The sequence below is a fragment of the Pseudomonas sp. FW300-N2A2 genome, from assembly GCF_017351735.1.
Classification (GTDB): domain Bacteria; phylum Pseudomonadota; class Gammaproteobacteria; order Pseudomonadales; family Pseudomonadaceae; genus Aquipseudomonas; species Aquipseudomonas migulae.
Window position 1 is genome coordinate 171,338 of sequence record NZ_JACNDU010000002.1, and the last position, 115,343, is coordinate 286,680.

At 59.8% G+C, this 115,343-nt stretch carries 89 protein-coding genes, 1 pseudogene and 1 riboswitch (2 of these 91 running past the window's edge); of the genes and pseudogenes, 54 read left to right on the plus strand and 36 right to left on the minus strand.

Annotated features, from left to right (window positions below):
- The 6 genes in view from J4E42_RS04395 to J4E42_RS04420 are tightly spaced (at most 9 nt apart) and all read right to left on the minus strand, a layout consistent with a single transcriptional unit that may run on beyond the window.
- Positions 1–1,623, minus strand: the 5' portion of a protein-coding gene (locus J4E42_RS04395) for an acyl-CoA synthetase family protein (RefSeq protein ID WP_207284695.1). It extends 60 nt beyond the left edge of the window; only the first 1,623 of its 1,683 coding nucleotides appear in the window; it begins with the start codon at positions 1,621–1,623; its stop codon lies beyond the left edge, outside the window.
- A complete protein-coding gene (locus tag J4E42_RS04400; RefSeq protein WP_207284696.1) occupies positions 1,620–2,165 on the minus strand; it encodes a hypothetical protein in 546 nt (181 codons plus the stop codon). Before J4E42_RS04400 ends, J4E42_RS04395 begins: the two co-directional genes overlap by 4 nt.
- Positions 2,162–2,416 carry an acyl carrier protein gene (locus J4E42_RS04405; protein WP_008025124.1) on the minus strand — a complete coding sequence of 85 codons (255 nt, stop codon included), beginning with the start codon at positions 2,414–2,416 and terminating at the stop codon, positions 2,162–2,164. The genes J4E42_RS04400 and J4E42_RS04405 overlap by 4 nt, the downstream gene beginning before the upstream one ends.
- 9 nt (positions 2,417–2,425) lie before the next feature.
- Positions 2,426–2,686: a phosphopantetheine-binding protein gene (locus tag J4E42_RS04410; RefSeq protein ID WP_008025122.1), complete on the minus strand. Its 261-nt coding sequence runs from the start codon at positions 2,684–2,686 to the stop codon at positions 2,426–2,428.
- Positions 2,667–3,476: a 1-acyl-sn-glycerol-3-phosphate acyltransferase gene (locus J4E42_RS04415; RefSeq protein WP_008025119.1), complete on the minus strand. Its 810-nt coding sequence runs from the start codon at positions 3,474–3,476 to the stop codon at positions 2,667–2,669. Before J4E42_RS04415 ends, J4E42_RS04410 begins: the two co-directional genes overlap by 20 nt.
- A complete protein-coding gene (locus J4E42_RS04420; RefSeq protein WP_207284697.1) occupies positions 3,452–4,171 on the minus strand; it encodes a beta-ketoacyl synthase chain length factor in 720 nt (239 codons plus the stop codon). Before J4E42_RS04420 ends, J4E42_RS04415 begins: the two co-directional genes overlap by 25 nt.
- Positions 4,172–4,532: 361 nt before the next feature.
- Here J4E42_RS04420 and J4E42_RS04425 point away from each other — a divergent pair, with 361 nt between their 5' ends.
- Complete coding sequence (locus J4E42_RS04425) at positions 4,533–5,303, plus strand: ParA family protein (protein WP_008025116.1); 771 nt, start codon at positions 4,533–4,535, stop codon at positions 5,301–5,303.
- Positions 5,304–5,437: 134 nt separating this feature from the next.
- Here the strand turns inward: J4E42_RS04425 and trxC are convergent, their stop codons facing one another.
- The 6 genes and pseudogenes from trxC to J4E42_RS29675 all read right to left on the minus strand — a co-directional run.
- Complete coding sequence (gene trxC / locus J4E42_RS04430) at positions 5,438–5,872, minus strand: thioredoxin TrxC (RefSeq protein WP_008042033.1); 435 nt, start codon at positions 5,870–5,872, stop codon at positions 5,438–5,440.
- 85 nt (positions 5,873–5,957) lie between these two features.
- Complete coding sequence (gene selO / locus J4E42_RS04435) at positions 5,958–7,421, minus strand: protein adenylyltransferase SelO (RefSeq protein ID WP_207284698.1); 1,464 nt, start codon at positions 7,419–7,421, stop codon at positions 5,958–5,960.
- A 48-nt stretch (positions 7,422–7,469) separates the two neighbouring features.
- Complete coding sequence (mscK, locus tag J4E42_RS04440) at positions 7,470–10,820, minus strand: mechanosensitive channel MscK (protein WP_008042036.1); 3,351 nt, start codon at positions 10,818–10,820, stop codon at positions 7,470–7,472.
- A 34-nt stretch (positions 10,821–10,854) separates the two neighbouring features.
- Positions 10,855–12,597, minus strand: coding sequence for a potassium/proton antiporter (locus J4E42_RS04445; protein WP_008025108.1), 1,743 nt, complete (start codon positions 12,595–12,597; stop codon positions 10,855–10,857).
- 251 nt (positions 12,598–12,848) lie between these two features.
- Entirely contained in the window at positions 12,849–13,721 is an 873-nt protein-coding gene (locus tag J4E42_RS29670; RefSeq protein ID WP_404943242.1) for a methyl-accepting chemotaxis protein, read from the minus strand.
- Positions 13,704–14,540, minus strand: a pseudogene (locus tag J4E42_RS29675) (MCP four helix bundle domain-containing protein); the annotation flags it as partial. The pseudogene J4E42_RS29675 and the gene J4E42_RS29670, both read right to left, overlap by 18 nt.
- Positions 14,541–14,877: 337 nt before the next feature.
- Between J4E42_RS29675 and J4E42_RS04455 the strand changes: the two are divergent.
- From J4E42_RS04455 to J4E42_RS04465, 3 genes are all read left to right on the plus strand, one after another.
- Positions 14,878–15,087 (plus strand): hypothetical protein, encoded by a 210-nt coding sequence (locus J4E42_RS04455; protein WP_008025106.1) that lies wholly within the window; start codon positions 14,878–14,880, stop codon positions 15,085–15,087.
- Positions 15,084–15,386, plus strand: a complete 303-nt coding sequence (locus tag J4E42_RS04460) for a cell division protein ZapA (protein WP_008025105.1) — start codon at positions 15,084–15,086, stop codon at positions 15,384–15,386. The genes J4E42_RS04455 and J4E42_RS04460 overlap by 4 nt, the downstream gene beginning before the upstream one ends.
- A 100-nt stretch (positions 15,387–15,486) precedes the next feature.
- Positions 15,487–17,421, plus strand: coding sequence for a methyl-accepting chemotaxis protein (locus tag J4E42_RS04465; RefSeq protein ID WP_207284700.1), 1,935 nt, complete (start codon positions 15,487–15,489; stop codon positions 17,419–17,421).
- Between the two features lie 72 nt (positions 17,422–17,493).
- Here J4E42_RS04465 and J4E42_RS04470 read toward each other — a convergent pair whose 3' ends face one another.
- The 3 genes from J4E42_RS04470 to putA all read right to left on the minus strand — a co-directional run bounded on the left by J4E42_RS04470 (position 17,494) and on the right by putA (position 24,455).
- Positions 17,494–18,240: a hypothetical protein gene (locus J4E42_RS04470; RefSeq protein ID WP_207284701.1), complete on the minus strand. Its 747-nt coding sequence runs from the start codon at positions 18,238–18,240 to the stop codon at positions 17,494–17,496.
- A gap of 200 nt (positions 18,241–18,440) precedes the next feature.
- On the minus strand, positions 18,441–20,243 hold the full coding sequence (locus J4E42_RS04475; protein ID WP_207284702.1) for an acyl-CoA dehydrogenase: 1,803 nt from the start codon (positions 20,241–20,243) through the stop codon (positions 18,441–18,443).
- Positions 20,244–20,501: 258 nt separating this feature from the next.
- Positions 20,502–24,455 carry a trifunctional transcriptional regulator/proline dehydrogenase/L-glutamate gamma-semialdehyde dehydrogenase gene (putA, locus tag J4E42_RS04480; protein ID WP_008025099.1) on the minus strand — a complete coding sequence of 1,318 codons (3,954 nt, stop codon included), beginning with the start codon at positions 24,453–24,455 and terminating at the stop codon, positions 20,502–20,504.
- A gap of 463 nt (positions 24,456–24,918) precedes the next feature.
- Here putA and putP point away from each other — a divergent pair, with 463 nt between their 5' ends.
- From putP to J4E42_RS04525, 9 genes are all read left to right on the plus strand, one after another.
- A complete protein-coding gene (putP, locus tag J4E42_RS04485; RefSeq protein WP_008042044.1) occupies positions 24,919–26,403 on the plus strand; it encodes a sodium/proline symporter PutP in 1,485 nt (494 codons plus the stop codon).
- 344 nt (positions 26,404–26,747) lie between these two features.
- Positions 26,748–28,664 (plus strand): type VI secretion system tip protein VgrG, encoded by a 1,917-nt coding sequence (locus tag J4E42_RS04490; RefSeq protein ID WP_008042045.1) that lies wholly within the window; start codon positions 26,748–26,750, stop codon positions 28,662–28,664.
- Positions 28,654–29,391, plus strand: coding sequence for a DUF4123 domain-containing protein (locus J4E42_RS04495; RefSeq protein ID WP_207284703.1), 738 nt, complete (start codon positions 28,654–28,656; stop codon positions 29,389–29,391). The genes J4E42_RS04490 and J4E42_RS04495 overlap by 11 nt, the downstream gene beginning before the upstream one ends.
- Complete coding sequence (locus tag J4E42_RS04500) at positions 29,391–34,052, plus strand: RHS repeat-associated core domain-containing protein (RefSeq protein WP_207284704.1); 4,662 nt, start codon at positions 29,391–29,393, stop codon at positions 34,050–34,052. The genes J4E42_RS04495 and J4E42_RS04500 overlap by 1 nt, the downstream gene beginning before the upstream one ends.
- The gene (locus J4E42_RS04505) at positions 34,042–34,338 is read left to right on the plus strand and encodes a contact-dependent growth inhibition system immunity protein (RefSeq protein ID WP_207284705.1); all 297 of its coding nucleotides are present in this window, start codon (positions 34,042–34,044) and stop codon (positions 34,336–34,338) included. Before J4E42_RS04500 ends, J4E42_RS04505 begins: the two co-directional genes overlap by 11 nt.
- 45 nt (positions 34,339–34,383) lie before the next feature.
- Positions 34,384–34,692, plus strand: a complete 309-nt coding sequence (locus tag J4E42_RS04510) for a contact-dependent growth inhibition system immunity protein (RefSeq protein ID WP_207284706.1) — start codon at positions 34,384–34,386, stop codon at positions 34,690–34,692.
- Positions 34,693–35,216: 524 nt separating this feature from the next.
- Positions 35,217–35,675 carry a hypothetical protein gene (locus tag J4E42_RS29405; RefSeq protein ID WP_259331661.1) on the plus strand — a complete coding sequence of 153 codons (459 nt, stop codon included), beginning with the start codon at positions 35,217–35,219 and terminating at the stop codon, positions 35,673–35,675.
- On the plus strand, positions 35,676–36,092 hold the full coding sequence (locus J4E42_RS04520; protein ID WP_207284707.1) for a hypothetical protein: 417 nt from the start codon (positions 35,676–35,678) through the stop codon (positions 36,090–36,092).
- 497 nt (positions 36,093–36,589) lie between these two features.
- Entirely contained in the window at positions 36,590–36,907 is a 318-nt protein-coding gene (locus J4E42_RS04525) for a hypothetical protein (protein ID WP_008042049.1), read from the plus strand.
- 67 nt (positions 36,908–36,974) lie between these two features.
- Here J4E42_RS04525 and J4E42_RS04530 read toward each other — a convergent pair whose 3' ends face one another.
- From J4E42_RS04530 to J4E42_RS04540, 3 genes are read right to left on the minus strand one after another with little or no spacing between them, the layout of a single operon-like run.
- A complete protein-coding gene (locus J4E42_RS04530; protein ID WP_008042050.1) occupies positions 36,975–37,391 on the minus strand; it encodes a hypothetical protein in 417 nt (138 codons plus the stop codon).
- On the minus strand, positions 37,388–37,960 hold the full coding sequence (locus tag J4E42_RS04535) for a type VI secretion system amidase effector protein Tae4 (RefSeq protein ID WP_008042051.1): 573 nt from the start codon (positions 37,958–37,960) through the stop codon (positions 37,388–37,390). Before J4E42_RS04535 ends, J4E42_RS04530 begins: the two co-directional genes overlap by 4 nt.
- Positions 37,960–38,544: a PAAR domain-containing protein gene (locus J4E42_RS04540; protein ID WP_008042052.1), complete on the minus strand. Its 585-nt coding sequence runs from the start codon at positions 38,542–38,544 to the stop codon at positions 37,960–37,962. The genes J4E42_RS04535 and J4E42_RS04540 overlap by 1 nt, the downstream gene beginning before the upstream one ends.
- 251 nt (positions 38,545–38,795) lie before the next feature.
- Here J4E42_RS04540 and J4E42_RS04545 point away from each other — a divergent pair, with 251 nt between their 5' ends.
- The gene (locus J4E42_RS04545) at positions 38,796–39,632 is read left to right on the plus strand and encodes a 23S rRNA (adenine(2030)-N(6))-methyltransferase RlmJ (RefSeq protein ID WP_008025084.1); all 837 of its coding nucleotides are present in this window, start codon (positions 38,796–38,798) and stop codon (positions 39,630–39,632) included.
- 462 nt (positions 39,633–40,094) lie between these two features.
- Here the strand turns inward: J4E42_RS04545 and msrA are convergent, their stop codons facing one another.
- From msrA to aceE, 5 genes are all read right to left on the minus strand, one after another.
- A complete protein-coding gene (gene msrA, locus J4E42_RS04550; RefSeq protein ID WP_008040336.1) occupies positions 40,095–40,742 on the minus strand; it encodes a peptide-methionine (S)-S-oxide reductase MsrA in 648 nt (215 codons plus the stop codon).
- 200 nt (positions 40,743–40,942) lie between these two features.
- Positions 40,943–43,636, minus strand: a complete 2,694-nt coding sequence (locus J4E42_RS04555; protein ID WP_207284708.1) for a GGDEF and EAL domain-containing protein — start codon at positions 43,634–43,636, stop codon at positions 40,943–40,945.
- 789 nt (positions 43,637–44,425) lie between these two features.
- Positions 44,426–45,820 carry an alkaline phosphatase D family protein gene (locus J4E42_RS04560; protein ID WP_207284709.1) on the minus strand — a complete coding sequence of 465 codons (1,395 nt, stop codon included), beginning with the start codon at positions 45,818–45,820 and terminating at the stop codon, positions 44,426–44,428.
- 271 nt (positions 45,821–46,091) lie between these two features.
- On the minus strand, positions 46,092–48,044 hold the full coding sequence (aceF, locus tag J4E42_RS04565; RefSeq protein WP_207284710.1) for a dihydrolipoyllysine-residue acetyltransferase: 1,953 nt from the start codon (positions 48,042–48,044) through the stop codon (positions 46,092–46,094).
- 11 nt (positions 48,045–48,055) lie between these two features.
- Positions 48,056–50,701: a pyruvate dehydrogenase (acetyl-transferring), homodimeric type gene (gene aceE, locus J4E42_RS04570; protein ID WP_008027850.1), complete on the minus strand. Its 2,646-nt coding sequence runs from the start codon at positions 50,699–50,701 to the stop codon at positions 48,056–48,058.
- Positions 50,702–50,891: 190 nt separating this feature from the next.
- On the opposite strand from aceE, the gene J4E42_RS04575 reads away from it, so the two are divergent.
- The 17 genes from J4E42_RS04575 (at position 50,892) to J4E42_RS04655 (ending at position 70,185) form a co-directional block, all read left to right on the plus strand.
- Positions 50,892–51,089, plus strand: a complete 198-nt coding sequence (locus J4E42_RS04575; protein ID WP_157214357.1) for a hypothetical protein — start codon at positions 50,892–50,894, stop codon at positions 51,087–51,089.
- Positions 51,086–54,025, plus strand: coding sequence for a bifunctional [glutamate--ammonia ligase]-adenylyl-L-tyrosine phosphorylase/[glutamate--ammonia-ligase] adenylyltransferase (glnE, locus tag J4E42_RS04580; RefSeq protein ID WP_207284711.1), 2,940 nt, complete (start codon positions 51,086–51,088; stop codon positions 54,023–54,025). The genes J4E42_RS04575 and glnE overlap by 4 nt, the downstream gene beginning before the upstream one ends.
- A gap of 332 nt (positions 54,026–54,357) precedes the next feature.
- The gene (gene waaF / locus J4E42_RS04585; protein ID WP_207284712.1) at positions 54,358–55,392 is read left to right on the plus strand and encodes a lipopolysaccharide heptosyltransferase II; all 1,035 of its coding nucleotides are present in this window, start codon (positions 54,358–54,360) and stop codon (positions 55,390–55,392) included.
- A gap of 1 nt (position 55,393) precedes the next feature.
- Positions 55,394–56,455 (plus strand): lipopolysaccharide heptosyltransferase I, encoded by a 1,062-nt coding sequence (gene waaC, locus J4E42_RS04590; protein WP_008027853.1) that lies wholly within the window; start codon positions 55,394–55,396, stop codon positions 56,453–56,455.
- A complete protein-coding gene (locus J4E42_RS04595) occupies positions 56,455–57,579 on the plus strand; it encodes a glycosyltransferase family 4 protein (protein WP_008027854.1) in 1,125 nt (374 codons plus the stop codon). The genes waaC and J4E42_RS04595 overlap by 1 nt, the downstream gene beginning before the upstream one ends.
- Positions 57,576–58,382: a lipopolysaccharide core heptose(I) kinase RfaP gene (gene rfaP, locus J4E42_RS04600; RefSeq protein WP_008040354.1), complete on the plus strand. Its 807-nt coding sequence runs from the start codon at positions 57,576–57,578 to the stop codon at positions 58,380–58,382. Before J4E42_RS04595 ends, rfaP begins: the two co-directional genes overlap by 4 nt.
- On the plus strand, positions 58,382–59,116 hold the full coding sequence (locus J4E42_RS04605) for a lipopolysaccharide kinase InaA family protein (RefSeq protein WP_008040356.1): 735 nt from the start codon (positions 58,382–58,384) through the stop codon (positions 59,114–59,116). The genes rfaP and J4E42_RS04605 overlap by 1 nt, the downstream gene beginning before the upstream one ends.
- Positions 59,113–59,865 carry a lipopolysaccharide kinase InaA family protein gene (locus tag J4E42_RS04610; protein WP_008040359.1) on the plus strand — a complete coding sequence of 251 codons (753 nt, stop codon included), beginning with the start codon at positions 59,113–59,115 and terminating at the stop codon, positions 59,863–59,865. The genes J4E42_RS04605 and J4E42_RS04610 overlap by 4 nt, the downstream gene beginning before the upstream one ends.
- Positions 59,865–61,316 (plus strand): lipopolysaccharide kinase InaA family protein, encoded by a 1,452-nt coding sequence (locus J4E42_RS04615; protein ID WP_207284713.1) that lies wholly within the window; start codon positions 59,865–59,867, stop codon positions 61,314–61,316. The genes J4E42_RS04610 and J4E42_RS04615 overlap by 1 nt, the downstream gene beginning before the upstream one ends.
- A gap of 237 nt (positions 61,317–61,553) precedes the next feature.
- Positions 61,554–61,889: a YceK/YidQ family lipoprotein gene (locus J4E42_RS04620; protein ID WP_192226902.1), complete on the plus strand. Its 336-nt coding sequence runs from the start codon at positions 61,554–61,556 to the stop codon at positions 61,887–61,889.
- Between the two features lie 174 nt (positions 61,890–62,063).
- On the plus strand, positions 62,064–63,821 hold the full coding sequence (locus J4E42_RS04625; protein WP_008027860.1) for a carbamoyltransferase: 1,758 nt from the start codon (positions 62,064–62,066) through the stop codon (positions 63,819–63,821).
- Positions 63,805–64,935 carry a glycosyltransferase gene (locus tag J4E42_RS04630; protein ID WP_008040363.1) on the plus strand — a complete coding sequence of 377 codons (1,131 nt, stop codon included), beginning with the start codon at positions 63,805–63,807 and terminating at the stop codon, positions 64,933–64,935. Before J4E42_RS04625 ends, J4E42_RS04630 begins: the two co-directional genes overlap by 17 nt.
- Positions 64,935–65,831 (plus strand): antimicrobial resistance protein Mig-14, encoded by an 897-nt coding sequence (locus J4E42_RS04635; protein WP_008040364.1) that lies wholly within the window; start codon positions 64,935–64,937, stop codon positions 65,829–65,831. The genes J4E42_RS04630 and J4E42_RS04635 overlap by 1 nt, the downstream gene beginning before the upstream one ends.
- 8 nt (positions 65,832–65,839) lie before the next feature.
- The gene (locus tag J4E42_RS04640; protein WP_192226905.1) at positions 65,840–67,270 is read left to right on the plus strand and encodes a PIG-L deacetylase family protein; all 1,431 of its coding nucleotides are present in this window, start codon (positions 65,840–65,842) and stop codon (positions 67,268–67,270) included.
- The gene (locus J4E42_RS04645; protein WP_008027864.1) at positions 67,267–68,223 is read left to right on the plus strand and encodes a glycosyltransferase; all 957 of its coding nucleotides are present in this window, start codon (positions 67,267–67,269) and stop codon (positions 68,221–68,223) included. The genes J4E42_RS04640 and J4E42_RS04645 overlap by 4 nt, the downstream gene beginning before the upstream one ends.
- A 38-nt stretch (positions 68,224–68,261) precedes the next feature.
- The gene (locus J4E42_RS04650; protein WP_008040375.1) at positions 68,262–69,029 is read left to right on the plus strand and encodes a hypothetical protein; all 768 of its coding nucleotides are present in this window, start codon (positions 68,262–68,264) and stop codon (positions 69,027–69,029) included.
- Between the two features lie 4 nt (positions 69,030–69,033).
- The gene (locus J4E42_RS04655; protein ID WP_008040383.1) at positions 69,034–70,185 is read left to right on the plus strand and encodes an O-antigen ligase; all 1,152 of its coding nucleotides are present in this window, start codon (positions 69,034–69,036) and stop codon (positions 70,183–70,185) included.
- 42 nt (positions 70,186–70,227) lie between these two features.
- On the opposite strand, the gene J4E42_RS04660 is transcribed toward J4E42_RS04655, so the two are convergent.
- A complete protein-coding gene (locus J4E42_RS04660) occupies positions 70,228–70,869 on the minus strand; it encodes a hypothetical protein (RefSeq protein WP_008040384.1) in 642 nt (213 codons plus the stop codon).
- A gap of 115 nt (positions 70,870–70,984) precedes the next feature.
- On the opposite strand from J4E42_RS04660, the gene msbA reads away from it, so the two are divergent.
- The 4 genes from msbA to hldE all read left to right on the plus strand — a co-directional run bounded on the left by msbA (position 70,985) and on the right by hldE (position 75,799).
- Complete coding sequence (gene msbA, locus J4E42_RS04665) at positions 70,985–72,784, plus strand: lipid A export permease/ATP-binding protein MsbA (RefSeq protein WP_008040387.1); 1,800 nt, start codon at positions 70,985–70,987, stop codon at positions 72,782–72,784.
- A 185-nt stretch (positions 72,785–72,969) separates the two neighbouring features.
- Positions 72,970–73,674, plus strand: coding sequence for a sulfotransferase family 2 domain-containing protein (locus J4E42_RS04670; protein WP_008040389.1), 705 nt, complete (start codon positions 72,970–72,972; stop codon positions 73,672–73,674).
- A complete protein-coding gene (gene cysC, locus J4E42_RS04675) occupies positions 73,667–74,272 on the plus strand; it encodes an adenylyl-sulfate kinase (RefSeq protein WP_192226909.1) in 606 nt (201 codons plus the stop codon). Before J4E42_RS04670 ends, cysC begins: the two co-directional genes overlap by 8 nt.
- A gap of 102 nt (positions 74,273–74,374) precedes the next feature.
- Positions 74,375–75,799 carry a bifunctional D-glycero-beta-D-manno-heptose-7-phosphate kinase/D-glycero-beta-D-manno-heptose 1-phosphate adenylyltransferase HldE gene (gene hldE, locus J4E42_RS04680; RefSeq protein ID WP_008040393.1) on the plus strand — a complete coding sequence of 475 codons (1,425 nt, stop codon included), beginning with the start codon at positions 74,375–74,377 and terminating at the stop codon, positions 75,797–75,799.
- Between the two features lie 137 nt (positions 75,800–75,936).
- On the opposite strand, the gene J4E42_RS04685 is transcribed toward hldE, so the two are convergent.
- The 4 genes from J4E42_RS04685 to J4E42_RS04700 form a co-directional block, all read right to left on the minus strand.
- Complete coding sequence (locus J4E42_RS04685) at positions 75,937–76,905, minus strand: hypothetical protein (RefSeq protein ID WP_008040396.1); 969 nt, start codon at positions 76,903–76,905, stop codon at positions 75,937–75,939.
- Between the two features lie 33 nt (positions 76,906–76,938).
- Positions 76,939–77,751, minus strand: a complete 813-nt coding sequence (locus tag J4E42_RS04690) for an aldo/keto reductase (RefSeq protein ID WP_008027882.1) — start codon at positions 77,749–77,751, stop codon at positions 76,939–76,941.
- Complete coding sequence (locus tag J4E42_RS04695; protein ID WP_207284714.1) at positions 77,748–78,923, minus strand: FAD-binding oxidoreductase; 1,176 nt, start codon at positions 78,921–78,923, stop codon at positions 77,748–77,750. Before J4E42_RS04695 ends, J4E42_RS04690 begins: the two co-directional genes overlap by 4 nt.
- 202 nt (positions 78,924–79,125) lie before the next feature.
- Positions 79,126–79,458 carry a multidrug efflux SMR transporter gene (locus J4E42_RS04700; protein WP_008027887.1) on the minus strand — a complete coding sequence of 111 codons (333 nt, stop codon included), beginning with the start codon at positions 79,456–79,458 and terminating at the stop codon, positions 79,126–79,128.
- A 102-nt stretch (positions 79,459–79,560) separates the two neighbouring features.
- Here J4E42_RS04700 and J4E42_RS04705 point away from each other — a divergent pair, with 102 nt between their 5' ends.
- Positions 79,561–80,481 (plus strand): LysR family transcriptional regulator, encoded by a 921-nt coding sequence (locus J4E42_RS04705; protein WP_008040402.1) that lies wholly within the window; start codon positions 79,561–79,563, stop codon positions 80,479–80,481.
- The gene (gene waaA / locus J4E42_RS04710; RefSeq protein ID WP_207284715.1) at positions 80,474–81,751 is read left to right on the plus strand and encodes a lipid IV(A) 3-deoxy-D-manno-octulosonic acid transferase; all 1,278 of its coding nucleotides are present in this window, start codon (positions 80,474–80,476) and stop codon (positions 81,749–81,751) included. The genes J4E42_RS04705 and waaA overlap by 8 nt, the downstream gene beginning before the upstream one ends.
- Before the next feature lie 269 nt (positions 81,752–82,020).
- Here waaA and J4E42_RS04715 read toward each other — a convergent pair whose 3' ends face one another.
- The gene (locus tag J4E42_RS04715; protein WP_207284716.1) at positions 82,021–83,460 is read right to left on the minus strand and encodes a TolC family outer membrane protein; all 1,440 of its coding nucleotides are present in this window, start codon (positions 83,458–83,460) and stop codon (positions 82,021–82,023) included.
- A gap of 192 nt (positions 83,461–83,652) precedes the next feature.
- A riboswitch (TPP riboswitch) is annotated at positions 83,653–83,758 on the plus strand.
- 163 nt (positions 83,759–83,921) lie between these two features.
- On the opposite strand from J4E42_RS04715, the gene thiC reads away from it, so the two are divergent.
- Both thiC and cytX read left to right on the plus strand, forming a co-directional pair.
- Positions 83,922–85,811, plus strand: a complete 1,890-nt coding sequence (gene thiC, locus J4E42_RS04720) for a phosphomethylpyrimidine synthase ThiC (protein WP_207284717.1) — start codon at positions 83,922–83,924, stop codon at positions 85,809–85,811.
- A gap of 151 nt (positions 85,812–85,962) precedes the next feature.
- Positions 85,963–87,255, plus strand: a complete 1,293-nt coding sequence (gene cytX, locus J4E42_RS04725; RefSeq protein ID WP_008027897.1) for a putative hydroxymethylpyrimidine transporter CytX — start codon at positions 85,963–85,965, stop codon at positions 87,253–87,255.
- On the opposite strand, the gene J4E42_RS04730 is transcribed toward cytX, so the two are convergent.
- Positions 87,224–87,970 carry an RsiV family protein gene (locus J4E42_RS04730; protein WP_008027898.1) on the minus strand — a complete coding sequence of 249 codons (747 nt, stop codon included), beginning with the start codon at positions 87,968–87,970 and terminating at the stop codon, positions 87,224–87,226. The two genes, cytX and J4E42_RS04730, sit on opposite strands and share 32 nt — an antisense overlap.
- 229 nt (positions 87,971–88,199) lie before the next feature.
- On the opposite strand from J4E42_RS04730, the gene J4E42_RS04735 reads away from it, so the two are divergent.
- From J4E42_RS04735 to J4E42_RS04775, 9 genes are all read left to right on the plus strand, one after another.
- Positions 88,200–88,817: an NUDIX domain-containing protein gene (locus tag J4E42_RS04735; RefSeq protein ID WP_008027900.1), complete on the plus strand. Its 618-nt coding sequence runs from the start codon at positions 88,200–88,202 to the stop codon at positions 88,815–88,817.
- The gene (locus J4E42_RS04740) at positions 88,808–89,260 is read left to right on the plus strand and encodes a DUF1249 domain-containing protein (protein ID WP_008027902.1); all 453 of its coding nucleotides are present in this window, start codon (positions 88,808–88,810) and stop codon (positions 89,258–89,260) included. The genes J4E42_RS04735 and J4E42_RS04740 overlap by 10 nt, the downstream gene beginning before the upstream one ends.
- A 107-nt stretch (positions 89,261–89,367) precedes the next feature.
- Positions 89,368–90,183: a 3',5'-cyclic-AMP phosphodiesterase gene (cpdA, locus tag J4E42_RS04745; RefSeq protein WP_008040409.1), complete on the plus strand. Its 816-nt coding sequence runs from the start codon at positions 89,368–89,370 to the stop codon at positions 90,181–90,183.
- A 187-nt stretch (positions 90,184–90,370) separates the two neighbouring features.
- Entirely contained in the window at positions 90,371–90,979 is a 609-nt protein-coding gene (locus J4E42_RS04750; protein ID WP_008040411.1) for a YqiA/YcfP family alpha/beta fold hydrolase, read from the plus strand.
- Between the two features lie 42 nt (positions 90,980–91,021).
- A complete protein-coding gene (parE, locus tag J4E42_RS04755) occupies positions 91,022–92,926 on the plus strand; it encodes a DNA topoisomerase IV subunit B (protein ID WP_008027908.1) in 1,905 nt (634 codons plus the stop codon).
- Positions 92,926–93,915 (plus strand): esterase-like activity of phytase family protein, encoded by a 990-nt coding sequence (locus tag J4E42_RS04760; protein WP_207284718.1) that lies wholly within the window; start codon positions 92,926–92,928, stop codon positions 93,913–93,915. Before parE ends, J4E42_RS04760 begins: the two co-directional genes overlap by 1 nt.
- The gene (locus tag J4E42_RS04765) at positions 93,912–94,436 is read left to right on the plus strand and encodes a TIGR02281 family clan AA aspartic protease (RefSeq protein ID WP_008027912.1); all 525 of its coding nucleotides are present in this window, start codon (positions 93,912–93,914) and stop codon (positions 94,434–94,436) included. The genes J4E42_RS04760 and J4E42_RS04765 overlap by 4 nt, the downstream gene beginning before the upstream one ends.
- 7 nt (positions 94,437–94,443) lie before the next feature.
- A complete protein-coding gene (gene parC, locus J4E42_RS04770) occupies positions 94,444–96,711 on the plus strand; it encodes a DNA topoisomerase IV subunit A (protein WP_008027914.1) in 2,268 nt (755 codons plus the stop codon).
- 177 nt (positions 96,712–96,888) lie between these two features.
- The gene (locus tag J4E42_RS04775; RefSeq protein WP_008027916.1) at positions 96,889–97,602 is read left to right on the plus strand and encodes a membrane integrity-associated transporter subunit PqiC; all 714 of its coding nucleotides are present in this window, start codon (positions 96,889–96,891) and stop codon (positions 97,600–97,602) included.
- 253 nt (positions 97,603–97,855) lie between these two features.
- Here J4E42_RS04775 and J4E42_RS04780 read toward each other — a convergent pair whose 3' ends face one another.
- Positions 97,856–99,376: an AhpA/YtjB family protein gene (locus tag J4E42_RS04780; protein WP_207284719.1), complete on the minus strand. Its 1,521-nt coding sequence runs from the start codon at positions 99,374–99,376 to the stop codon at positions 97,856–97,858.
- Between the two features lie 135 nt (positions 99,377–99,511).
- Between J4E42_RS04780 and serB the strand changes: the two genes are divergently transcribed.
- On the plus strand, positions 99,512–100,726 hold the full coding sequence (gene serB / locus J4E42_RS04785) for a phosphoserine phosphatase SerB (protein WP_008027919.1): 1,215 nt from the start codon (positions 99,512–99,514) through the stop codon (positions 100,724–100,726).
- A gap of 120 nt (positions 100,727–100,846) precedes the next feature.
- Here the strand turns inward: serB and J4E42_RS04790 are convergent, their stop codons facing one another.
- The 4 genes from J4E42_RS04790 to J4E42_RS04805 form a co-directional block, all read right to left on the minus strand.
- Positions 100,847–102,628: a molecular chaperone gene (locus J4E42_RS04790; protein ID WP_207284720.1), complete on the minus strand. Its 1,782-nt coding sequence runs from the start codon at positions 102,626–102,628 to the stop codon at positions 100,847–100,849.
- A gap of 204 nt (positions 102,629–102,832) precedes the next feature.
- Positions 102,833–103,693, minus strand: a complete 861-nt coding sequence (asd, locus tag J4E42_RS04795; RefSeq protein ID WP_008040415.1) for an archaetidylserine decarboxylase — start codon at positions 103,691–103,693, stop codon at positions 102,833–102,835.
- Between the two features lie 18 nt (positions 103,694–103,711).
- The gene (locus J4E42_RS04800; protein ID WP_008027926.1) at positions 103,712–104,527 is read right to left on the minus strand and encodes a rhodanese-like domain-containing protein; all 816 of its coding nucleotides are present in this window, start codon (positions 104,525–104,527) and stop codon (positions 103,712–103,714) included.
- Positions 104,528–104,566: 39 nt separating this feature from the next.
- Positions 104,567–106,105 carry an HDOD domain-containing protein gene (locus tag J4E42_RS04805; protein WP_207284721.1) on the minus strand — a complete coding sequence of 513 codons (1,539 nt, stop codon included), beginning with the start codon at positions 106,103–106,105 and terminating at the stop codon, positions 104,567–104,569.
- Positions 106,106–106,271: 166 nt separating this feature from the next.
- Here J4E42_RS04805 and motA point away from each other — a divergent pair, with 166 nt between their 5' ends.
- Complete coding sequence (gene motA, locus J4E42_RS04810) at positions 106,272–107,123, plus strand: flagellar motor stator protein MotA (protein WP_008027935.1); 852 nt, start codon at positions 106,272–106,274, stop codon at positions 107,121–107,123.
- 3 nt (positions 107,124–107,126) lie between these two features.
- A complete protein-coding gene (gene motB / locus J4E42_RS04815; protein WP_192226918.1) occupies positions 107,127–108,146 on the plus strand; it encodes a flagellar motor protein MotB in 1,020 nt (339 codons plus the stop codon).
- 677 nt (positions 108,147–108,823) lie between these two features.
- On the opposite strand, the gene rsgA is transcribed toward motB, so the two are convergent.
- Positions 108,824–109,855, minus strand: a complete 1,032-nt coding sequence (gene rsgA, locus J4E42_RS04820; RefSeq protein WP_008035286.1) for a small ribosomal subunit biogenesis GTPase RsgA — start codon at positions 109,853–109,855, stop codon at positions 108,824–108,826.
- 107 nt (positions 109,856–109,962) lie between these two features.
- Between rsgA and orn the strand changes: the two genes are divergently transcribed.
- The 3 genes from orn to J4E42_RS04835 form a co-directional block, all read left to right on the plus strand.
- Positions 109,963–110,505, plus strand: a complete 543-nt coding sequence (orn, locus tag J4E42_RS04825; RefSeq protein WP_008035288.1) for an oligoribonuclease — start codon at positions 109,963–109,965, stop codon at positions 110,503–110,505.
- A 213-nt stretch (positions 110,506–110,718) separates the two neighbouring features.
- Positions 110,719–111,330, plus strand: coding sequence for a trimeric intracellular cation channel family protein (locus J4E42_RS04830; RefSeq protein ID WP_008035291.1), 612 nt, complete (start codon positions 110,719–110,721; stop codon positions 111,328–111,330).
- A 125-nt stretch (positions 111,331–111,455) separates the two neighbouring features.
- On the plus strand, positions 111,456–115,343 hold the 5' portion of the coding sequence (locus J4E42_RS04835) for a dermonecrotic toxin domain-containing protein (RefSeq protein WP_207284722.1). Its footprint extends 72 nt past the window's final position; only the first 3,888 of its 3,960 coding nucleotides appear in the window; the start codon lies at positions 111,456–111,458; the stop codon falls past the right edge of the window.

A 115,343-nucleotide genomic window follows, 5' to 3' on the forward strand; every position in this document is an offset into this window, starting at 1 on the left:
GCGATAGGCGAAATACAACTTGCTGCGTACCGGGTCGAAACGCAGGTGTAACTGGATTTCATCGCCGGGGCGCACCAGTTGCTGGAACTTCAGTACTTCCATGCCGGCGAATTTTTCCGGCAGGTTCATCAGTTGCTGGCCAAGGCTCAACGCCCAATCCACTTGCACCACGCCGGGCAATACCGGCGCCTGAGGGAAATGGCCGCTGAAGTAGGCGAGGTCCGGTGGCACCGCCAGTTGCAGGCTCCATTCGCCATCGGCTTCGACCTGCTCCAGCACTTGCGGTGCCTTCGGACGCGGCGCCAGCAACTGCGCCTCGACGTCGGCCTGAGGCAGTTTGCCCTGAGCGTTCAGCGGCAACTGCCGCAGTAAACGCCAGCGTCGAGGCAAGGCAAGGGCTTCGCAATGCTGGCTCAGGTGTTGGCGCAATGCCTGAGTGAGGGTGCGTCGCCCTTGATTGCGCAAGGCATGCAAACCTTGCTCGCTCAGCACCAGCAATGCACCCAGTGATGCGCGATTTTCCTGAACTACGCCCAGGCGCGCTTCGGCGACCCAGTCGTGGGCCATCAGCGCGTGTTCCAGCATCGGCAAGGAGATACGTTTTTCTTCCAGTTTGACGATCCGGTCCAGACGGCCCAGCAATTCGAAGCGGCCATCGGCAGCGATTCGCGCGGCATCCGCGGTGTGTTCAATATGGCCGGGCGGCAGGTACGGCGAGGCAATGAGCAGCGCGCCATCGCTGTCCTGGCTCAATTCGATACCGGCAAACGGCTGCCACAAATCAAGTCCCTGGCGCCAGGCAATGCCGCCGGTTTCCGAGCTGCCGAAGATTTCCGTCGGCCACTGTTGCAGGCGTTGCTGCAGGCTTTGCGCCGCCTCGGCCGGCAATGCGCCGCCCGAGGAAAACACCCGACGAACCGCGCTCAAGGCCGGCCAGTCGAGGTTGTCGCCCATGCGCTTGAGCAGCGCCGGGCTGGCGACCCAGGCGAAGGCCGGGTGTTCGCGGCTGGCGCGCTGCAAATCTTCCGGAAAGGCCAGTTGCTTGCGCACGAACGAGCGCCCGGCACACAGCGGCCACAACACCCGAAACAGCAAACCGTAGATGTGTTGGGTGGCGACGCTGCCGATGATGCAGGCTTCAGCCAGATCGGCGCCCCAGAGGTGTTCCAGGGCTTCGACTTCATTGGCCAGTTGGCGCAGGTTTTTGTCGATGCGTTTGGGCGCGCCACTGGAGCCGGAGGTGCACAGGCTAAGCGTGCAGCGATCCAGGTCCAGCGCTGCTGCACTTAGCGGCGCATGGCGATAGTCGCTCAACTGAGCGTCATCGGCCTGATCCGTCAGCCACAGATCGACTTCACTCGACCAGCGTTGGCGCGTCTGGGGTTGCAGGTCGGCAGGCAGCAACACGCTGACCCCGGCCCGCCAGGCGCCAAGCAGGGCAATTGCCAGGTCGGCGGCGTCTTCCAGATGCACGGCAATGCGCTGCACACCCTGCGCTTGCAGGCCGGCGGCCAGGCTCAGGGCCTGTTCGCACAATTGTGCGTGATTCAGCACCGGCCCGGCCGTTACGGCGCGTTCCGGCTGAGCCTTGAGCAACAGGTGCTCAAGTTTTATCCAATTCATGGGTGGCCTCGTACCCGTTGTCGTATGAGCCATTCAATGGCAAACATCAGGCCGATCAATCCATAGGAGATCAGGCCGGTGTACAACATCCACCAACTCAGCGGCGCCCAGAGGGTCAGGGCGGCGGCGCAGAAACCGTTGCAAAGAAAAAACCAGCACCAGGCAATGGTGACCTGGCGGGTGTAGCGAATGGCCTTGGCCGGCAAGCGTGGTTCACGCAAGCGGGCCAGGCGCTCGATCATCGGCGGGCCGAGTTTCAGGCTCAACCCGAACAGCACCAGCATGAAGCCGCTGATCAGCACGGGGTACCAGCGCAGCATGGCGGGGCTGTCGAACAGTGCGAGCAACAGGCAAAACACGATGGCGACGATGGCCATCCACAGGCTCCCTGGTCGCCGCACGCCCGTCACCGCTCGCGCCAGCCACAGGCTGCCCAGCAGCAGGCCGAACTGCCACGGGGCGAAATGCTCCATGCCGAAATACACCGCGAAAGGGTACAGCAGCCCCGCGAGCAGCAGGCCGAGGCCGATCAGTCGACTCATGCGGCCGGCTGAACCAGACGGTAGACCGCCTCGACGACGTCGCTGACGGTACGCACCGATTTGAATTCTTCGGCGGCGATTTTCTTGCCGGTCTGGCGTTTGATGTGATCGATCAGGTCGACCGCGTCAATGCTGTCGATTTCCAGGTCCTGGTACAGGTTGGAGTCGAGGCTGACACGTTCTGGATCCAGCTCGAAGAGTTCGACCAAGGCATCGCGCAAGGTGTTGAAAATGTCGTCACGAGTTTGCATGGTCCGGTCTCAAGCTGCCTGTTTTGCAGTGACGAACGCCGCAAGGCTCGCCACGTTGCTGAAGTGATTGCGGGTGTCCTTGGCGTCGGCATCGATTTTGATGCCGTACTTTTTCTGGATCGCCAGGCCGAGTTCCAGGGCGTCGACGGAGTCCAGGCCCAGGCCTTCACCGAACAGCGTCTGGTCATTGCCGATGTCTTCGACGCTGATGTCTTCGAGGCCAAGGGCGTCGATGATCAACAGTTTTATTTCACGGTGCAGATCGCTCATCTTCGGCGAGCTCCTTAATAAAGTAGTGATGCAGGTAATCATTGAGCTTGCGCGAGGCTTGAGGCGCCGGGCCTTGTGCAGCGAAGGCCTGTGGGTCTATATCGGCCCCGACACGGAAACTGAAGTGCACGCGACGTTTAGGGATCCGATACCAGGGTTCAGCCTTGGTCAAAGTGGTCGGGCTGACCTTGATGACCACCGGTGTGAGAATTTTCGCACCGCGCAGTGCGATCGACGCCGCACCCCGATGGAAGGCGGGTGCTTCGCCGGGCTGGGTGCGGGTGCCTTCGGGGAAAATGATCAGGGTCTGACCGCTTTTCAGCGCGTCGGCCGCGGCGTCGAGCATGTCCATGCTGCCGTCGTTGCTGATGTATTCGGTGCAGCGTAACGGGCCACGGGTGAAGGGGTTTTCCCACAGGCTGCTTTTGACCACGCAGTTGGAATGGCGCACCAGGCCGATCAGGAACACCACGTCGATCAGCGACGGGTGATTGGCGATGATCATTTGCCCGGGGCGGCCGAGTTTTTCCGCGCCCTCGATGTCGTAGGTCAGCACGCCGGTGCGGGCCATGAACCGGACGAAAAACCAGAAACAGCGGCTGACGGTTTGCCGCGCACGCAAGCGGTGCGTCTGCGCATCGCCGGGCAGACAGCCCAGCACCGGGAATACCACCAGGCGCAGGCAAAGCCCGCCCAATCCGAAGAGGGTGAAGCTTGCGGCGGTGGCCAGCAAACGCCAGTAATAGGCGTCGCGGTTTTTTTCGGTTACCGATTGCGTTGCCAGTTCCATACACGATTTTTCCAGGCATGTTGGCAGGTGGTCTGCTGGCCCAGCAGGGTACGCAAGAGATTCAGGGCATGGGGCCAGTGGGCTTTGGACAACTCATCCGAAGTGCTGTTCAAGGACAGTTGCCAGTCATTGCCCGGTGTGAGCAACAAAGCCACCGCGTAGGGAAAGGGTACGTCGTCGATCCAGGTCGAATAGGCTTCGGGTGGCTGCTCTTCGGTGACCACCAGCAGGACGGCGGGCGCTCCTTCGCCAAGCAGCGCCGCAGCCTCTAGCATGCCGTGTTCAAGGCCATCGCCGGCCGCAGCCAGCGCGGTCATTTCGCTGGTTTCGCCGCGCATGATCGACCACAGGCCGATGACTGCGTTGTGCACAGACAGGCTGAACTGAGTCGGCGACAGGGGCTGATCGGCGGCCAGATCGCTGAGGATTTCGAAGGTGCGCGGGGTTTCGCCGTGGCGGGAAATAAAGACCAACGGTAGGTCAGGGCGACCATCGGCCAACGGCCAGCCGACACTGAACGCCATCCGCGCCAGACGGCTGAGCCGCCGCCGTTGCATGGCCGGCAGAAACGAGACGTCGGGGGCGGCATCGCAGCTTGGCAGCACGACCGGTTGTCGGCTCCAGGCCTGCCAATCGTCCACGCTTTCGAGCCCAGGGGCCCACGCGCGCCATTGGGCGATGTTGAAGTTGATCACAGATGTTCATCCCGCCCCTGCGGGCTTTCTTGACGCGGCAAGTCGCAAAATCGGCGATTCACCTGACGTGACGCTGAGCGTCGAGTGGCGCGCATTATCCCGTTGCGGCGAGCGCGTAGCAAATGCTGGTTACATTTTGCTCAACGAAATGTACCGATTGGTTCGTGAAAAGCTGTCGTTTGGCCATTATTCACATCGGTGGACGGACGTCTGTCGGCGCCGAGAGCATTTTTCCGGACGAGAAGGCGGCTTTTTCGGTGAGTGTTTGCACCTGACTGCGTAGTCCCTGTGCCGGCGAGGTAGCTAAGCGACGCCGTGGACTACTACACTCGGTCATTCTTTGATACACGGAGGTTTTGACATGCGGCGCGTGGTATTCAATCAGAAAGGCGGCGTAGGCAAATCCAGCATTGCCTGCAATCTGGCGGCGGTCAGTGCCAGCGAGGGCTATCGTACCCTGTTGGTGGATCTTGATGCTCAGGCCAATTCGACCCAGTACCTCACCGGGCTCACCGGTAATGACATTCCGATGGGGATTGCCGACTTCTTCAAGCAAACGCTGTCTTCAGGCCCGTTTTCGAAGAAAAACCAGGTCGATATCTACGAAACCCCTTTCGACAACCTCCACGTCATCACCGCCACCGCCGAACTGGCGGACTTGCAGCCCAAGCTTGAGGCGAAACACAAGATCAACAAGCTGCGCAAACTGCTCGACGAGCTGGCCGAAGATTACGACCGGATCTACCTCGATACGCCGCCAGCGCTAAATTTTTATGCGGTTTCTGCCTTGATTGCCGCCGATCGTGTGCTGATCCCCTTCGACTGCGACAGTTTCTCGCGACAGGCACTGTACGGCTTGCTGGCGGAAATCGAAGAATTGAAGGATGACCACAACGAAGGGCTGGAGGTCGAGGGTATCGTCGTCAACCAGTTCCAGGCCCGCGCCAGCCTGCCCCAGCAAATCCTCGACGAGTTGATTGCCGAAGGGCTGCCCGTGCTGCCGGTGTACCTGGGCACTTCGGTGCGCATGCGCGAATCGCATCAGGCCAACACGCCGCTGATCCACCTCGACCCACGGCACAAGCTGACCCAGCAATTCGTCGAGCTGCATAGCCTGCTCGAAAACGCCTGATCTTCCCGGCACCACCGAGCCCCTGTAGGAGCGAGACCGGCTTGCCGGCGATAGCGTTTTGTCATTCAACATTGATGTCGGCTGACACTCCGCCATCGCGAGCAGGCTCGCTCCCACAGTGATTGGTGGTGCTACTAAATCCCCTGGCTACGCAACCAGCTCATCAACTGCGGCAACGGAAACGCCCCGCTCTGGCGTGCCACTTCCCGGCCGTTCTTGAATAGAATCAGGCTCGGAATCGAGCGAATCCCCAACTGCGCCGACAACTGCTGATTCGCCTCGCTGTCCAGCTTGGCCAGCCTGCATTTGCCCGCCAACTGACTGGCTGCCTGCTCAAACACCGGCGCAAAAGACTTGCACGGCCCGCACCAGTCCGCCCACACGTCCACCAGCAACGGCAGATCGCCCTTGATCTGACTGGCGTAATCACCTTGTTTCAATTCAAAAGGCTTGCTCAGCAAGACCTCGGCTTTGCAGCGCCCGCATTTCGGCTGATCGCCGAGGCGCTCGGCGGGGATGCGGTTGAGGCCGTTGCAGTGGGGGCAGGGGATGAGGAGTGGTTCGGACATAATCGGGCTCTGAATAAATGGGTAATCAGTGAAGCTGATCTGGAGTCGAAGTCGGTGGTTATCAAGGCGACATTCCGTAAGTCACTCAAGAGGAACAACTGATCTCCAAATGCTTCCCCCACTCCGGCGGCCGTTCGGCGTAACCCTCCATCCCCGGTTGCTCCTCGAACGGATTGCTCAGCACCGCATGCAGCCGGCGAACCTCTGAATAGTCGCCGCTCTCCGCCGCGTCGATGGCTTTCTGCGCCAGGTAGTTGCGCAGGATGTAGAGCGGATTGACCGCGTGCATCCGTTGGCGGCGTTGTTGCTGGTTAACTTCACCTTCGCGGGCAACACGGGCGACATAGCGTTCTGCCCAGGCATCAAAGCCCTTGATGTCGACGAAGTCGTCGCGCAAGCGGGCGACGGCCAGCTCGGGTGACTCGTCGCCGAGGCGGCGGAAGAACAGGCTGTAATCGACGCCGCTGTTCTGCATCAGTTGCAGCAGCTGTTCCAGCAGTTTCTGGTCATCGTCTTCAGCGGTGGTGAAGCCGAGGCGACGGCGCATCAGGTCCAGGTAATGGGCCTGGAACAGCGGCAGGTACAGGCCGAGGGTTTCGCGCAGGGCTTCGACGCTGATGAACGGCGTCAGCGCCTGGGCCAGCGCGCTGAGATTCCACTGGCCGATCGGCACCTGGTTGCTGAAGGAATAACGGCCCTGATCATCGGAGTGGTTGCAGATGAAGTTGGCGTCGAAGTCATCGAGGAAGGCGAACGGGCCGAAGTCGAAGGTGATGCCGAGGATCGACATGTTGTCGGTGTTCATCACGCCGTGGCAGAAGCCATAAGCCTGCCATTTGGCGATCAGCTCGGCATTGCGCTCGACGACTTCGCGGAACATCGCCAGGTACGGTTCTGGCTGTTCGAGGCATTCCGGGAAGTGCATGGCCAGCACGTGCTCGCCGAGTTCTTTCTGCTTTTCGGGGCGTTTGGTGTAGTAGAAATACTCGAAATGCCCGAAGCGCACATGGCTCGGTGACAGGCGCAGGATCATGGCTGCGCGTTCCTGTTTTTCGCGCCACACCGGCGTGTCGGAGCCGATCACGCACAACGCACGGGTGGTCGGGATGTTCAGGGCATGCAGCGCTTCGGACGCAAGAAACTCGCGGATCGACGAACGCAGCACCGCACGGCCATCGCCCATGCGCGAAAAAGGCGTCTGGCCGGCGCCCTTGAGGTGCAGGTCCCAATGCTCGCCGGCCTCGTTGTAGACCTCGCCCAGCAGCAGTCCGCGACCGTCGCCCAGCTGTGGGTTGTAGGAGCCGAACTGATGCCCGGAATACACCATCGCCCGCGGAATTGCATCGGCCCACAGCTTGTGGCCGCTGAACAGCTCGGCGAACTCCGGGGTTTCGGCCTCGGCCGGATCAAGGTCGAGCAGCGCCATGGCGGCAGGGCTCGCGACGACCAGGCGCGGGTTGTCGATAGGCTCGGGCAGTACGTGGGCAGAAAATGTATCGCCCAGGCGATCGAAGCGATTATCGAAGGTCAGTTCGTCGAGGGCTTTCACCGGCCATCTCCAGCAGAATGTCCGAGCATTCTGCTAGGGATAGGGCGGTTAGTCGAGTTTGGCGGGCGGCGGCTCTTGCAGCGGTTTGCCGTCGGCCATCGGCACGATGGTTTTGGCTTCCGGCTCGATGGGCACCATTTTGTATTCCTGGCCGTGCAGGTTCTTCAGGTAAACCTCCATCTGCCGGAACGAAATGTTGATGTGCTGCTTCTTGAACTCGCGGTTGATGAAGCGGTTGACCTCATCGAGTACCGGGTTGCGGTCGCCGAGGTCACGCACATGCATGCGCAGCTCGTGGTCGAGGGTGCTTTCGCCGAAGTTCAGGAAGTACACGTGCGGCTCCGGATCCTTCAGCACGCGCGGGTTGTCCCGGGCGGCTTTGAGCAGCAGTTCTTTCACCAGGTCCAGGTCCGAACCGTAATCGACGCCGAGCTTCAAGGTCACCCGGGTAATGGTGTCGGTCAGCGACCAGTTGATCAGTTGCCCGGTGATGAACGTCTTGTTCGGGACGATGATGTCCTTGCGGTCGAAGTCGGTGATGGTCGTGGCGCGGATGCGGATCTTGCTGACCGTGCCCGACAGGTTGCCGATGGTGATCGTGTCGCCGATCCGCACCGGGCGTTCGAACAGGATCATGATCCCGGAGATGAAGTTCGCAAAAATCTCCTGCATCCCGAAGCCAAGTCCCACCGAAAGCGCCGCCACCAGCCACTGCAACTTGTCCCAGCTCACGCCGAGCGTGGACAGGGTCGAGACGAAACCGATGCCGGCGATCACGTAAGACAGCAGCGTGGTCGTGGCGTAGGCGCTGCCCTGCGCCAGGTTCAGCTTCGACAATACGAACACTTCCAGCAGCCCTGGCAAGTTGCGCGCGAGGGCGAAGGTGATGCCGATGATGATCAGCGCCCCCAGCATGTCACCGATGCTGATCGGCACCATGCTCATGTTGGCGCCGGTGCCGCTGGTGTATTCGTAGAGGGTGATGTTGTCGAGGTACGAGAACACCGAAATCAGATCGGACCAGACCCAGTACAGCGCAGCGATGAAGCCGCCGAGCAGCGCCAGGCGAATCAGGCGCAACGACTGCTCGTTGACCTTCTCGATGTCCAGGGTCGGCTCTTCGATCACCGCTTCGCCATCGCCGGCCTCTTTCGCTGCCTGGCGTTTGGCCAGGGCGCGCTGGTACGCGAGACGGCGTGCCGCAACGCTCAGGCCGCGGACGAACGTGGCTTCGATCACCAGCCAGAACATCAGCAGGTAAAGCGTGTTGATCAAGCGGTCGCTGAGCTTCAGCGCGGTGTAGTAGTAGCCGAAGCACACCGCCACGAACAACGCGACAGGCAGGACGGTGAACATGACCCCGACCGCTTTGCGGAACAACGAGGCGTTTTCGTGCGTCGGGCTGCTGATCAGCAATCGACTGAGCAGCCAGGTCATCAAGGCGTAGCAGATCAGTACGACCGGCATGCCCAGCACGTCATCGGCCAGCCCCGCCGGTTGCAGCTCGGCAACGGCCACCACCGCAACCAACGCCATGACCACCAGCCCGAGACGGCGGACCCAGCCCTGGAGGAATTCGACCTGAGGCTTTTCCCAGCGGAAATGCAGTTCGGCGACGCCGCCCGGCGCGAGGATCCGGTAGGCGGTGTAGAACACCAGCCAGGCCTGAGCCATTTGCAGCAGCGCCGCGCCCATGTTGGCGTTCTGCCCCCGAGCGTCGATTTGCAGGGCCAGGCCACACAGGGCCAGGCCCAGCGCAACCGGCAATGCCAGCAGAATATTGACCAGAATCGCCTGCGGCGTGTGCAACTGGCTGTCACGTTTGAAGTGGCCGATGTCCTGGTGAACCTTGTTCAGTCGGGCATACAGGCTTTTGCGCCGCCACAGCAGGGCGCCGATCACCAGTACCAGCGGGAGAAACAGCAGCGGTCGCTGAGTCAGGCCGTCAATCAATTCACTCACGCTCGACGCCAGCGGCAGGGTCGCCACCTGGCGTTGCAGACGTTCCGGCACGCCGCGCATCCATTCAAGATCGAGCGGCTTGTTGCTGGGAATCCAGAACATCTGTTCGTCGAGGGTCGCCCGCAGGCTTTGCGCGGTGCTGAGCAGTTGTTTCTGATTGAGTTGCAGCGTGATCGATTCGTTGAGCACCGCGCTGAGTTCGCGGTTCAGCCGCTCCAGCAGGTCGGCGCGGGTCGTGGCCAGTTCCAGCAGGCTCTTGCGCAGTTGCGGGGTGACTTGCTCGGGCGGCTGAGTCGACAGCAGGTTGTCGACATAGGTCGCCGGGTTGCTGAGCAATTCCCGTTGCTGACTGACTTCGAACTGATACAGGCGGATGTCGGCGATCTGGTCGGCCAGGTCGCGGTCGACCTTGAGGCGCGGCAGGCCCTGTTTCTGTTTGTAGAGGATTTTCGACAGCAGCAGGCTGCCCTTGAGCACACTGATTTGCTCGTCGAGGGCCGAATCGCTCTGGGTTACGTTGTCGAGTTGCTGCTTGGTTTGCAGGTTCTGCTGGGTGACTTCGTTGAGACGGTCGGTGCTCTTGAGCAGGTAGTCCGAAAGCTTCAGGTTTGCCGCACTTTCGGTGGCCAGCAGGGCGCTGCCGCCGGACTTCTGCGCTTCGATAGACTGCTGCGTCACCGTCTCCTGGGACTGGGCCAGGCGTTTCTGGTTGATCAGGTTTTGCAGCTCCTGGATTTCGCGATCCAGGCGGTCGGATTTTTCCGAGAGCAAGTCATGCTGGCTGTTGCCCAGGTCCTGCAACTGGCTGTTGCCGGCCAGTTCCTGGCGACGTAGCGGGATCAGTGCATTCAGTGCCGCGAGTTCGGCATTGAGCAGGTCGCGCTGTTCGCTGCTCAAGGTCTTACCGTTGTCTTTGCCGGCCTTGAGGATGTTATTGATCTGCTGGATGCGCGTCTGGCTGGTGGAAATTTCAGCCTGGGCACGCTCAGGGCGGGTCTGGGCGGTAATGACCAGGCTGTTCGCATCGGCGAGGGCTTTCTGCATATCACTTTGCTGGGTCGCGCGCTCGGTCAGCATCTGCTCGAGCTGCTGCACGGATTCTTTGCCATAGCGTTGCGCCACAGGGATGACGCTGCTGGCTTTGAGGCGCGTCAGCTCGCGCTGGTTCTCGATGTTCTGCTTGGGCGCGGTAGCGAGTTGCTGCTTCAGATCGGCCAGCTTGCGCTCGTAATCACGCTTGTTGTTGAGCTGAGTCAGCGTGCTTTGCAGCAACGTTTGCAGAGCTTTCTGATCGGCTTCCGGCAGTTTGCGGTCGGCGATCTTGTCCAGGCTCGCCTGCACGGCTTCGCTGGACGGTGGTTCCGCCGCTTGCAGTGTGCCGACAGACAGACTCAAGCCCAGCAGGGCCATGATGAAAAAGGTGCGCAGGGTTGACATAGAGACCGATCGAAAACGAGACGAAGAATGAAGTTTAGAGGAAGAGTCCCGGACCCGGGCGACTTCCTTCGGGGAATCTGACGCCCACTTTGCCGATCTTGTTCCCTTCCATGACCGCGACGGTCCAGATGGTGTTGTTCCATTCCACCTGGTCACCCACGACTGGCGCACCGCCTACTTTGTGAGCAATGAAGCTGGCCAGAGTCATATCCGGATCGATGCCTTCGACTTTCAACCCGTACAGGGCAGCAACCGCCGCCAGCTGGGCATCTCCTTCGAGTACGAAGTCGCCGAAGAAGCGCAAATCGAGGCCTCGTTGAGGCGCCTGGCTAAACAGTTTTCCAAGGGCCGGCAGGTTGTGTTCGTGGCCGATCACGCAGAGCAAATCATCGACTTCGAGCACCGTACTACCCGACGGATGGAGCAGTTGCTGGCCACGAAACAGTGCGGCGATGCGTGTGCCTTCGGGCATTTTCAGTTCGCGAAGGGGCGAACCGATGCACCATTTTTCGGCACCGAGGCGATAAACGAACAGCTCCCACTCGCTGGTGACATGCACTTCCAGGGCTGAGCGCGAGATCGGCGCAGGTTCCGGTGGCACCGTCACCTTTAACAGTTTGGCGATCCACGGCAGGCTCGTCCCCTGTACCAGCAGCGACACCAGCACAATAAAGAAGGCGAGGTTGAAGTAGAGCTGGGCGTTGGGCAGACCGGCCATCAGCGGGAACACCGCCAGAATGATCGGGACCGCGCCGCGCAGGCCGACCCAGGAAATGAAGGCTTTCTCTCGACCGTGGAAGGCCTTGAAGGGCAGCAGGCCGACCAGCACCGACAGTGGCCGTGCAAACAGGATCATCCACAGCGCCAGGCCCAGCGCAGGCAAGGCGATCGGCAGCAAGTCGTGCGGCGTGACCAGCAGGCCCAGCACCAGGAACATGCCGATCTGCGCCAGCCACGCCATGCCGTCGAGCATGTGCAGAATGCCGTGGCGGCTGCGTACCGGACGGTTGCCGATCACCAGGCCGCACAGGTAAACCGCGAGGAAACCGCTGCCGTGCAGGGCGTTGGTCAGGGCGAACACCACCAGGCCGCCGGCGATCACCAGAATCGGATAGAGGCCGGTGGCCAGATTGATCCGGTTGACCAGTTGCAGCATCAGCCAGCCGCCACCGAGCCCGATCACGCCGCCGATGCCGAACTCGCGCAGCAGGTGGGTCAGCAGGCTCCAGTGCAGGCCGGTCTGGCCGCTGGCGAGCATGTCGATCAGGGTGACGGTGAGGAACACCGCCATCGGGTCGTTGCTGCCGGATTCGATTTCGAGACTGGCGGTGACCCGTTCGTTCAAGCCTTTGCCGCCGAGCAGCGAGAACACCGCCGCAGCATCCGTGGAGCCGACGATGGCGCCGATCAGCAGGCCCTGAATCAGGTTCAGATCGAACAGCCAGGCCGCGGCCATGCCGGTCAGCCCGGTGGTGATCAACACCCCGACCGTGGCCAGCGACAGCGCCGGCCATAACGCCACACGAAAACTCGACACCCTGGTGCGCAAACCGCCGTCGAGCAGGATCACCGCCAGTGCAAGGTTGCCGACCAGATAGGCCGTTGGGTAGTTATCGAAAATAATCCCGCCGCCATCGACGCCGGCGGCCATGCCCACGGCCAGGATGATCACCAGAATCGGGATGCCGAGGCGGGACGAAAGTGAGCTCACCAGAATGCTCGCACCTACCAGCAACGCGCCGATCAAGAACAGGCTGTTGATGGTCGTCGCATTCAAAGGCAATACTCCAGAAAGCTGAAAGGCGGGCACACACTGACCATGCAGTCTGCGTGCCAGCGATTCTAACCTGTTGAAATGTGATGCTGTCAAAAAGCTTTTGCAGATCAAAAGCCCTACGCGAAATCCGCCATTACGCAATCCCCTGTAGGAGCTGGCTTGCCAGCGATGGCGGCCTCAAGATCATCGCAAAATCTTAGGGCCTCATCGCCGGCAAGCCGGCTCCTACAGGGATTTGTGGTGTTAGCGGGTCAGAGGCTGAACCGTCCAACCATTGTGTTCAGGTCCACTGCCAATCGCGACAGTTCGTTGCTCGCCGCGCTGGTCTGATTGGCGCCGGTGGCGGATTGCACCGACAGATCACGAATGTTCACCAGGTTACGATCCACTTCACGGGCCACTTGGGCCTGTTCTTCGGCCGCGCTGGCGATCACCAGGTTGCGTTCGTTGATTTCGACGATGGCGCTGTTGATCGTGTCCAGCGACATCCCTGCGCCGCGAGCGATGTTCAAGGTCGACTCGGCGCGCTCGGTGCTGTTGCGCATCGAATCCACCGCGTGCTCGGTGCCGGTCTGAATGCTGCCGATCATGCGTTCGATTTCGCTGGTCGATTGCTGAGTGCGGTGCGCCAGCGCACGCACTTCGTCCGCCACCACCGCAAAACCGCGCCCGGCTTCACCGGCACGGGCCGCTTCGATGGCGGCGTTCAAGGCCAGCAGGTTGGTCTGGTCCGCCAGGCCACGGATCACGTCCAGTACCTTGCCGATGTCGCGGGATTCATTGGCCAGATCGCCGATCAGTGTCGCCGTGCTCTGCACATCGGCGCTCATGCGTTCGATGGCGCTGACGGTTTCCTGCACCAGATCACGGCCGTCACCGGCCGACGTGGTGGCGTTCTTCGATGCTTCCGAGGTGCTCACCGCGTTGCGCGCGACTTCTTCCACGGCGCTGGTCATTTCGTTGACAGCGGTGGCGGCCTGTTCGATTTCGTTGTTCTGCTGGGTCAGGCCACGGGCGCTTTCGTCGGTGACACTGTTGAGCTCTTCAGCGGCGGAGGCCAGTTGCGTGGCCGAGCCGGAAATCCGCTGCAGGGTGTCACGCAGCTTGTCTTGCATCTTCGACATGGCCAGCAGCAAACGGCCGGCTTCGTCTTCGCCATCAACGGTGATCGGGCGAGTCAGGTTACCTTCGGCAATTTGTTCGGCAGCGCTCAAGGCATTGGCGATTGGCTTGGTGATGCTGTTGGTCAGCAGCCAGGCAAACAGCACGGTCAGGCCGGTGGCGATGACCAGCAAGGTGATCACCAGATTGAAGGCCGAATCATATTGATCGGCGGCGCGCTGATTGGTGTCGAGGGACTGCTGGGTGTTGATCTCCAGCAAGCGATTGAGCACCGCGTTGACGGCTTCGGAGTTGGTCAGCAGATCAGTGTTGAGCAGCGTGCGCAGTTCATCGACCTGATTGTTGCGCGACAGGGTTTTCATCCGGTCTTCGATCTGGCGGTACTGCCCCAGCAACTGCACGTATTGATCGTAGGCTGCACGTTCCTGCGGGCTGGCGATCAGTTTTTCGTAGGTGGCTTGAGCCGCACGAATCTGTTGGTTGCGCGTGTCCAGCAGCTCCATGGTTTTCTGCTGAACGTCGGGCTCGCGGTTCACCAGCAAACGGTAGGACAGCACTCGCAGGCGCAAGGTGAGTTGAGTGAACTCGTCGAGGCTTTTGATGCTCGGCACGCTGCTCAAGGTGATTTCCTCGGCAGCACCGCGAATCTTGCTCATCTGGTTCAAGGCAAACACCCCCAGAACCAGCATCAGACCGCCAATCAGGGCGAAACCGAGGAACGCCCGCGGAGCGATATTCATATTACGAAGGGACATGGTGTTTACCGAAAAGAGCGCACCTGTGCGGCGCTGAGACTGACGTATGGATGACTTATCGGTCATACGACTAAAGTCTTGAGGGGCTGCGCGTATTTGTCGCAGCCAGACTGTTTCCTGTAGGAGCGAAGCTTGCTCCGGGCGGCGTTCCGACGAAGGGCGTTAACGGTAACGCGTGCAGTCTGGATGAACGCGTTGTCTGGACGTCCTTCGCGAGCAAGCATCGCTCCTACAGGAACTATGGCGACGAAGTGCAGGAACCAGATCCGCCAATCACAGTCTTTAAAGTTCGCGAGGAAGGTCGCCCGCCAGGAAAATCAAGGCCTTGCGCCCCATTAACCCTGGCATCCGTGGTGACTTTTCTTTATCGTACGCGCCCCTTGAAAATGCTTGGAAAATCAAAATGTTGGAAGCATCCCTAAGCCAATTGGAACAACTGGTCAGCGACCTTGTTCAACAGAACCAGACCCTGAGTGCAGAACTGGCCCAGGCCAAGGATGAAAACGAAAGCCTGCAACTGAGCCTGATGGAACAGGAAGAGAAACAAGGCGCCACCGCCGCCCGCATCCAGGCCCTGGTTGAACGCGTCAGCGCCGGCCCGGTCAGCGCATGAGTGTCGGCGCCGCAGGGGTAAAAGTCGTCTCGATCCTGGGGGAGGACTATTCGATCAAGGCGCCGGCCGGGGAAGAGCAAACCCTGCTGGACGCCGCATTGATGTTGAAGGCTGCTTTGGCTGACACCAAAAGAAAGTACCCGACCCTGATCGGTGACCGCCTGCTGGTGCTGGCCGCGATGAATCTGTGTTCTCAGCAGATCGAAATGAAAAAGCAGCACAAGCTCGAACTCGACCGTTACCAAGAGCAAGTCAGCGCCACGGTTGAAGTGATCTCCAAGACGATCAATCAAGCCTGATCGGCTTTGCGCACAACCAAAGAATAAATTGTCGTTTGCGTTGTATACAATCGGCACGGCTGTTGCAGTGTTTCAGCCTCTTATTCTTTGGGGGTGCTCCATGCAGTTCTGGCGTCGCAGTATTCAGTGGCAGTTGATCCTCAGTATGGGCACCGCCCTGCTGGTCAGTATTCTGATCGTGGTTGGCGTTTATACCCTCGTGGTCAACCGTCTCGCCCAGAGCTACCTGGTCGAACAAGCGCTGCCGTCTAGCATCGAAGCGATGCGCAACGACATCGAGCGCATCCTCGTTCAACCCCTCACCGCCGCCAAGGACATCGCCAGCAACAGCATGGTGCGCGACTGGTTGGCCGGGGGTGAAAACAGTGCCCAGACCGCCGCGTTCGTGCAGTATCTGGAGGGCATCCGCGCCGAACACAAAGCCTTTACCGCGTTAATTGTCGGTACGGCTTCAAACCACTATTTCACTGAAAAAGGCCTGGACCGCAGCCTTAGCCGTTCCAATCCCAAAGACGCCTGGTTCTATTCGTTCCTCGACAGCAACCAGCCGCGCACCCTCAATATCGACAACGACACAGCCACCGGAGAATTGGCGCTGTTCATCGACCTCAAGGTCGAGCAGGCCGGCAAAGTCGTGGGCGTTGCCGGGCTTGGCCTGAGCATGAAAGAGCTGTCGGAGCTGATTCACAACTTCACCTTCGGTGAGCGCGGCAAGGTCTATCTCGTGCGTTCCGACGGTTTGATCCAGGTTCACCCCGAAGCGCAATTCAGTGGCAAACGCACCTTGGTCGAGCAAATCGGTGCGTCGGCCGCACAGGCAGTCATGGGTCAAAAAGCTGCCAGCAGCAGCTTCGTGCGTGATGGCGAAGACTTCCTCGCGTTGAGCCTGCCGCTGAGGGACTTGGGCTGGACCCTGGTGGCCGAAGTGCCACAGTCGCAGATCTACGCCGAAGCCCGTCGCGCCATGTGGATGAGCAGCGGCATTGGCCTGGCGGTGGCGTTGGTGTGCCTGTTGCTGGTGGTGTTGCTGGCCCGTGGGTTGGTGCGGCCGATTCGTCAGGTAACAGCAGCGTTGGTTGCCATCGGTAGCGGTGGTGGAGATTTGACCCACCGGTTAGATTCCAGCCGCGCCGATGAGCTCGGTGACCTGGCGCGCGGCTTCAATCGATTCCTCGACAGTCAGCGCGAGATGATCGGCGAAGTGCTGACCACCAGTGAGCGTTTGCGCACCGCCGTCAGCCAGGTGGCGAAGGTTGTGGACAACACCGCCGAACGCTCCGGGCGTCAGCAGGAAATGACCGACATGGTTGCCACCGCCGTCCACGAAATGGGCCTGACCGTGCAGGAAATCGCGCAGAACGCCGGTAATGCGGCGGTTGCCTCGCAGGATGCTCGCGATGAGGCGATGCAGGCGCGGGAAGTGGTCGGTGGGTCGATCCGACATATTGAAAGCATGTCCGATGAAATCGGTGTCGCCGCCAGTGCGGTGGGCGAACTGGCTGATCAGGTGGCGTCGATCGATCAGGTGTTGGCGGTGATTCGCGGGATTTCCGAGCAGACCAACTTGCTGGCGCTTAACGCGGCTATTGAAGCGGCGCGGGCTGGAGACATGGGCCGTGGATTTGCCGTCGTGGCAGATGAAGTGCGGACGCTGGCGCGGCGAACTCAAACGTCCACCGATGAAATTCAGCAAATAATCGGCAGCCTCAAACAAGGTGCGGAGAACGCGGTGTCGTCGATGCACACCGGTCAAGCGGCGACCGGCACCGGTGTTGAATCGAGCCAGCGCACCGGGACGTCGCTGACCGCGATTACCGGGCAGATCGAGCGTATCAGCGACATGAACCACCAAGTCGCGACCGCGACGGAAGAACAGTCGGCGGTAACCGAAGAGATCAACCGCAACGTGCAGGGGATTTCCGACTTGGCTCGGGCGACGGCAGGGGAGGTCAGGGCTTGCCGAGAGGATTGTCAGACGTTACAGCGGTTGGCGGATGATTTGGCGCGGCAGATGGGTGGGTTTCGGTTGAGCTGAGTTTCGAGTCCCAGGCGGCACAGGCTGGCCGAGAGCGCGACGATAGTTTGTGCGCTCTCGGGGCGCTGATGATCAGTCAGAAACGAATGACGAGACCAAAAGCTCTTTCCCGTATACCTCTGCACCATTGACGGTATCGATATAAAAAACCCGTTTCTCTCTCACGACCCAAGAACGTTGTTGTTCATCGATATAGGTGTCGCCACTGGTCATTGATCTGAACATGTCATCGCGGTTAAACAACCGATTACCAATTTGGGTATCACCCTCTGTTTTGACGGTTACGCGATAGCCGTTATCGATTTGCCAGCGATACTCTTTGCCTGTGACGGTGCTGTTGCGACTACCTCTTACCTTGTCACCCACTCTGGTGGCCAGAATGAATTGGTCGTGGGTGAGCCGTATATAAGGGTCTATTTTTGGTGTGCGTTCTGCGGCAGGGAAGCCATAGACAACGCTTAGCCACTCGTTGGCAGACATGGCCTCGTAGTCCTTGTACCCGACGAGGTAGTCCCACTCATATCGCTCGTCGGGCGAAACGATTTCCATCATACCGACAGCCGTTGTTTCAGTACTCTCCGAAGCTTTCTTCTCACCGGTGGCGCCAACGGAAACCATCTCAATAGTGATAAGGGACTGTTCGTTTGACGGCCTGTGATAATTCTTGTCGAGGACGATGTATTCAATCCCTTTGGAATCGGTCCAAATCGTTCCCGCTCTTCCAGGCCCAGCTGAAATGGATGCCAGAACGCAATAGTCACGGCTGACAAGTCCTGGGAGTTTGATTGTTTTGTCTGCAAGTGTGTTTGGCGTATTCATCATGCTCTCTCAAATAGGAGGACCGACGGACAGGGTGATGTCCGTCGTTGCCGACAAATAGTGTGACGTCGGGAATCCAGCCTATCGGAGCTGCCTTGATTACACAGCTGTCAGAAATAACAGGTGTGTCGAGTGCAGAGTTGGCGTGTTTCAAAATGAACACTCAATGCATTACCAATACTCTGCACTGAATCAGTTGCTCAGAACCACTCATCCTGCATGTTCAAACACACATCATCCCGAGCCTCAAGAATCGCCAATTCATGGTGGCAACCCGGTACTTCCCAGGTCAGGAAATACCGCGCCGCCTGCAGCTTGCCTTTATAGAAGCTCACATCCGCCGCATTCCCCTTGGTCAACCCTTCTTCGGCGCGAATCGCCTGCTCCAGCCAGCGCCAGCCAATCACTGTGTGCCCAAACACCTTCAAGTACAGCGCCGAATTCGCCAGGCTGCTGTTGACCTTGCCTTGAGCCAGGTCGGTCAGCAAACCGAGGGTTACGGTTTGCAGGCGGGCCACCAATTTCTCCAGCGGTTCACGCAGCGCATTCAACGATTCGTACGCTTGCGCCCGCTCGGCAGTGTCGGCGATCAGGCGGATCAATTGTTTCAGTCCCGCACCACCGTTCTGCGCCAGTTTGCGGCCCAGCAAGTCCAGTGACTGAATGCCGTGGGTGCCTTCGTGAATCGGGTTCAGACGGTTGTCGCGGTAATACTGCTCAACCGGGTATTCGCGGGTGTAACCGTGGCCGCCGAGAATCTGGATCGCCAGTTCGTTGGCCTTCAGGCAAAACTCCGACGGCCAGGATTTGACGATTGGCGTCAGCAAATCCAGCAGCTCATGCGCCTGTTTGCGCTCGGCTTCGGTCGCAAGCGTCGTGGTGTCATCGAACAATCGTGCCGCATACAACCCAAGATCGAACGAGCCTTCGACGTAGGCTTTTTGCGTGAGCAACATGCGTTTGACGTCGGCGTGCTGAATGATCGCCACCGGCGCGGTGTTCGGGTCTTTGCTGTCCGGCACGCGGCCTTGCGGGCGCTCGCGGGCGTACTCCAGCGAATACAGGTAGCCGGCGTAACCGAGCATCACCGCGCCCATGCCGACGCCGATTCGCGCTTCGTTCATCATCTGGAACATGTAGCTCAAACCGTGGTGCGGCTTGCCCACCAGATAACCGACGCACTCACCGTTATCACCGAAATTCAGCGCCGTGGACGTCGTGCCGCGCCAGCCCATCTTGTGGAACAGCCCGGCCAGCAACACGTCGTTGCGCTTGCCGAGGCTGCCGTCATCGTTGACCAGAAACTTGGGCACGATAAACAGCGAAATGCCTTTCACCCCGGCCGGTGCATCCGGCAACTTGGCCAGCACCATGTGCACGATGTTTTCCGACAACGGGTGATCGCCGCCGGAGATGAAGATCTTGTTGCCCTTGAGTCGATAGGTGTCGTCAGAAGCAGGCTCGGCGCGTGTGCGAATATCCGACAACGACGAACCGGCATGGGGCTCGGTCAGGGCCATGGTGCCGAAGAAGCGGCCGTCGATCATCGGTTGCAGGAAGCGCTGCTTCTGTTCTTCAGTGCCGAAGCTTTCGATCAGGTTCGCCGCACCCATGGTCAGGAACGGGTACGAAGTCGAGGCCGCGTTGGCTGACTGGAAGTGCGCGAAACACGCCTGGGACAACAGCGTAGGAAGTTGCATGCCACCGGCGTCGAAACTGCGCGCGGCGTTGAGGAAACCGGCTTCGAGGAAGGCATCCACCGCCGGTTTCACTTCCGGAATCAGAATCGCCTGACCGTTCTCATAGCGCGGCTCGTTCTCGTCGCCCTTGCGGTTGTGCGGGGCGAAAAACTTCTCGGCAATGCTGCGAGCGGTGCCGATGGCGGCTTCGAAGGTCTCGCGATTGTGCTCGGCGAAACGCTCACGCTGGGTCAGGCCTTCGGCGTCGAGGACTTCATACAGCTCGAAAGCCAGATTGCGGGAACTGAGCAACGTCTCGGACATGGCGGCCTACCTTTTTTTGGAATGGACCGAGTCTAGGCGTGGGAATAGAGGCTGAACAGGATGATTGATGAGCGTGATGGTAGGGCAGAGCGACGACTTAACAGGCACCACAAAACAAATGTGGGAGCGAGCCTGCTCGCGATTGCGGTGTTTCATCCAATACATGTGTCGGATGACACACCGCTATCGCGAGCAGGCTCGCTCCCACAGGGGGTATTGCGTACCGGGCGGCTATTGCGGCAGCCCGGCTTATCGGTTTTAGCCGATGGTCATCAAGCTCGCATTACCACCCGCCGCAGCGGTGTTAACGCTCAACGCTCGCTCGATCACCAAGCGCTCCAACGCAATATTGGTCTCGCCCAGCGACAACCCGTGAACCCCGACAATCGCCCCGGCACGCTTGGCCACTTGCTGGCACACCGCACGCAACTGATCGGAATGGCCGTGATGCAGAACCGCATCAAACACCACTTCGTCCTTGTTCCAGTCGGCAACCAGCTTGATACGCGCCTGAACTTCCTTCGGCAGGCGTGCGAACAAGGCTTTGGTCAGGTCAGCTTCCGGCCATACCGCTGAGCCGCCGACAGCCAATACCGCCGCCAGTTGCGTCAGCAGGTCGCCTTCAGCTTCGGCCAGGGACAGCACGTGCTCACGCGGCAGAATGGCGTAGCTGTTGCGCTCGCCGGTCGGGCCTGCCAGAACACGGGTGATGCCGCTTTGCGATTGCGCTGCGAACTGCACGCACAAGGCGCTCAGGTCGGCAAACTTGTTGCTGTCGGCCCAGGTTTGCAGGGCGGTCAGCGGTTTGCTCATGGCATCGCGCAGACGAACATCCGGTGCAGTGGCGGCGTCGCCACGAGCGAAGGATTGTTCGATTGCATCGGCAGGACGCGTCGACAGCAGGCGGTACAGGTACAACGGACCACCGGCTTTCGGGCCGGTGCCCGACAGGCCTTCGCCACCGAACGGTTGCACGCCAACCACAGCACCAACGATGTTGCGGTTCACATAGACGTTACCGGCATTGACGTTGTCGATCACCTTGGCGATGGTCTCGTCGATGCGCGTATGCACGCCCAGCGTCAGGCCGTAGCCGGAAGCGTTGATCTGGCCGATCAACTGGTCGATGTCTTTGCGCTTGTAGCGCACCACGTGCAGCACCGGACCAAAGATTTCGCGTTGCAGCTCATCGAAGCTTTCCAGCTCGATCAGCGTCGGCATCACGAAGGTGCCGCGTTTGACTTCTTCGCTGTTGGCGATGGCCACCTGGTACACGTTGCGACCTTTGTCGCGCATGGCCTGGATGTGCTTCTCGATGCCCGCCTTGGCTTCGGCGTCGATCACCGGGCCGATGTCCACGGACAGGCGCTCAGGGTTGCCGAGACGGCATTCAGCCATGGCGCCCTTGAGCATTTCGATGACACGGTCAGCGGAATCTTCCTGCAAGCAAAGTACACGCAGAGCCGAGCAACGTTGACCGGCGCTGTCGAAGGCCGACGACACCACGTCGATCACGACTTGTTCGGTCAGTGCCGAGGAGTCGACGATCATCGCGTTCTGGCCGCCGGTTTCAGCGATCAGCGGAATCGGACGGCCCTGTGCATCCAGGCGGCCAGCGACGTTGCGTTGCAGCAAACGAGCGACTTCGGTGGAACCAGTGAACATCACGCCTTTGACCCGATCGTCACCGACCAGACGGGCACCCACGGTTTCGCCACGGCCCGGCAGCAGTTGCAGCACGCCTTCCGGAATCCCGGCTTCGAGCATCAGGCGCACGGCCTGGGCGGCGACCAGTGGGGTTTGTTCCGCAGGCTTGGCCAGTACCGGGTTACCGGCGGCCAATGCAGCGGCAACCTGACCGCTGAAGATTGCCAGCGGGAAGTTCCACGGGCTGATGCACACCACCGGGCCCAATGGGCGGTGGGCGTCGTTGGTGAAATCGTTGCGAGCCTGCACCGCGTAATAACGCAGGAAGTCCACGGCCTCACGCACTTCGGCGATGGCGTTGGCGAAGGTCTTGCCGGCTTCGCGAGCCAACAGGCCCATCAGCGGCTGGATCTCGCCTTCCATCAAATCGGCGGCACGTTCCAGAATCGCAGCACGTTCGGCCGGCGGGGTGGCCTGCCAGATCGGTGCAGCGTTCAGGGCGCACTGGATCGCGTTGTCGACGTCTTCGACATTCGCTTCCTGTACGTGACCGACCACGTCACGCAAATCGGACGGGTTCAGAACAGGCGCAGGGGTTTCGGTGCTGGAGACGCAACCGAGCATCGGCGCGGCTTTCCAGTGGTTGTGAGCAGTGGCCAGCAGAGCGCACGACAGCGAAGCCAGGCGATGTTCGTTGGCCATGTCGATGCCGCTGGAGTTGGCACGCTCGGCACCATAAAGATCGCGCGGCAGCGGGATGCGCGGGTGCGGCAGGCCGAAGCCGCCTTCCAGCGTCGCCATCTGCTCGATGCTGGCCACTGGATCGGCCACCAGCTCCTGAATCGAAATGGACTGGTCGGCGATACGGTTCACGAACGAGGTGTTCGCGCCGTTTTCCAGCAGACGACGTACCAGGTACGCCAGCAGCGTTTCGTGAGTCCCGACCGGTGCGTACACGCGGCATGGACGGTTCAGCTTGCCTTCGGAAACTTTACCTACAACCTGTTCGTACAGCGGTTCGCCCATGCCGTGCAGGCACTGGAACTCGTACTGGCCCGGGTAATAGTTCTGACCGGCGATGTGGTAAATGGCCGACAGAGTGTGGGCGTTGTGTGTGGCGAATTGCGGGTAGATGACTTCCGGCACCGACAACAATTTGCGGGCGCAAGCGATGTAGGAAACGTCGGTGTACACCTTGCGGGTGTAGACCGGATAGCCTTCCAGGCCTTCGACCTGGGCGCGCTTGATTTCGCTGTCCCAGTACGCGCCTTTCACCAGGCGGATCATCAGGCGATGACGGCTGCGGCGAGCCAGGTCGATCACGTAATCGATCACGTACGGGCAACGCTTCTGGTAAGCCTGGATCACGAAACCGATGCCGTTCCAGCCGGTCAGTTGCGGCTCGAAGCACAGGCGCTCCAGCAGATCCAGCGACAGCTCAAGGCGGTCGGCTTCTTCGGCGTCGATGTTCAGGCCGATGTCGTATTGCTTGGCCAGCAGGGTCAGCGACAACAGGCGCGGGTACAACTCGTCCATCACACGCTCGTACTGCGCACGGCTGTAACGCGGGTGCAGTGCCGACAGCTTGATGGAAATGCCCGGGCCTTCATAAATCCCACGACCGTGGGACGCTTTGCCGATCGAGTGGATGGCTTGTTCGTACGACGCGAGGTACTTCTGCGCGTCGTGCTCCGTGAGGGCTGCTTCACCGAGCATGTCGTAGGAATAACGGAAACCCTTGGCTTCGAACTTGCTCGCGTTGGCCAGGGCTTCGGCGATGGTTTCGCCGGTGACGAACTGCTCGCCCATCAGGCGCATGGCCATGTCGACGCCCTTGCGGATCATCGGCTCGCCGCTCTTGCCGATGATGCGGCTCAGGGACGAAGTCAAACCCGCTTCATTATGGGTGGCGACCAGTTTGCCGGTCAGCAGCAAGCCCCAGGTTGCGGCGTTGACGAACAGCGACGGGCTGTTGCCCAAGTGTGGCTGCCAGTTACCGGTGCTGATTTTGTCGCGGATCAGTGCGTCACGAGTGCCCTTGTCCGGGATGCGCAACAGCGCTTCGGCCAGGCACATCAGTGCCACGCCTTCCTGGGACGACAGGGAAAATTCCTGCAACAGGCCCTGAACAATTCCGGCACGGCCACCGGCGCTCTTCTGATTGCGCAGTTTCTCGGCAATCGAGGCAGCGAGCTTGTTGGTGGCGTCAGCCATGGCAACCGGCAGGCGCGCCTGTTCGATCAGCATCGGCACCACTTCCGGCTCAGGACGACGGTAAGCAGCGGTAATGGCGGCGCGCAACACCGATTGCGGCAAGATGCTTTCGGCGAACTCAAGGAAGCACTGGTGCGCGTGGTCGACATGGACGTCGCCACTGTCGTCAGCTTCTTTGGCCGTCAGGCCGTTGAGCTCGGTCAGGGTTGCACCACCCTCGAGTTTTTCCAGGTAATTGAAAATTGCCTGCTTGATCAGCCAGTGCGGCGTGCGATCAATCGAAGTCGCGGCGGCCTTGAGGCGCTCGCGGGTCGGGTCGTCAAGTTTGACCCCAAGGGTGGTGGTAGCCATATTTTTATCCTCATGTTTGCCACGACCGCGTGGCATCAGCTGGCGGCAAGATTAGCTGCGCGCTCTCTGAGGTGCAACCGGGTGCAACCCTTTTTTTGTCGGAATAATAGGCAGCTCGTCAGGAATTAAATTCCGGTACGAACGTACCGCTCCTGCTTGGTGCTTTTGCTTCTAGTAAACGCTCATGACTGCTCTAAAAGGGAGCAAAAACAGAGCTTTTCAAGCTAAATCCGACTAGGTGCAACTTATTCTCAAAAAATGGGTTGCACCTTATTTGCGTTGTTGAATAGGATTCGCGCCCAAGGTGCAACCGGTTAAAAAGACAGGTGCACCGGCTGATGGCTTTCCTGGGGAAACATCAGTCCTAAATGCGCGGACCCGCAAATCGTTTGATCAAACATTGTCGTTTGTCGGCGTTTTCACACTCTGCCGCTACATAAAAACAAAGCCAGGGCATCACTTAATGAGCGTTAGCAATCCAACCCTGATCACGTTCGTGATCTACATCGCAGCAATGGTGCTGATCGGCTTCATGGCCTATCGCTCCACCAACAACCTTTCTGACTACATTCTGGGCGGTCGCAGCCTTGGCAGCGTCGTGACTGCATTGTCCGCTGGCGCCTCCGACATGAGCGGCTGGTTGTTGATGGGTCTGCCGGGCGCCATCTACATGTCCGGTCTGTCCGAAAGCTGGATCGCCATCGGTCTGATCGTCGGTGCTTACCTGAACTGGCTGTTCGTCGCCGGCCGTCTGCGCGTGCAGACCGAGCACAACGGCGATGCGCTGACGCTGCCGGACTACTTCTCCAGCCGTTTCGAAGACAAAAGCGGCCTGCTGCGGATCATCTCGGCGGTTGTGATCCTGGTGTTCTTCACCATCTACTGCGCGTCCGGCATCGTCGCTGGCGCCCGTCTGTTCGAAAGCACCTTCGGCATGTCCTACGAGACCGCGCTGTGGGCCGGTGCTGCGGCGACGATTGCCTACACCTTCGTCGGTGGTTTCCTGGCAGTCAGCTGGACTGACACCGTACAAGCCACGCTGATGATCTTCGCCCTGATCCTCACGCCGATCATCGTGTTGCTGGCGACCGGCGGCGTCGATACCGCGTTCCTGGCCATCGAAGCGCAAGATCCAGCCAACTTCGACATGCTGAAAAACACCACCTTCATCGGCATCATCTCGCTGATGGGCTGGGGCCTGGGCTACTTCGGCCAACCGCACATCCTGGCGCGTTTCATGGCGGCGGATTCGGTCAAGTCGATCGCCAATGCCCGTCGCATTTCCATGACCTGGATGATCCTGTGCCTGGGCGGCACCGTGGCTGTAGGCTTTTTCGGTATTGCCTACTTCTCGGCCAACCCTGCCGTGGCGATGCCCGTCAGCGAAAACCACGAGCGCGTGTTCATCGAACTGGCCAAAATCCTGTTCAACCCATGGATCGCCGGTATTTTGCTGTCGGCCATTCTGGCTGCGGTGATGAGTACCCTGAGCTGCCAGTTGCTGGTGTGCTCGAGCGCCCTGACCGAAGACTTCTACAAAACCTTCCTGCGTAAATCGGCTTCCCAGGTGGAACTGGTCTGGGTCGGCCGCGCCATGGTGCTGCTGGTTGCCCTGATCGCCATCGCATTGGCCGCCAACCCGGAAAACCGTGTGCTGGGTCTGGTCAGCTACGCTTGGGCCGGTTTCGGTGCTGCGTTCGGTCCAGTGGTCCTGATCTCCGTGATCTGGAAAGACATGACCCGTAACGGCGCACTGGCTGGCATCCTGGTCGGCGCGATCACCGTGATCGTGTGGAAACACTTCGAACTGCTGGGCCTGTACGAAATCATCCCTGGTTTCATCTTCGCCAGCCTGGCGATCTACATCGTCAGCAAACTGGGCGCGCCGACGCACGGCATGCTGCAGCGTTTCGCTGCTGCCGAGGCTGATTTCCGCCTGAACAAGTGATCGGGATGAGCTGAGGCTCAACCCTTTCGCCGAACATGAAAACGGCCCGCTTCCTTTGGAGGCGGGCCGTTTTTATTGGGCGTTAGAAAATCCCTCTGTGGGAGCGAGCCTGCTCGCGATGGTGTGTCAGCCAAAGAGGTTTCGACTGACACACCATCGCGAGCAGGCTCGCTCCCACAGGAGGGCAGTGGTGGTTTTGAAAGGAATGTCTGTAGCCAAACATCCCGATTTTTGAAGGAAGAATCTTTAAAAAAGCACGACAAATCTGAGTTTCCTGTCCCTTCGTCAACACCCCTTGCCGCTCATGCAGAATCGCCCGCCTTCACTCTGCAGAGACACATCGGATGTTCGCTCTTGCTAATCAACCGCGTTTCACGCTGACCGTCGACGGTGACCAGCATGACCTCAAGGTGCTTGAGTTCACCGGCAAGGAAGCCATCAGCCAGCCTTACCGCTTTGATCTGGAACTGGTCAGTGAACGGCCGGACATCGAGCTCGAAAGCCTTCTGCATCGTCAGGCATTTCTGAGTTTCGATACACACGGCAGCGGTATACACGGTCAGATTTTTCGGGTTGGCCAGGGCGATTCCGGTAAGCGTCTGACGCGCTATCAAGTCAGCCTGCTCCCGCGTTTGACCTACCTCGACCAGCGCATCAATCAGCGGATTTTCCAGCACAAAAGCGTGCCGGTGATCATTGCGCAAATCCTTGAGGATCATGGCATCCAGCGCGATGCGTTCGCCTTTCAGCTCGGCAGCGATTACCCCGATCGCGAGTACTGCGTGCAATACGCGGAAAGCGATCTGGCGTTCATCCAGCGGTTGTGCGCCGAGATCGGCATTCACTACCACTTTCAGCACAGCCCTGACGGGCATTTGCTGGTGTTTGGTGATGACCAGACGGTTTTCCCCCTGATCGACAAACCGACACTTTTCTCGCCTGACACGGGAATGGCGGCCGACGCGCCTGCGATCAATCGCTTCAACGTGCGGCTGGAAACCCGCACCACTTCGGTAGCCCGTCGCGACTACGACTTCCATAAACCCGGGCTGCAACTTGAAAGCCGAAGCGACAACGGGCAACTGCCGACGCTTGAGGATTATCACTTTCCTGGCCAGTTCACGGATCGCGAATCTGGCAGGGCGCTGGCTCAACGAACACTGGAGCGCCACAACGCGGACTACCGTCAGGCTGAAGGTCGCAGCGATGAGCCCGCTTTGGTGGCAGGCCACTTCCTGGCGTTGTCGGAACATCCACGCCAGGCCTGGAATGACCTGTGGCTGATCACCAAAATCGAACACCATGGCCGTCAGCCGCAAGTGCTCGAAGAGTCAGTCAGCAGCGACGGGGCGGATGATTTCCAGGGCTATCGCAATACCTTTCTGGCGACGCCGTGGGATGTTTCGTTTCGCCCACCCCTGATCGGGAAACCCTCTTTCACCGGTTATCAGACCGCCGTAGTCACTGGCCCGACCGACAGTGAAATCCACTGCGACGAGTACGGCCGCGTCAAGGTTCAGCTCGCCTGGGATCGTGACGCAAAGCGCAATGAACATTCCAGTTGCTGGTTGCGCGTCGCCACCGGCTGGGCGCATGACGGCTACGGCGTCGCACTGATTCCTCGGGTCGGCATGGAAGTGTTGGTGGGGTTCCTCGATGCCGACGTCGATAAACCGATGGTCATGGGCTGCGTACCCAATGGCGCCAACTCGATATCGCTGAATCTGCCCGCCGACAAAACCCGCAGCATTTTCCGCAGCCAAAGTAGTCCCGGTGGCGGTGGTTACAGCGAATTACGCATCGAGGATCGCAAAGGCGCCGAGGAAATCTACCTGCGGGCCCAGCGAAACTGGACTCAACACGTGTTGAACGACCTGCACGTCCAGGTCGGAAATCAGCGCAGTGCGGTGATTGGTGCCAACGATAACCTGCACGTTCACGGTGACCGCTCCATCACCGTCAGCAACCAGACCCTCAAGGCGAGCGGGCAATTTCACGCCAGCGCCGGCCAGCAAATTGTCATCGATGGCGGCGCAAGCGCGACCATCCAGGCGGGTGGCCACTGGATCAACATCGGCCCCGCCGGGATCTTCAGCAGCGTTCCGATTGAACTGGGCGGTGCACCGATGCCGGCCATGGACGCCGCGACCACTCAACGAACACTTCTGGCACTCAGCACAGCACAGATTCTGACCCTGAAAAGCGACGCCCCATTCTGCGAAGAATGTGAACGCTGCAAGGGTGGTGTCTGTGCAGCCTGAGTGCTTGTCACCCCTCACTTGGCTGGAGCGCCAACCACTCGAGCCTTCCGAGCAGTTGTTCGCAGTGTTCGGCAATGCCAGTTCCGCTGAGCCGTTCAACGCCTGGCAGAGATCAAGTCCGTTGCATGCGCCGAGCCCGATCTGGGCCGACACCGCTTATGCCGAGTGGGAACCGGTCATGCCCTATGTCGGAATCGTCGCTGCTGACAGTGAGTTTCTGGATTGGGTCGCCACTACCGAGTCTCGCGATTGGGGTTGGCTGGCAGTTTCCTCTTCGCCTCAAGACGTGTTGATCGAACATCTGCGCAGCCTCACGCAAGTGTTTTTGCCCAATGGCAACGCGGTGTTTTTCCGCTTTTGGGACGGGCATTACTTGCTGCCGATTCTTCAGTCGGCCGAAGTCGATGTCACTCAACTGCTGCCGGTCGTGGGGCGGTGCCTGATCAATGGTCAGCCGCTCGACATCGGTGGAACTGCACTGAAAACCGCCAGGGTTTTTCCATGGTGGGAAATCTCCACAACGCTGTTGAAGCACCTCTGTGAACACTCAAACACCACTCGGCTGAACAACTTGCTCACGTGGTTGAGCGAGGACCGTCCTGATCTTTTCGAGGCATTTTCCGAAAGCGTGTTGCGGCACAAAGTCGCGATCTTTCTGGAAGAGCCGGGCCTGCCGCCAGCCCCGAAATCAGCCTTGGTGGATTACCTGTCGATGGAGCTGGACTGATGGATCAGATCGTACGGATCGAGCAGGAGCTCGAAGGTTTCAAGGACACGCTGAGTGTGTATCGCCAGCAACTCAAGGGCTTTTTAAGTCGTAACGCCGACAAGGTCAGCCGGGCAATGGACCTGCCCTCGCTGATGGACATGGACCGGCAGATCAAACTGGGCAACACCACTACATCGGTGAGCCGCAGTGATGACGACTTTTTCTCCAGTGTTGCGCAGTGTCCGCTAAACGGAATTCTGCAGATCGAGAGCAAGTTCGAATCGGTTTATGACGTTCCGCTGGGGAACATTGATGTTGATGTGATTGCTGTTGATGGCGGCGAAAAAAACACCGTCACGCTCGATGAAAACGGCAAGGGACAATTCAGGGGCATTGCCGGGAAGTTCTACCGCGTGCATGTCCACAGCGCGGTGACTTCGGATCAGGTTGATGAGCTTTTCAAGTCTTACGACGGCCTGACCGGACAGCTGGAAGACTGGCTGCGAATTGAGTGGCAAGGCTTCAAGCCGCAGTGGTCGCAGTCAGCGTTTGCCGCTGCGGGTAATGGCCTGCTGGCGGGAAGTTGGGCGGCGGTCATTGGTGTGTGGGACAGCATCAGCCTGCTCTCGGACATTCTCCAGGATCCCGGCAAGTTCGTTGAGCGATTGGGTAGCAGTGCGGATGAACTGGCCAAGCTCGCCAAAACCGCTCCGGACGTCATGGCCAAGGTCCAACTGCTGGCCAGTGACGAAGCGGCGCTGTGTTTGTTGTTGCGAACCGCCAGCCTCTGGCTGGAGATGTTGCCGCCCAGCGAGATCGCTGGAAAAACCGCCGAAGCACTGTCGACGGTGGTGGTTCAGTTGCTCATCGACATTCTAATTGGCGTGGTCCTGACCTTCGCCGGTGCGGGGGCGGGCATCGCCTACCTGGGTATGCGTCTCGCCAGCTACGGGGCCCGTATCGTCAGCGCCGTGCAGGGTTTCGTCAAAGCGATTTTCACCCTCATCAACAACTTCATGACCTACGTCGACCAGTACAAAAAGGTCGCCGCACGGGGCGTGGCAGCGGGTGTGAAAAAAGGCGGATTGCACCTGCGTTGGGACGCCAGACGCAATACCACGCTCAAACAAAACGAACACCACGACGACGCTTCGAAACAGGCAACAAACCCCAACGGCGACAGCGCCGATGCCGCCGATAAAACCGCCACCAACAAATGCCCGGTGTCGATGGTCACCGGTGAAGAACTGCTGACCCTCACCGACGGTTCACTGAATGGCATCCTGCCATTCGACTTCACGCGGCTCTATCGCACCAGCGCCGTCGAGATTGATTGCGGCCTCGGTTTCGGCTGGAGTCACAGCCTTGCGCACCGACTGGAAATCGATGGCGATGGCGTCGTCTGGATCGACCACGAAAACCGTCGCACCACCTTTCCGCTGCCTGGCAATGAGCGCCCGGCGATCCACAACAGCCTCTCGCGTGCAGCGATTTACCTGGGCGACGCTCCGGAAGAGCTGATCCTCGCCCAGGCCGGCGACGACACGCGTTTCTATCATTTCATCAACGGTCGATTGGCTGCGATCAGCGACGGTTACGACAACCGGTTGCGCATCACTCACGACCGCCGCGACCGTATCCAGCGCCTCGACAACGGCGCCGGTCGCGCCTTGTTGTTGCGCTACGACCAGCACCATTTGATTGCCGTCGACTACCAGCGTTTTGTCCCGGCAGACACGTCGGATGAAGCCTGGATAACCGAACAGACACTGGTCAGTTACCGCTACGACGAGCGCGGTCGACTGATCGAAGCGACCAACGCCGCCGGGGAAAGCGAGCGCTACGACTACGACGACCAGCACGTCATCCAGCAGCGGCAACTGGCCGGTGGGGCGAGTTTCTTCTGGGAGTGGGAAAGGTCCGGCAAGGCTACGCGATGCGTCCGGCATTGGGCGTCGTTTGCGCAGATGGAAGCGCGCTATGTCTGGGATGACGAGGGCAGTGTCACCGTCCACAACATCGACGGCAGCGAAGAGGTTTACCAGCATGACGACCGGGCGCGACTGGTGCGCAAGGTCGAGCTGGATGGCGGCGAACACCTCAAAGCCTACGACGATAAAGGTCGATTGATTGCCGAACAGGATCCGCTCGGCGCCGTTACCGAGTACCACTACGACGAAGTCGGACGCTTGGTGGCGCTGATTCCGCCGGAAGACGAGCCCACGTCCTACGAGTATCGCAACGGTTTCCTGCATGCCCGGTATCGCGGCAAAGCGGTCTGGAAATATCAGCGCAACGCTCAGGGCGACATCACCGAAGCGACCGACCCCGACGGCCATGTCACCCATTATCACTACGATGAAAAAGGCCAGTTGCTGTCGATCCGTTACCCGGATAGCAGTCGCCATCTCTTCGTCCGCAATGCTTTAGGGCAACTGGTTGAAGAAACTTTGCCGGACGGTGGGTTGCGGCGATTTTCCTACGACGCGCTGGGTCGACGGATTACCGATCAGGATGAACACGGATCGCTCACTCACTACGGGTGGGACGCCGTTGGGCGATTGGTTCAGACGACACTTCCTACGGGGACTACGCGCGCCTTCAGCTACAACGCCTACGGAAAAATCACCGCCGAACGCGACGAGCTTGGCCTCGTTACCCGCTACGAATACGTCGATGGTTTGCATCTGGTCAGCCGCCGGATCAATCCCGACGGCACGCAGCTCAGCTATCGCTACGACAACGCGCAGCTGCTGCTCACAGAAATCGAAAACGAGTCCGGCGAACAATATCGCCTGGACTACACGCCCGGTGGATTGATCCGACAGGAAACCGGGTTCGATGGCCAGCGCACGGCGTACACCTACGACCTCAATGGAAACCTGCTGGAAAAAACCGAGTTCGGCGACGACGGCTCGCAGCGGGTTACCGCTTATGAGCGAGATTCGGCAGGGCGGCTGCTGGTCAAAACGCTGCCCGACGACATCAAGGTCAAATACCGCTACGACGACCTCGGCCGACTGATCAGCGTCGACGACGGTCACGATCATCCACTGGAATTCGAGTACGACCGACAAGACCGTTTGATCACCGAGCACCAAGGCTGGGGCACCTTGCGCTACGGATACGACGCCTGTGGCCAACTCAACCGCATGCGCCTGCCGGACGGCAGCAAGCTCGATTACCACCACGCCAAGGGTGGCGCGCTGACCGCCATCGACCTCAACGGCGCGCCGCTCACCACCCACCAATTCACGTTTGGCCGCGAACAACAGCGCCAACAAGGCCAGCTCACCAGCCGCTACCACTACGACGAACAGGGCCGCCTGCAAGCGCACGCGATCAATCAACAAACCCGGCCGCTGTACCTGCGCCACTACACCTACGCGGTCAACGGCAACCTGGCGACCGTCGCCGACAGCCGCCACGGCCAGCGCAGTTATTACTACGACGCCCTCAACCGCCTGACCCGCGTGCGCCACACCCGCGACGACCCACCGGAAAGCTTCGCCCACGACCCGGCCGGCAACCTGCTGATGCAAAACCGCCCCGGTGTGGCTGCCGTAAAAGGCAATCGCCTGCTCATGCAAGGCGACCGCCATTACGACTACGACGCCTTCGGCAACCTCATCCGCGAACGTCGCGGCACCGGGCAAAAACTCGTCACCGAATATGCCTACGACTGCCAGCATCGCTTGGTTAGCGTCACGACCCCGGACGGACGTTGCGCGAGTTACCGCTACGACGCCTTCGGCCGACGCATCGCTAAAACCGTCGACGGTAAAACCACCGAGTTCTTCTGGCAGGGCGACAACCTCGTCGCTGAAAGCAGTCGCGAACACTACCGCAGCTATGTTTACGAACCGGGCACCTTCCGCCCATTGGCCATGCTCGACGGCAAAGGCCCGCGCAAGGCTTGCCCGTTTTACTACCAGCTTGATCACCTTGGTACTCCGCAGGAACTGACCGATTTTGGTGGCGAGATTGTCTGGTCGGCGAAGTACAACGCCTACGGAAAAGTCACGCGGTTGGCGTTCGGTGGGGGCGAGCAACTTGAGCAGCCGCTGCGGTTTCAAGGGCAGTACTTCGATGGCGAGAGCGGCCTGCACTACAACCGGCATCGGTACTATGATCCGGAGGTGGGGCGGTACCTGACGCCGGATCCGGTCAAGTTGGCGGGTGGGCTGAACGGGTATCGGTACGCGCTGAATCCGACGGGGTGGGTTGATCCGCTGGGGTTGGCTTGTACCGCTTGTCCTGGCGATTTGGATGTTGATGGGCCGTACAGCGAAATTGTTCCGGGTGGGGGGTTGGCGGCACACGAGGCGCGCGGTGGGCATCTCATTGCGAAACATATTGATAGGACCGAAGCACAATTGCGGGACAGGCTCAGGGCTGAGCCGCATATACCCATTGCTTCGACGTTTCCTAGCAGGGCTGCCGCAGAGGCCACTGTCTCAAATGTCATGGGGGGGAATAAAAAGGTAATTGATGATTTTATGAAAGGTAATGCACGGAAGCTCGTGATTACACAACCAATGCCTGCGCAGGCAGGTGTTGGGGTTGTTCGGCGCAGTGGGGCGCTGGAGCCATTGACGGTTGTAAAATTAATACTTCAGAAAGCGAGAAATTCGCCGTCTGGCTACATAATATTAACGGGGTATGCAAGTGACCGATAATTCGTATTCGCAGCTTTTTCAATTTTTGGGTGCCTACTTTAACGAGGACTGGATGTGCGAATCCGAATTGGCGGATGATATTGTCCGATCTTTCGTAAATGATTCAACAGCAGAGACGATTGCAGAGGTAAAGCGGGAAATCACAATGTTGTTAGAAATGCATATGGTTGAGCCTGAGCTAAGAGAGTTTCTGCTAAAAAACATGTCTTGTTGTTACTGTTACTGGCACGAATGGGCGTCAGGGGAGGCATGGTTAAATCATGTTGTTAATGTTTTTGGTGAGTGAGATGAGTTTGGTTTTCAATTTAGAAATTTATCTTGATTAATAGATATGGTCGTACACTGTTCCGAGTTGCACGATTTTTTTGGCGCGTACTTTCATCAGGATTGGACGGTCGAGCACGGGGCGGCTGAGCAAGTTATAGATGCTTTTATAGCTGACACTGACCCCGGGGATTTAATGTTGGTCCGGGAAGAGCTCAATTTTCTGCTTGATCAGCGGAAGGGCGAAGTGGAGTTAAGGGATTATCTATTGAAAGAGCTGAGCTGTTACTACTGCTACTGGAACGTATGGGAGTCTGGCGAATTATGGTTGCGTCATATTGCTAGCAAATTTGATAACAAAACTGATAAAAATTAAAATTTGTTCCGTTTTGGGCGCCAGTCTTGAAGATCAATCAACCTGGTAAGGCCCGCTATCTCTGAGGCAGATAGATTTTATGACCGCTTCGCGCTCAATTCGCGGGCAAGCCTCGCTCCTACAGTATTGGAGTCGTTCCGATTTTAGGATGCGTGCCTCGATTCTGTAGGAGCGAGGCTTGCCCGCGAATGCGGTCTTACAGGCTGCGAAATTTCTGTAGCAGCAAAGGGGACGGACATATTTTTGCTGCTAGCTTCGAAGGTGTTTTTGCTAGTAATAAGAGTAGAAAATAAATCCGTTCACTTTTTGCGCCCGCTGGTCTGGCTTGGTTGGAACATGTTTTCGGTATGCTTTAGCTATAGAGCGGATCCGCTTAGCTGTGCGCGTGGGTTAATGGTCGTTGATAATCTTAGAGGAGGGGATTGTGTTGGATTATTGTTTATATATGTTAAATGGTATTTGAGTTTTCAGCGTTATTGAAGTTTCGTTCGGTAAGATAGATATTTGTTTTGGAGGTGAGGCATTTGAAAAAAATAGTGATTATGTTGATTGGCAAGTTTATGAAAGTTAGTGTTTTTAGTAAATGGAAAGAAAGGATGGCTGTGGTGCGAGGTCCTAGAAATGGTGGGGCGAAAAGTTTGGTCTCCGCTGCTGAGCAGAAAACCATTGCTGGCGAGCTTCATGGTGAAAGCAAGAAATGGAGAGCCGTTCCCAGTTCAAAATTTTTAAGCTATGAAGCGCAGTTAAATGCATACAATGAGGCGATTACAAGGGAGGCCAGAAATATGTCACGTTTTACCGGGGAGGATAGTAAAGGGAACTTGGTAGTGCGAATGGAAGCTGAAAATATAGGGCGTGGATATGAGCCTAATGCTTTAGATCCGGCCAATCCGCGTTACATTCCGAAGATGAATGCATTTGAGATGAAATTCGATTTTGAGACGTTGCAGCCTATAGCGCTTTACCCGATAGAGAAAGTTTAAATGTTGATGCATCCTTTTCTTGATATTCCATATAATCCAAGCTTAGGGCACTTTCTTGGTGGGTTCGATATATATGATCGCGAGGAGAGTCTTGGGGTTGAGTTGTCGGAGTACGATCCTGGCTGTCCTTCAGATAGAGAGTTTTTAATATCTCGGTTTGTAGTGAAGCGCTTCGCTGGATTGAGCTATCGACATAAGTTTGTTTTGTTTTTTATGTTGGGAGAGGCTCTTGATGGAGATTCGAAAGTTTTTGCTGAGGTATTTGAGCATGATCCGATATCGCCTTCATTACTTCCTCCTGGCTGGGATGAAATGAAAGATCCCAAGGCGTTTTTTGAAGATGTTTACGTTAAATTATCCGAAGCTTGGGTCGAAGATTTGTACAAGGCGAGTCAGGAGGACTTTTCAACCTGGTGAAAGGCTATTCCTGTAGCGAGAGGTGCAAAATTTCGCAGTGTTTGTTCCGGCCTTTTCGCGGGCAAGCCTCGCTCCTACAGGATTGGGGTTGTTCCCATTTTTGGCGGTGTGCCTCGATTCTGTAGGAGCGAGGCTTGCCCGCGAAGGCGGTCTTACAGGCTGCGAAATTTCTGGGCAAGGTCGTCGGAAGTTTCCTTCAAGTTGTAGCGGTTTGCATGAACTGGTGGGAAGTGCGTTCCATCGATAGTCTCTGGTGGTCACTGAAAATTCAGTGGCAGGGTGTAGGAACCCTTCAAGACTAGAGAGGACGCTTTGGCGTCGATACCTGTATTTGCGGCCGGCAACGTGCGTCCGTAAGATCAGTTACGGCGGCTCTGCGCGGGCATGCTTCGGCGTGGTCGAGTTCTCTGGTCTCGATATTCCTACCCCGCGTATAGCTGCCACCCAAGCCTGTAGGAAGGCCGATGGTAGCTTCCCTTCTTACCAGAGGTTTAAAAATGACTAATCTTCACCCCGATCCACCCTACGAAAAACCAACTCCTCCACCCAAAAGCCGTTTCATGGCTCTGACCAGTAACTGCGACGACATGCCCACCTTGTTCGTCGATACCCTCGCACCACTCGACGTTTTATACGACGCCGCCAGCTATCGAATCCGCGCTGTCACCCAAGTGCTCGAAAACCTGTCGATGCGTGGTTCTATCGAGTGCCAGTCCTTCATCCTCAGTGACTTTGCCCTGCTCTGCGCCATTCCGTTGCGGGACGGGTGTGATGTGCTGGACGTGTTGGGGCGGCGGTTGAAGGCGCTGTCGTAGCATCGGTAAAGGGGGGATCCTTCCGGCTTAATTGTGGGAAGGATCGTCCGGATGATTTTTTGATGACCTACTTTGGCAGGTACTGATCCTGAGATTTGACGAATGCGTTGAATTCCACGGAGTTGTAAACCTCTAGACAACCATAAAAAACCATTTTTTTATCGGAGTGCTTGCTGACGGATGAGGTCCTTGCGTAGGCATTACGCATGTATTTCTCGGTTTCTGCGTAGGGGTCATGCGTGACCTCGAGGGTGTCCTCGTTTTGAACGATCAGATGCTGACCTTTTCCCATCGACGAGTAGGCGCCAATCGCGAGTCCTATATCCGATTTGATTTCTGACTCGTCCTTGAATTGGCCGGAAATACAGTTGGCCAACCCATAATTTTTAAGCGTTTCTCGAGCCTTATCGATACTGATTTCAGCAGATATGGCTCGCCCTGAAACCAATAGTAGTGCCAGCACAATTAACTGCGAGCGTGTCATCCTTTCAACTCCCAAAAGTTTATTTTTTCCAGCTTTACCCTCGGATTGTCATAGGTGTGGCTGTCTTGCCTATGGTAGTCACTGTCGTCACCGGTCACGCTCCCGTTCCAAAGGGTAGCGTGGCCTGATGCGTCGCTCCATCCGGTGATCTCCATGACAATGACGCCTTTTTTGCCATTTATAAAATTTGAATTACTTTGCGTCAAAATATGGTCGGGTTCGCCCCAGTTATGTCTAAGAAAAGCGAGGAAATCGACCACCTTCATGATGTAGGGGAGTTGGTCCGCTCCACTCAATCGATAGATGGGCTGGTTTTTTATGATCGTGCCTTTGGGGATTTTGTATCCGCCATAGTTAAAGGCTCTGCTTATCCTCAAGGCGCAGGCATTCGCATAAGCATCAGGCTTTTCCACTCTTGCCGCTTCGACTCCGCCGCCGACAAGTCCATAAACCTCCAGTGAGCCTTTATGACCCACTTCTGCATATGCGTTCCATAAAGTGCTGAAACGAGGCCGTTTAACCGAAATGTTGGAAGACACCCCGCCGGAACTGATGACAACTTGAGCCATTATGCTTCCCCTTCCATGTCAATAATTTCGCTTCCAAATGCGTTTGGAATGATGGCTATGCCTTTGGCTCCGACTATCCCGGTCAACGCTTTTTCGGTGGGGCCGCTAATGTTGACGGTAACCGTCTCGCCGGGAAAATAACCCGAGGTTTTTACATGAATATTCAAGTCGGTGTAAAACCGGGAAACTGACTCAACAGGCACCTGCGCATCGCCATAGGACAAGGAAATATCAGTGATGGTCTTGGGACGATTGAGCGCGGCAGTGATGCCTGAAAAATCTGCTTTGTTGTGTTCGGCTCCTCCATATACAGATGACTGAGCGAACATCACCTTGTTGGATTGTGGAGGGCAGCCGCAGGCAACGTAATCACCTTCCAGGGCAACCAATCCGGCCGGTAACGTAATGGTTCTGGGCCCGACCGCGACGATAGGGCCTTTTCCTTTGCTGCAGGCTGGGCAACTTGCCAAGTGTCCAATGGACGAGGTGCTTACGGCGCTATCGATGTTGATACCGACATTCCCTTCCAGTACCGAGCCGCCGGTTGAGGTGGGCGCACCGATACCAATCATTTTCCGTCCCATGTAAATCTCCATTTTAGGGGTATCAGGCCGGTCCGATCTTCGCATTCATGTGTAAGCGCCACGATGGCAGGTCTTCGGCAATATGTGACTTGATGTTGCTCGCCACATGAGCAAGATCAAAAAATCGCAGCCGTCGGCGGTTTCGACGGGGGGACGTGGTTGCGATTGAAGGAGCGAATGCCCGCTCAGCCGCGAAGCCCTGACGTTCGCCTCGGTACAAGGTAAACTTCCCGGCCTTCGCAGGAGCAATCATGAATTATCGTCACGCCTTCCATGCCGGCAATCACGCCGATGTGTTCAAACACCTGACCTTGACCCGCCTCATCGCCCTGATGTCGCGCAAGGAGCAGCCGTTTGCCTATCTCGACACTCACGCCGGCATTGGTCTGTATGACCTGCAAGGCGATCAGGCGAGCCGTACCGGTGAGTACCTGGAAGGCATCGCGCGGTTGTGGGATCAGCCGGATCTGCCGGAACTGACCGCCGATTACATGAAGGTGCTGCACGACATGAACCCGGATGGCCAGTTGCGCTATTACCCGGGGTCGCCGGAGCTGGCGCGCCGTCTGACGCGGCCGCAGGACCGGGTGATGCTCAACGAGAAACACCCCGAAGACGGTGTGTTGCTCAAGGACAACATGGCTGGCGACCGTCGGGTGAAGGTTCACCTCGGCGAAGGCTGGCATGTGCCGCGTGCGATGTTGCCGGTGCAGGAGAAGCGCGCGGTGATGTTGATTGATCCGCCGTTTGAACAGCTCGATGAGATGCAGCGTTGCGCGGCGTCGCTGAAAGAAGCGATTGGCCGGATGCGTCAAACCGTGGCGGCGATCTGGTACCCGGTGAAGGACCAGCGCATGTTGCGTCGTTTCTATCAGGATCTGGCCGGCACGGGCGCGCCGAAGTTATTGCGGGTGGAGTTGCTGGTGCATCCGCTGGATACGCCGAACAGTCTGAACGGTTCCGGGTTGGCGATCGCGAACCCGCCGTGGGGGCTGGAAGAGGAGTTGCGTGAGCTGCTGCCGTGGTTGTCCAAGAAGTTGGGACAAACCCAGGGTGGGTGGCAGATGGATTGGTTGATCGCCGAATAACCACGGCAAACGAAAAACCCTGTAGGAGCCGGCTTGCCGGCGATGATGGCCGAGAGATCTTCGCTGGATTTCCCGCCGTCATCGCCAGCAAGCCGGCTCCTACAATTGGATCTGTGTCAGATCGGATTGGGTGGGTAACGCCAATCAGTTGTGTGCCGAGCTCAATATTGTGTCTGACACGAAACCTGTAGGAGCCGGCTTGCCGGCGATGGCGGCCGAGAGATCTTCGCTGGATTTTCCGCCGTCATCGCCAGCAAGCCGGCTCCTACAATTGGATCTGCGTCGGATCGGATTGGGTGGGTGACGCTGGTCCTGCCAATCAGTCGTGTGTCGAGCGCAATCTCGTGGCTGACATATAACCTGTAGGAGCCGGCTTGCTGGCGATGACGGCCGAGAGATCAACGCTGGATTTCCCGCTGCCATCGCCAGCAAGCCGGCTCCTACATTTTGATCTGCGTTGGGTCAGATCGGGCAGGTGACGCCGGTGCCGCCAATCCCGCAGTAGCCTTCAGGGTTTTTCGCCAGGTATTGCTGGTGATAGGCCTCGGCGAAGTAGAACGTCGGCGCTTCTTCGATTTCGGTGGTGATGGTGCCTTTACCCGCCTTGGTCAGTTCGGCCTGGAACACTTTTTCGCTGTTCTTGGCCGCTTCCAGTTGCGTCGGGTTGGTGGCGTAGACCACCGAGCGGTACTGAGTGCCGATGTCATTGCCCTGGCGCATACCCTGAGTCGGGTTGTGCAGTTCCCAGAACATTTTCAGCAGTTCTTCATAGCTGACTTTCGCCGGCTCGTAGACCACCAGTACCACTTCGCTGTGGCCGGTCAGGCCCGAGCAGACTTCTTCATACGTCGGGTTCGGCGTGAAGCCACCGGCGTAACCCACCGCCGTACTCACCACACCTTCGCGCTGCCAGAACTTGCGCTCAGCACCCCAGAAGCAACCCAGGCCGAAGATCGCAAAGTCCACGTCCATGGCGAACGGGCCCAGCAGCGGGGCGTCGTGGACGAAGTGTTTTTCCGGCACGGTCATCGGGGATTCGCGGCCAGGCAGAGCTTGTTCTTTAGTAGGGAGCACGTTTTTGTTCACCAGAATTTCCGAGCGCAGAACCATGATCAGTCCTCTCAGTCAGGTTGAAATGTAGGTAGTCAGACCGCCAGTTTGCCCAATGCTGCCTGGTTACGCACTATCCAATGTGGGAGCGGGCTTGCTCCGGGCGGCGTTCCGACGAATGCGGTGTGTCAGATGACACTGTTGGTGACTGATGCACCGCTATCGCGAGCAGGCTCGCTCCCACAGGGATTGCGGTGTGGTCAGGCGATTGGGCCGCGTGGGTAGCGCTTGAGCTTTTCGATCAGCTCGGAGCCCGGAATCGGTCGGTCGAACAGGTAGCCCTGGCCGACGTCGCAGCGGTGGCGGCGCAGGAAAGCCAGCTGTTCGGCCGTCTCGATGCCTTCAGCCACGACCTTGAGTTTCAGGTTGTGGGCCATGGCGATCACCGCGGAGGTGATTTCCATGTCGTCCTGGTTGTCCGGGATTTCGTGAATGAAGCTTCGATCAATCTTAATGATGTCGATGGGGAATTTTTTCAAGTAACTCAGCGACGAGTAACCGGTGCCGAAGTCGTCCATGGCCAGGGTCAGGCCCAGGCGCTTGAGCTGGTCGAGCTGCAAGTGGGTGTCTTCGGTGGCTTCCAGCAGCAGGCCTTCGGTCAGTTCCAGCTCCAGCAGGCTTGGAGGCAGCGCTTCTTCCTTGAGGATGTTGGCAATCGACGACACCAGGTCCGGGTCGGAGAACTGCTTGGGCGACAGGTTGATTGCCACTTGCAGATTGCCCAGGCCGGCGGCCGTCAGGTCTTTGCTCATGCGGCAGGCCTGACGGGCGATCCATTTGCCGATCGGGATGATCAACCCGGTTTCTTCGGCGACGCTGATGAACTGGTCCGGGCGGATCATGCCTTTTTCCGGATGGTTCCAGCGCAGCAGCGCTTCCATGCCCAGCAGGCGACCGCTGCGCAGGCACAGTTTCGGCTGGTAAAACACGTCCAGCTCGTTCTGTGTCAGGGCGCGGCGCAGGTTGTTCTCGACGAACAGTTTGTAACTGGCCTCGGCGTTCAGCGCTTCGGTGAACACCTGAACCTGATGCTTGCCGTTGGCCTTGGCCTTGTGCAGCGCGAGCCCAGCGTTACGCATCAGGGTTTGCGGGTCACGGCCGTGCAGCGGCGCGCAGGCCAGGCCCACGGAGCCGGTGACGCTGATCAGCTGGTTGTCGACGAACATCGGTTTGTCGAGGGTCGCCAGCAGTTGGTTGGCGACTTGCTGGCCCATCGCGAGGTCGGTGTTGTCCAGCAGCACGGCGAATTCGTTACTGGCGAAGCGCGCCAGGCTGCCGCTCGGGATCAGGCTGTTGCGCAGGCGTCGGGCCAGGCTGATCAGCAGTTTGTCGCCGGTCTGGTGGCCGAGGCTGTCGTTGATTCGCTTGAAGTTGTCGATGTCCACCAGCAGCAGACTGATCGGGGTATCGCTGTCTCGGGCGAAGCGCTCATCGAGATTACGGATGAACGCCGGGCGGTTACCGAGGTTGGTCAGGTTGTCGGTGTAGGCCAGGCGCTCGATGCGCTGTTGTGCGAGTTTGGTCTGGGTGATGTCTTCGTAGATGCCGATGTAATGCGTCAGCTCGCGGTTGTCGCCGTACACCTTGGAAATCGACAACTGGCCCCAGTAGGGTTCGAGGTTTTTGCGGCGGCTCTTGAATTCACCCTGCCAACTGTTGCTCTTGGCCAGCGCCGAGGGCGCGTCGAACAGCAGTTCGCTGAGGTTTTCCAGGGCCGGCAGTTCCGACAGCCGCTGGCCGTGGACTTCTTCGGTGGAGTACTGGGTGATCGCGGTGAAACTCGGGTTGACGTATTCCACCACGCCGTCGCAATTGACCAGCAAAAAGGCGTTGGCACTTTGCTCGACCGCACGCTGGAAAAGGTGCAGGGCGCTGGTGGCGGTGCGACGGTTGTGGTTGTTGATGACCTGGGCGAACTGGTCGGCCAGCTCGCCGGCGAAGGCGATTTCGTCGGACTGCCAGGCGCGGGTCGCACCGGTCTGCTCCAGACAGAGCACGCCGACCACTTGGCCATCGACACGAATGCTGGCGTCGAGCATCGCGTTCACATCGCGCGGGCGCAGGCTTTCGGCCATTTCCCGGGTGCGCGGATCGCGAATCGCATTGTGGGCATCGATTGCACGGCTGCCGTGCAGCGCGTCCATGTAATCGGGGAAGCCGCTGATGTCGATCGGCTCCGGTAGAGCGTATTCCTGGGTGGCGCGGTGATACGCCGAGATCGGCACCAACATCGAACCGTCGAGGTTCCACAGGCTGGCGCAGTCGATTTCGTAGATGTCACAGGCGCTGCGGGTGATCAGCTCGGCGGCTTCTTGCAGGGAGTTGCCGGTGCTGTAGCGCTGGCGGGTCAGCAGCAGGATCAAGTCTTGCTGGGCGCGCACGCGGTCCAGGTGCAGGAGCTGCTCCTGTTGGGCGCGCTGATTGAGTTCCAGGGCGATCTGCAAGCGCGAGTTCTGGGTTTCGAGGTCCAGCGCCGGCAGCAGCGGATCGCCTTGGAACATGCCATCGACCACCAGCAGGTAGCCGCGCAGCAGGTGTCGATTGTGTTGTTTGTAGGCTTCGCCCAGTTCCAGCAGGCTCAGGGTGCCTGCGGCGGTGTGCAAGGTGTAGCGGATCAGGTAATGCGGGCTATCGGTGAGTTGTTGCTGGACCGCGTCATGCAGCTGATAGCGCGCTTCGGGCTCCATCAGGCTGGCATAGGGCGAACCGACCAGCGCACAGAGTTCCACCGCGGGCAGGCCGAACTGTCGCTCGCAATTGGGATCGAGAAACAGCAGCGCCCAGCTGGGTTCATTCAGCCGTTCGAAACGCAGCATGCCGAGCCGCGAGGGCACCGGCAACTGCGTCACTACCTCGGCCACCATACGGCTGGCGGCATCGGGTTGGCTTTTCATGGAGGGTAACTCGCTTCGAATGTGCTGATCGCGCTGGGCTCTCGCCCTCTTTACTGTTGCCTGCGGCAAGGTTGCATCATTGCGACACCGACTGACAAGAGACATGAAGGCCAAGTGCTATAAGAATATGTCGGCCGGCGTGAACATTTCTTCAGTAATGGCTGAAAACTAACGTATTTCGCTGGAAAAAGCGTTGGGGCTGATCGCCAGCAAGCTGGCTCCTACAGGGGGAGGTGGGGTAATTCTCGATCTGCGGGGCGACACCGGACCTGTAGGAGCCTGGCTTGCCAGCGATGGCGGCCTGAAGGGCGGCGCAGAGTTTGAGGCCGCTATCGCCAGCAAGCCGGCTCCTACAGGGGAGGTGGGGTAATTCTCGATCTGCGGGGCGACACCGGACCTGTAGGAGCCTGGCTTGCCAGCGAAGGCGGCCTGAAGGGCGGAGCAGAGTTTGAGACCGCTATCGCCAGCAAGCTGGCTCCTACAGGGGAGGTGGGGTAATTCTCGATCTGCGGGGCGACACCGGACCTGTAGGAGCCTGGCTTGCCAGCGATGGCGGCCTGAAGGGCGGCGCAAAATTCGGGGCCGCTATCGCCAGCAAGCTGGCTCCTACAGAGGTTTGCGTGATTTCTCGATCTGCGGGGCGACACCGAACCTGTAGGGGCTTGGCTTGCCAGCGATGGCGGCCTGAAGGGCGGCGCAGAGTTTGAGGTCGCTATCGCCAGCAAGCCGGCTCCTACAGGGGGTCGCGTAATTTCTGTAGGAGCCGGCTTGCTGGCGATGTTTTTGGCATCACCGCAACGTAATGCTCGTCGACTGTAAAAGTTTGCCATCGCGGTCGTGATAACTGATGCGGATCTGTTCTGGCTCAACGATCAGGTGCGCGAAATTGTCCTGGCTGATGACCTGGCTGGTCAGTTCATGCCGATAATCTCCGGCGGCTGTTCGGGCTAGTGGCTGATCAAGGATGAAGGTGGAGGCTTTGGCGTAGGGCAGCAATTTGCTGTTGCACAGCGGCGAGGAGACGATGGTGTGCACCTCGAAGTCCGGGTCTTCGCTGTGGGTCAATCGACTGGTCAGGGAGCCGTGCACATCACCGGACACGAAGAACACATTCTTGATGCGGCGTGTACGAATGGTCTCCAGCAGCCGTAGTCGTTGCTCCGGAAAGGCTTTCCAGGCGTCATCGCCCAGGCGTTTGCGGTCGGGGTAGAACATCACGCTAGTGACCACGAATTTGACCCGGGCCGGGCTGTGGATCAGCCATTCGCACAGGGCCTGCTCCTGCTCTTCGTCGAAAATGCGCCGGTCGCCGGCCGACAGGTTGCGTCGGGTCCGGCTGTCAGTGACAAACCATTCGATATCCCCGTTGGTGAATTGATACCAATAGCGTTTCAGGGGGAGACGGATGTTTCCATCCTCAAGCAACTCATGGGCCGGGCTATGGCTGGCTTGATACAACTCATAGGCGGCGATGGCATTGTTATAGAGAAGGTCATCGTTTTTGTTTTTATTGGCGGGCCAGTTGTCTTCGATTTCATGGTCGTCGAGGATCATGTAAGTCGGCGTGCCGGACATTAACTTTGAAATGTGCGGCTGGGAAAAAGCCATGCGGTACTTGCTGAGTATTTCGTTGTATTCCCGATCAGGGGCGATGATGTTCAAGTCGTCGATATAGACTTGGTCGCCAGTCATCAACAGGGCGCTGATGGGCGTTTCGGCGCGCTGCGCCAGGTTGGTGATGGAGGCAAAGATCCGGTCGCCCAGATGCGGGAACGAAGGTGCACCGACCGTCATCCGCAGGTAACGGCATGACCCGACGATGTAAGCCCGTGGCGCTGCGGGATTGCCGGACTGGGTGCTGAAACGGTAGACATGCCTGGGCCATTGCAGCGGCAGTTCCTGAATCGTCTCCACGGTGTGCACGGGGCTCATGGGGCTGAACCAGCCAGCCTGGTATTCGTACTCGGTATCGGTGGCGAGATCGTTGAGGGCAAAGACGTCGCACATGTCTCGCGCGCTTGTCAGTTGTTTGAATATTGCTTTGGACCACGGTGTATCACCGCTGCGTCGATAACGAATTCCACCAAACGCCAAAGTGTCTTTTTGTAAGTCGCCACGTAAAAAAATACGGGCATGTTGAGTTGTAGTGTGGCCAATAATCGGGCCGACTGTAGGTTTAAACATATTCGAATCCATTCGAAGGGGTGTTAACTAAATAAGTAAGCCGACTAAACCTTTAGTTAGTCATTTGTATAGCCAAGCCTAGTGGGAGACCGGCAAAAAATATCGTGCCGAAGTGGATTCGAGTTGTGGGCTAACTCAACCACGAACGTAGGAAAGTGACTTTCTTCAAGTCAAAAAAAGCCCCGCCAAATTGGCGGGGTTGAGGTACGAGCGTGGCGCTCGGAAAACGTGAAACGCGAACGGCCCTCCGGTGAAGGAGGGCTGGCCGGTGTTACAGCAAGATGGTGCGGATGTCCGCCAGCAGGCTGCTCAGACGCTGGGTGAAGCGTGCAGCAGCGGCGCCGTTGATCACACGGTGATCGTAGGACAGCGACAGCGGCAGCATCAGTTTCGGCTGGAAGGCTTTGCCGTCCCAGACTGGCTGGATGGTTGCCTTGGAAACACCGAGGATCGCCACTTCCGGCGCGTTGACGATCGGCGTGAAGCCGGTGCCGCCAATGTGGCCGAGGCTGGAAATGGTGAAGCAGGCGCCTTGCATGTCGTCAGCGGTGAGCTTCTTGTCGCGGGCTTTGGCAGCCAGCGCAGCGGCTTCGGCTGCCAGTTGCAACAGGCTCTTCTGGTCGACGTTCTTGATGACCGGAACCAGCAGGCCTTCAGGGGTGTCGACGGCGAAGCCGATGTTTACGTACTTCTTGCGGATGATCGCCTTGCCGCTTGGTGCCAGCGAACTGTTGAAGTCCGGCAGTTCCTTGAGCATGTGCGCGCAGGATTTGAGCAGCAGCGGCAGGATGGTCAGCTTGACGCCGGCCTTCTCTGCAACGGCTTTCTGAGCGATACGGAACGCTTCCAGCTCGGTGATATCAGCCGAATCGAACTGAGTCACGTGCGGGATGTTCAACCAGCTGCGGTGCAGGCTCGACGCGCCGATTTGCATCAGGCGAGTCATCGGCACTTCTTCGGTTTCACCGAAGCGGCTGAAGTCCACGACCGGAATCGGCGGGATGCCCGCGCCACCGGTTGCGCCGGCAGCAGCGGCCGGTGCTTCCTTGGCCTTCTGCATCATGGCTTTGACGTAAACCTGCACGTCTTCTTTCAGCACTCGACCGTGCGGGCCGCTTGGGCTGACCGCGCTCAGCTCGACGCCGAATTCGCGGGCCAGTTGGCGTACCGCAGGGCCTGCGTGAACCTTGGCGCCCGATTTGGCCGGGGCCGCCGCAGGTGCTGGAGCAGCAGGAGCAGCGGCGGCTGGCGCAGGAGCGCTCGGTGCCGCAGCGGCTGGAGCCGACGCCGCAGCCGGGGCAGCAGCAGGCGCAGCGCCTTTGACTTTCAGCTTCAGGATCAGGTCGCCGGTACCGACTTCGTCATCCAGCTTGATGGAAATGCTTTCCACCACGCCAGCGGCAGGCGATGGGATTTCCATGCTCGCCTTGTCGGATTCCAGGGTGATCAGCGACTGGTCGGCGGCGACGGTGTCACCGGCCTTGACCAGTACTTCGATGATCTTGGCCTTGCCCGCCGAACCGATGTCCGGGACGTGAATGTCCTGAACGCTGTCGGCAACCGGTGCGGCCGGGGCGGCAGCGGCTGGCGCAGGTGCAGCGGCAGGAGCAGCCGCCTGAGCTGGCGCGGCCGCAGCCGGTGCCGCAGCACCTGCCACTTCCAGGTCCAGAATCAGGTCGCCGGTGCCGACTTCGTCGTTGAGCTTGACGCTGATGGCTTTGATCACGCCAGCGGCAGGCGATGGAATTTCCATGCTCGCCTTGTCGGATTCCAGGGTGATCAGCGACTGATCAGCCTCGACGGTGTCGCCGACCTTGACCTGGATCTCGATGATCTGGGCCTTGCCTGCCGAACCGATGTCCGGCACGTGCACTTGCTGAACCGAAGCGGCAGCTGGCGCAGCAGCAGGAGCGGCCGGCGCTGGAGCAGCGGCCGGTTTCTCTGCGGCTTTGGCAGCAGGCGCGGCAGCAGCAGGAGCCGCAGCAGCGGCACCTTCGACTTCCAGCTCCAGCAGTTCGTCGCCTTCTTTCAGGCGGTCGCCCAGCTTCACTTTCAGGCTCTTGATGATACCGGCCTTCGGCGCAGGCACTTCCATGCTCGCCTTGTCCGACTCAAGTGTCAGGATGCTCTGGTCGGCTTCGATACGGTCGCCGACCTTCACAAACAGTTCAATTACTTCACCTTCACCGCTGCCGATGTCAGGTACGCGAATGAGTTCGCTCACAGAATCTCTCCTCAGCAGTCCAGTGGGTTGCGTTTTTCCGGGTTGATACCGAACTTGGCGATGGCTTCAGCCACCACTTTAGGTTCGATGTCACCACGGTCAGCCAATGCTTCCAGGGCTGCCAACACCACGAAATGACGATCGACTTCGAAGAAGTGACGCAGCTTTTTGCGGCTGTCACTGCGGCCGAAACCGTCGGTGCCCAGGACTTTGAATTCCTTGGACGGGACCCACTGACGAATTTGCTCAGCGAACAGCTTCATGTAGTCGGTAGACGCGATGACCGGACCTTGACGGCCGTTCAGGCACTCTTCGACGTAGCTCAGTTTAGGCTTCTGGCCAGGGTGCAGACGGTTGGTGCGCTCGACGGCCAGGCCATCGCGACGCAGTTCGTTGAAGCTGGTGACGCTCCACACGTCGGCGCCAACGTTGAACTGCTCACGCAGGATCTTCGCCGCTTCACGGACTTCACGCAGGATGGTGCCGGAGCCCATCAGCTGAACGTGGTGCGCCGCTTCGCGGGTGTCTTCTTCGAGCAGGTACATGCCCTTGATGATGCCTTCCTCGACACCGGCCGGCATGGCTGGCTGCTGGTAGGACTCGTTCATCACGGTGATGTAGTAGAAAACGTCCTGCTGCTCTTCGGTCATCTTCTTCATGCCGTCCTGAATGATCACCGCCAGCTCGTAGCCGTAGGTTGGATCATAGGTGCGGCAGTTCGGGATGGTGGCAGCCAGGATGTGGCTGTGACCGTCTTCGTGTTGCAGGCCTTCGCCGTTCAGCGTGGTCCGGCCGGCGGTGCCGCCGATCAGGAAGCCACGGGTACGGCTGTCGCCGGCAGCCCAGGCCAGGTCGCCGATACGCTGGAAGCCGAACATCGAGTAGAAGATGTAGAACGGCAGCATTGGCTGGTTGTGGCTGGAGTACGAAGTACCGGCAGCGATGAAGGAGCTCATGGCGCCCGCTTCGTTGATGCCTTCTTCGAGGATCTGGCCCTTTTTGTCTTCCTTGTAGAACATCACCTGGTCTTTATCGACTGGCTCGTAGAGCTGGCCGACGGACGAGTAGATGCCCAACTGACGGAACATGCCTTCCATACCGAAGGTACGGGCTTCGTCCGGGATGATCGGAACGATGCGCGGGCCGATTTCCTTGTCCTTGACCAGCTGCGCGAGGATCCGCACGAAGGCCATGGTGGTGGAAATTTCACGGTCGCCCGAGCCGTCGAGGATCGCCTTGAGCGTATCCAGCGATGGCGTCGGTACGCTGAAGCTCTGCGCGCGGCGCTGTGGCACGAAGCCGCCCAGTGCAGTACGGCGCTCGCTCAGGTAGCGGGCTTCGGCGCTGTTTGGCTCTGGCTTGAAGAACGGCAGGTTTTCCAGCTCGTCGTCTTTGACCGGGATGTCGAAACGATCACGGAACAACTTCAGGCTGTCGACGTCGACTTTCTTGGTGTTGTGCGCAGTGTTTTTCGCTTCGCCGGCACCGGTGCCATAACCTTTGATGGTCTTGGCCAGGATGACGGTCGGTTGTTCTTTGTGGTTGACCGCTTCGTGGTACGCCGCGTAGACCTTGTACGGGTCGTGGCCGCCACGGTTGAGTTTCCAGATCTCGTCGTCGGACAGGTCTGCAACCATCGCCTTGAGTTCTGGCGTGTTGAAGAAGTGTTCACGCACGAACGCGCCGTCTTTGGCTTTGTAGTTCTGGTACTCGCCGTCGATGACTTCGTCCATGCGACGTTGCAGGATGCCGTCGACGTCTTTGGCCAGCAGTGGGTCCCAGAAACGGCCCCAGATGACTTTGGTCACGTTCCACTGAGCACCGCGGAACACGCCTTCGAGTTCCTGGATGATCTTGCCGTTGCCGCGAACCGGGCCGTCGAGGCGCTGCAGGTTGCAGTTGATGACGAAGATCAGGTTGTCGAGCTTCTCGCGGCCAGCCAGCGAGATCGCGCCCAGGGATTCCGGCTCGTCGCACTCGCCGTCGCCCAGGAAGCACCAGACTTTCTGCTTGCCTTCCGGAATGAAGCCACGGGCTTCCAGGTACTTCATGAAGCGCGCCTGGTAGATCGCCTGGATCGGGCCCAGACCCATGGATACAGTCGGGAACTGCCAGAAATCAGGCATCAGCCAAGGGTGCGGGTAGGACGACAGGCCCTGACCGTCCACTTCCTGGCGGAAGTTGTTCATCTGGTCTTCGGTGATGCGGCCTTCCATGAACGCACGGGCGTAAACGCCTGGCGAGGTGTGGCCCTGGAAGTAGATCAGGTCGCCGCCGTGTTCGTCGGTCGGGGCCTGGAAGAAATAGTTGAAGCCGATGTCGTACAGGGTTGCGCTGGAAGCGAAGCTGGAGATGTGACCGCCCAGGTCAGAATCTTTCAGGTTCGTGCGCATCACCATGGCCATCGCGTTCCAGCGTACCAGCGAGCGAATGCGGCGTTCCATGAACAGGTCGCCAGGCATGCGTGCTTCGTGGGTAACGGGAATGGTGTTGCGGTATGGCGTGGTGATGGCGTAAGGCAATTGCGAACCGCTGCGGGTTGCGAGTTCGCCCATACGGGTCATCAGATAGTGAGCACGGTCTTCGCCTTCTTTGTCGAGAACCGATTCCAGGGCGTCCAGCCATTCCTGGGTTTCGACGGGATCGAGGTCTTGCATGGCTTGCTCCAGGGCGGAAAGGCTTCCAGAATCGGTTGCCTGAGTTTGCGACTGGCCTTGTGGGCAGACGATATAAATTCTTGGATTGCCGAGAGGTAGGATTCGGCGGCGTGTAGTTTTACTACAAATCATCGGGCATTTCAGCTATTCGAATGTATATACGAGTAGTAAAACTACAGATGAGCGGCTTGTGGCCTCCGGCTACGTTGTGAGAATAATCGTTAAGGTTGGTCTTTTGCCAACCGAAAAAGGTGAAAGCTTGATGCTGCCTGCCAAAAATAAAGAAATTTCAGCTATTTCTAACCTTTGTTCGACAGTCGATCAGGTAGTGCAATTTGAAAATTCACTACATGCAGCCTCCTACACGCCGATCAAGGATAGACCATGAGCCTCCCTACGCTTGCTGAACTGCCCGGCATTCTCCTGCCGTTTGTCACCCGCGCCGAGCAGTCGTTCCGTGCGGCCGTCGATGCTCTTGATGATGATCATGGCCTGTCCGCCTGGACGCCTGAGCGCTGGGCGCAATTCGCCCGCGTCACCGCCGCCAGCGACTTCGTGATTGAACAGAGCGCACGTGACCCTTTGATGTTGCTGGCGCTGGTGCAGTCCGGTGAGCTGGACCGTGGCTATGCTCCCGGCGAACTGTGCGCGCAGATTGCGGCAGCGGTGAACGCGGCTGAAACCGAAGACGAGCTCGGTCGCGCCCTGCGTCGCCAGCGCACCCGCCATCAAGTGCGGATCATCTGGCGCGACCTGACCCGTCAGGCCGATCTGGTCCAGACCTGCCGCGACCTCTCGGACATGGCCGATGCGAGCATCGATCAGGCCTATCAGTGGTTGTACTCGCGGCATTGCCAGCAGTTTGGCGTGCCCACCGGCCGGCGCAGCGGCGAGCCGCAGCAAATGGTCATTCTCGGCATGGGCAAACTCGGCGCGGTCGAGTTGAACCTGTCGTCGGACATCGACCTGATCTTCGCCTACCCCGAGGGCGGCGAAACCGTCGGCGTGAAACGCTCGCTGGATAATCAGGAGTTCTTCATCCGCCTCGGTCAGCGCGTGATCAAGGCGCTGGACCCGATGACCGTTGACGGCTTCGTGTTCCGCGTCGACATGCGCCTGCGCCCTTACGGTTCGTCGGGTGCGCTGGTGTTGAGCTTCAACGCGCTGGAGCAGTATTACCAGGATCAGGGCCGTGACTGGGAGCGCTACGCGATGATCAAGTCGCGGGTGGTGGCCGGCGACCAAGTGGCCGGCGCACAGCTGCAAGACATGCTGCGCCCGTTCGTTTACCGGCGTTACCTGGACTTCTCCGCCATCGAAGCGCTGCGCACGATGAAGCAGCTGATTCAGCAGGAAGTCCGGCGCAAGGGCATGGCCGACAATATCAAGCTCGGCTCCGGCGGCATCCGCGAAGTCGAGTTTATCGCCCAGGCGTTCCAGCTGATCCACGGTGGTCGCGACCTGAGCCTGCAACAACGTCCTCTATTAAAAGTACTGAGCACGCTGGAAGGTCAGGGTTACCTGCCGCCGGCGGTGGTCAGCGAGCTGCGCGAAGGCTACGAATTCCTGCGTTACACCGAGCACGCGATCCAGGCGATTGCCGACCGCCAGACGCAGATGTTGCCGGACGGGGCGCAGGATCAGGCGCGCATTGCCTTTATGTTGGGCTTCGCCGATTGGGACGCCTTTCATGAGCAGCTGATGTATTGGCGCGGTCGCGTGGCCTGGCACTTTGGCCAGGTGATCGCCGACCCTGATGAAGAGGAAGGCACCGAAAGCGAAGTGGTGGTCGGCGGTGAATGGCTGCCATTGTGGGAGGAGGCGCAGGACGAAGAGGCCGCTTGTCGCCAATTGGAGGAGGGCGGTTTCGCCGATGCCACCAAAGCGCTGAAAGCCTTGGCCAGCCTGCGCAGCAGCCCGCAATTGCGCGCGATGCAGCGTCTGGGCCGCGAACGCCTTGATGCGTTCATTCCACGGTTGCTGGCCCAGGCGGTCGAGCACGCCAACCCGGATCTGGTGCTGGAGCGCGTGCTGCCACTGGTCGAAGCAGTGGCCCGACGCTCCGCGTACCTGGTGCTGCTGACTGAAAACCCCGGCGCGCTGCGACGTTTGCTGACCTTATGCGCCGCGAGCCCGTGGATCGCTGAACAGATCACGCGCTTCCCGCTGCTGCTCGACGAATTGCTTAACGAAGGCCGGTTGTTCAAGCCGCCCTTGGCGCCGGAACTGGCCGCCGAGTTGCGCGAGCGCCTGACACGAATCCCCGAGGATGACCTCGAACAACAAATGGAAGCCCTGCGCCATTTCAAACTGGCGCACCGTTTGCGCGTCGCTGCGTCGGAAATCGCCGGCAGCCTGCCGCTGATGAAAGTCAGCGATTACCTGACCTGGCTTGCTGAAGCGATCCTCGAACAAGTGCTGGCCCTGGCCTGGCGCCAGACCGTGGCCAAATACGGCACGCCGCAGCGCACCGATGGCACCTTGTGCGATCCCGGCTTCATCATTGTCGGTTACGGGAAAGTCGGCGGGCTGGAACTCGGGCATGGTTCGGACCTGGACCTGGTGTTCATTCATGATGGCGATCCGCAGGCAGAAACCGACGGGCCGAAACCGATCGACGGCGCGCAATTTTTCACCCGGCTGGGGCAGCGGATCATTCACTTGCTCACCGCCCAGACCAACTCCGGTCAGCTGTATGAGGTGGACATGCGCCTGCGACCATCCGGTGCTTCGGGCCTGCTGGTGAGTTCGCTCGGGGCGTTTGCCCGTTATCAGGAAAACGAAGCCTGGACCTGGGAACATCAGGCGCTGGTACGGGCGCGGGTGCTGGTGGGCAGTCAGGATGTCGGCCAGGCGTTCGAGAAGGTTCGCGCGGCGATATTGGGCAAAGTTCGGGATTTGCCGACCTTGCGTCAGGAGGTCAGCGAGATGCGCGCGAAGATGCGCGATAACCTTGGCAGCAAGAGCACCGCGGCCGGCACCGGGGCGAATGCCTTCGAAGCCACGGCGCCGTTCGATCTCAAGCAGGACGCGGGAGGTATCGTCGATATTGAATTTATGGTGCAATACGCGGCTCTGGCGTGGTCCGAAACACACCCGCCATTGCTGCGCTGGACCGACAATATCCGCATTCTGGAAGAGCTGGAACACGAAGGGCTGATGCCCGCCGAAGACGCCAGCCTGTTGCGAGAGGCCTATAAAGCCTACCGCTCCGCCGCGCACCGGCAGGCCTTGCAGAAGGACGCCGGGGTGATACCGGGCGACCAGTTCGCGGACGAACGGCGGCAGGTATTACGGATCTGGCGCGAGCTGGGATTGAGCTGAATCTCGCCAGTTGGAGCGACGAAATTCAAATGTGGGAGCGAGCCTGCTCGCGATGAGGCCGTAACATGTAGCATTTATGTTGACTGTCACGCCGCCATCGCGAGCAGGCTCACTCCCACAGTAGATCTGCAGTGTTTTGTAGATTTAGGTAGCTAAGCTGCACCGCACTGGATGTGCACCAATACCCATGTAGGAGCGGGCTTGCCCGCGATAGCGGAGTGACAGTCGACAGTCATGTTGGATGTGATGATCCCATCGCGAGCAAACAGGCTCCCACAGTGATTCTCGAGGCGGGGAGGCGTATGCCTCCCCGGTTCGTTTTTGGAAACCACATGAAAATTCTGATCGTTGGGCCCAGTTGGGTCGGTGACATGGTGATGGCGCAGACACTGTTTCAGTGTCTCAAGCAACGCCACCCGCAATGCGAAATCGACGTGCTGGCCCCCGAGTGGAGCCGGCCGATTCTTGAGCGCATGCCCGAAGTTCGCCAGGCCTTGAGCTTTCCGCTCGGCCACGGCGCGCTGGAGCTGGCGACGCGTCGGCGCATCGGCAAATCCCTGGCCGGTCAGTACGACCAGGCGATCCTGCTGCCCAATTCCCTGAAGTCGGCGCTGGTGCCGTTCTTCGCCGGCATCCCGAAACGCACCGGCTGGCGTGGCGAGTTCCGCTACGGCTTGCTCAATGACGTGCGCACGCTGGACAAAGAACGTTACCCGCTGATGATCGAGCGCTTCATGGCGCTGGCGTACGAGCCCGGCCTTGAACTGCCGAAACCGTATCCGCGCCCGACCTTGCAGATCGATCCGGTCACCCGTGAAGCGGCGCTGGCCAAATTCGGCCTGAGCCTCGACCGTCCGGTGTTGGCGCTGTGCCCTGGTGCCGAGTTTGGCGAGTCCAAGCGCTGGCCGTCCGAGCATTACGCCCAGGTCGCCGAAGCGAAGATTCGCGAAGGCTGGCAAGTCTGGCTGTTCGGTTCGAAAAATGATCACGCCGTGGGCGAAGACATTCGCGCGCGGCTGATTCCCGGCCTGCGTGAAGAGTCGGTGAACCTCAGCGGCGGCACGTCCCTGGCCGAGGCCATCGACCTGATGTCCTGCGCCGATTCGGTGGTGTCCAACGATTCCGGCCTGATGCACGTCGCCGCGGCCCTCAATCGCCCGTTGGTGGCGGTGTATGGTTCGACGTCGCCGGGCTTCACGCCGCCGCTGGCCGAACATGTCGAGATCGTGCGCCTGGGAATCGAATGCAGCCCGTGCTTTGATCGCACGTGCCGTTTTGGTCATTACAACTGCCTGCGCCAGCTGATGCCGCAAGCGGTGAACGAAGCCTTGCAGCGGTTGCAGGGCACTGTGGTCGAGGTCAAATAGTTTGCGGGTTCTGCTGATCAAGACTTCTTCGCTGGGCGACGTGATTCATGCGTTGCCGGCGTTGACCGACGCATCCCGGGCGATTCCCGGCATCACGTTCGACTGGGTGGTGGAAGAAGGTTTCGCCGAGATCCCGACCTGGCACCCGGCCGTGGGCAAGGTGATTCCGGTGGCGATCCGTCGCTGGCGCAAGAACATCTGGCAAACCATCAAGAGTGGCGAGTGGAAGCGCTTCAAGCAAAGCGTTCGCGCCACGAAATATGATCTGGTGATTGACGCGCAAGGCCTGTTGAAAAGCGCGTTGTTGACCCGCTACGTCAAGGCGCCGGTGGCGGGCCTGGATAAAGGATCTGCGCGCGAGCCGATTGCTGCGCGCTTCTATGATCGGCGGCTGGCGGTTGCCCGTGGCCAACACGCGGTGGAGCGAGTGCGTCAATTGTTCGCCATCGCCCTGGGTTACGACTTGCCAAAAGGTCTGGGCGATTACGGCCTGAACGTCGAGCGCCTGGTGGAATTGCCGCGCAAGAATCCTTACGTGCTGTTCCTGCACGGCACCACCTGGGACACCAAACACTGGCCTGAAGCCTATTGGCGCGAACTGGCCGAGCGCGTTGGCTATCTGGGCGTCGGCGTGAAGCTGGCGTGGGGCAATCCGGCCGAGAAGGCCCGGGCTGAACGCATCGCCAAAGACATGCGCCACGTCGAAGTGCTGCCCAAGCTGAACCTGGCGGGCATCGGCAAAGTGCTGGCCGGCGCGCAAGCGTGCGTGGCGGTGGACACCGGTCTTGGTCACCTTGCGGCCGCACTCGATGTGCCAACGCTGTCGCTGTTCGGTCCGACCAACCCCGGCCTGACCGGCGCGTATGGCAAGGCACAGATTCACATGGCCAGCGATTTCCCCTGCGCACCCTGCCTGCAAAAGAAATGCACCTATCAACCGACGGCCGAAGATGCCCGCCGGTTTGACCTGAAACGCGAGTCGCCGCTGTGCTTCACGCGTTTGAATCCCGAGCGTGTCGCGACCCGACTGAGCACGTTGTTACTGGCTGAGGAGCTGCGCTGATGCAATTGGCATTCGTCTTGTACAAGTACTTTCCGTTCGGGGGCTTGCAGCGCGATTTCATGCGCATTGCCCTGGAATGCCAGCAGCGCGGTCATCAGATTCGTGTCTACACGCTGATCTGGGAGGGCGACATCCCGCCGGGTTTCGAAGTGCTGGTGGCGCCGGTCAAGGCGTTCTTCAATCATCGTCGCAACGAGAAACTCAGCGAGTGGATGGAGGCCGATCTGGCCAAGCGTCCGGTGGACCGTCTGATCGGTTTCAACAAAATGCCAGGCCTGGACGTCTACTACGCCGCCGATGGCTGCTTCGAAGACAAGGCGCAGAACCTGCGTAACTCGCTGTACCGTCGTTGGGGCCGCTACCGGCACTTCGCCGAGTACGAGCGCGCGGTGTTCGCCAAGGACGCCAAGACTGAAGTACTGATGATCTCCGAAGTCCAGCAACCACTGTTCATCAAACATTACGACACGCCGCTGGAACGCTTCCATTTGTTGCCGCCGGGCATTTCTCAGGACCGTCGTGCGCCACCGAATGCGGCTGAGATTCGTGCCGGGTTCCGTCGTGAATTCAACTTGCAGGACGACGAGTTGTTGCTGGTGCAGATCGGCTCCGGGTTCAAGACCAAGGGCGTGGATCGCAGCCTCAAGGCACTGGCCGCATTGCCCGCTGACCTGAAGAAACGCACCCGGCTGTTTGTAATTGGCCAGGATGACCCCAAGTTATTCCAGGTGCAGAGCGCCACCTTGGGACTCGGTGATAACGTGACGTTCCTCAAGGGGCGCAGCGATATCCCGCGTTTTCTGCTGGGTGCCGACCTGTTGATCCACCCGGCGTACAACGAAAACACCGGGACCGTGTTGCTCGAAGCCCTGGTGGCCGGGTTGCCGGTACTGGTCAGCGCCGTGTGCGGTTACGCTCATTACATCGCCGAGGCCGACGCCGGCCTGGTGCTGGATGAACCCTTCGATCAGGCGCAACTGACGCAATACCTGACCAGCATGTTGAACGACGCTCAAGCACGGGCGGCCTGGAGCCGCAATGGTCTGGCCTTCGCCGAGACGGCCGACCTCTACAGCATGCCGCAACACGCGGCCGATGTGATTCTGGCGGAGCACGCTAAATGAAGTTGATGCTGGCTGAACCGTTCAAGAGCCTTTGGGCCGGGCGCGACCCGTTCGCCGAAGTCGAAGGCTTGCAGGGCGAGGTTTATCGCGAGCTGGAAGCGCGCCGGACCTTGCGCACCGAAGTGAACGGCCATGGTTTTTTCGTGAAGATCCACCGTGGCATTGGCTGGGGCGAGATCTTCAAGAACCTGCTGACCGCCAAACTGCCGGTGCTCGGTGCGGGCCAGGAGTGGAAAGCCATTCAGCGCCTGCAGGAAGTCGGTGTGCCGACCATGACCGCTGTCGCCTACGGTGAAAAGGGCAGCAACCCGGCGGACCAGCATTCGTTCATCGTTACCGAAGAGCTGGCGCCGACCGTCAGCCTCGAAGATTTCAGTATCGACTGGGTCAAGCAACCGCCGGAGCCCAAACTCAAGCGCGCGCTGATCGCCGAAGTCGCGCGCATGACCGGCATGATGCACCGCGCCGGGGTCAACCATCGCGACTGCTACATCTGCCACTTCCTGTTGCACACCGATAAACCGGTGACCGCCGACGATTTCAAGCTCTCGGTGATCGACCTGCACCGCGCCCAGACCCGCCCGACGATTACCCAGCGCTGGCGTAACAAGGATCTGGCGGCGCTGTACTTCTCGGCCCTGGACATCGGCTTGACCCAGCGCGACAAATTGCGTTTCCTCAAGGGCTACTTCCAGCAACCGCTGCGCCAGGTTCTGTCGGAAGAAGCGGGGCTGCTCGCCTGGCTGGAAGGCAAGGCCAACAAACTCTACGACCGTAAACAGCGATACGGGGATGCGCTCTGATGTCGGGCTGGAAACTGGAACCTGCTTATAGCGAGCTGGCAGAAGATTTCGGCAGCCTTGAAGCGGTGTTTGCGCTTAAGGGCGAGCGACTGACTCACGACCCATTGTCCGAAGTCATCCGCGTCAATCGCAATGGCGTCAACTATTACGTCAAGCGTTACGTCGGCGCGGGCAAGGGCTTGCGCCGTTATCTGGGCAAGCCGCGGGTGAAAATGGAGTGGCAGAACCTCAAGCGCTTCGCCAAATGGGGCATTCCCACTGCTGAAGTGGTGGCCTGGGGCCTGGAGCGGCGCGGTGCGGCGTACGCTCGCGGGGCGATGATTACCCTTGAACTGCCGCAAACCGTGGACCTGTCCATCCTGGCTGAACGGCATGATCCAAAACTGGCGGATCGCGCCTGGGTCGATCATGTCAGTCGGCAATTGGCCGGTTACACCCGGACCATGCACGACCACCGCTTCACCCATAACGATCTGAAGTGGCGCAACCTGTTGATCGACGACCAGGCCCGGCTGTTCCTGATCGATTGCCCCAACGGTAATTTCTGGCGCGGCTTCTGGCTCAAGTACCGTATCACCAAGGATCTGGCGTGCCTGGACAAGGTCGCCAAGTATCAGCTGTCGGCGACTCAACGCCTGCGCTTTTACCTGCAATACAGCCAACGGACACGACTCAATGCCGCCGACAAAAAACGGATCCGGCACGTGGTTAGATTTTTCGAGGGGCGCGAATGACTGATTTTCTGGCTGCTGAAGACCGTGCGCTACTGGAGCGCCACGGCCTCGGCAACTTCGATGCGCTTTGGGCCAGGCAGCTTGATGCTGTGGATGAGCCCAACACCGTGCGCGGTGGCTGGAGCAGCGTGTTTCGGCTGGATCTTGAAGGTCACGGCTTCTACCTCAAGCGGCAAAGCAACTACCAGATGCGCACGTTGCATGCGCCGTTTGGCGAACCCAGTTTTGCCCGGGAATTTCGCAACATCAGTCGTTATGAAAAGCTTGGCATTCCGGCGCTGAAAGCGGCGTTCTTCGGTGAGCGCAAAGTCGAGGGCGAAGTCCGGGCGATTCTGCTGACCCGTGCGCTGGACGGTTGGGATGACCTGGATTCGCTGCTGCAGCGTTGGTCGGAGTTAAGTGGCGCGCAGCACTCGGCGATTTTGCAGGCGTGTGGCGAGCTGGCTCGGCGCCTGCACGCGGCGCGTCAGGTTCATGGCTGCTTCTATCCCAAACACATTTTTCTGCGGGCCACGGGCGACGGTTACCAGGCTCAATTGATCGACCTGGAGAAAACCCGGCCGCTGCTGTGGGGTCGACGTGACCGGGTCAAGGATCTGGAACCGTTGACGCGGCGGGCGCCCGAGTGGAGCGATGCGCAGGTACGTGAATTGCTGGCCGCTTACCTGGATCAATCGCAGGACAGTTCGCTGATCGACAGCTGGCTGGCGCGACTGACCGCGCGGCGCAGCCACAAGGAGGCGCGCTGATGCGTTTGTCCGAACTGAAAAACACCGGCCGTAGCCCGGCTCTGCCGCTGAGCGTTTCACTGGCCGATGCCGCCGGTCCTGCCGAGTTGCAATTGTTGAGTCTGTTGCGGGTGTTGCCGGGCCAGCGTTATGTCGGCGCCGGTGTCTGGCGTGGCCGTCCGGTGCTGGCCAAGTTGTTGGTCGGCACCAAGGCGGCCCGGCATTTTCAGCGAGAACTGGACGGTGTGCGCTTGCTCGCCGCTCAAGGTCTGACCACGCCGCAGCTGCTGGCCGACGGCTTGAAGGACGGCGAGGGCGGCTGGCTGCTGTTCGATTTCCTTGAAGGCGCCGAGAGCCTGGGGGATACCTGGAAACAGGTCGAGCACTTGCCGGTGCTCGCGGATGGGCAAGGGGCCGTGTTGGCCGAGGCGTTGGGCGCGATCGGCCAGATGCACCGCAAAGGGCTGTGGCAGGAAGACCTGCACCTGGACAACCTGCTGCGCCAGGGCGGTCGACTGTATCTGATCGACGGCGCGGGGATCTGCAGCGAAACCCCCGGCCAGCCATTGTCGCGGCAGAAGGTCCTGGAAAATCTCGGGGTGTTTTTCGCCCAGTTGCCCAAGGCGCTGGAGCCTTTCACCGAAGAATTGCTGGTCTATTACCTGCTGAGCAATGGCGAGCATGCCTTGCCCATGGAAGCGTTGCAGAAACAGATCGACAAGGTCCGCAGCTGGCGCCTCAAGGACTTCCTGATCAAGGTCGGACGCGAATGCACGCTGTTCAGTGTGCAGCGCGGGGCCTTCGGGTTGCGGGCGATTCGCCGCGAGGAAGAAACAGCGATGTTGCCGGTGCTGGAGCAGGCCGATGCATTGCTCGATCAGGGCCATCTGTACAAGACCGGCGGCGCGGCGAGTGTCGGAAAAGTCGCGGTGGACGGTCGGACGCTGGTAATCAAGCGCTACAACATCAAAGGCTTTGCCCACTGGCTCAAGCGCTTCTGGCGCCCGAGCCGTGCCTGGAACTCATGGCGCGAAGGCAATCGGCTGGCATTCCTTGGTATTGCCACGCCGAAACCGCTGGCCGTGCTGGAAAAACGTTTTCTCTGGTTGCGCAGCCGGGCGTATCTGGTGACCGAGCATTTGGCGGGGCCGGACATCATCGAGCGGTTTGCGCCGTACGTTGAAAGCGGTGAAGCGCCCGAGGCAGAGCTGGTGGCACTGGATCAGTTGTTTGCAGAGCTGATTCGCGAGCGGATCAGCCATGGCGACTTCAAGGGCCACAACCTGTTCTGGCAGGAAGATCGCTGGGCACTGATCGATCTGGACGCGATGCGTCAGCACGGCTCGCTCGCCAGCTTCGCCCCGGCGTATGCGCGGGACCGGGCGCGGTTCATGCGCAATTGGCCTGAGAGCAGCGCGCTGTATCAGGTTATCGATCAGCGGCTGCCCAAAGAAATCGCCAGCGCTGCCTGAATCGGACCTTCGGTCCTATCGTCGGAACGCCGCCCGGAGCCGGCTCGCTCCCACATTGGATTTGTGTTCACAGTAAATCAATTGTGGGAGCGAGCCTGCTCGCGATGGGGCCGGCACAGCCACCGGAGATCAGGCGGACAAGTTCTTATGAAATGTCCTACATGATCCCCAGACCCCATGAACTGTGCCCTGAATAGCCGCAATGCTAGTTTGCCTGACGTTCATGGAGGGCAAATCTTGACGATTAAAACGGCTGTTCTGCTCGGCACATTCTCACTGGCGCTATCTGGCTGCGGCACCGCCGTCACCGTCCTGCAAAATGACGAAGACGCGGCGCGTGACCTGCGCAAACAAAAAACCTACTGCCAGTCCATCCCGCGAATCTACAGCGGGATGGCCTACGATTTTTGTGTGCTGAATGCACCGCCGGACCCCACGGGTTTTCTTGTACCACTGGTTTTGCTGGACCTGGCGTTGTCCGGTGCACTGGACACCGTTGCCTTGCCGTACACGATTTACCGGCAGGGGGCCGATGGCAATCTCAGGATTTACTGGCGGCCGGGTCGCGGATGATCCTGGCCATGCGTCCTGGCCTTGGGTCATGTTTACGCCGCTGATAACCGTAGGGTCATTCCCGGCATGTTTACGCTATAATCCCGCCCTTTAGCTGTCTCTCGCCCCTTGCGAGGGCACATTAATTTTTGAGGCGCGTTGCGCCTGCATGCAGACTAAAGAGGCTAGACCCCTGTGGCATTGACGATTCTTGGCCTGTCCGGCGCCCTTAGCCATGATCCTTCCGCAGCCTTGTACATCGACGGCAAGCTGGTCGCGGCGGCTGAAGAAGAGCGCTTTGTGCGCGATAAACATGCAAAGAACCGCATGCCATACGAATCGGCGAAGTTCTGCCTCGAGCAGGCGGGCATCAAGCCGTCCGACGTTGACGTGGTTGCGATTCCGTTCGCACCGATCAGCCTGTTCGGCAAGGCGCGCTGGCACTACGCCAAGCGTTACTGGTACGCCCCGGACCGCGCCCTCGACGCGATCCTGATGGGCAACCGTCGCTACAAGCGATATCGCAACAAGATCGTCTGGTGCCTGGAGCAACTGGGCTTCGACCCGAAGAAAATCAAGATCGAGCCCGTCGAGCATCACCTGGCTCACGCTTCCAGCGCTTACCACTGCTCCGGTTTCAAAGAGAAAACCGCGATCCTCGGCATCGACGGCAAGGGTGAGTACGCCACGACCTTCTTCGGTTACGGCGAAAACGGCAAGATCCACAAGATCAAGGAATTCTTCGATCCGGACTCCCTGGGCGGCCTGTACGGTGCGATCACTGAGTTCCTCGGTTTCGAGATGCTCGACGGCGAGTTCAAGGTCATGGGCATGGCGCCGTACGGCGACGCCAGCAAGTACGACTTCTCCCGCCTGGCCTCGTTCGAGAACGGCGAGCTGGTGATCAACACCGACTACGCCAACGTCATCGGCCTGCGCCGTTATAAAGAGAAGGGCAAGGGTTTCTACTTCTCGCCGAAGCTGATCGAGTGGCTGGGTCCCAAGCGCGAAGGCGACATCGCCGACGAGCCGTACATCCACTACGCCGCGAGCATGCAAGCGCTGTTCGAGAAACTGGCGTTGCAGATGATCGACCACTACCTGGGCGACGTGCTCAAGGAAACCGGCAAGCTGGCCTTCGCCGGCGGCTGTGCGTTGAACGTCAAGCTCAACCAGAAAATCATCGCCCGTGACGACGTCAAAGAGCTGTTCGTACAGCCTGCATCCGGCGATGCCGGCACCGCGGTCGGCGCGGCGGCTTACGTGTCTCACGCACGTGGCGTGCCGGTCGAGAAGATGGAACACGTCTACCTCGGCCCGTCGTACAGCAACGAAGACGTGCTGGCAGCATGCGCCCGTCACCCGAGCAAGCCGGTATGGCGCAAGCTCGAGAACATGCCGGAAAACATTGCCAAAATCATGGTCGATGGCAACCCGGTTGCGTGGTTCCAGGGTCGCATGGAGTTCGGTCCGCGTGCCTTGGGCGGTCGTTCGATCATCGGTTGCCCGAGTGCGACCGGCGTGGCTGACCGCATCAACCACCAGATCAAGTTCCGCGAGCGCTGGAGGCCTTTCTGCCCGTCGATGCTCGACACCGTCGCACCGCAGATGATCAAGATCGATCACCCGGCGCCGTTCATGACCTTCACCTTCGAAGTGGCTGAAGAGTGGAAAACCCGCGTGCCGGAAGTCGTCCACGAAGACGGCACGTCCCGGGCCCAGGTGCTCAAGCGCGAATACAACCCGCGCTACTACGACATGATGAAGGCGCTGGAAGTGCTGACCGGCAACGGCGTGTCGCTGAACACGTCGCTCAACCGTCGTGGCGAGCCGATGATCTGCTCGCCGACGGATGCCCTGAACATGTTCTTCGGCTCCGACCTGCAGTATCTGATCATGGAAGACATCCTGGTGGTCAAAGAGGGCGCGGACGCATATGACACGCTCGGCTGAACGCCATGTGCTGCAGTTCTGTCACGGCTATGACGGGCCGTTTCTGGACTGCGCCCGGCAGTACGCCAGCCTGTTCGCGGGGACCGGATATCGAGTGACCACGGTGTTTCTGACCGGGGTTGCAGACAGCGAGGTTGCCGCGGGCTGTGCTTCCGATGAAGTGTTGTTCATGGAATACAGCTCCAAGGCCATTCGTGGCCTGAAGCTGGGTGCCATCGGCGATCTGCGCAAGATCGCCGCTTCGCGCAACTTCAGCTTCTGCATCGCTCATCGTTTCAAGCCGATCTACATCGCCTTGCTGGGCACTTCGTTGCCGGTCATCGGTGTGCATCATGCGTTTGATGACTACAAGCGCGGCACTCGCAAGCTCTTCGCCCATATTTTCCGCAAGCGCCTGAGCCTGCTCGGGGTTTCCGACGCGGTGCGCGATGACATGCGCGGTTGCTTGCCGAAATGGCCGGCCGGGCGGATTCAGACGCTCTATAACCGCATCGATGTGCAAACCTTGCAAGACAGCCAGGTGTCCGTTCGTGAAGCCCGGGAAACCCTGGGGTTGTCGATGGATGCCTGGGTTGTCGGCAACGTCGGGCGGCTGCATCCGGACAAGGATCAGGCCACGTTGCTGGAAGGTTTTGCGACGGCTCTGCCGGGTTTGCCGGCTAACAGCCAACTGGTCATTTTGGGTACCGGTCGGCTGGAGCAGGACCTCAAGGCCCAGGCCCGCGAGTTGGGCATTGGCGATCGCGTACTGTTCCTTGGGCAGGTGCCCGAGGCTCGGCGTTATTTCCGTGCCTTCGATGTGTTTGCCCTGAGTTCCGATCACGAGCCGTTCGGCATGGTGTTGCTGGAGGCCATGGCCGCCGGCGTGCCGTTGCTCGCCACGGCGTGTGGCGGCGCGAAGGAAGTGGTGGAAGGCGTTGGCATTCTGTTCCCGTTGGGCGATGCCGGGCACCTGGCTCAAGGGCTGCACCATCTGGCCGCAATGGATGAGCAACAACGTCGCCAGTGCGCCGAGCTGATGCTCGACCGCCTGCGTGAGCGCTTCTCCGACCGTGCAGTACGCGATGCTTTCTGGCGTTTGCCACACGTTACCGAACTGGCGCCGAGGGGCTGATGCTCAACCGACTACAAGGCTGGCGCGAGCGTGGCTGGGCGGTGGTCGATGCCTCGACATACGCCGAGGCCTGGCACCGTTACGGCGGCAGCGTCGCGACGCATCCGATGGTCGTCGAACGACTGGCTCATTTGGCCGGCATTCCCGTGCGCTATCTGGCCTGGGCGCAAAACGGTGACGTCCAGGCGGCCATCCCGACCTGGGGGCGCGACCTTGCCTTGTCCAAGGACGTGCTCAAGCGCAACGGTAAAAAAGGCCTGTTCGACCTCGGCAATGCCGAGCTCATCCTGCCGGCCGCTGCTGATACGCAAGCGCCCCTGCGCCATCGCGCTCGTTATCTGTCAGCACTGAATGAAGGCCGCTTCGCCGGCATCAGGTTGCAGACTGAACAATTGGCCATGGCCCGCACTCCGGAAGAGCTGTCGAAAAAGTTTCGCTACAACCAGCGCCGCGAATTGCGCTTGCTGGAGGAGGCGGGCGGCGTGGTGCGGCCGGTCAGCGAGTTTTCCAGCCGAGAACTGGCCGCGATTTATTGCGACCTGTTTCAGCGTCGCTGGGGCTTTGCGGCCACCGGTGCCGAGCGCATGGGTGAAGTGATCGAGTTGTTGCGTGATTTGTTGATCGGTTCGGTGATTTTCCTCAACGACGCGCCAATCGCGATTCAACTGGTCTACCGCGTTGAAGCGCCGCAATGGATCAGTGTCGAGTACATCAATGGTGGCGTGGATCCGCAAACCCGCGAATTCAGCCCTGGCAGCGTGCTGAGCTTCCTCAATACGCAAAGCGCCTGGGAGCATGCGCGAGCGCTGGACAAGCCCCTTCGCTTCTCCTTCGGTCGCGCCGATCGTGAATACAAGGATCGCTGGTGCAATCCTGTGCCAGTCTTCACCGTATGAGCCAATCCATGAGCCGTAAACAGCAATTGCTTAAGCGCCATCGGCGCCAGAAACGCATCGGCCTGCTGGTCGCGCTGGTGCTGTTGATTGCCATCGGCGTGCTGGTGGCTTGGTGGTTGCCGCTGATTCTGGCGGTCCTGGGCTGGATCGCTCACGAAGCATGGTTTGCCGACCATTTGTTTTATTCGCCCAAAGACGATTACGAGTACAGCTTTCCGCCCTATACCCAACAACCCAAGGTTCACCTGGACGGTGAGCATTTGCGGCTGGATGACGGCGTCATGCTGGTGGACGACGCGACCCTGGTGCTGGCGTTACGGATCAAAAGCACCTGGCTGGGGCGCTTTCTCGACCCGATAGTGGAATTGTCGGGTGGCGACAGTCCGGACCGGCAAGTCTTTGAGCGCGGTGTGAGCGGTCTGCGTTACCTCAACCTCAGCGGCCAGGCGCAGGTTCTGTCCAAAGGCGAGTTGCGTTTGCGCGGGCGTTTCTGCCGATTGCTCGGCGAACCGGTACTTTGGGCGTTCGAACATCCGGATTACAGCAATCGGCGGGTGATGGTGATCGCGCCCCATGCCGACGATGCCGAATTGGCCGCGTTCGGCTTGTACAGCAGTGCCAGCGAAAGCTGGATCGTGACGTTGACCGCCGGTGAAATCGAGGCCGAACACTATCAGCAGATGGGGCTCAAAGGCGTCGAAGCATCCCGCTTGAAAGGTTCGCTTCGCGCCTGGGACAGTATCAGCGTGCCATTGTGGGGTGGCGTACCTCAGGAGCGCTGTGTCCAGCTGGGCTACTTCTGTCTACAGTTGCCTGCCATGCAAAACGCGCCGGCCGAGGCCGTGTTGTCCCGCGAGGCGCAACTGGGCGATACCCGTTATTTTCGCCGATTCAATCCGTTCGCCCTGGGCAGTGATGTGGATGGCGTGCCGTCCTGGAACAACCTGCTGGCCGACCTGAAAGAGCTGATCGAGCGCATTCAGCCCCAGGTCATTGTCTTGCCGCATCCGCGCTTTGACCCGCACCCGGACCACCTGTGTTCGCAACAAGCAGTGATGCAGGCGCTGGGCGGTACAGCCTGGCAGCCCGAGACTTTGTTGCATTACGCCAATCACCTGCACGATAACGATCGCTGGCCAATGGGCGATGCCGGTGCGGGTGTGGCGATGCCTCCGCAGATCAGTGCCGAAGAGCCATTGCGCCCCTGGTCGCTTTGTCTGTCGACCGAAAAACAGTGGCACAAGGCCATGTCGTTGGGCATGATGCACGACCTTCAGCCGCGACTTCCCCTCAAGCGTTTACTCCGCCGGGCGATACAACGTTGCCTGGCTGCCAGGCAATGGCCGGCTTTCGGCGAAAACGAGTTCTTCCGTAAAGCGGTGCGACGCCATGAATTATTCTGGGTCCATGAGCTGTCGGGAAAGAGAGAGACCAATTGAAAGTTCTGTTTCTGGTGCAGAAAGAGCAGCGAGCGATCCTCGACCGGCTGTATGACGGTATCGCTGAGCAGTGCGAGTGTGACAAGCGCGAATTGACCAGTGAGGAACAGGACGACTTGCGTGGCTACTTTCGCAAGCACGTAGATGTCTCTCGCTATGACCGGATCGTGTTCTTCCTGCGCTTCAAAAAAGAAATCAGACAGGTGAGGTTCATACAGACCCTGCCCAATCTGGTTATTCTGGAACACGATGCGTACCAGAATTACATTCCGTGCAAGTACACCGGAAAGTTCAGCGCCCATTACCGCAAGTTGCCCTGGGCGCGGGTGATCAGCTCGGGTTACATGGTCAGCCAGCGCCTGTGCGATGAAGGCTTTGACGCGCATTTCGTGCCCAAGGGCTACGATCAGGCGCTGTTGCAGAACCGTCAGCGTGAACGTGACATCGAGCTGGGTTTCGTCGGCAGCCTGAACAGTGTTGCCTATGCCGGACGCAGGGCGATGCTCGAGTCCGTGGCCGAAGTCGAAAACCTGCTGATCACGCGCACCAAGTCGGGTGAGGAATACTGCGAGACGTTGAGCCGGATCCGTTATTTCGTGAGTGCCGATGTCGGCATGGGCGAATACATGATCAAGAATTTCGAGGCTATGGCCTGTGGTTGTGTGTTGTTTGCTTACGATCAGGGCGAAGAAGAGAATCGCGCACTGGGCTTTGTCGATATGCACAACATTGTGCTTTATCGAACGCGCGATGAATTGAGGGAAAAACTCGCGGTGTTGCGAGAGTCCCCGCAACTGACCGAGTCCATTTCATTGGCCGGGCAGGCTCTGGTAGAGCAGCGTTACACCTTCCGCGCCGTTGGGCATGCGATTGTCGACGCCCTGCGCGCGCCGCTACGCGAGCACGTTCCGCTGGGCTGGAAAGAAAAAATACGCTTAACGCTCGGGCTGTGAAGCCGGCGGTCAAACCACTAATGGAGCGGTGTAAATAAATGCTGTTCAGCGAGACTAGCGACATTTCGGTCGTCATCACCAGTTGCGGTCGCTTCGATCTGTTGAAGCGAACCCTGGAGACGTTTGACCGGTTCAATACGGCTCCCATCCGCAAGGTATTCATTACCGAGGACTCCGGCGACAGCGCCGTCGAGGCCTGCATTCCGGAGCACTGGCGGGCGCATACCCGGTTCTTCATCAACAATCCGCGACTGGGCCAGCTACGATCCATCGATGCGGCCTATGCCGAGGTGCAGACCTCGTGGATTTTCCACTGCGAAGATGACTGGGATTTCTACCGCGAAGGCTTTATCGAAGAGTCCCAATGCTTGCTGGAAGAAGATCCGCAAGCCTTGCAGGTGTGGCTGCGCAGCTTCAATCATGACCTCAAGGTTCACAGTCCTTATGTGTTTTTGAACGAGCGCAAAGTCAGCCACGGCATTCCTTTCTATGTGCTGGGCTCGCACAAGGCCGACTGGCAGGGCTTCTCCCTGAACCCGGGCTTGCGACGCCGTGCCGATTACCTGATTCATGCACCGTACTCCGCTTTTTCCGGAGAGAAAGACCTGTCGCGCCTGTATGCCGGCGAAAACCGCTATGCGCTGATTCTGGAGAACGACGCGGTACTGCACACCGGTTTCGGTGAGCACGTGGTGGTTCCACAGGAGCGGCAAAACAAGTTAAGGCGTAAACGTCTCGATCGAATCAAGCTGGTCGTGGCCCTGATTCTTGGTGTGGCAATAGGTTGGGTAGTCAATGGAATTTAGCGGCATGAAGCCAGGAAAAATCACCATCACGTCGTACTTCGGGGCAGCACTTTGCTTGTTCCTGTTGAGTTTTGTGGTGGGCTGGTCTTCGAAGTGGACCAACAACCTGTATTACGGCCTGATGGTTTTGCCTGGGCTGGTCTTTCTGGTCAAGGAGCGCGGGGCAGGCCTGTTCAAGCTCCCGTTGGCGCTGGGGTGGCTGGCTTTCCTGTTGTGGTTTCTGGTTCCGGCGACGATTGCCGGACATGCGCAGTTCTTCAAGCACATTTTCTATGTGCTGATGTTCGTGATGGTCGTGGGCGCCCTCACCAATCCACAGTTTTTCCGCAGCTCGGCCTTCGTTCGTGCGCAGTTCTGGGTCCTGACGTTGTACGTGTTCAGTTCGGCGATCTACGCCTGGGTGACCGGTGAGTATGCCGTCGGCATCCGTGTCGGACTGCTTCCAGGGCGTCTGGAAAATGTCATCTATGCCAGTATCTGGCTGTTCTGCGCATTGGGGCTGGCGCTGCCGATGTGGGTCAAGGAGCGGAGGCTGATCGAAGGTGGCCTGGCTGTCTTCCTGGCGGTGTTCGCCGTGGTCTTTGTCATGCAGACACGCACCGCGTTGGTGGGCGGAGCCTTCCTGCTGGGCGCCTGGCTGCTTTACGCGCTTTACAAGAAGCCGCGTCTGGTGGGCAGTGCGATGGCGGTTGGCCTGGTGATTCTCGGTCTGTTGTTCTGGATGGTGCACAACGAGCTTTGGTTCCTGTCCCTGTGGAACCGGGGTGATTCGTACCGCATCGAAATCTTCCACATCATGATCGGCGAGTGGCGCAACTGCGGTTGGGCGCTGGGCTGCGGCATCGGTTTCCATACTGAACAGTTGCTCGATGGCACGATGCCGATCCAGCATCCGCACAATATCTTCGTGGCCATGGGGCTTTACGGCGGTGCGGTGGCGTTGCTGCTGTTTGTCGGGTTGATGGTGGCTTCGCTGTGGCAAGCCTGGCGTCTGCGCGATGCGTGGGGTGTTTACCTGGCGTGTGCGTTGGTGATGCTGAACTTCGATGGAAGTTTGCTGATCGGCAACCCGGACGAGTTGTGGCCACTGGTGTTGCTGCCTTCGGCGATGATTCTCTCGCGTGTATTGAAAGCGCGACGCCAGGCACTGGCGTAATGCCTGACCTTCGCCTCCTCCCCGGAGGCGAAGGTGTCCAGATCATTTTTGCAGGGCGATGCTCAGTTCTTCCGCAGAGCAAACGCTCTGGGTCTGGCCATAATTCTGCATGAACACCTCACCGCGATCGTCGAGCAACCACTGGCGATCCTGCGGGTAACGCACCATATGCTTGAAGTTGCGCAGCCGCAGGGTCTTGCGCAGCGGACGGCGATAGACCCGCATATCGGCAATGTCGATCAAACCCAATTGATGCTCGGGCGTCAGCACGATGTTGCCCAGGTGCGCCGAGCGGAAATAGATCCCTCGCTCATGCAGGGTCGCCATGAACGCCCCCAACTGGCCGCGCAGCGGATCAGCGTCGCCTTCGTCGTCCAGCAACTGGCGCAGGGTCTGACCCGGTAACGGATCGTAGTGCACGGCATCGCGCTCGATACTCGCGATGCGGTAGACCTGACGAATCGACGGGCAGGGAATGTGCCGTTCACGCAATGCATCACAATTGTCGGCAAAACGTTTGGCGTACGGATACCAGGCGGCCGACGTCAACAGACGCTTGCGGCGGAACAGCTTGAGGATCGAGCCGTCCGTCAACCGCAGCACCTTGTCTCCCGAACCATCCGCTTCAAGGACTTGTGCACCCTCGCGCAGGGCGAGGTATCGGGTGTGGTCAAGCGCTTGCATCAATACTCCGGGGTCGACGCCGTGAGGCATGGATAGCCGGCCATATTACCGCAGCTCAGCGACTAAAATGGCCTGTGTTACACTCGCGGGCTCTTTTCTCATACAACGGGTTCTCATGACTAGCCCTGATTCGCCTGCGCCGTCGAGCTTGAAGATTTACCTGCGCCTGCTGTCGTATGTGCGCCCGTACTGGGGCCTGTTTGCCATCAGTATCATTGGCTTCGTGATTTTTGCCTCGACACAGCCGATGCTGGCCGGGATTCTCAAATACTTCGTCGACGGCTTGAGCAACCCGGAAGCGGTGCTGTTCCCGAATGTTCCCTACCTAAAAGACTTGCAGTTGCTGATGGCCGTGCCGCTGCTGATCATCCTGATCGCGGCATGGCAAGGCCTGGGGTCGTTCCTGGGCAACTATTACCTGGCCAAGGTCTCCCTCGGTCTGGTCCATGACCTGCGCGTCGAGCTGTTCAACAAATTGCTGGTTTTGCCCAACCGCTATTTCGACACCCATAACTCCGGGCACCTGATTTCGCGTATCACCTTTAACGTGACCATGGTCACCGGTGCTGCCACGGATGCCATCAAAGTGGTCATTCGCGAAGGCCTGACCGTGGTGTTCCTGTTTGCCTACCTGTTGTGGATGAACTGGCAACTGACCCTGGTGATGCTGGCGATCCTGCCGATCATCGCGATCATGGTCAGCAGCGCCAGCAAGAAATTCCGCAAGCAAAGCAAGAAGATCCAGGTGGCGATGGGCGACGTGACACACGTGGCGTCCGAAACCATTCAGGGCTATCGCGTGGTGCGCAGCTTCGGCGGTGAAAGCTATGAAGAGCGGCGCTTTGCCGAAGCCAGTCAGGGCAACACCGACAAGCAATTGCGCATGACCAAGACCGGCGCGGTCTACACGCCGATGCTGCAGTTGGTGATCTACACCGCCATGGCAGTGCTGATGTTCCTCGTGTTGTTCCTGCGCGGTGATGCCACCGCAGGTGACCTGGTGGCCTACATCACCGCCGCCGGCCTGTTGCCGAAACCGATTCGCCAGTTGTCGGAAGTCAGTTCGACCATCCAGAAAGGCGTCGCCGGTGCCGAAAGCATTTTCGAGCAACTGGACGTCGAGCCTGAGATCGACACCGGCACTGTCGAGCGCGATCGCGTCAGCGGTCACCTTGAAGTGCGTAACCTGAGCTTCACTTACCCAGGTACCGACCGTGAAGTGCTGAAGAACATCAGCTTCACCGCGGCGCCGGGGCAAATGATCGCGCTGGTGGGGCGTTCCGGCAGCGGCAAGTCGACCCTGGCCAGTCTGATTCCGCGTTTCTATCACCATGAAACCGGCGAAATCCTGCTCGATGACGTAGAAATCGAAGATTACCGTCTGCGTAATCTGCGTCGGCATGTGGCGCAAGTGACGCAGCATGTGACCCTGTTCAACGACTCCATCGCCAACAACATTGCCTACGGCGACCTTGCCGGCGCACCGCGTGAAGACATCGAAAAGGCCGCCGCGGACGCTTATGCGATGGACTTCATCTCGCAAATGCCGCAAGGCCTGGACACTCAGGTCGGCGAAAACGGCGTGTTGCTGTCCGGTGGTCAGCGTCAGCGTCTGGCGATTGCCCGGGCCTTGTTGAAGAACGCACCGTTGCTGATTCTCGACGAGGCGACCTCGGCGCTCGATACCGAATCCGAGCGGCACATTCAGGCGGCACTGGATCAGGTCATGAAAGGTCGCACCACGCTGGTGATCGCTCACCGCTTGTCGACCATCGAGAAGGCCGATCTGATCCTGGTCATGGATCATGGGGAAATTGTCGAGCGCGGCACCCACGCCCAGCTTCTGGCGCAAAACGGCTACTACTCGCGCCTGCATGCGATGGGGCTCGATGCACCGGCAGAAAACATCGCCTGACCCGACGCGAGGGTGAGCCTGGCTCACCCTCGCGCTCATCGACGTGCAATGCGTCCGGTGAATTGTATCCAGACCTTTACCTTTCTTGACCAAACCTGAATAAATCTCGGCAACGCGCTTGTTAAGGTTCCTGAACGAACTTTGACTTCAATCGAGGGGGCCATCCCCTTCGCGCGGGTGCTGCAATGTTGCAACGTTATCTCTGGAAGCTGTTGCCCAAGGCGCAACGGCAATTCTTGCTGGGGCGTCTGTCGGTCGTGGACCGTCAGGTGGTCAATCGGTCGATGTCGGCCAACCTGTGTTATCCCCAGCCTTTCACACAGCGTTCCTGTCTGTTCATTCACGTCCCCAAATGCGCCGGGAGCAGCGTCTGTGCGGCGCTGTTCGATGGCTGGAGCCCGGGGCACTTGCCCTTGTACTGGTACGAGCAGCAATTTCCCGAGCAGTTTGCCGACAGTTTCAAGTTTGCTTTTGTTCGCGATCCGCTGGAAAGGGCGTACTCGGCCTACGCTTTTCTGCGGGGCAACGAGCTGAGCCTGCGCGACCGGCCCGCGCAGAAACTGGTCAGCCACTACCGCGATTTCGACGATTTCGTCGCTCGCTGGCTGCACCCGGAAACGATCCAGCGGCAGCTGCATTTCGCTGCGCAAACGGATTTTCTCACCGATTCCTTCGGGCACCTGGCGCTGGATTTCATTGGCTATCAGGAGCATCTGGAGCGTGACTTTCAGCGCGTGTGCGAGCAGGTGGGCGACGCGGTGCCGCTGCCGCACATCAACAGCTCGCAGCAGCGGCGCACGGCGCCTGCCCGTGACTTCTGCTCGGTACGCACCCGCCGGTTGGTACGGCGGGTGTACCAGCGCGATTACGAGATGCTCGGTTATGAATGAGGCGCTGTCGATGTCAGTCCCCGGGATCAGGCCTTATGCGTTGTCGCTGTCGATCAACGATCGTGCCGCGATCAAATCGCAGCGGCCGCGCTGCCTCTGGCTGACGGGGTTGTCCGGTGCGGGCAAGTCAACGCTGGCCAATGCCCTAGAGCTACAACTCAACGAGCTCGGGCGGCATACCTTTGTGCTCGATGGTGACAATCTGCGCGCCGGTCTGTGCCGTGACCTGGGGATGGGGGCTGAGTGTCGTCGGGAAAATATCCGGCGCATGGCCGAGGTGGCGAGGCTGATGGTCGATGCCGGCCTGATCGTGATTGTTGCGGCGATTTCGCCGTTTCGGGCCGAGCGTGAAGCGGCGCGACGGCTGTTCGCCGAGGGCGATTTTATCGAGGTGTATGTGAGCACCTCGTTCGCGGTATGCGCGCAGCGCGACCCAAAAGGCTTGTATCGGGCGGCCCGGCAGGGACGGATCAAGGATTTCACGGGGATCGACAGTCCCTACGAGGCACCGTTGTGCGCCGAGTGTGAAATCGACACGCAAACGCTGGAGATGGCAGATGCTTGCCGGCGGTTATCGGGTTTATTGCTCAATAAATGAGCAATAAACCCTGCAAAATCATCCCGTTGCAGCCGCCACACAAGCCCACGCCAACCCTGTGTTAATATCCCGCCCCTGTTCATTCTGTATGTGGGTTGCTCCATGAAGTTGTCCATGCCGCGATTCGATCAAGCCCCTGTCTTGGTGGTCGGCGATGTCATGCTCGACCGTTACTGGCATGGTGGTACCTCACGGATTTCCCCTGAGGCGCCGGTACCCGTCGTCAAAGTCGAGCAAATCGAGGACCGCCCGGGCGGTGCCGCGAACGTTGCCCTGAACATTGCCGCCCTCGGCGCACCGGCCTCGCTGGTCGGCGTGACCGGCGACGATGAAGCCGCCGACAGCCTGGCCAACAGCCTCAAGGGCGCTGGCGTACGGGCGTTGTTCCAGCGCATCGCGCACCAGCCGACCATCGTCAAGCTGCGGGTCATGAGCCGTCACCAGCAACTGCTGCGTATCGACTTTGAAGAACCCTTCGCCACCGACGCGTTGGCGCTCAGCGAGCAAGTCGATGAACTGCTCGAAGGCATCAAGGTGCTGGTGCTGTCCGACTACGGCAAAGGCGCGTTGAGAAATCATCAAGTGCTGATCCAGGCCGCCCGTGCCCGTGGCATTCCGGTGCTGGCCGATCCCAAGGGCAAGGATTTCTCGATCTACCGGGGTGCGAGCCTGATCACTCCGAACCTCAGCGAGTTCGAGACCATCGTCGGCGGTTGCGCCGATGAGCATGAACTCGTGAGCAAGGGCGCGCAGCTGATGCACGACCTCGACCTCGGCGCGTTGCTGGTGACTCGCGGCGAACACGGCATGACCCTGTTGCGCCCGGATCATCCGGCGTTGCACCTGCCAGCTCGGGCCCGTGAAGTGTTCGACGTGACCGGTGCCGGCGATACGGTGATTTCCACCCTGGCGGCCGCGATTGCCGCGGGCGAGGAATTGCCTCACGCCGTGGCCCTGGCCAACCTGGCGGCAGGCATCGTTGTCGGCAAGCTCGGTACGGCGGCCATCAGTGCCCCGGAACTGCGTCGCGCCATCCAGCGTGAAGAAGGTTCCGAGCGCGGTGTGCTGGGTCTTGAGCAGTTGTTGCTGGCGGTCGACGATGCGCGTGCGCACAAAGAGAAGATCGTCTTCACCAATGGCTGCTTCGACATCCTGCACGCCGGCCACGTGACGTACCTCGAACAGGCGCGCGCTCAAGGCGATCGTCTGATCGTTGCGGTCAACGACGATGCTTCGGTCAGCCGCCTGAAAGGGCCAGGTCGTCCGATCAACAGCGTCGACCGTCGCATGGCGGTACTGGCCGGTCTTGGTGCGGTGGATTGGGTGATCAGCTTCCCTGAAGGCACCCCGGAAAACCTGTTGCGCGAGGTCAAGCCGGACGTGCTGGTCAAGGGTGGGGACTACGGGATCGACCAGGTCGTCGGTGCGGACATCGTGACGGCGTATGGCGGAACGGTAAAAGTGCTGGGGCTGGTGGAAAACAGTTCCACGACCGCGATAGTCGAAAAAATCCGCAAGTCCGAGTGATACCAAACTTTTGTAGGAGCTGGCTTGCCAGCGATGGGCTCAAGGGCGCCGCGTTTACTCAGTAGACACGCGTCATCGTTAACGACCATCGCTGGCAAGCCAGCTCCTACAGGGTTAGGTGTACGCATGCTGGGTTTTTAGGAACTGACCTTCTTGCGCGGCACGATCTTTTTCAGCAATTGCTTCGCCTTCCCGCGCAACCGCGCCAAACCGGAATCTTTCCCCGGCGGGTTCAAGCCTTGCTGGCGCACCCAATCCTTCCAGCGAATCCGCTCATCGCGCACCAGCCAGCCTTGCTGCTGGGCAAAACTCTCTGCCAGATACAAGCCGCGTGTGCTCGCCGGGTAAAGGTGATCCTTTTTCAGGGTATACAACTCGGCCATCGGCTGGCCGTCCTGCAGCGGCATCAGGTACAAGTCGGGACGCTTGCGGTCTAGCCGGGCCACCAGTTGATCGCCTTCCAGTCGTTCGTCGACATGAAACAGGCTCAGGGATTTGGCTTCCTTGGGCACGTCCAGGCGCAAGTCATAGATCAGTTGCAGCGACGCGGTCGGCAGGTGCACGTAGGCGCGCGGTCGTTCGATCAACTGCAGGTTGGCGCAGCGCACCGGCCGCGCCGAGCCGGATAGCGGCGTCAGCCGAAACGGCAACGCTTCGCGATAGTGCAGCGCAGCGGAGTAGGGCGCCGGCAGCCAGGTGTCGTTGAAGCGCCCGCCGAGCCAGCCTTCCGGCGTTTCCAGCAGGCACTCTTCGGCAATCTCCTGGATGGCGGTGTGCAGCGGCAGGTTCAGTTCGTGGGCCGGCACGTAACCGGAGATCAGCTTGAGCACCACATCGCCACGGTCTTGCCGACGCTGACGTACCAACACCCAGTAATCGCGATTCTGCCAATGCAGGGTCAGGCGCACCGAAACCCCGAGATTGGCCAACTCCACGGCGAACCGTTCGCTGTCAGCCACCGTCACCGGGCGGCGACGTTGCAACGTCTGGGAAAAATTCAGCGGCATCCCGACGCTTTGATAACTCAGGCCTTCGGGAGTCGCTTCGACGAATAACGGCAGGGTCTTGAAGTTGCTCGGGTTCTTTCTAATGAGCGTACGCGGCATGTCGGCTCCTGCTTAAGGCCGCGTGGGGCGGCATCAGTTGCTACGTAGGACCTGGGCAACGGTCGCGACGTTGTGGGCGAGGTGCAGCGGATTGATGGTCCCGACAATAGCACTGGCCACCCCCGGATGTTCAAACAACAACTCGAAACTGGCGCGCACTGGATCCACGCCTGGACTCAGGCAGACGTGACCGCTGGCGAGGGCTTTTTTGACCAGGATGGCTTTACCGTGATCAGCAGCATAGTCAATGACCGGCTTCTCGTTTCGTTCGTTCAGATTGTAGGTGACCATCGCGCAATCACCTTGTTCCAGAGCCTTCAAACCGCCTTCGACGGTTTTGCCGGAGAAACCATAGCCGCGAATCTTGCCTTCGGCCTTGAGCGCGGCGAGGGTTGCGTAGACTTCGCTGTCGTTGAGGATCGCCAGATCGTTGCCGTCGGAGTGCACCAGCACCAGATCGATAAAATCGGTTTCCAGGCGTTGCAGGCTGCGTTCCACCGAGAGCCGGGTATGCGCGGCGCTGAAATCGTGGCGGGACTGGCCGTCGGCAAACTCTTCGCCGACCTTGCTGACGATCACCCAGTCCTGGCGTTGACCGCGCAACAACGGGCCGAGTCGTTCTTCACTGCGGCCATAGGCCGGGGCGGTGTCGATCAGGTTGATGCCCAGGTCGCGCGTGAGTTTGAGCAGCATGCGCGCTTCGTCATCGTCGGGGATCTGGAAGCCGTTGGGGTATTTCACGCCTTGATCGCGACCGAGTTTGACGGTGCCCAAACCCAGGGGCGAAACCATCAGGCCGGTGCTGCCCAGCGGGCGATGCAAGTCGTGCAGGGTCGGTTGGCTCATGGCAGCAGTTGCTCCCAGGCCGGGACGCCCATCGGCGGCTTCGGCAACTCGGGCAGCGGCGCGGGATGGCTTGGCTGGATGCCGTCGCGTTGCAATGAGCTGATGACACGGTCGGCAAAGTCCGGCGCCAGCGCCAGTTTGGTCGGCCAGCCGACCAGCAAACGGCCTTCTTCGGCAAGGAAGGCGTTGTCCGGTCGCGTCAGGCCCGATTGCAGCGGCTCGGCGCGGTCAACGCGCAAGGTCGCCCATTGCGCGGTGCTCAAGTCGATCCATGGCAGCAATTGGCCGAGTTCTTTTTGCGCGGTGGCGATTTGCTCGGCCGGTTCGCGGGCAACCCCTTCGGCCTCGGCGATATCGCCACCCAGGTACCAGACCCATTGGCCATCGGCGGCCGGATGGGTGGTCACGGTGATGCGCGGCTTGGTGCCGCCCCCCAGGCAATGGGCGTACAGCGGTTTGAGGCCGGGCCCTTTGGCGATGATCATGTGCAGCGGTCGACGTTGCATGGCGGGCTTGGTCAGCCCCAGTGCTTCGAGTAGCGCTGCCGTCCCGGCACCGGTGCTCAAGATGATGCGTTGGGCGCGGATTTCACGCTCGTCGACTTTCAGGCCGACCAGAACGCCAGCGTCCAGCAACGGCTCGATCGTCTTCCCGGCGAGCAAGCCGTCACCGGCCAGGTCGGCGAGGCGCTGAATCAGGCTTGGCACGTCGATCACCAGTTCTGCCAGGCGATAGACCTTGCCCTTGAAACGTTTGTCTTGCAGGGCTGGCGGCAGTTGATCGCCCTTGACCTGATCGACACGGCCGCGCACGGCTTTGCTGGCGAAGAAGCTGGTGAGATTGCCGGCGATTGTGCCGGGGGACCAGAGGTAATGGGCTTCGGACAACAGGCGCACGCCGGACAAATCCAGTTCACCGTCACCGGCCAGGGCTTCACGCCAGCGGCGCGGCATGTCGGCGATGGCTTCCGAGGCGCCGGTCAGGGCGCCATGCAGCGCGTACTTGGCGCCGCCGTGGATGATGCCTTGGGACTTCAGGCTCTGCCCGCCACCGAGGGTGGCGCTTTCCACCAACACGGTCGAAAAACCCTGGCGGCGCAGGCGCGCGTTCAGCCAGAGGCCGGCGACACCAGCGCCGACAATCAAAACGTCGGTGGAAATAACGGATGGCATGCAGCGACCTCAGTGTTCAAGACGAGGGCGCAGTATACAGACTCGAAGAATGGAGGTTTTGCTGGCAATCAATCCATAGCCAGACACAAATCCTGTGGGAGTGAGCCTGCTCGCGATGAGGGCGGTACATTCAGCAGAGATGTTGGCTGACATACCGCAATCGCGAGCAGGCTCGCTCCTACAATGGATCGTGTTTCAGGTCTTAGTGGCCGGCGGTTTTGGAGAAGAGCTGGATGACCACAACGCCAAGCACGATGAGCGCCATCCCCAGCATCGCCGGCACATCCAGCTTCTGCCCGTAGATAAACAGCGCCGCGACGCTGACCATCACGATCCCCATGCCGGCCCACACCGCGTACGCCACACCCACCGGCACGCTGCGCACCACCAATGTCAGCATCCAGAAGGCAATGCCATAACCGACGATCACCAGAATCAGCGGCAACGGTGTGCTGAAGCCTTTGACCGCTTTCATCGAAACAGTGGCGATCACTTCGGCGCAGATGGCGATGGCCAGGTAGTAGTAAGCGGTCATGGGTGCATCCTCGTGTGAAGTGTTGCTTTATGAGGTCGGCATTTTAGGGGTTGCTCAGATGGGGTAAAGTCATTACCTATCTGTGCGGGAGATGGGTTAGCCATGAACATTCAATGGAATCTGGAGCAGTTGCGTTTGTTCGTCAGCGTTGCCGAGCAGCGATCGTTTTCCGCTGTGGCGCGGGACCAGCGCAAGGCGCAGTCGGCGGTCAGCAGTTCGATAGCGCTGTTGGAAGAAGACCTGGGTGTGAGCCTGTTCGACCGCAGCAGCGGTCGGCAGCCGAAACTCACTGAGGCCGGCAATGCGTTGCTGGATGAGGCGCGGGAAGTGCTGCGTCAATGCGAGCGCCTGAATGGCCGTGCGCTGGCAATGACGCGTGGGCAGGAAGCTCGCCTGCGCGTGGCTCAGGATGAGGCGATGCCGTATCAGCCGATCATTGAAAGTTTCGAAGCCCTGGCGGAACAGTTTCCCAGTCTTGAAGTGCAATTGACCAGCGCTGCCCAAGGCGATGTGGCGCGCAAGCTGGTGGAGCGCCGGGCCGATCTCGGTCTGTTGTTTTATCACGATCAGATTCCCGAGGCGCTCGAACGGCGAGTGCTGGGCAGCGTCGAAATGGTCACGGTATGCGGCGTCGGGCATCCATTGGCAACGCAGGCTCCGGTCGATTGTCAGCAACTGGCGCAGCATCGGCAGTTGCTGATGTCGACCCAGTCCAGTGTGTATCCCGGCAGCGAGCCGGCCAGCCCGCAGGTCTGGCGGGCCGACAGTTTCTACGTGATGGCCGAATGGCTGGTGCGTGGCCTAGGCTGGGCCTGGTTGCCACGGCACGTGGTGCAGTATCCGGCGTATCAGGGGTTGATGGTCGAACTGGCCAGCGAATGGACGCCACCGGCGCTGGTGGTGGAGTTGGTCTGGCGCCGGGATGAACCGCTCGGCCCGGCGGCCCGTTGGCTGGCGGAACGTTTTGCCGTGCACTTGCAGGCGATCGGCGAAAAAACCGATAAACTCCGCCGCCATGAATAGAACTCTCTACACCGCGCTGTTTTACCTGGGGCTGCCACTGGTAGCGATTCGGCTGTGGCTGCGCTCGCGCAAGGCACCGGCGTATGCCAAACGCATCGGCGAGCGTTTCTCGCTCGGGCTGCCGGCGATGAAGCCCGGCGGCATCTGGGTGCACGCGGTGTCCGTGGGCGAAAGCATTGCCGCAGCGCCAATGATTCGCGCATTGCTGCAACGTTATCCCGCACTGCCGATCACCGTGACCTGCATGACGCCGACGGGCTCCGAACGCATCCATGCCTTGTTCGCCAACGAGCCGCGCATTCAGCACTGCTATTTGCCTTACGACTTGCCATGCGCGGCGGCGCGGTTTCTTGATCGGGTCCGGCCAACACTGGCGGTGATCATGGAAACCGAGCTCTGGCCCAACCACATTCATCAATGCGCCAAACGCGGGATTCCTGTGGCGCTGGCCAACGCACGACTGTCCGAGCGTTCCGCCAAAGGCTATGGCCGCTTCGGTAAATTGACTCAGCCGATGCTCGCCGAAATGAGCCTGTTCGCCGTGCAGACCGAAGCCGAGGCCCAGCGCTTCCGCTATTTGGGCGCCCGTGCGGAAACGGTTGAAGTGACCGGTTCGATCAAGTTCGACCTGACCATCGACCCGCAAATGCTTCAGCGTGCGACCGAGTTGCGTGGGCAATGGCGGGCGCAGGAGCGTCCGGTGTGGATCGCCGCCAGCACTCACGACGGTGAAGACGAAGTGGTGTTGGCGGCGCATCGTCAGTTGCTTGCCGGTCATCCCGATGCGTTGCTGATTCTGGTGCCGCGTCATCCGGAGCGTTTCAACGCGGTGTTCGACCTTTGCAAGCAACAGGGCTTCGCCACGGTGCGTCGTTCCTCCGGCGAACCGGTCACCGCCGATACGTCGGTGTTGCTCGGCGACACCATGGGCGAGTTGCTGTTTTTGTATGCCCTGGCCGATAGCGCGTTTGTCGGCGGCAGTCTGGTGCCGAATGGTGGCCATAACTTGCTGGAACCCGCCGCGCTGGCGAAACCGGTGCTCAGTGGGCCGCACCTGTTCAACTTCCTCGAAATCGCCGCGCAGTTGCGCAGCGCCGGGGCGTTGCAGGAAGTGGAAGATGCCGAGGGTTTGGCGCTGGCGGTGCAGCGGTTGTTCGAATTGCCGCGCGATGCGCAGCGAATGGCAGACGCGGGGCTGAAAGTGATGCGTACCAATCAGGGCGCGTTGCAGCGGTTACTGGATGGGTTGGATCGATTGATCAATCGCTGACCTGTAGGAGCCAGGCTTGCCGGCGAAGGCTTCCTTGAAATCGCCTTCGCCGGCAAGCCTGGCTCCTACGGGTTTTGCGTGAACCTAGAAGCTCCGTCATCCCCGACTCTGTAGGAGCCAGCTTGCTGGCGATGGCGTCTTCGGAATCGCCATCGCCGGCAAGCCGGCTCCTACAGGTTTTGCGCACCCCTCAAAATCCCCGTCATCCCCGATTCTGTAGGAGCCAGCTTGCTGGCGATGGCGTCCTCAGAACCGCCATCACCCGCCCATTATTGCCCCGGTTTTGCCTTTAACTGCTCAGCCGCAGCCTTGGCCAGGTCCGGTGGCAGGAAGTCCTTGTCCGGGTTGTAGTCAGCCTTGAGATAGCGTTTGAGGTCCTGCAAATCCCCCGGGTTCAACGTGCCGGCGGCTTGCTTCAGGCGCAGGTTGTCGAGGATGTAGTCGTAGCGGGTGTTGTTGTAATTGCGCACCGAGGTGTACAGCTGACGTTGCGCGTCGAGCACATCGACGATGTTGCGCGTACCCACCTGATAACCGATTTCGGTCGCTTCCACTGCGCTCTGGTTGGAGATGATCGACTGCTTGCGCGCCTGCACCTGCTCGACATCGGTGTTCACCGCGCGGTGCAGGTTGCGGGTGTTCTCCACCACTTGCCGACGCAGACTCTCACGCTGTTGTTCGGTCTGGTCCAGTTGCGAGTACGACTGGCGAACCTGCGAACTGGTCAGCCCGCCGCTGTAGATCGGGATGTTCAATTGCAGCGCCAGCGTACGTTGCTCGACGGGGCCACCATACGGCTGGCCGAAGCCGTTCGGGTTGCTGAAGCCCAAGGCATCGTTGTCGCCTTTCTCATACTTGGCCACCGCATCCACCGTTGGTGCGTGGCCGGCCTTGCGCTGCTTCAGGGTTTCTTCGGCGGCGCTGACCGCGTAGTTGCTGGCCAGCAGATTCAGGTTCTGTTTGGCGGCGGTGTCGACCCAGGCCTTGGCGTCGTTCGGCGCCGGCGGCAGGATCGGCAAGGTGTGGACGATGCCCTGAATCGAGTTGTACTGACGGTTGGTCAGAGTGATCAACGCTTCAAACGCATCATCCACCTGACGCTGCGCAACGATCCGGTTGGCCCGTGCGGTGTCGTAACTGGCTTGCGATTGCAGCACGTCGGTCTTGTCCGACAGGCCGACATCGAAGCGTTCGTTGGACTGGTCGAGCTGACGCTTGAATGCCGCTTCTTCAGCCTTGGTCGAGGCCAGGTTGTCCTGGCTGCGCAGCACGTTGAAGTAGTCCTCGGCGGTTTGCAGGATCAGGTTCTGCTCGGTCGCCGAGAGTTGCAGGGCGGCTTGCTCATTGACGTCCTTGGCGGCCTGGTACTGGAACCAGCGATCGGCACGAAACAAAGGCTGAGCCAACGTTGCCTGATAGGAATTGGCGCTACGGTTGGCAACGGACGACGGTTGATCGATATCGGTGCGCACGTTGGCCAACTGGGCGCCACCGGAAATATTCGGCAGCAAGCCGGCGCGCGCCTGGGGCACGACTTCTTTCTGCGCGCCGTATTGGGCGCGGGCGGCGGCCAGGTCGGCGTTGTTGTCCACCGCTTCCTGGTAGACGCTGACCAGATCGGTCTTGGTCGATAAGGGCGCTTCTGCTGCCCAGGCCATTCCATTGGAAGCACAAGACACGGCAAGGGCCAGTGAGAGTTTGCGCAGCATGAGGCCATCCCTAAAAATTACACTGATAATTTGAGCGCCAAAGGTACGGCGCAGCCCACTCAGCGTCAATGCGCGACATGGCCGTTGCGAGTGTAGTTGCGCATACGTGCGGCAACAATCGTCTGATTGCGCCATTCATCATGGTGTTTACTGCGGTGTTGGCGTTCTTTGTCAGTTGTGTCTAGACTGGCCGGGTTCTTGTCGGGGTGCCTTGCTATGAGGCTGAGATCGAATAATTTCGGATCCCGTTGAACCTGATCAGGTTAGCGCCTGCGTAGGGAACAAGATTTCTCGTCACCCGGCGAGTCCTCTTGTGCTTCGTCCGGGATGTTGTTCGACAATCGAACACCCCTCGAGCACTGAGCACAGCACTGCTGGTTTTCCCAGCGTTCGTGCGTCCATTCGATTACAGGTTCGCTCCGACAAAAATCCACTGCCTGGATGTGTTCGGAGAGCCCGTGATGACGATAAAACCAAAAAACATAACGAACCTGAGTGACTCGGCCCAAGTCGATCAACAATCGGTTCAACCGTTTACCCGCTCGCAAAAAATCTACGTTCAGGGCTCCCGCCCGGACATCCTCGTGCCGATGCGCGAAATCAGCCTCGATGTGACCCCGACCGACTTCGGCGGTGAGATCAACGCGCCGGTTGTCGTGTACGACACCTCGGGTCCGTACACCGACCCCAACGTGATCATCGACGTGCGCAAAGGCCTGGCCGACATCCGCTCGCCGTGGATCGAAGCCCGTGGCGACACCGAGCGTCTGCCCGGCCTCAGCTCGAACTTCGGCAAGGAACGCCTCGCCGATCCGGAGCTGACCAAGCTGCGATTCGCTCACGTGAACAACCCGCGCCGCGCCAAGGCCGGTGGCAACGTCACGCAAATGCACTACGCGCGTCAGGGCATCATCACGCCCGAGATGGAATTCGTCGCCATCCGCGAAAACATGAAGCTTGAAGTCGCCCGTGCCGCTGGCCTGCTGGATCAGCAACACGCCGGCCACAGCTTCGGCGCCAGCGTGCCGAAAATCATCACCCCCGAATTCGTTCGTGACGAGATCGCCCGCGGTCGCGCGATCATCCCGGCCAACATCAACCACACCGAACTGGAACCGATGATCATCGGCCGTAACTTCCTGGTGAAGATCAACGGCAACATCGGCAACAGCGCACTGGGTTCGTCCATCGAAGAAGAAGTGGCGAAACTGACCTGGGGCATTCGCTGGGGCGCGGACAACATCATGGACTTGTCCACCGGCAAGCACATTCATGAAACCCGCGAGTGGATCATCCGCAACTCGCCAGTGCCGATCGGCACCGTGCCGATTTATCAGGCGCTGGAAAAAGTCGGCGGCGCTGCCGAAGACCTGACCTGGGAGCTGTTCCGCGACACGCTGATCGAACAGGCCGAACAGGGCGTCGATTACTTCACCATCCACGCCGGCGTGCTGCTGCGCTACGTGCCGCTGACCGCCAAACGTGTGACCGGTATCGTTTCCCGTGGCGGCTCGATCATGGCCAAGTGGTGCCTGGCGCACCACAAAGAAAACTTCGCCTACACGCATTTCGAAGAGATCTGCGAAATCATGAAGGCCTACGACGTCAGCTTCTCGCTGGGCGACGGCCTGCGTCCGGGCTCGATTGCCGACGCCAACGACGCCGCGCAATTCGGTGAGCTGGAAACCCTCGGCGAGCTGACCAAGATCGCGTGGAAGCACGACGTGCAAACCATGATCGAAGGCCCGGGCCACGTGCCGATGCAGTTGATCAAAGAGAACATGGACAAGCAGCTCGAGTGCTGCGACGAGGCGCCGTTCTACACCCTCGGCCCGCTGACCACTGACATCGCGCCAGGCTACGACCACATCACCTCGGGTATCGGTGCGGCGATGATCGGCTGGTTCGGTTGCGCGATGCTCTGCTACGTGACGCCGAAGGAGCACTTGGGCCTGCCGAACAAGGATGACGTGAAGACCGGGATCATCACCTACAAGATCGCCGCACATGCCGCCGATCTGGCGAAGGGACACCCGGGCGCGCAGATTCGCGACAATGCCTTGAGCAAGGCGCGATTCGAATTCCGTTGGGAAGACCAGTTCAACCTGGGCCTCGATCCGGACACCGCCCGTTCGTATCACGATGAGACGTTGCCGAAGGATTCGGCCAAGGTCGCGCATTTCTGTTCGATGTGCGGGCCGAAATTCTGCTCGATGAAAATCACCCAGGAAGTCCGCGAATACGCGGCCAACCAGCGGATCGAAACCGTCGACGCCGAAGTCGCCCGGGGATTGGCGGAACAGGCAGAGCGGTTCAAGCAGGAAGGCAGTCAGCTGTACAAGAAGGTTTGATCTGACCTGAAAGGGTGGGGCCTGCACAGGCCCCATCGCCAGCAGGCTGGCTCCCACATTGGATCTGTGGCGTTCACATGTCCCCTGTGGGAGCCAGCCTGCTGGCGATAGCGATCCACACAACAACAAATGTTCCTCTGAGATAACACCCTTGAGCATTCAACCCAGCACTTATTCACCCGACATCGCGGTGCCGACCGACAAACGTGTCTTCGGCGGCCGCGATCTGTTTTCCCTGTGGTTCTCCCTCGGCATCGGCCTGATGGTCTTGCAGACCGGCGCATTGCTCGCGCCAGGTCTTGGCCTGTCCGGTTCGCTGCTGGCAATCTTTCTCGGCACGCTGGTCGGCGTTCTGCTGCTGGCCGCTGTCGGCGTGATCGGCAGTGACACCGGCCTGTCGTCGATGGCCGCGCTCAAACTCAGCCTCGGTGCGAAAGGCGCGAGCCTGCCAGCGGTGCTGAACCTGCTGCAACTGATCGGTTGGGGTTCGTTCGAAATCATCGTCATGCGCGACGCTGCCAGCCTGCTCGGCGCGCGTGCGTTCAGCGAAGGCAGTCTGTTCTCCAGTCCGCTGCTCTGGACGTTGTTCTTCGGTGCCTTGGCGACCTTGCTGGCCGTCAGCGGTCCGTTGACCTTCGTGCGCCAGATCCTGCGCAAATGGGGCATCTGGCTGCTGCTGGCCGCGTGCATCTGGCTGACCTGGAACCTGTTCGCCAAAGCCGATCTGGCGGCGTTGTGGGCGCAGGCCGGGGACGGTTCGATGCCGTTCGCCGTGGGCTTCGACATTGCCATCGCGATGCCGCTGTCGTGGCTGCCGCTGATCGCTGACTACTCGCGTTTCGGCAAGCGTGCGAAAAACGTGTTCGGCGGGACGGCGATTGGCTTCTTTATCGGTAATTTCTGGCTGATGAGCCTGGGCGTGGCTTACACCCTGGCGTTCGCGCCGAGCGGTGAAGTGAATGCCTTGCTGTTGGCGCTGGCCGGTGCCGGCCTGGGGATTCCGCTGCTGCTGATTCTGCTGGATGAGTCGGAAAACGCCTTTGCCGACATTCACTCGGCGGCCGTTTCCAGCGGGATTTTGCTGCGCTTGAAAGTCGAACACCTGGCGTTGGCCATCGGTGTGGTCTGCACCCTGATCGCCTTGCTGGCGCCATTGGCCCAGTACCAGAACTTCCTGCTGTTGATCGGTTCGGTGTTTGCGCCGCTGTTCGGCGTGGTGCTGGTGGATCACTTCATCCTGCGTAAACGCAGTGCTCAAGTGGCGTCAGCCGCATTGCGCTGGCCGGCGCTGCTCGCCTGGCTGGGCGGGGTCAGCACCTATCACTTGCTGGCCAATCTGTATCCGGACATCGGCGCAACCCTGCCGTCGTTGATTCTGGCAGGGCTGCTGCAACTCGTGCTGGGTCGGGCCTTCAGTTACGGCCGGGAAACAGCTCGGGCTTGATGATGCCGTTCAGGCGAGGGTAGGGGATCTTCAGTTCGACGTGGCCCAGCGCGTAAGGCGCGATGGTGCTCACGTCGTACTTGAGGATCACCCCGCCGTAGGTCAGCGCTATGTTCTGGGTTTTCTGGAACGGCCAGCTCTTCACGAACTCCGGTTCCTGATCGAGCTTGGTGCTGATCAGCCAGCTGTTGTGCGCGACCTGCGCCGCTTTCCAGAATGCCTCTTCCTGACCTGGCACCAACATGTCGGACAAGGTCAGCACTTTATGCTGCTGGCGCGAATAGTTGATGAAGCTGCGGCCCGGCGTGCCATGTGCACCGCCGGTGTCCAGGTAGCTGGAAAATTCGACGATCACCAAGCCGTCATGCTGCTCACGTACTTTGGCTTGCAAGTAGCTGCTGTAGCGCGGGCCGGCGGTGCGCAAAAACTCATCGCGATAGGCCGCCAGCGTCGGCGCCACCGGGGCGTCGGGCGAGGTGCGGGTCATTTGCAGCAGACGTTTTTCGACAATGCCGTCCAACTGCGGCTCGGCGGGGAAGCGCAGCGTATCGATGTTCACCAGTGGGCATTCAGGTGTCGTGCAACCCGGTTTCAGCTGTTCGGAAGCATCGCGGGTAGTCTCCAGCGGCGCCCGGTAGTTGGGCTGGAACAGGCTTTGGCAAGCGCCCAGGGTCAGGGCGATTGCGGCCACGGAGGCGATTTTAAAAAGCGACATGGGCGTCCTTCGTAAAACAGGGAAAGGCAAAAAGTTATCCGCTTCGACTCTCAACGAAGCAGTCAGTTCGCCACTAAGCTAATTAGAGTTGGTTTCGCCCTCACCGTCTATCCCGCTGACTGGAAAGGGGCTGCATCAAACGGCGCGGGCGCGTTAGGATGGCGCGAAGTCGAGGTTGCAAGTAACCAAAAGGAGCCTCGGATCGGACTAGCAGTAAACGAGGATTGTCATGACTGATTTTGCCAACGCCATTCCGACCGCCGTTGATATCGTTCGGCGCGAAAAGTGCTACGAGGGCTTTTACAAGCTCGATCGCGTGCACTTGCGCCACGAGTTGTTCGCCGGTGGCATGAGCCGCGAAATCAATCGTGAAGTGTTTGTTCGCCACGATGCGGTCTGCGTGTTGCCCTACGATCCGCAGCGCGATGAAGTGGTGTTGATCGAGCAGTTTCGCGTCGGCGCCATGGGCAAGACCGACAATCCCTGGCTGATTGAACTGGTCGCTGGTCTGATCGACAAGGATGAAGTGCCGGAAGAAGTTGCTCACCGCGAAGCGCAGGAGGAAGCTGGGCTTGTATTCGGGGCGCTCTGGCCGATGACCAAGTATTTTCCATCGCCGGGTGGCAGCAATGAATTCGTGCATTTGTTCCTGGGGCGTTGCGAGACAACCGGGGTCGGCGGCCTGCATGGGCTGGAGGAAGAAGCTGAAGATATCCGCGTCACGGTCTGGGCGTTCGAGGATGCCCTGCAAGCCGTACGCGACGGACGAATTGCCAACGCGGCCAGCATCATTGCCTTGCAATGGTTAGCTTTGAACCGCGCTGAAGTGAGGGGGTTATGGTCGTAAACAAGTTGCGCGATCGCTACCGGGTGGACCTCGTGGGGCTGCAAGCCTCTTGCGAGGCCAACTACGCGCGCCTGATGCGACTGCTGCCGGACATGCGCAACGAGCCGGCGGCGCGGCGCATTGCCGTGACCCACGGCGAGCAGATGCTCGGCGTGCTGGCCCTTGAAGTGCTGCAGGTCTGTCCATACACCACGACCCTGCAAGTGCGTCAGGAACACAGCCTGCCGTGGCTGCCGGTGCCACAACTGGAAGTGCAGGTCTATCACGACGCGTGCATGGCCGAAGTGGTCAGCGCCGAACATGCGCGACGCTTTCGCGGGATCTATCCTTACCCGAACGCCTCGATGCACCAGCCGGACGAAAAGGCGCAGCTGAACATGTTCCTGGGTGAATGGCTGAGTCATTGCCTGGCGTGTGGGCACGAATACGCCGTTGTGCGTTGAGCTCGCTAGATGTGAACTGCGTCAGCTTCTCGGATTTCCTCTTTCGTTCGTCCCCCAGCATAATCGCGGCATTCCACTTATCCCGTGTTTAGCCCTGGGAGACCGCCTTGCCAAGCGTATCCACTTTGACCCCCGCCGATTCGGCGTTGCTGGTGCAACTGTCCGACAGCCATCTGTTTGCCGAAGCGGACGGCACGTTGCTGGGCATGAATACGCGCGACAGCCTGCAAAAGGTCATCGAGCTGGTCAGGCAGCAACAGCCGCAGATCGATCTGATCATTGCCAGCGGCGATCTTTCCCAGGACGGGACGCTGGAGTCGTATCAGCAGTTTCGCGACCTGACCCGGCAACTCGATGCGCCGGCGCGCTGGATTCCCGGCAATCACGACGAACCGCAGATCATGGCCGCAGCCGCCGTGCACAGCGCGCTGCTGGAACCAGTGGTGGATGTTGGCAACTGGCGCGTCACGTTGCTCGACTCGGCGGTGCCGGGGTCGGTGCCCGGGTATTTGCAGGATGAACAATTGCAGTTGCTGGCGCGCTCGCTGAGCGAGGCACCGGAGCGCCATCATCTGGTGTGCTTCCACCATCATCCGGTGTCGATCGGGTGTGCGTGGATGGAGCCGATCGGGTTGCGCAATCCCGAAGCACTGTTTGCTGTGCTGGACCGGTTCCCGCAAGTACGTGCGGTGCTTTGGGGGCACGTGCATCAGGAAATCGATCAAGTGCGTAACGACGTGCGCCTGATTGCCTCGCCCTCGACCTGCATTCAGTTCGAGCCGGGCAGTGAGGATTTCAAGGTCGGCGAGCAGGCGCCAGGGTATCGGTGGTTGCGGCTGTTGCCCGATGGTCGGCTCGAAACCGGCGTAGAGCGCGTGACCGGGTTCGACTTTCAGGTCGATTACGGCTCCAACGGCTACTGAATATCTGCGGTGCTGCCATCGCCAGCAGGCTGGCTCCCACAATGAATCCGCGTCGTGCACAAATCCCTGTGGGAGCCAGCCTGCTGGCGATGGCGTCCGCTCAGACGACATGAATTCCACGGATATCCCCGATTCCCCCGACACCCTGTAAACTCCGCCTTCTTTACCCGACGCACAGGGAGTTCAAATGTCCGGTTCGATCCTTTATATCCACGGTTTCAACAGTGCGCCTTCGTCAAAAAAGGCCACTCAGTTGATCGAAGTGATGGAGCGTCTGGGCTTGAGCGATCACCTGCGCGTTCCGGCCCTGCATCACCATCCACGCGAGGCCATCGGTCAGCTCGAACAGGCAATTTCGGAGCTTGGCCGGCCACTGCTGGTCGGCAGCTCACTCGGCGGCTACTATGCGACTCACCTGGCCGAGCGCCATGGCTTGAAAGCCCTGTTGATCAACCCCGCCGTCAGTCCGCACCGGATGTTCGACGGGTATCTGGGGACGCAGAAAAACCTGTATACCGATGAGGCCTGGGAATTGACCCACGACCATGTGACGGCCCTGGCCGAGCTGGAAGTGCCGGCGCCCCAGGACCCGCAGCGGTATCAGGTATGGTTGCAGACGGGCGACGAAACGCTGGATTATCGCCTCGCCCAGCAGTATTACCGGGCCTGTGCCTTGCGCATCCAGGCCGGCGGCGACCATAGTTTCCAGGGTTTTGCCGGGCAATTGCCGGCAATGCTGAGTTTTGCCGGCATCGGCGCAGATTTGTATCAGGCGATTGATTTCACTGCACTGTGAGTCATCGCCTCTATTTAATAGAACATTTGACGACGAGACCCCATGGCCACTCCCAGCGCTAGCTCTTATAACGCAGACGCCATCGAAGTCCTCTCGGGCCTCGACCCGGTGCGCAAACGCCCCGGCATGTACACCGACACCAGTCGGCCGAACCACCTCGCCCAGGAAGTCATCGACAACAGCGTCGACGAAGCCTTGGCCGGGCATGCGACGTCGGTGCAGGTCATCCTGCACGCCGATCACTCCCTGGAAGTCAGCGATGACGGCCGTGGCATGCCGGTGGACATTCACCCGGAAGAGGGTGTGTCGGGCGTCGAACTGATCCTCACCAAGCTTCATGCGGGCGGCAAGTTTTCCAACAAGAACTACCAGTTCTCCGGCGGTCTGCACGGGGTGGGTATTTCGGTGGTCAACGCCTTGTCGACCGAAGTCCGGGTGCGCGTGAAGCGCGACGGCAACGAATACCAGATGACCTTCGCCGACGGTTACAAGAAGACCGAGCTGGAAGTGGTCGGCACCGTTGGCAAGCGCAACACCGGCACCAGCGTGTTCTTCGCGCCAGACCCGAAGTACTTCGACTCACCGAAATTCTCCATCAGCCGCCTCAAGCACGTGCTCAAGGCCAAGGCCGTTCTGTGCCCGGGGCTGCTGGTCAGTTTTGAAGACAAGGCCACCGGCGAGAAAGTCGAATGGCATTACGAAGACGGCCTGCGCTCCTACCTGGTGGACGCGGTCAGCGAATTCGAACGCCTGCCGGACGAGCCGTTCTGCGGCAGCCTGGCCGGTAACAAAGAAGCGGTCGACTGGGCGCTGCTGTGGTTGCCGGAAGGTGGCGACAGCGTGCAGGAAAGCTACGTCAACCTGATCCCGACGGCCCAGGGCGGTACGCACGTCAACGGTTTGCGTCAGGGCCTGCTCGATGCCATGCGCGAGTTCTGCGAATTCCGCAGCCTGCTGCCACGCGGCGTGAAGCTGGCGCCGGAAGACGTCTGGGAACGCATCGCCTTCGTCCTGTCGATGAAAATGCAGGAGCCGCAATTCTCCGGCCAGACCAAGGAACGCCTGTCGTCCCGCGAAGCGGCGGCGTTCGTGTCCGGCGTGGTCAAGGACGCGTTCAGCCTGTGGCTCAACGCTCACCCGGAAACCGGCATGCTCCTGGCAGAGCTGGCGATCAACAACGCCGGCCGTCGTCTGAAGGCCAGCAAGAAGGTCGAGCGCAAGCGCATCACCCAAGGCCCGGCACTGCCAGGCAAGCTCGCCGACTGCGCCGGGCAGGACCCGATGCGTTCCGAGCTGTTCCTGGTGGAAGGTGACTCCGCCGGCGGTTCCGCCAAGCAAGCGCGGGACAAAGAGTTTCAAGCGATCCTGCCGTTGCGCGGCAAGATCCTGAACACCTGGGAAGTCGACGGCAGCGAAGTACTGGCCAGCCAGGAAGTGCACAACATCGCCGTGGCCATCGGTGTCGATCCGGGCGCGGCGGACATGAGCCAGCTGCGTTACGGCAAGATCTGCATCCTCGCCGACGCCGACTCCGACGGTCTGCACATCGCCACGCTGCTGTGCGCGCTGTTCGTCCAGCATTTCCGCCCGTTGGTGGATGCCGGTCACGTCTACGTCGCGATGCCGCCGCTGTACCGAATCGATTTGGGCAAAGAAATTTACTACGCCCTCGACGAAGCTGAGCGTGACGGCATTCTCGATCGTCTGGTGGCCGAGAAGAAACGCGGCAAACCACAGGTCACCCGATTCAAAGGTCTGGGTGAAATGAACCCGCCGCAACTGCGCGAAACCACCATGGACCCGAACACCCGGCGTCTGGTGCAACTGACCCTGGAAGATTTCGAAGCGACTTCGGAAATGATGGACATGTTGCTGGCGAAGAAACGCGCCGGTGATCGTAAATCCTGGCTGGAATCCAAAGGCAACCTGGCCGAGGTTCTTGGCTGATGCGGGTTGGCTTTGCCCTGGCGTGTGCGTTACTTCTGACCTCGGCTTCGGCGTTTGCTGAGCCGGCACCGGAGTTGCGCCTGTTGTCCGAGCATCCCGTGGAGGGCATGCGCGGCGGCAACCTGTCGGGGCTGGCCCAGTGTGGCAAGAATCTGTGGGCCGTTTCCGATCGCGACGACGATCAGATCTACCGGCTCGAAACCGTCGACACGGTCTGGCAGGCTGAAACCGTGCGCATCGGTGTGCCGCCGGTGCCGGACAGCGATTTGCCCTGGGGTTTGCGTTCGCGGACCTGGGTGGCGTCGTTCGCGCGCGGCGGGGACCTGGATTTTGAAGGCATCACCTGCGACAGCGCCGGCAATCGCTACATCGTCAGCGAGTCCCATGCGGCGATTCTGCAAGTGCCGCCCGTTGGGCCGACGTCCTGGCTGAAGATTTCGCCGATGCTGGTTCGCGAGGCGCGGGCCAGCGGCATGTTGTTGCACTTCAATGCATTGTTCGAGGGCCTGGCGATCAATCCGGAGGGCGACCAGTTATGGTTGGCCGCCGAGCGTGAGCGCCGAGGACTGCTGTTGATCAAGCGTCAGCAAACGGTCTGGGATTGCGACGGCGGTTGCGTGCTGCTGAGCGAAGCCGGGATGGAAATGCAGCCGGCGAAATTTCCCAAGGCCAGAGCCGTGTCGCGGGATTTCGCCGATCTGTCGTTGTTCAACGGCAAGCTGTTCACCCTTGAGCGCAACGCGTTCGAGATTTGTCGCCGTGACGCGGTGACGGCCAAAGTCGAGCGTTGCTGGTCGTTTGCCGACGAGGCATTGCAGGAGAACCGTCGTTATCCACAGGGCTATGGCCTGACGGAAGCGCTGATCGTCGATGCCGATGGCGCCTGGGTCGGCATTGATAACAACGACGGTGCCCGTGCTGATGGCGAGTATCGCCCGATCGTCTGGCGCTTTGCCGCGCCGGAAGGTGGCTGGAGTGCCAAGCCATGACGCCGCAAACACCTGGAAAACGCGCCGGTCGGGTGTTCATGGTGCTGGCCTGGTGCGCAGCGTTATTTCTGGCGACACGGTTTTTCGGCCAATGGGAGGAGCGGCAGCAAAATCCCAACGTCGTCGTCAGCTCGGAACAGGGCGAAGGTTTTATCGAAGTGAAACTGGCCAGCAACACCCAGGGGCACTTCGTCGCCAGCGGCCAGATCAACGGCCAGTCGGTGGATTTCATGCTGGATACCGGGGCGACCGATGTGGCGATCCCGGCAGAAATGGCCGAACGGCTGAAACTTGAACAAGGCTTCGGGGTGACCCTGAGCACCGCCAACGGTCGCACCGAGGGTTATCGAACCCGTGTCGACCGGTTGCAACTGGGCGACATTGTGCTGCGTGATGTGCGCGCCATCGTCGTGCCAGGCCTGGATGGCAAGCAAGTGCTGCTCGGTATGAGCGCGCTGAACAAACTTGAATTTACCCAGCGCGGTGGCACCATGCTGCTGCGCCAGACAACGAACCGATGAGGCCCGCATGAGCGACTCCCTTGATCTCAGCCTGGACGGTGTAGAGCGCCGGTCACTGGCTGACTTCACCGAAAATGCCTACCTCAACTACTCCATGTACGTGATCATGGACCGTGCCTTGCCGCATATCGGCGACGGCCTGAAACCGGTACAGCGCCGCATCGTCTACGCGATGAGCGAGTTGGGGCTGGACGCCGATTCCAAGCACAAGAAGTCGGCGCGTACCGTCGGTGACGTGCTCGGTAAATTCCACCCGCACGGCGATTCGGCCTGCTACGAAGCCATGGTCCTGATGGCCCAGCCGTTCAGCTACCGCTACACGCTGGTCGACGGCCAGGGTAACTGGGGTGCGCCGGATGATCCCAAGTCCTTCGCCGCCATGCGATACACCGAAGCGCGGCTGTCGCGTTATTCCGAAGTGCTGCTCAGCGAACTGGGCCAGGGCACTGCGGACTGGGGCCCGAACTTCGACGGCACACTCGACGAGCCATTGGTGTTGCCGGCACGTTTGCCGAACATCCTGCTCAACGGCACCACCGGCATCGCCGTGGGCATGGCCACCGACGTTCCGCCGCACAACCTGCGCGAAGTCGCGACCGCCTGCGTGCGTTTGCTCGATGAGCCAAAAGCCACGGTCGAACAGCTCTGCGAACACATTCAGGGCCCGGATTACCCGACCGAAGCGGAAATCATCACGCCGCGTGCCGACCTGCTGAAAATGTACGAAACCGGCAAGGGCTCGGTGCGCATGCGTGCCGTGTACCACATCGAAGACGGCGACATCATCGTCACCGCGCTGCCGCATCAGGTATCGGGCGCCAAGGTGCTGGAACAGATCGCGGCGATGATGCAGGCCAAACCGTCCAAGGCCCCGCAGATCGCTGACCTGCGTGACGAATCCGACCACGAGAACCCGTGCCGGATCGTGATCATTCCGGGCGCACGGAAAAACTTCGACCACGACGCGCTGATGCAGCACCTGTTCGCCAGCACCGAGCTGGAGTCGAGCTACCGGGTCAACATCAACATCATCGGCCTGGATGGCAAGCCGCAGCTGAAGAACCTGCGTGCGTTGCTGGTTGAATGGCTGGAGTTCCGCGTTCAAACCGTGCGTCGTCGTCTGCAATTCCGCCTCGACAAGGTTGAGCGTCGCCTGCACCTGTTGGACGGTTTGTTGATTGCCTACCTCAACCTGGATGAAGTGATTCACATCATCCGCACCGAGGAGCATCCGAAAGCCGCCCTGATCGCGCGTTTCGCCCTGAGCGAAATCCAGGCCGAGTACATTCTGGACACCCGTTTGCGTCAGTTGGCGCGACTGGAAGAAATGAAGCTGCGCTCCGAGCAGGATGAACTGCTCAAGGAACAAGCCAAGCTGCAAGCCCTGCTGGGCAGCGAAGCCAAGCTGAAAAAGCTGGTGCGCACCGAGCTGATCAAGGATGCCGAAACTTACGGCGACGACCGTCGTTCGCCAATCGTCGAGCGCGCCGAGGCCAAGGCCTTGACCGAGCACGATCTGCTGCCGAACGAGAAAGTGTCCGTAGTGCTATCGGAAAAAGGCTGGGTCCGCTCCGCCAAAGGGCACGAAATTGACGCCACCGGGCTTTCCTACAAGGCAGGGGACGGTTTCAAGGCCTTGGCGGCCGGACGTTCCAACCAGTTTGCGGTGTTCATCGACTCCACCGGTCGCAGCTATTCGGTGGCCTCGCACACCTTGCCTTCGGCCCGTGGCCAGGGCGAACCATTGACCGGTCGTCTGACGCCGCCGCCAGGTGCGACATTTGAATGCGTGCTGATGCCGGAAGACGATTCGCTGTACGTGATCGCCTCCGATGCCGGTTACGGTTTCGTGGTCAAGGGCGAAGACTTCCAGGCGAAGAACAAGGCGGGCAAGGCGCTGCTGAGCTTGCCGAACAATTCGAAGGTCATTCTGCCGCGTCCGGTGGCGGATCGTGAGAACAACTGGTTGGCGTCGGTGACCACCGAAGGTCGCTTGCTGATCTTCAAAATCAGCGATCTGCCACAATTAGGTAAGGGCAAAGGCAACAAGATCATCGGGATTTCCGGTGAGCGTGTGGCCAGTCGCGAAGAATATGTCACGGACATCGCTGTGCTGCCGGATGGAGCCACCTTGGTGCTGCAGGCCGGAAAGCGTACCTTGTCACTGAAAGCGGACGACCTCGAACACTACAAAGGTGAGCGTGGACGTCGTGGCAACAAACTTCCACGGGGCTTCCAGAGGGTAGATGCGCTGCTCGTCGAAAACCTCAATTAACCGCGCTAGAGCGCTCGATCTACGATTTAACGCGTAGATCGACGCTTTGCCGCTGGAGTCGGAACGCATATTCACGGATGATATGGCCTTTCCAAGCGCCGGCGTGGCCGAGCGTTCTTCATATTTATTGAGTATTTTCACTGTGGTGTGCCTTGTGGCAACCACCTGGATGGGACGATGACTGCTCTGCGCCTTCCTTTTATTTTGATGCTCGCTGGCGTTCTTGGCCTGGCGGGTTGCAGCGTTCACCAACCGGTGTCGCTGTATCAGCTGGACAGCGGAAGTCCGGCTCAGCCTGCGCAAAGCGCGGGCATGGCGGTATTGCTCGGCCCGGTAACGGTTGCCGATTACCTGCAGCGTGAAACGCTGTTGCAGCGTCAGCCGGATGGCAGCCTTCAGGCCTCGACCGATGGTCGTTGGGCCGGCAGCCTTTCTTCCGACATCGATCAACTGTTGCTGCGTCAGGTAGCGGGTCATCTGGACAGTCAGCGTGTGGTGCTGGCGCCGGCGAGCGTGGGCTTCACACCGGATGTTCAGGTACTGCTGACCATCACGCGCCTGGACTCGGGCGAGTCGCAACCGGCGATCCTCGATGCTCAATGGCGTTTGATCGACCGTCGCGGGCAAGTTCGCGATAACCGCATCGTTCATCTGCAAGAACAGCACGCGGGCGGTACGGCGGCGCAGGTTCAGGCTCAGGGTGTGTTGTTGCAGAAACTCGCCGAACAGCTGTCGATCGCGCTCAAGCCATTGGCCAATCAGCCACCGATTGCAGAAGCGCCAAAAAAACCGGCGGCCAAGCCTGTGGCTCCGGCGACAGAGCAAGAGAAACAGCCGAAGATCCCGATGGCTGCGCCGATTCGTACGGATATGGAAGTGTTCAGGTTCTAAGGCCTGGATAGATTTCAAACAGAGCCCGCAGAGATGCGGGCTTTGTTGTTTCTGCGGGTTGGGAATCTTTAGTGCCTGTCTCGGCCTCTTCGCGGGCAAGCCTCGCTCCTACAGGTATTGCTTCGTACACAAATCGCGCGAACCACTCGAAACCTGTAGGAGCGAGGCTTGCCCGCGAAGGCGGCGGGGCAGGCAACAAAAAAGCCCGCAGACAATCACTTGTCTGCGGGCTTCTTCACATCCGGGCTAAGGCTTACGCCCGACGCTCATGCATCCGCGCCAACTGTCGCTCCAGCATCGACGGATAAGGCTCCATCAACCGCTCCACGCAGCACGCACCCTCAGGGCTGGCAATCGGGCGGATTCGCGCGCGCTGGCGAATCAGCGCGTCGTCACTGATCTTGCGCTCCACCAGCAGCAGATTGCGGCTGTGTTGCGACAGGGCCAGGGCGTCCTGGGCGGTTTCGGTCAGCAACAGGTCGATCTGGCTTAGACCGAACAGCTCATCACCCAAGGTCACGCCCAGCTGCAATTGCAGGGTGATGCCGCTGTCGGCGACTTCGATCTGCAACTGATGGCCCAGGGCTCGCAGCAACTCGCCGCAGCAGATGGCGTTGGTCAGGTAGTCGTCGCCGCTGTCCTCGGTGTGGAACACCATCAGCGTGCTGCCATCGTTCAGGCTGTGCAGTTCGCCCTCATAGAGCGAGGCCGCCTGATCGAGGCAATCGCGATAACGTTTGAGCAGTTCTTCCAGGCGCGCCCGTGGCAGGCGGCGCAATTGATCCTGGGCGCCCAGTTGCACGGCCAGCACTGCGCTGTGTTGCGGCACGTTCGATACTGGCGCTCTGACTACTGGTTTCGCGGCTGTCGATTCGTCACGCAAATCGGCAAACGCATCGTCGTCATCTTCGTCTTCGACGGTGCTGACGATGTGCCGTGGCGCAGGTTTGAGGCTAGCGACAGGCTTGGTCTCGTCGAAACTCGGGTCGCGCAGGTTGCGCACTTCGAAGGACGGCTCGGCGTCATCGTCGTAATCGACGTCGTCGAACTCAGGTTCCGTTGCGGGCTCCGGCTCGGCCGGTTCCGGCGCGAAGTTGGCGTGCAGCTGGCGAGCCAGGTCGCCGATTTCATCCTGGCGGTCGGTGGCCGGGGTGTATTCGTCGATGTTGCGCAGCCACACGCGCAATTGCAGCAGCGGCGTGGAGATGTGCCGACCCAGGCGCAGGCTCAAGGCCAGCGACAGTGCCAACAGAATCGCACTCAAGATGCCCATGCTTTGCAGGCTGATGGTCATCGGCTGCTGGAACTGATCCATGTCCAGGCTGATGCGCAGTTGCCCGGCGGTCACGTCCTGGAAGGTGATCTTGCTCTGGTACATGCCCTCGGCTTCGCCCAGCAGGCCGTGCTTGGGACGCTGACCGGCTTCGGCGAGGATGCGGTTGTCCACGCTATAAATGGCGGCGTGGGCCACCAGCTTGTTCTTGGTCAGGTTGTTGAGCAGCACGTTGAGGCTGAGGATGTCGTTGGACACCAACAGCTCCGTGGCGGACGTGGCGGTCTGCGTGGTCAGGCTTTCGCCCAGCGCATCTGCCTGCTCGTGCATGGCCTGCTTGAACTGCAAACCCATCACGCAGGCGTAGATCACCAGGGCCAGAGCGACCAGGATCACGTTATGGCTGGCGATGCGCAATGCAATCGGTACACGGCGGTGGCGCAGTGCACGGAAGATCAGCAGAAAGAAGTTATCGGTTTTAACTGGCGTGGGCCGGTTCACTTGAGCTCGGCTCTTTTGTCCGTGAAGTTGACGCGCAGTATAGCGACAGGCCCTAGACCGGCAAAGCGCTCACGGTGCCCGATGGTCACTGAAAGTGGGTAGAATGCGGTTTTTTTCCACCTGCGGGGGTGCGCCTTGCGCGAAATCGTCCTGATAAACATCACTGGTGAGGACCGTCCGGGTCTGACCGCGGCCATTACCGGCGTTCTGGCCCAGGGTGGTGTGAACATTCTCGACATCGGTCAGGCGGTGATCCACGACACCTTGTCGTTCGGCATCCTGGTTGAAATTCCTGACACCGAACAAGGCAAGTCGGTGCTCAAGGACATCCTGTTCAAGGGCTATGAGCTTGACCAACAGGTGCGTTTCACGCCGGTGTCCGAAGAGGATTACCAGCAATGGGTCGGTAATCAGGGCAAAAAACGCCACATCGTGACGCTATTGACCCGCAAAGTGACTGCCGGGCAATTGCAGGCCGTGAGCTCGATCACCGCCAAATATGGCCTGAACATCGACCACATCGATCGCCTGTCCGGGCGCATGCCGCTGGATACCCCGGCCGATAAAGGCAAGGGCTGCATCGAGTTTTCCGTGCGTGGCGAAGCGGCGGATCCGCAAGCGCTACGAGCGGAATTCCTCAGCGTCGCCCAGGAATTGAACGTCGACATCGCCTTCCAGGAAGATTCGCTGTTCCGCCGCAACCGTCGTCTGGCGGTGTTTGACATGGACTCGACGCTGATCGAAGCCGAAGTCATCGACGAACTGGCCAAGGCGGCCGGTGTGGGCGATCAGGTTTCGGAGATTACCGAGCGGGCGATGGCCGGCGAGCTGGATTTCCGTGCCAGCTTCAAGGAACGCCTGGCGTTGCTCAAAGGGCTGGATGTCAGCGTGCTGGATTCGATCGGCGCCTCGCTGCGCCTGACCGAGGGCGCCGAAACCCTGTTCGCCGAGCTCAAGCGTCTGGGCTACAAGACCGCGATTTTGTCGGGCGGCTTCACCTACTTCGCCAAGCAATTGCAGGCCAAGCTGGGCATTGACTACGTGTTCGCCAACGAGCTGGAAGTGGTAGATGGCAAGGTCACTGGCGTGGCGGTCGAGCCGATTGTCGATGCGCAGCGCAAGGCGGATCTGCTGAAGGAGCTGGCGCACAAGGAAGGCTTGCGTCTGGAGCAGACCATTGCAGTCGGTGACGGCGCCAACGATTTGCCGATGCTGGCGATTGCCGGGTTGGGCGTGGCATTCCGCGCCAAGCCGCTGGTCAAGCAATCGGCGAAGCAGGCGATCTCCACGTTGGGGCTGGATGGCGTGCTGTATTTGCTGGGTTTTCGGGATCGTGACGGGCAGCTCTGAGTCTTGTATTGACTGATAGGGCCTCTTCGCGGGCAAGCCTCGCTCCTACAGGTAATTGCGTACCCCTGTAGGAGCGAGGCTTGCCCGCGAAGGACGCACCGCGGTCTCAGGACTTCACCCTCAAAGCGTCTGCCACAACGAATCAAACTCTTCCTCGACACCAACCACGCCGCTCCCCGCGGCGTTGTCGTTTCTGGCGGCCTCCAGCGACCGATACGCAAACTGATTGAAGCTGTTGGTGCTCGACACCCGCCGATCCAGTCCGGCCCGGCGCTCCTCGCCGTTGGTGTTGATCAGCACCTTGTGCCCTTCCTGGAACGGCAGGCGCGGAGCGAGCAGGGTGGCCGGTAAATCTATCGCGCTGATGGCCGGCAGTAACAGGCCGCGCAGGTAGTGACTGTGGTCGTCCCGGGTGCGCACCAGTTGCAGGCCGCAAGGTTCGGCGTATGGCGCGACTTGCTCGATGCCCATCTGCGTGCCGCCGCCGCGAACCTGGCGGATCCAGCGCACCACCGCAATGCTCCAGCCTGCGCCCGCCGTGTCCTCGATGCCGACCATCTCGCCAGCCTGTAACTCGGCAGGTACAGCGTCAGGCCAGGCCAGGCAATAACCGCCCGGGCTGTGATTGATCACGGGCAGGACGTACGTCGGAAAGTGGCGGTCGCTGGCTTCGTGACTGTCGTCATTCTGCAGCTGCCGGTATTCGATTTCTTCGTAGGGCAGCAGCGTGTCAGCGGTGCCGTGGGGTGCTGCGTCGAAGGCATGGCTCCATTGGTCTTTTTCCCGGAGCGCGGGCGATATCGCCGTGAACTGCGCACGGCGGGCGCCGGGGTTTTTCAGGATTTCGCTGAACGGGCGCTGCCCGCCCAGATAGAAATGCAGCGCGCTCATGCCCACGCACAAGGTCAAGGTGCCTTGACTGGCGGTGCGCTGGAAACTGCGCTCGACCGCCTGCCCCCACGCGGCCCTCAGGTGTTGCAGCGTATCCAGGCTCAGACCTGCCGGCACCGGGAGTGGCGACTCACCGTCGTTTTTTTCCAAATGGGCATCGATGGCTGCGACCAGCGGCTGCGGATCGAACCCCAGCAAACGCTCCTGTTGCCCGGGCCGGAATTTCGCGCGGTAACGCGGCCCGATGTCGAGTTCCGGGGCGGTGGCAAACAATCCATCGGCCGGTGTTTCCGGTTGCAGCTTGATCAGTTTGCTCCACGGCTCCAGCACTTCGGCGAGCCGCGCGATCTGGTTCTGGCGCAGTTGATTGCAACGTGCGGCGCCCACTAGCAGGGCGACCACGTACGTCTGTTCGATGCTCAGGTTTTGCGTCTGACTCGCCAATTCATCGCGCAGGTTCAGATGCTGCAGCCGAAGGCTACAGGCGATTCGATACAGCTGGTGCAGCTCCAGCCACACGCCTTCCGGCACCGGGCAATAGAGTTGGGTGGCGCGGATCAGCGACCCGTTGAGGCAATGCATCGCCCGTTGTAACGCCTGGGCCAGCAGTGGCGCACGGTCCTTGCTGAAGCGCGGCGTGATGCGCACGACGATCTGTTTATAGCCGATCGCCAAGTGGCTTTGCAGCGCCTGGCAGAGGTTGGCGATCTTGCTTGAACGCTCGTCGAGGGCAATCGACTGGTGCAGGAAATGCCGCTCCAGGTGTTTGCAGACGTAATACACCTCGGGCCTTAGCAGTTCGAGCAATAGCAGGCGATTGTCGCTGGGTGTCAGTAACTGGTTCAGTTCGCTCAAGCCCTGATAGAGCTGGCGTGCGGTTTCGCCGATGTTGGCTTTGGGCAGGTTGGCGATCCAGCGCTTGAGGTCGCGCGGGGTGGCTTCGCAGAACGACAGGCGCAACTGTGCGGGGACAGGGGCGCGCAGCAGACGGTGGGGACTGGTCTCATTCATGCGGTGGACAAACTCCAACCGGGAAATGGGCAGTGAATGACCAGACTTTAGCAGCTATGTCCCGGGGGAGGGCGACGTTGAATGATTTCTGTAGGAGCCAGCTTGCTGGCGATGGTCGCCAACGATAACGCGCCGGGTCTGACACCCCGCGTCGTTCTCAGGTTCATCGCGAGCAGGCTCGCTCCCACAGGTGATCGAGGTGGATCAGGCTTTCGGCAGGCCCATGCCCTGGCCCATCTGCACCGGCGAACCGGCCGCCAGTTCTTCAGCCCACTGCACTTGATCCGGGCCGAACAGCACAACAGCCGTCGAACCCAGTTTGAAACGACCCAGTTCCGCACCTTTCTCCAGGTGGATCGGCGCACGGGCAGCTTCGTCGTAGCGGAAGGTTTTCAGCTCGCGTTTCGGCGGGGTCACCAAACCAGCCCACACCGTTTCGATCGACGCCACGATCATCGCGCCCACCAGCACCACGGCCATCGGCCCGCGCTCGGTGTCAAAAATGCACGCCACACGCTCGTTGCGGGCGAACAGCTCCGGAACGTTTTCCGCAGTGGTCTGGTTGACCGAGAAAATCCGCCCCGGAATGTAGACCATCTCGCGCAGGGTGCCGGCCAGCGGCATGTGCACGCGGTGGTAGTCCTTCGGCGACAGGTAAATCGTCGCGAAATCACCGCCCATGAACGGCGCTGCGTTGGCCGCGTCACCACCCAGCAGTTCCAGCACGCTGAAGCTGTGGCCCTTGGCCTGGAACACGCGGCCGTGCTCGATCGGGCCGAGCTGGCTGACCGCGCCGTCGGCCGGGCTGAGGATGGCGCCCGGTGTTTCGTCCAGCGGACGAGCGCCGTCTTTCAAGGCGCGGGTGAAGAACGCGTTGAAATGCTCGTAGGCGGTCAAGTCTTCGACCAGGGCCTGGGACATGTCCACCTGATAACGCTTGGCGAACCACGCAGTGAACGCATTCTTGAACCAGCGCACACGGCATTCGGCGATGCAGCCGGCCAGTCGCGAGAGCAAGTGGTGGGGCAGCAGGTATTGGCTGAGGATAAACAAACGCTTATTCATTAACTGTCCTTAAAAACCTTAAATCTCTACAGGCGTATCGGGATGGTTACCCCATTCGCCCCAGGAGCCGGCGTAGCCTTTGACCCGCGGATAACCGAGGGACTTGGCCACCAGATAGGTGAAGCCAGAACGGTGGTGAGTCTGGCAGTGGGTAATCACTTCTTTGTCTTTGCTGATCCCGAGTTGTTCGAGGATCTGCGGCATGTCCGAGCGGATGCGCAGGTTGCGCGCCCGGTCCATGCCTGCGGTCCACTCGAAGTTGACCGCGCCGGGGATGTGTCCGCCCTTGGCTGCCAGGACTTTCTCGCCGGAGTACTCCAGCGGCCCGCGCGCATCCCAGATCGCCAGGTCGGCGGCGCCGAGACGGCTTTGCAGGTATTCGCGGGTGGCGGTGGGTTCGTCGTGCAGGGTCAACGCAACCGGGCCGCCGACCGCGGGCGGGATCTGGATCGACATCGGCGAGCCTTCCGCCAGCCATGCCGTCAGACCGCCGTCGACATAGTGATACTTGTGGTGGCCGATGACATCCAGCAACCAGATAAAACGCCCGGCCCAACCGCCGCCTTCGTCGTCATACACGACGTAGACCGCATCGGGGTTGTGGCCCAGCTCGCCGAACAACGCTTCGAGAGCCGCTTGCGGCGGCATCAGGCCCGGCGCCGGTGGCTGGCCGAGTTGCGTGCGTTTCGGATCGACGAAGCGCGCGCCGGGAATATGCCCTTCGGCATAGCGGGCGCTGCTGGTCAGGTCCACCAGAATCAGATCGCGGGCGTCTAGTCGAGAGAGCAAGTCGCTCGGTTCGATCACCAGCGGCAAGCCAGAGAAGTCAGACATGTGAGGTCTCCAGAGCACAAAGGGGAGGATTGTAGCGGGTCATTGGCCGCGATGGCTAAAGGTGTGCAGGGCTTTCTCGATGCACTGCGCGGTTTTGCCAAAGGCTTGCACGGTAATTTCGGAGAACGGCCCGCCGCCCTGGTCCGCCACCACGATCATGATCACGCGGCCGTTGTTGACCAGCGAGCGCAACAGCAGGTGTTCGCCACCGAACTGCGAGCGCAGGCTGGCCGGCAGCAGTGCCGAAAATTGTGCGTTGTTGGCCGGGGTCAGGCGTACCTGGGCTTGCTGCGAGAGCAGGCGTTGCAGCACGGTGCTTTGGCTGACCACGAAATTCAGGCCGGCCGTTTCTTTCGGCAACCCGGCAATCTGGTGCACGCGCAGATTGGCGTGTGTGCGGTCGGCCATCAGGATCATCACCCGGCGCATGCCACATGCAACCAGTGCATCGCGGGCCGAGTTGGTCAAGTGCATGGCATTGGTGAAACGACTCGGCTCCACCAGCAGCTCGGCGCATTGTTTGCGCCACTTGGCCAGGTCCTCGGCGGTCGGCGCCGGGGCTGGCAGCAAACCGGCGTGCACACGGTTCATGCCCTGCGGCCAGAGCAGCGCGACGGCGGGGTGCCAGAGGTCTGGCATGGCGTGCTGGCGCGCACTGTTGGCGGCCTGCTGGTGAAGTTGCTGCTGCACCTCGTCCATCGGCATTTGCAGGTAAAGGCTGGTCAGGTACTGCCAGCGTTCACTGTGCGGACAGTCCCAGGCGTGCTGTGCCGACAGCGCCAGACCGTTGGCCAGCAACACCGTGTTGGCCGGCTGATTGAGCCAGCGGCGCAACGTCGGATCGTCATCGAGACGGTTCTGCTGGCGCAATGGATGATCGCTGTCGCGCGCGATGCGCAGGACTTTCACCAGTTCCCGTTGCTCATTGAGTAACAGCTTGTAACCCTGCTGCACCCAGTTCGGCAGGTGCCAGATTTCCACCAGGGCCTGACCGATTTCCAGCAGGCGTACGCCGAATAATTGTTTCTCGACTTTACGTGTGGACTCGCCCTTATGGATGACCCGCAGCTCCCATTCTTCGAGCAATTGCGGATGGGTCAACGCCAATGGCCACAGCGGCGATAAAAACAGCAGGCTGCCCCAGTGGATGTCCTGCCACAGCCGCGCCAGGCGAGCGGCGAAAAAGCCGTTGGCCTGTTGCGTCGCGTGCTGGCTGATCATCTGCAACTGGCGCAGGGCCACGGGAATGTCCGATTCCGGTATCGCGGGCAGCCGTGCGAGCAGTTCTTCGGTGCGCTTCAAACCGAGGCGATTGATCGCCACCTCAAGGTTTTCCGCAGGTTCGGTCATGCTGCCGTGGGTGTGCCGGTTGGCTTCGCGAATCACGCTCAAGGCCAGGGCGGGGCTGTCCTGCATCAGCTCGGCGATATCGCGCAACGAGCTGCGGTTGTCGCCGATGGCCTTGCAGACCCGGTCATGACTGCCTTGTGGAACGGGCAGGTGCACGCCGTCCAGAAGCTTTACCCAGCCTTGGAGAGTGTTTGGTTTTGGAGTTGGAACGTTCGTTTCGTTAGCCATGGTTGGACGCGATCATCGTCTGCATTACCTATGCCCGAAGTGGGCCAAATTGGCTTTTCGCCTGAACTGGCTATAGTCTGGCGCAGTTTTGCCGATAAGTAGAAGAAGAGATTTTTTAACTTCCGAATATGACCTTGAACCCGACTCAGTAAGTGCTCTCCTACCTATGGCTAAAATAATCGGCATCATCGTCGTATTCGCGAGCGTGCTCGGCGGATACGTGCTTTCCCACGGCAAGATTGCCGCCCTGATTCAACCCTTCGAGGTGATGATCATCGGTGGCGCGGCCCTTGGTGCATTCCTCCAGGCCAACCCCGGTTACATGACCCTGCACGTGCTCAAGAAGTCCTTGAGCATGTTCGGATCGCGTTTCAATCACGGCTACTATCTTGAAGTGTTGGGGCTGATCTACGAGATCCTCAACAAGAGTCGCCGCGAAGGCATGATGGCCATCGAAGGCGACATTGAAGATGCCGCCGCGAGCCCGATCTTCGCCAAGTACCCGTCGGTGCTCAAAGACGAGCGCATGACCGCGTTCATCTGCGATTACCTGCGCATCATGTCCTCCGGCAACATGGCTCCCCATGAGCTGGAAGGCCTGTTCGACATGGAACTCTACAACCTCAAGGAAGACCTCGAACACCCGTCCCACGCGGTGAACGGCATCGCCGACGCCATGCCCGGCTTCGGTATCGTCGCGGCGGTATTGGGTATCGTGGTGACCATGGCGTCCCTGGGCGAAGGCGACCAGAAATCCATTGGTCTGCACGTGGGTGCGGCACTGGTCGGTACCTTCTTCGGTATTCTCGCGGCGTACGGTTTCTTCGGTCCGCTGGCCCACTCCCTGGCCCACGACGCCAAGGAAGAGCTGAACGTCTACGAAGCCATCAAGGCCTCGCTGGTGGCTTCGGCTTCCGGCATGCCGCCATCGCTGGCGGTAGAGTTCGGGCGCAAGGTTCTGTACCCGGCGCACCGTCCTAGCTTCGCTGAGCTGGAACAAGCGGTTCGCGGTCGCTAAGTCATGGAAAATAATCAGCCGATTATTATCAAGCGCGTCAAGCGCATCGCCGGCGGGCATCACGGGGGCGCCTGGAAAATCGCCTTCGCCGACTTCGCGACGGCGATGATGGCGTTCTTCCTGGTGTTGTGGCTGCTGTCCACCGCGACACCGGAACAGAAACTCGCCATCGCCGGTTACTTCAAAGACCCGATCGGCTTTTCCGAAAGCGGTACGCCGTACATCATCGATCTGGGCGGCACCCCGACCCTGGCGCCGGAAAACACCCTCAACCCCGAGGTGAAATCCCAGCCGCAGCCGGACAAGGTGACTGTCGACGCCGAACAGGTCGAAGGCATGGCCGAGATGGTGGAGAAGGAACGCCTCGAACTGTTGCTGCAAGAACTGCAGAACAAGGTCGAAGAGAATCCGCAACTGAAGAAATTCAAGGACCAGATTCTGTTCGAGATCACGCCGGATGGTTTGCGCATCCAGATCGTGGACGCCGAAAACCGCCCGATGTTCGACTCCGGCAGTGCGCGCCTGAAACCGTACTTCGAAGACATCCTGCTGGCCATGGCCGACACCATCAAAGCGGTGCCGAACAAGATCAGCATCAGCGGCCACACCGATGCCAAGCCGTACAGCGGCCAGGGTGATTTCGGCAACTGGGAGCTTTCAGCCAACCGTGCCAACGCTGCACGTCGTGCGCTGGTGGCGGGCAGTTATCCGGAGCAGCAGATCGCACGCGTGGTCGGTTATGCCTCGTCGGCATTGTTCGATCGCGAGAACCCGCTCAACCCGGTCAACCGCCGCATCGACATCATCGTGCTGACCAAAAAAGCCCAGCGTGCCATCGAAGGTTCGCAAGGCGCGGAGCCGACTCCGGAGCCGACGCAAGGGCAGGGCGGCCCGGGTGAAGTGCCGGCCGATCCGAATGCATTGCCGGCGGATAAAGAACCGTTGCCGGCGCATGAGCTTCGCGAGCGTTTGAATCTGTTCGATGACCCGGCACCGAAACCGGCTGAACCGCCGAAGCAGTGACCCACAAAAAAGCCGACAGCGATGTCGGCTTTTTTTTGCTTTGGTTTGGAGGTCACTTCATTTTCAGTTTGAGCGCGGTCCCTTGTAGGAGCCGGCTTGCTGGCGATGGCGGCCTTATGGCTGGCGTGGGTTTTTTGGTGTGTACATATCCATTCCTGCGGTAACGGCCGCCTATGGTTTCGCTCTTACAGCGAGTCACTTTGGAAAAGCCCCAAAGTAACCAAAAGGCTCTTGCCCCTTTCGTTCGGTGGCTCGCTAATGCTCGCCATGCCCTCGCTCCGGTCCTGCTCCGTGGGCCCGCCGCCATCGGCCATCCATGCCGGGTTGCCCACTGCGCAGAACCTGCGCTCGGCCTCTCGAGGGGGCGCTCAGATCAAAAGCGGAAGGCGAGCTAACGCTCGGCCTGATGAGTGGTGAGAAGCGAAAGCAAACGCGATTCCCTGTAGGAGCCGGCTTGCCGGCGATAGCGGTGGGTCAGGCAATAAGTACGTGACTGAGCGGACGCAATCGCCGGCAAGCCAGCTCCTACAGGTATTGCGCTCGTCCCGGTGTCGCCAAACTACGTCGAATTTGCAGGCACCAGGACAGCCATGACACTTTGGATGTGCAGGGCTGTGCACCGAAAATGAGAAAGCCGCGAGATGATCGCGGCTTTTTTTGTTTCTGCGAGAAGCGGCCTAGTAGCTGCTCTCCGGCAAACTCGCGATGATCGAGCGATAGCTGTTCATTCGTTGCTGCTGCACGCGACCTTCTTCCAGCGCCTTGAGCAAGGCGCAACCCGGTTCGCGGTCGTGCTTGCAGTCGCGGAAGCGGCAGGTGCCGATCAGGTCGTTGAACTCGATGAAACCGGCTTCGACGTCGGAACGGCTGACGTGGCCCAGGCCGAATTCGCGGATACCCGGGGAGTCGATCAACTCACCACCACCGGGGAAGTGGAACAGCCGCGCGGTCGTGGTGGTGTGAGTGCCCTGGCCGGACAGCTCGGACAACGGGCCGACGCGGGTTTCGACTTCCGGCAGCAGGCTGTTGACCAGCGACGACTTGCCGACGCCGGACTGGCCGACGAATACGCTGATGCGTCCGTCCAGTTGTTCCTGAAGTTGCTCCATGCCATTGCCGTGGTGCGCCGACACTTCCAGTACCGGATAACCCAGCGTGCGGTAAACCGCGAGCAAGGCATTCAGCGCCGGGGCGTTCTGCTCGTCGATCAGGTCGAATTTGTTCAGCAGCAGCAACGGCCGGATGCCGGCGTGCTCCGCAGCGACCAGATAGCGGTCGATCAAATTGGCGTGAGGCTCGGGCAGCGGCGCGAAGACGATGACGATCATGTCGACGTTGGCGGCCACCGGCTTGAGCTGGCCACGACTGTCCGGGCGGCAGAGTTCGGTTTTGCGCGGCAGTTGCGCCACGATCACCCCGATGCCCTGGTTGCCGGCACGCCAGACCACCTGATCGCCGGTCACCAGCGCCGGCAGGTTGGCGCGCAAGTGGCAGCGGAACACCTGGCCGGCCAAATCGCCATCGAGTGCTTCGACTTCGACCTGCACACCGAAGTGTGCGATCACCAGGCCGGTCTGTTCCGGACCCAAGTCGCCACCCTCAAGTGCTTCGACAGCCGAGGACTCGCGTTTGGCGGCGCGGGCAGCGCGTTCGCCCTGAATCTTTTCGATGCGCCAGTTTTGACGACGATTGAGTTGGCGTTTGGCCATGGGTGTTCCGTATCAAGAATGCAGCGATTAGGTAAAACGGCCGCGAGTTTAGCACGCCCGGCCACCTCCCTAGGCTAAACTGCGCAGCATTGCCTAGGAGCCGACACATGCAAAACCCGCAGAATCTGATCTGGATCGACCTGGAAATGACCGGTCTGAACCCTGATACCGACGTCATCATCGAGATGGCCACCATCGTCACCGACAGTGATCTGAACACCTTGGCCGAAGGCCCGGTGATCGCGATTCACCACAGCGATGAAATCCTCGCCGGCATGGACGAGTGGAACACCCGTCAACACGGCGGCTCGGGCCTGACCCAGCGCGTGCGCGACAGCCGCATCAGCATGGCCGAAGCGGAAGCCGAGACCATCGCTTTCCTGGAGAAGTGGGTGCCGAAGGGCAAGTCGCCGATCTGTGGCAACAGCATTTGCCAGGATCGCCGCTTCCTTTATACGCACATGAAATCCCTGGAAAGCTTCTTCCACTACCGCAACCTCGACGTCTCGACTCTGAAAGAGTTGGCCGCACGCTGGGCGCCGGACGTGCGCGACAGCTTCAAAAAGGGTAGCACCCACCTGGCGCTGGACGACATCCGCGAATCCATCGCCGAGCTGCAGCACTACCGCAAGCATTTCATCAAATTCTAAATCTGGAATACGGACCTGTAGGAGCCAGCTTGCTGGCGATGGCGTCCTCAAGGGCCCCATCGCCAGCAAGCTGGCTCCTACAGGGGCTGCGTTGTACCTGCGGGAGCGGTGTTTGCCCGCGAAGAAGGTCGCGCGGTTTATCCATGTTAATGCCCCCTTTTGGTGCTGCACCTAAATGGCTAGACTGCGCGCCTTCCTGCAAGGACCGCCACCATGTTGCTGATGCTTTACCTGATCGCCATCACCGCCGAAGCCATGACCGGCGCACTGTCTGCCGGCCGTCGCGGCATGGACTGGTTTGGCGTGGTGCTGATCGCCTGCATCACGGCGTTGGGCGGCGGTTCGGTGCGCGACGTGCTGCTCGGTCACTACCCGCTGACCTGGGTCAAACACCCGGAATACCTGGTGCTGACCTCGGTTGCGGCCATGGTCACTGTTTTCACGGCTCGCTGGATGCGCCACCTGCGCTCACTGTTTCTGGTGCTCGACGCCGTGGGGCTGGTGGCGTTCACCCTGATCGGCTGCATGACCGCGCTGGAAATGGGCCACGGCATGCTGGTGGCCTCGGTCAGCGGTGTGATCACCGGGGTGTTCGGCGGCATCCTGCGCGACATCTTCTGCAACGACATCCCGCTGATCTTCCGCCGCGAACTCTACGCCAGCGTCTCCTTCGCGGCGGCGTGGTGCTACATGCTGTGCATTTATCTGCAACTGCCCGGTGAACAGGCCATTCTCATCACCCTGTTTGGTGGCTTCTTGCTTCGGTTGTTGGCGATTCGTTTTCACTGGGAAATGCCAAAGTTCGTTTATAACGACGAGCAATGAGCGGCAATGCTTACATTCGTCAAGAACGGCACGAATGACCTATAAAGTTGCGGTATATATGTAGCGTTTGTCAGGCGAGTAATTAAATAAGCTGTGGTTTTCCACTGTTTAAAAAGGTTACTTGCATGTCTGATTCAGACTCGACAAACGCGCAGCCCGACGCGCATCAAACGTTGATAATAAAGTCGATTCCCGACTGGTTGATTCGTGCGCCTGCCGAAAGACGCCTGGCATTGAAAAGCGCCGGGGTTGTTTTTCCGGACTGGTACCGCTCGGCATCCGCCGCCAGTCATGAGGCCTTGAAGCAGGCGACTCAACGTAGCTGGGTTTCGCAAACCCGGGTGGACCGCCTGTTTGAAGGCCTTGCCGACGTTCGCGCATTTGCCGAGCCGTTGCTGGTTGAGGCCCTGAAAAGTCAGTTCGAGATAGAACTGGATGTCAGGAAAACGTACCTGCGACTCTATGTCCCCAAAGACTTACCGGTCCGCTATGAAGTGACGACGATTTCACTTCTGGATGCTGCCTTGCATAACTTCGAAATGAAGGAGGTGGCAGCGCGTTACTTTGACAGCGCTTCATGTTTTATCACTGAGCCCGATGCGGCCGGACAGTTCGATATCCTTCAAATTAATAGTCGCTTGTCTGTCGCGGCATTTGCCTCGCTGTGCCGACAACTTGATATCGGAGGGCGCTATAACCAGCAACTTGAGGCGCTGTTATTACCTGCGGATGCTGCGGCCAGAGCGATGCTGGCACACAAGGTCGTTGCCAGTCAGCAGGATCGATTCAGGGTGGCAACACTCCTGGCGCGAATGAAAGGGGACATTGGGCACGCTGAACAGACGCTATTGCTGGGCCTGCTCACAGAGCAAAAAACACCATTGCCTGGCGCGAAAGCGCTGCGCTTGTATCAACTGAGCCTCCTGGGAACGGCGTTGACCGGCATCGTGCTGTTCTCGGCGGATCCAGAACATTCTCGCGAAGTTGAACCGGTGATTGCCTACATCCCCGATGACCCTGAGCACCCGCTGAAAACCTATGCCTCCACCCGCGAATTCGTGGACGAACTGACCCGACAATTGCGCTCTACCGATTACCAGCGTTTTTTTGCCCGATTTGTCGCTCACGACCAACGAGGTGCCTTTTTCGCAGCGTTGCTCAATTTGCTCAACGCCGCAGCCCCCGATGCGCGTCCCAACCTCAGGATGCAAACACAGCGCGTGGGTCCGCAATTGTGGACCTGGCTGTACCAATCCAGGTTGAACCAGATCCTCAATGACGCGCACGTCATGGCCGTGTCTACCGCAGACGAAGACCGCAAGTCGCGCTGGGAACAATGGGACCGCCTGGAAAAAGTCGCCACCGTTGTGCTGGAGGTCGCGACGCTGGCGGCGATCCCGTTCGTGCCGTTTCTGGGCGAACTGATGTTGGCCTATACCCTGTACCAACTGCTGGACGACACGTTTACCGGCATCCTTGATTGGGCCGAAGGGCAGTTGATCGAAGCGTCGGCGCATTTGCTGTCCATTGCTGAAACGGTCGCCCAGTTGGGCGCGTTTGCCTTGGGCGGCCTGGCCGTCGGCAAACTGCTGTCCGTCGCCCCCGGCGCTTTCGTCAGCCGTTTGAAAGTCGTTGATATGGGGGCAGGCCAGCAACGATTGTGGAATCCCGATCTGAGTACGTATGAGCGTGCGGTGCGCTTGCCGGCCGACTCCCGGGCCGATGCGCTCGGTTTGCATCGGCATCAGGGCGCGAGGGTGCTGCCTCTTGATGGGAAAACCTATGAAGTGGTGCCCGAGGCTGACGGGGATGCCTATCGCATTCGCCACCCGGACAGGCCGGATGCCTACAAACCACAACTTGCTCACAACGGCGCAGGAGCGTGGGCGCATGAGGTTGATCGCCCCATGGAGTGGCGGCGCGCGCAACTGTTTCGTCGCCTGGGGCATTCGGTGGCCGAGTTTTCGGATGTCACGGCTGGACGCATTCTGGCGGTGAGCGGCATCGACGAGGCAGTGCTGCGCGACATGCACGTTCATACCCGGCGCCCCCCGGCCTTGCTCGAAGACACCATCCGGCGATTCAAACTCGATCAGCAGATTCAGGCGTTCATCGCGCAGATGCAAAGCACCGATTCGCGGGTGTATTTGAAAGCCGATCCGCAGATGCAGGTGCAACTGCTGCAAGCTCAGGGCGCCAGCCTGCAGGACAGCCAGCTGCGAAGCGGCGATGTGGTTCGGAGCGTGGTTGAAACACTTGAGGATGCACAGCTGAAAAAACTGCTGGGTGAAAGCCCTGCGTTTGGCGATTCATTGCCGGGGATCGATGTGCGAGCCGCCCGGCTGCGACTCAGAATCGCGAGTTGGGCACAGGAAAGTCGTGGCAGTTTGTTCGAGGCAAGTGAACGCCACTTTGAGCTGAGCAGTGATGAAAACACCCGGCAGATACGCCGGATTTTTCCTGATCTGCCCAAAACCATCGCTGAAGAATTATGGCGCCATGCAGCGGCTGCCGATCGTCTGCACATGCAGCACAACCTCGGAATCACCCGGCGAATGGCGCATGAAGCGCTGTTCTATCTGCGGGAAGTGCGCCTGAGCAGGGCGTACGAAGGGCTTTATCTGGAGACGAGTGCAAATCCGGACTCCGACAGGTTGGCGCTGCATAGGCTCGAAAGCCTGAACGGCTGGTCGCCAGAGGTGCGAATCGAAGTGCGTGAGGGCAGCATTGACGGTGCGTTGGTGGACAGTATCGGTGGTTCCGAGGCCCCGATTCGCAAAGTCCTGGTCAGACAGAATGGCCAGTACCAGGCCTACGATGGCTTCGGCAAGGAGCTGCACGCATTCGACGATCTCTACGGCGCCGTCCAGCATGCCCTTCCCGACGTTCAACGCCAGATGTTGGGTTTGCCTCATGTCGGGCAGGGCGTGGGGCTTCGGCAGGCGGTCAGGCAACAATCACTGATGCCTCGCTCGCAAGCCCGGGCCCTGCTGGGACAGCCGCCTTTGGAGGCGGACGCTCGTTCGCCCATGGGGCTGGCCGTGGGGCGTACCGGCTATCTGTTGGGCGGTGGCGATTTCGTACCGGAGCCGGTGCGCTCCGTAGGGCAGCGGCTTCAAGCGCTGTACCCGACGCTCTCCGAGGAAGAAATGACGACGCTACGCAGCGAGCGATTGATCGGGGAGCAGGTGTTGGCCGTTGCGCGCCTGGAGAATGAGTACGTCACGTTGGTCAATGATTTGGAGATGTGGAGCAATGACGTGCCTCCCCGTCATCCGGCCACGGGATCGATGCTCACAGACAATGAACTCTCTATTCAGCGCCAGGGCAGAAAGCTGTTCGCGCAGGAGTTGCAGGCAAATTGGAGTCGCAGACTGACGACGGCCAACCGCTACACACCGACCACGCTTGATTACGACCTGGAGATACTCGGTGAGTTACCGGTGTTGTCGGCAGACTTCAGCCATGTTCGTGAGTTGTCTTTGAGCAGCAGCGCCGGGTTGGGCGGGCATTCCTTTCTCGCCAGCTTCCCGGGTGTGCGGTACCTGACATTGTCAGGCTTCGCGCTGGAGACTTTGCCCATGGAAATCTATCAGATGAGGGCACTGGAGACGCTGACCCTTGATGACTGTGCTATCGAGCTGAATGAGGCGGCGGTCGAAGGCCTCGCGCATATGGAGGATTTGACGCTTTTACACTTGGATCATAACCCTCTTGGGTTGCCCCCCGATGTTCGTTTCATGAGCCAGTTGGACAGTCTCTACTTGAAAAACACGGGTTTGATGGAGGTGCCTGTTGGATTGTTCGATCTTGAACAGTTGGCATTCGCCGATCTGAGATTCAATCAGATCACCACATTGCCGGATGAGCTGTTTGAAGTTTCAGATGCTCGAGAGGTTAATTACAACTTGTTGGGTAATCCGTTAAGTGAAGCCTGCAGGTCGCGCATTGAGAGTTATATTGAGAACTCAAGTCTTGATAAAAAGATAATGATTCAATTTGATGGTGCGCTG

Coding starts and splice junctions, on each gene's coding strand:
- J4E42_RS04400 (WP_207284696.1), bottom strand. CDS start 2,165: ATGAGTCGACTGATCGGCCTCGGCCTGCTGCTCGCGGGGCTGCTGTAC.
- J4E42_RS04405 (WP_008025124.1), bottom strand. CDS start 2,416: ATGCAAACTCGTGACGACATTTTCAACACCTTGCGCGATGCCTTGGTC.
- J4E42_RS04410 (WP_008025122.1), bottom strand. CDS start 2,686: ATGAGCGATCTGCACCGTGAAATAAAACTGTTGATCATCGACGCCCTT.
- J4E42_RS04415 (WP_008025119.1), bottom strand. CDS start 3,476: ATGGAACTGGCAACGCAATCGGTAACCGAAAAAAACCGCGACGCCTAT.
- J4E42_RS04425 (WP_008025116.1), top strand. CDS start 4,533: ATGCGGCGCGTGGTATTCAATCAGAAAGGCGGCGTAGGCAAATCCAGC.
- trxC (WP_008042033.1), bottom strand. CDS start 5,872: ATGTCCGAACCACTCCTCATCCCCTGCCCCCACTGCAACGGCCTCAAC.
- mscK (WP_008042036.1), bottom strand. CDS start 10,820: ATGTCAACCCTGCGCACCTTTTTCATCATGGCCCTGCTGGGCTTGAGT.
- J4E42_RS29670 (WP_404943242.1), bottom strand. CDS start 13,721: ATGTCGAAGATGCAAGACAAGCTGCGTGACACCCTGCAGCGGATTTCC.
- J4E42_RS04455 (WP_008025106.1), top strand. CDS start 14,878: ATGTTGGAAGCATCCCTAAGCCAATTGGAACAACTGGTCAGCGACCTT.
- J4E42_RS04460 (WP_008025105.1), top strand. CDS start 15,084: ATGAGTGTCGGCGCCGCAGGGGTAAAAGTCGTCTCGATCCTGGGGGAG.
- J4E42_RS04465 (WP_207284700.1), top strand. CDS start 15,487: ATGCAGTTCTGGCGTCGCAGTATTCAGTGGCAGTTGATCCTCAGTATG.
- J4E42_RS04470 (WP_207284701.1), bottom strand. CDS start 18,240: ATGAATACGCCAAACACACTTGCAGACAAAACAATCAAACTCCCAGGA.
- J4E42_RS04475 (WP_207284702.1), bottom strand. CDS start 20,243: ATGTCCGAGACGTTGCTCAGTTCCCGCAATCTGGCTTTCGAGCTGTAT.
- putA (WP_008025099.1), bottom strand. CDS start 24,455: ATGGCTACCACCACCCTTGGGGTCAAACTTGACGACCCGACCCGCGAG.
- putP (WP_008042044.1), top strand. CDS start 24,919: ATGAGCGTTAGCAATCCAACCCTGATCACGTTCGTGATCTACATCGCA.
- J4E42_RS04490 (WP_008042045.1), top strand. CDS start 26,748: ATGTTCGCTCTTGCTAATCAACCGCGTTTCACGCTGACCGTCGACGGT.
- J4E42_RS04500 (WP_207284704.1), top strand. CDS start 29,391: ATGGATCAGATCGTACGGATCGAGCAGGAGCTCGAAGGTTTCAAGGAC.
- J4E42_RS04510 (WP_207284706.1), top strand. CDS start 34,384: ATGGTCGTACACTGTTCCGAGTTGCACGATTTTTTTGGCGCGTACTTT.
- J4E42_RS04520 (WP_207284707.1), top strand. CDS start 35,676: ATGTTGATGCATCCTTTTCTTGATATTCCATATAATCCAAGCTTAGGG.
- J4E42_RS04525 (WP_008042049.1), top strand. CDS start 36,590: ATGACTAATCTTCACCCCGATCCACCCTACGAAAAACCAACTCCTCCA.
- J4E42_RS04530 (WP_008042050.1), bottom strand. CDS start 37,391: ATGACACGCTCGCAGTTAATTGTGCTGGCACTACTATTGGTTTCAGGG.
- J4E42_RS04535 (WP_008042051.1), bottom strand. CDS start 37,960: ATGGCTCAAGTTGTCATCAGTTCCGGCGGGGTGTCTTCCAACATTTCG.
- J4E42_RS04540 (WP_008042052.1), bottom strand. CDS start 38,544: ATGGGACGGAAAATGATTGGTATCGGTGCGCCCACCTCAACCGGCGGC.
- J4E42_RS04545 (WP_008025084.1), top strand. CDS start 38,796: ATGAATTATCGTCACGCCTTCCATGCCGGCAATCACGCCGATGTGTTC.
- msrA (WP_008040336.1), bottom strand. CDS start 40,742: ATGGTTCTGCGCTCGGAAATTCTGGTGAACAAAAACGTGCTCCCTACT.
- J4E42_RS04555 (WP_207284708.1), bottom strand. CDS start 43,636: ATGAAAAGCCAACCCGATGCCGCCAGCCGTATGGTGGCCGAGGTAGTG.
- J4E42_RS04560 (WP_207284709.1), bottom strand. CDS start 45,820: ATGTTTAAACCTACAGTCGGCCCGATTATTGGCCACACTACAACTCAA.
- aceE (WP_008027850.1), bottom strand. CDS start 50,701: ATGCAAGACCTCGATCCCGTCGAAACCCAGGAATGGCTGGACGCCCTG.
- glnE (WP_207284711.1), top strand. CDS start 51,086: ATGAGCCTCCCTACGCTTGCTGAACTGCCCGGCATTCTCCTGCCGTTT.
- waaF (WP_207284712.1), top strand. CDS start 54,358: ATGAAAATTCTGATCGTTGGGCCCAGTTGGGTCGGTGACATGGTGATG.
- J4E42_RS04595 (WP_008027854.1), top strand. CDS start 56,455: ATGCAATTGGCATTCGTCTTGTACAAGTACTTTCCGTTCGGGGGCTTG.
- rfaP (WP_008040354.1), top strand. CDS start 57,576: ATGAAGTTGATGCTGGCTGAACCGTTCAAGAGCCTTTGGGCCGGGCGC.
- J4E42_RS04605 (WP_008040356.1), top strand. CDS start 58,382: ATGTCGGGCTGGAAACTGGAACCTGCTTATAGCGAGCTGGCAGAAGAT.
- J4E42_RS04610 (WP_008040359.1), top strand. CDS start 59,113: ATGACTGATTTTCTGGCTGCTGAAGACCGTGCGCTACTGGAGCGCCAC.
- J4E42_RS04615 (WP_207284713.1), top strand. CDS start 59,865: ATGCGTTTGTCCGAACTGAAAAACACCGGCCGTAGCCCGGCTCTGCCG.
- J4E42_RS04630 (WP_008040363.1), top strand. CDS start 63,805: ATGACACGCTCGGCTGAACGCCATGTGCTGCAGTTCTGTCACGGCTAT.
- J4E42_RS04635 (WP_008040364.1), top strand. CDS start 64,935: ATGCTCAACCGACTACAAGGCTGGCGCGAGCGTGGCTGGGCGGTGGTC.
- J4E42_RS04640 (WP_192226905.1), top strand. CDS start 65,840: ATGAGCCGTAAACAGCAATTGCTTAAGCGCCATCGGCGCCAGAAACGC.
- J4E42_RS04650 (WP_008040375.1), top strand. CDS start 68,262: ATGCTGTTCAGCGAGACTAGCGACATTTCGGTCGTCATCACCAGTTGC.
- J4E42_RS04655 (WP_008040383.1), top strand. CDS start 69,034: ATGAAGCCAGGAAAAATCACCATCACGTCGTACTTCGGGGCAGCACTT.
- J4E42_RS04660 (WP_008040384.1), bottom strand. CDS start 70,869: ATGCAAGCGCTTGACCACACCCGATACCTCGCCCTGCGCGAGGGTGCA.
- msbA (WP_008040387.1), top strand. CDS start 70,985: ATGACTAGCCCTGATTCGCCTGCGCCGTCGAGCTTGAAGATTTACCTG.
- J4E42_RS04670 (WP_008040389.1), top strand. CDS start 72,970: ATGTTGCAACGTTATCTCTGGAAGCTGTTGCCCAAGGCGCAACGGCAA.
- cysC (WP_192226909.1), top strand. CDS start 73,667: ATGAATGAGGCGCTGTCGATGTCAGTCCCCGGGATCAGGCCTTATGCG.
- hldE (WP_008040393.1), top strand. CDS start 74,375: ATGAAGTTGTCCATGCCGCGATTCGATCAAGCCCCTGTCTTGGTGGTC.
- J4E42_RS04685 (WP_008040396.1), bottom strand. CDS start 76,905: ATGCCGCGTACGCTCATTAGAAAGAACCCGAGCAACTTCAAGACCCTG.
- J4E42_RS04690 (WP_008027882.1), bottom strand. CDS start 77,751: ATGAGCCAACCGACCCTGCACGACTTGCATCGCCCGCTGGGCAGCACC.
- J4E42_RS04695 (WP_207284714.1), bottom strand. CDS start 78,923: ATGCCATCCGTTATTTCCACCGACGTTTTGATTGTCGGCGCTGGTGTC.
- J4E42_RS04700 (WP_008027887.1), bottom strand. CDS start 79,458: ATGACCGCTTACTACTACCTGGCCATCGCCATCTGCGCCGAAGTGATC.
- J4E42_RS04705 (WP_008040402.1), top strand. CDS start 79,561: ATGAACATTCAATGGAATCTGGAGCAGTTGCGTTTGTTCGTCAGCGTT.
- waaA (WP_207284715.1), top strand. CDS start 80,474: ATGAATAGAACTCTCTACACCGCGCTGTTTTACCTGGGGCTGCCACTG.
- J4E42_RS04715 (WP_207284716.1), bottom strand. CDS start 83,460: ATGCTGCGCAAACTCTCACTGGCCCTTGCCGTGTCTTGTGCTTCCAAT.
- thiC (WP_207284717.1), top strand. CDS start 83,922: ATGACGATAAAACCAAAAAACATAACGAACCTGAGTGACTCGGCCCAA.
- J4E42_RS04730 (WP_008027898.1), bottom strand. CDS start 87,970: ATGTCGCTTTTTAAAATCGCCTCCGTGGCCGCAATCGCCCTGACCCTG.
- J4E42_RS04735 (WP_008027900.1), top strand. CDS start 88,200: ATGACTGATTTTGCCAACGCCATTCCGACCGCCGTTGATATCGTTCGG.
- J4E42_RS04740 (WP_008027902.1), top strand. CDS start 88,808: ATGGTCGTAAACAAGTTGCGCGATCGCTACCGGGTGGACCTCGTGGGG.
- J4E42_RS04750 (WP_008040411.1), top strand. CDS start 90,371: ATGTCCGGTTCGATCCTTTATATCCACGGTTTCAACAGTGCGCCTTCG.
- parE (WP_008027908.1), top strand. CDS start 91,022: ATGGCCACTCCCAGCGCTAGCTCTTATAACGCAGACGCCATCGAAGTC.
- J4E42_RS04760 (WP_207284718.1), top strand. CDS start 92,926: ATGCGGGTTGGCTTTGCCCTGGCGTGTGCGTTACTTCTGACCTCGGCT.
- J4E42_RS04765 (WP_008027912.1), top strand. CDS start 93,912: ATGACGCCGCAAACACCTGGAAAACGCGCCGGTCGGGTGTTCATGGTG.
- parC (WP_008027914.1), top strand. CDS start 94,444: ATGAGCGACTCCCTTGATCTCAGCCTGGACGGTGTAGAGCGCCGGTCA.
- J4E42_RS04775 (WP_008027916.1), top strand. CDS start 96,889: ATGACTGCTCTGCGCCTTCCTTTTATTTTGATGCTCGCTGGCGTTCTT.
- J4E42_RS04790 (WP_207284720.1), bottom strand. CDS start 102,628: ATGAATGAGACCAGTCCCCACCGTCTGCTGCGCGCCCCTGTCCCCGCA.
- asd (WP_008040415.1), bottom strand. CDS start 103,693: ATGAATAAGCGTTTGTTTATCCTCAGCCAATACCTGCTGCCCCACCAC.
- J4E42_RS04800 (WP_008027926.1), bottom strand. CDS start 104,527: ATGTCTGACTTCTCTGGCTTGCCGCTGGTGATCGAACCGAGCGACTTG.
- J4E42_RS04805 (WP_207284721.1), bottom strand. CDS start 106,105: ATGGCTAACGAAACGAACGTTCCAACTCCAAAACCAAACACTCTCCAA.
- motA (WP_008027935.1), top strand. CDS start 106,272: ATGGCTAAAATAATCGGCATCATCGTCGTATTCGCGAGCGTGCTCGGC.
- motB (WP_192226918.1), top strand. CDS start 107,127: ATGGAAAATAATCAGCCGATTATTATCAAGCGCGTCAAGCGCATCGCC.
- rsgA (WP_008035286.1), bottom strand. CDS start 109,855: ATGGCCAAACGCCAACTCAATCGTCGTCAAAACTGGCGCATCGAAAAG.
- orn (WP_008035288.1), top strand. CDS start 109,963: ATGCAAAACCCGCAGAATCTGATCTGGATCGACCTGGAAATGACCGGT.
- J4E42_RS04830 (WP_008035291.1), top strand. CDS start 110,719: ATGTTGCTGATGCTTTACCTGATCGCCATCACCGCCGAAGCCATGACC.